Genomic DNA, 115,343 nt, shown 5'->3' on the forward strand with positions numbered 1-115,343 from the left:
TCGTCCAAGAGGCATATCTGCAGTACTGGCAGAAGGCCGGCGAGTACCAGCCCGGACGCGGTTCGGTCATCACCTGGATGATGACCATCGCCCATCGGCGGGCCGTCGACCGCGTGCGCTCGGAGGAACTGCAGCAACAGCGGATGTCGCAGTACGGGGCGGTGTCGGTGGAGACCCCGCGAAACATACCGCTCGAGGTCGTTGTGCAGACCGACGAGGCGCGTACGCTACGAACATGTCTCGGTACGCTCACGGAACTGCAACGGAGCTGCATCGAGATGTCCTATTTCGGGGGCCTGACCTACCCGGAGGTCGCCCGGCACACCGACACCCCCCTGCCCACCATCAAGTCTCGGATTCGAGATGGCCTGCGTCGGTTGAGAACCTGCCTGAGGACGCACGAGGACGCCTGATCCCACAATGACCACACCCGATACGACATCCGGGGACCGCGAGGCCGCCTGGCTCGACGACCACGTCGAACTCTTCGCCGTCGGCGCCCTGACGCCCGACGAGACCACCCGCGTCGAGCGAGAACTCGCCGTCCTGCCGCCGCAGGAACGCGCGGTCTACGACGCGCAGATCACCGACATCCAGGCGGCGATGGCGGGCTTCGCCACGACCTACGCGCTCGACGCACCGCCCGAACTCCGGGACCGGGTACTGCACCATGTCTTCGAGGGCGCCGCGCTGACCCCGGACGCCTATGTGCCCGCGGGCGCCGATCCGGGCCCGCAGACCCCGATCGCAGCCGCGGCAGACCCCGAGCCCCCGGCCCCGGCCGGACCCGATCACAGCGGAGAGACCGACCTCGCGCCACCGCCGCCGGTCGAACTGCGACCCCGCGATTCCGCGCCCGGACAGCACCGGTCCGGCAGCACCGCACCGCGCCCGGCGCGTGCCACCGCGATCCTGGCGGCGGCAGCGGTGACCGTGGCGGTGGCCCTCGGCGCAGGCGTCCTCATCGGTCGCACCACCGCGCCCGAGACGTCCACCTCCTCGACGGCCCTCAGCGACTCGCAGCGTGAGGTGCTCGGGGTGCTCACGGCTGCCGACGCCTCGGTGAGCGTCGAACCCCTCGCCGACGATCGCGGCACCATCGCGGTGGTGACCTCCGAGTCGGCCGATCAGGCCGTGGCGCTCCTACGAGACCTGCGGACGCCGATCCCCGCCGACAGCACCTACCAACTGTGGCTGGTGGGCGGCGCCGACCGGCCCGTACCGGCCGGGCTGATCCCCGGGGACGACACCGCCCCGGTGGTGGTGAACGACGTGAGCGGGTCGAGCGTGCTCGCGGTGACCATCGAGCCGGCCGGCGGCTCGCCACAGCCGACGACGCCGATCCTCGCCCAGGTCGCCCTCTAGACCCGGCGAGATTCGATCCTTCGGGTGACAGGCGCGGCGCGCTCTTCTCGTATCGTTTTCCCCTGGGCGGACGATCCACCCGAGGAGAGCCGGTCAATGCGTCAACGAACGAGTGCGTGTCGAGAACGAGTGGGTGCGATGTGAACGAAAGCGGTCGTCGAATCCAGCGGCACGTACGTCTCGGCGGTCGGAGACTGCTCGCAGCTCTGCTGACCGTGGGCGCGGTGATGGCGGGTCTCGCGGTCACCACCGGAGCGCCGGCTTCCGCGGCACCGCCGTCGTCCCCGGATGGCTCCCGCGTCATCGACTCCTACACCGACGACCCACAACAGGTGACGTTGCTCGTCCACTCCGCGGCCATGAACCGCACGGTCCCGGTCACGGTGCTCACCCCGCGGGATCGTGCCCGGCCGGCCCCGACGCTCTACCTCCTCAACGGTGCCGGTGGTGGCGAGGACTCCGCGACCTGGGACGCGCGGACCACCTACAAGCGCTACTTCGCCGACAAGCACGCCTACGTCGTCACCCCCATCGGTGGGGCCTACTCGTATTACACGGACTGGCAACGCGATGACCCCACCCTCGGCCGCAACAAATGGCAGACGTTCCTCACCGAGGAGCTCCCGCCCCTCATCGACGGCACGTTCGACACCACAGGGGGCAACGCAATCGCCGGGATCTCCATGGCCGGGACGTCCGTACTCAATCTGGCCATTGCCGCCCCGGGGCTGTACCGATCCGTCGCAGCGTTCAGCGGGTGCGCCCGGACCAGCGACCCCGCCGGTCAGCAATACATCCGTCTCGTGGTCGAAGACCGCGGTCAGGCGGACATGACCAACATGTGGGGGCCCCTCGACGGGCCCGGCTGGCGGGCCAACGACCCCTATCTCAATGCGGCGAAGCTCCGCGGCAGCAAGGTCTACATGACCACCGGTACCGGCGCGCCGGGAGTCCACGAGCAGCTGACCGACCCGAGTATCGAGGGCGACGGGTTCACGCTCGCCAACCAGGCGATCCTGGGCGGTGGGATCGAGGTCGCGATCGACATCTGCACCCGGCAGATGGTCCAGCGCATGCGTTCCCTGAACGTCCCGGTCCACGTCAACTTCCGGCCGACCGGCACCCACTCGTGGGGCTACTGGCAGGACGACCTGTACCAGACCTGGCCACGTATCGAACGCGACCTGCGCTGACCACGCCGATCCCGTCCCGACCGAACGGTCCGCGCCGCACGCGACCCGCCCGGCCGCGAACTCACCACGAGTCGAGGCCGGTGTATCCGTCCTGGAGAGCCCGCGCGAAGAGATGCGTCTTGGTGGGGGCTCCCCGGCCGACCGCGGTGTATTTGGCACGGATTCGTGCAAGGTGGGTGCTGACCGTCGACGCCGAGATGAACAGGCGCGCCGCGGCATCCTCCTTGGAGTCGGCGGCCAGCCACGCCAGCAAGACCTCGATCTCCCGGTCGGACAGGCTCGGGCGCGGAATCGCGGCGGCCACCTCCCCGCTTTCCCGATAGTCGGCGAGTCGCGCAACAGGCTTGTGCGCCATCATGTCCGAAGCATCAGCACGGCGTGGCGCCGACGACACCCCGGTCGTGAAGAATTCTGTGGTCGCCGTCATTGATCCATCCCCTTTTCGATCGGCGCATCGCTCACGTCCCCGACGCCGCACGCTCCACGCGTTCTCATCGTTGCCCCAACGGTAGGTCGGCCGACTACTGGTCGGTAGACCCAGAACTGGGGACCCCGGCGTCGCTCGAACTGTTCCCGCACCCGGTTCCCCATCGTTCCCCTCCTCTGCACTCCGGTCGGCACCGTCTCTGCGCGCCACCGTCTCTGGGCGTCACCGTCTCTGCGCGCCACCGTCTCTGGGCGTCACCGTCTCTGGGCGCCACCGTCTCTGCGCCACGGACCCCGATCGCCGGAGGTCCGCACCCACTCATCGTCGGCGTCCGCGTGAATCCTCGGACGCCACCCGCGTCGTCCGCCGATACCGTTGTGGCACCGGCAACCAGCCGTCTTCGACGGCACGCTTGAACAGGTCCACCTTGGTGCGCGTGGGCCTCCCCGCATCCGCATACTTCTGCCGGATTCGTTTGAGGTACTCGTTGACCGTCTCGGCGGACACACCCAGGGCGGCGCCGACCCGCGCCGAGGTCTCCCCGGATGCGTACAGCGCCAGCACTTTCTGCAGCTGGGGCGACAGGTCGACCGCGGCGAGCTCGGGGTCGCCGTCGATGGCCGCGGCCCACTCCGTGGTGAGGACCGCCCTCCCCCGCGCCGCAGCCCGGATCGCTTCGATGATGACCGATTCATCGGCCGACTTGAGGACAACGCCGAGTGCTCCGGCCCGGGCGGCCGACCGAAGCAGCGCCGGATGCTCGCCGGACGTGTAGACGACGGTGGCGACCCCGGCCGCGGACAACGCGTTGACGTTCTCGCGAGGCGTCGTGCCGTCGTCGAGACGCAGGTCCAGCAGGACGACGTCGAGCGGCATCCCGCCGAGCACCGCGTCCACCGTGGAGGCTGCGCAGACCAGGGAGATGTCGGCGATCGGGTCGAGTACGCGCTCGATCCCCCAGATCGGCGAACGATGGTCGTCGACCATCCCGACTCGGACGAGAGATGCGCCGCCCGCCGAGTACTCTCCCGTCATCGCGTTCACCCCCTCGGAACCTGTCCGCGCGATCAGCGTCGACCGCGGTGGCTGCGGACGGTCGGCGACTCTCAGCAATTACACAGCGTTTTGTGACCGTGTACTCAGCGAACGTTATCCGACGACTCGGACATGACCCCCCGTCATCGACCTCACCAGCGGCGATCTGTCCCAATCTGCATGCAGTTGTGTCCACATTCCTGGGGACATCGACGGTTCGCGCGCCCATTGCCCCCCGGTACATGCAAGACTAGAACATGTTCTAGAAACGCGATCGGACGTCCGCCCGGGCCGTCGATCGCACGTCGCCTCGCAGAAGGAGAACAGGTGAGCGCACCTTCGACCCACGACGTCCTCGGCACGCCGGTGACGATGCCGGTCGAGATCCGGCACGCGCGGTGTTTCGTCGCCGGCTTCACCGCCGACTCGACAGCCGTCGCGCGGGCCATCGACGCCGAGTCGCCGCGGCCCGGCACTCTCCGCCCACTGCGCATCCGGCCGGGTCGCACGATGTGCATGCTCGTGTTCGTCGACTACGTCGACGGCGACCTCGGGCCGTACAACGAGTTCGGGGTGTGTTTCCTCGTCGAGGACCCGTCGGTCCCGCCGGCCTCCCCCGTCCGGGCACTGCGCTCCCTGCTGCGCGGCGACGCGCGTGCGCTCGTGCACCGACTCCCCGTCGACGGCGACTTCACCCTGGCCGCAGGCCGCGGCATCTGGGGGTTTCCCAAGACGCTCGCCGAGTTCGACGTGAACCACTCCTCGGCCACGAAGCACGGCCGGCTCGTCGCCGACGGAGCGCTCGTCGCCGACCTGAGCGTGAAGCCGGGGATCAAGGTCCCCGACTCCACCGCCGACACCGTGTTGCACGCCTACTCACAACTCGACGGGACCACCCGGATGACGCCCTGGCGACTCACCTCGACCAGCGGGACCCGCACCCGGATCGGTGGCGCGAGTCTGACACTCGGCGCGCACCCGATCGCCGACGAACTGCGGTCCCTCCGATTGGGCCGGCACGCTCTCATGTCCAGCTCGGTGGACCGGATCACGATGCGTTTCGAGGACCCGACCGTCGTCTGATCGGGGCGGGCCGCGTCGCTGCACACGGGTCGGCAGACGCCGGGGCCGCGGTCGCGGACAATGTGGTCATGAGCAATCTGGAAACGGACCCCGTCGAGGTCGAATGCCACGCCGACGCGGGCGTCGCCTCGGGTTCGGGCCACCTCCGCATGGACGTCCTCACCGCCCGCGACGTGCCCCTCGGCGGCCCGCGCGCGATGACCGTGCACCGAACTCTGCCGCAGCGGTCCCGATCGCTGATCGGGGCCTGGTGTTTCATCGACCATTACGGCCCCGACGATGTCGCGAGCAGTGGCGGGATGGACGTCCCGCCGCACCCGCACACCGGGCTGGCGACGGTCAGCTGGCTGTTCACCGGGGAGGTCGAGCACCGGGACACGATGGGCAATCACGCGATGGTCCGCCCCGGCGAGATCAACCTGATGACCGCCGGGCACGGCATCGCGCACACGGAGGTCTCGACACCCGACACCACCACCCTGCACGGGGTGCAGCTGTGGGTTGCCCTGCCGGCCGACAAGGCCGACACCCCACGCGACTTCGCGCATCACCGGCCCGATCCGCTCGATCTCGGCGGGGTCACCGCCAGGGTCTTCCTGGGCGAACTGTTCGGCACCCGCTCGCCGGTGCACACGTTCACCCCGCTGACCGGCGCCCAGCTCGACTTCGCACCGGGCGCATCGGTCGCCATCGATGTCGATCCCGCACACGAGCACGGCATCCTCGTCGACACCGGGACCGTCGAGGTGACCGAGGCGGACGCGGCACCGTTGTCCCGCACCGAGCTGGGTTACGTGGGGCTGGGAGCGCGGCGGATCACGCTGACCAACGTCGTCGACACCGACGCCCGCGTCGTCTTCCTCGGTGGCGCACCGCTGTCCGAGGACATCGTGATGTGGTGGAACTTCATCGGTCGCACGCACGAGGAGATCGTCTCCTACCGGGAGCAGTGGGAGGCGCACAGCGAACGGTTCGGGCAGGTCCGCGGGTACGTCGGATCGACCCAGCACCTACCCGCGCCGCCACTGCCGCACTCCCGGCTGCGTGCCCGCAGCAACACCCCCGGTCGCGCCACTCCCTGACAGGGAGGGCTGCAGGCGATCACGCCGTGCCGAGCAACCTCGCGAAGTTCGCGATCCCCGCGGCCTCGACCGCCTGCTGCCGGCCGTCGGTGACGGCGGGCGCGTTCGACGGCTCGCGGCCGCCGGCGGCATCCGCCGACCCCGGATAGCCCCGCGGTGTGAGGAGCGACGCGAGTTCGGCTGCGGCACGGTCGATCCGGTCGTTCAGCGAAGCGGTGTCCCCGCCGGCGCCGGCCCAGTCCGCCGACGCGGCGTAGACACCGGTCGGCAGGACGACGGCCCGCAGGTAGGCGAACAGCGGTCGCAGAGCGTGGTCGAGCACCATCGAATGCCGCGGACTGCCGCCGGTCGCGCCGATCAGCACCGGCTTGCCCGCCATCGCCTCGATGTCGACGAGATCGAAGAACATCTTGAACAGGCCGCTGTAGGACGCGTTGAAGACCGGCGTCGCCACGATCAGGGCATCGGCCCCCTCGACCGCGTCGAGCGCCGCCCGCGCCCCGCCCGAGGCGAAGCCGACGGTCATCGCCTGCCCGAGGTCGACGGCGAGGTCACGGAGGTCGACGATCTCGACCTCGGTGCGTCCCTCACCGAGCCGTTCGGCCGCTGCCGCGACCATCCGGTCGATCAGCAGTCGCGTCGACGACGGTTCGGACAGGCCGGCATTCACCGCGACGATGCGCAGCGCTGTCATGACGACACCTCCACACTTTCCTCGGCTGCACTCTCCTGGGCCACTCTGTCCTGGGATTCGCGGCGCGCAGCGACCAGCGAGGAGTGCGTCGGCGCCTCCGGCATGTCCGCGGGCCGCCCTTCGGCGAATCCGGCACGCAGGTCCGGCAGCACCTCACCCAGCAGGTCGAGTTGCTCGAGAACGGTCTTGAGCGGCAGCCCGGCGTGATCGACGAGGAACAGCTGGCGCTGGTAGTCGCCGAAGGTCTCCCGGAAGGTGAGCGTCTTGTCGACGAACTCGGCCGGGCTACCCACCGTCAGCGGCGTCTGCGAGGTGAAGTCCTCGAGCGACGGCCCGTGTCCGTACACCGGCGCGTTGTCGAAGTACGGACGGAACTCGCGCACCGCGTCCTGCGACTTCGGCCGGATGAAGAACTGCCCGCCGAGCCCGACGATGGCCTGATGGGCCTTGCCGTGTCCGTAGTGCTCATACCGTTCGCGATAGAAGTCGATCAGGCGCTGGAAGTGCTCATTGGGCCAGAAGATGTTGTTCGCGAAGAAGCCGTCGCCGTAATAGGCGGCCTGCTCGGCGATCTCGGGGCTGCGGATCGAGCCGTGCCACACGAACGGCGCGACGTCGTCGAGCGGCCGCGGGGTCGAGGTGAACGACGTCAGCGGGGTGCGGAACTGTCCCTCCCAGTCGACCACGTGCTCGGTCCACAGCCGGTGCAGCAGATGGTAGTTCTCGATCGCCAGCGGAATGCCCTGCCTGATGTCCTGACCGAACCAGGGGTACACCGGACCGGTGTTGCCCCGCCCGAGCATCAGGTCGACGCGCCCATCGGCGAGGTGCTGCAGCATGGCGAAGTCCTCGGCGATCTTCACCGGGTCGTTCGTGGTGATCAGCGTGGTCGCGGTGCTCAGTTGCAGACGCTGCGTCTGCGCCGCGATGTAGGCCAGGGTCGTGGTCGGCGACGACGAGAAGAAGGGCTCGTTGTGGTGCTCGCCCAACGCGAACACATCGAGTCCGATGTCCTCGGCCTTCTTCGCGATCTCGACGATCGCCTTGATCCGCTCGTGCTCGGTCGGCGTCGTGCCCGTGGTGGGGTCGACGGTGATGTCGCTGACGCTGAAGAGTCCGAACTGCATGTCGCGCCTCCTTGTCGTGGTTACATCGACCATAACCGGACCGCGGTCCGATTAATTCCGAAGGGTGGTGAGTTAGTGTTGGCTCACTGCGGAGAACGCAACCCAACCGAGGAGAGTCGCATGAAGATCCGGAAGTCCATCGCTGCCGTCACCCTCGCCGGGGCCGCACTGTTCGTCGCCACCGGCTGTTCGGAGTCCACCGACACCGTCGACGAGGCGACGAGCGCGGTGTCGACCGCCGTCGAGTCCGCCGCCAGCCAGGTCGAGACCGCTGCGAGTGACGCGGTCGACGAGGTCACCGGGCTCAGCAACGACGACGCGACGGAAACCCTCCGCCAGGCCATCGACCCGGCCACCTCATCCGAGGATCTCGACAAGGTCATCGACGTCACGAACCCGGCGACCAAACCGGCCGCGATGGCATTCGCCAAGGGCGCATCCGCCGCGGGTTACACTCCGGATGCCTTCTCGGTCAAAGAGGTCACCGAGGACGGCGACAAGGCCACCGCAACCGTTGCCGTGAAGAGCCCGCATTCGCCGGCACCGGTCGACATCCAGCTCGGCTTCGTCAAGGTCGACGGCGACTGGAAGCTCAGCGGTGACGCCATCCAGCAGCTCATCAGCATGGGCAGCGGTCAGCAAGAGGGCAACTAGACCCGCGGCGTACGTCGCCTCCTCGCCTACACTCGGACGGGTGCGGTTCCGACCCGGGGCCGAGCGGCGAGGAGGTGTACGTGCGTACCGATCAACCCACCCATCCGTTCGCTCCGCCGGTGACCCAGCGCCACGCGCGGTGGCCGCTCGTGAACGATCTCGACGACACCGAGCTACCCGCCGCCGCGATCACGCCGGCCGACACCCGGATCGACGCGAGTGCCCCGGTATCCGACTCGCCCACGCCGACCAGAATCGACACCGCGGCGAGACCGGTGCCGCGGTCGGCAACCCGGGTGGAGACCAGACTGCCCGCACGCGAGCACGCTGCACTCCCGCCGGTGGGCGACTTCTGGGACCTGCAGCACGCGGTCCGGTCACCCCTGGTCGCGATGTCCACACCGGTCCGGGTGGTCACTCCTTCACCGGCGCCCTATCTCACCCGGCCCGTCGGTGGTCGCCCTGTCGCTCCGGCCGCATCGCTGGCGTTGACCACCGGTTTGATCTCGATTCCGCTGACCCTCGTTCTCGGCCTGGGCGCGATCCTCGGCCTGGTCGCCGTGGTCTCCGGTGTCATCGGCGTCAAACAGGTTCGCCGCGCCCCCGCCGAGCGCAAGGGCACCGGTCGCGCTATCACCGGCATCATGACCGGCGCCGGCAGTATGGTCGTCGGCGGCCCGATCCTGCTGCTCGTCCTCTTTCTCGCCGGACTGTAGCCGACGGGCGCACCGTTCGAGGTTCGTCGCCTCCGCGATCGCACCACCACAGATACGACGAGACCCGCCTTTCGGCGGGTCTCGTCGTGTGTATGCGTGTGCCGGGGCCTAGCTGACCGCGCGGAGCCGCGGCCGGGCCGAGGCCACCTCGCCGCGTTCGCGCCCGAGCCAGGCCTGGATTTCACCGATCACCTGCAGCCGGGCGTCCACCGGGTCGATGTCCACCAGCGACGGCATGCAATGCATCAGGGCGGCGTAGAACGCCGAGGTCGGCGACATCCCGTATTCGGCGAGCACGTTTCCGTAGTCGTCGACGCGATCAGCGAGTTCACCGTAGGTGAGAGCGTCATCGCCCAGCCGAACTGCTGTCAGGTGGGGCGTGATCGCCCCTCGGGTCTGGATGTCATCCAGAAGTAGCTGGTCCATGATTACTGCCTTCCCGCCCGTGGAGCGTCGATCGCTGTGTCCCCGCCTCCCCTGACGTTGGTACCGAGCGATCCTTCAACCCAGTGTGCCCTACATCATTCAAGTAGTAGAACACTGGCTCAACATGTGTGGGATATTCCACAACATTTTCCGTAACTATGCTGCACTTTGATGTTACGGCTGTGACTGTAGTTGCAACAGGGCATCAGTGGTTTGATTCTTTACCTGTTATCCACATGCAACTGTCCCGACATTCGAGCACGTCCGACTTTGGCGATCGCGAGTGTCGACCTCCGAACCGAGGTTCAGGCGTCGCTGCTCTTGTCCGCTTCCATGGCCTCGATGAGGCTCTTGGGCCGGAGATCGGTCCAGTTCTGCTCCACATACTCCAGGCACGCCGCGCGGCTGTCCTCACCGAAGACCTTGGTCCATCCGGCGGGGATGTCCGCGAAGGTCGGCCACAGCGAGTGCTGGTTCTCGTCGTTGACGAGCACGTAGAAGCGGCCGTCCTCGTCATCGAATGGGTTCGTCATGGGTGTCCTTTCTCCGGTGGCGCGGCGACTGTCGTCGCCCGCCTGCTTTGTTGTTGTCGAACGTAGTGGCTCTCGGCCGGGACGTCGGCGAGGTCAGGTCGATGATGTCACGCAAATCCCCTCATTCCGCTCCCTGTCCGGCCGAGCCGTCGACGCGCGACAACTGATCGTCGAGCGTCGGCCCGATCACCGAGAGCGCGTCGGCGTTCGCCATCCCGAGGTGATGGGTGGCGACATCCACGTTGTCGATCGCGCCGGTCACGTACGGACGCCAGGCACCGGCCAACAGCGACGGGTCGTCCTTGTCCTCGGTCGCGGTGAACACGTGCATGTCGCCGGCGAAGACGTCCGGGCGGTAGTCGAGAACCACCTGGGTCGAGGAATCGAAGCTGTCCATGATGCGCTCCACCTGGTCCTCGGCCAGCAGTCCCATGCCGGAGATCTGCTGCCGGATGATCGCGGTGACCTCCTCGGAGGTGGACGCCTGCACGTCGTCGCCGAGATCGAAGAGGTCGCGCCAACCGCCGAGGACGTCGACGACCGTCGACGCATCGGGTTCGATGGTCTCGGCGACTGTCGACCCCGGCGCATCGGCCACGACGGTGTCTCCGGGCTCGTCGCCGGCGAGCGACGGACGGTCGTGACCGGTGATCACCGGCTCGTCCTCCGGACGCGAGTCCATGATCCCCAGGTAGGCGACGCCCTCACCGAGTTCGACGAGGTGGGTGGCCATGGCGTGTGCGATGACACCGCCGACCGACCAGCCGAGTAGGTGGTACGGGCCGCGCGGCTGGACGCGCCGGATCTCCTCGACGTAGCGCCGGGCGAGTTCCCGGGCATCGGTGACGCTCGGTTCGCCGGTCACCACGTGCGGGTCCTGCAGCCCGTAGATCGGCCGGTCCCGCAGATGCGGGGCCAGTCCGCCGTAGAACCAGGCCAGGCCACCGGCCGGGTGCACACAGAACAGCGGGGCCCGCGCCCCCTCGCCGCGAAGGGTGATCACGACGTCGCTGCTCACCGCGTTGCCGTCGGCAAGGCGCCGGGCCAGACCACGCACGGTCGGATCGTTGAACAACCACGCGAGCTCGATGTGGAAGCCGTTGTGGTCGCGGAGTACCGCCTTCACGCGCGTGGCCGACAGCGAGTTGCCGCCCAGATCGAAGAAGCTGTCGGTGGCCCCGACCCGCTCGACGCCGAGGACCTCGGCGTAGGCATCGGCGATCGCCTGCTCGACCGGGGTGCCCGGGGCGACGAACTCGGTGGGCGCCACCTCGGGTGCGGGCAGCGCCGCCCGGTCCAGCTTGCCCACCGGGGTCAGCGGGAACTCGTCGAGCACCGTGATCGACGCGGGCACCATGTGCGCGGGCAACTGGGCGGACAGCAGGCCGCGCAGGGCGTCCACCTGTACGCCGCCACCGACGACATATGCGGCGAGACTCGCGGCGACCGAGCTCGGTGTCCCCGACGAACCGACACCGACGACGACCGCGGATCGCACCTCGGGCGCCGAGCGCAGCGCCGCCTCGATCTCCCCCAGCTCGATGCGGAGGCCGCGGAGCTTCACCTGGTCGTCGCTCCGACCGGAGTACTCGAGGGTGAGACCTCCCGAGCGCGACTCCCGCCACCGCACGACGTCACCGGTCCGGTACATCCGGCGTCCGGCGCCCGCATACGGACTGGCGACGAACCGCGCGGCGGTCAGGCCCGGCTTGTCGAGGTAGCCACGAGAGAGGGCGGGTCCGAGGACGTAGAGCTCGCCGGCCACGCCGACCGGGACGGGCCGCAGGTGCGCGTCGAGCACCAGGAACTCGACGCCGGGCAGCGGACCGCCGAGGCGGACCGGCTCGCCGGGCGTCGCCGCCTCACCGACCGCGATCATGATCGTCGTCTCGGTCGGGCCGTAACCGTTGTGGATGCGGGTGTGCGGTGCCCAGGCGTCCATCACCGACTGCGGCACCGCTTCGCCGCCCACGGACACCGCCTGCAGGCTGGGCAAGGCGGTCGGATCGAGCGTCGACAGCACCGACGGCGTGAGGAAGGTCGTGGCGACCTCGTGCCGCTGCATGAACTCCTGCAGCTCCGCGCCACCCACCGCGGTCGACGGCCGGTAGGCGAGCGTCCCGCCGTTGACCGTCGCGAGGAGGTATTCGAGCACCGAGGCGTCGAAGCTCGGGGACGCGAATCCCAGGACAACCGCGCCGTCCTCGACCCCGAGCGCCCGCGACTTCGCGACGGCGAAGTTCCGTAGACCCGAATGTGACACCGCGACGCCCTTGGGGCGACCGGTCGAGCCCGAGGTGTAGATGACATAGGCGACGTTGTCGGTCCGAACCGGTCCGGCCTGCTCCCCCGGCTCCACGGCGGCCTCGGAGGTGGCGTCGAGTTCGGCGACCACCGACGTGTCGTCGAGGCGAAGCCACTCGAAACCCTCGTCCGGCAACGCTCCGACGGCGGTGACCGACAGACCCACCCGGGCGCCCGCGTCCTCGACCATCGTCGCCACGCGTTCGGCGGGATAGTCCGGATCGATCGGGACGTACCCGCCGCCGGTCTTCGCCACCGCCCAGATCGCGACCAGGAGATCGACGGACCGCGGAATCGCCAGTGCCACCAGCGTTTCCGGGCCGACGCCGCGGCCGATCAGCCACCGGGCCAGGCGGTTGGACCGGGCATGCAGCGCCGAGTACGACAGCGTCGCCCCGGAGGCGTCGACCACCGCGGTCCGACGCCGATAGCGCGTGCCGGCCTCGGTGAACAGGTCGCCGAGCAACACGGGTTCGGCGGCCTCGCCACCGCGCACCGGCACCAGGGACTCGGCCTCACCCGCCAGCAGGATGGGCGCGGCGGCGACCGGAGCGCCCGGGGTCGCGGTGAGCGCGTCCAGCAGGTTGACGAACCGCGCCGTGAACCCGGCGGCGGTGGATTCGGTGAACAGATCGGTGGCGTATTGCAGTGCCGCCGTCCAGGTCTCGCCCGCTCCGGCCTTCGCGACCGAGAACAGCAGGTCCACCTTGGCCGGCACCTCCCCCGCGTCGAGCGGGGTGACCGCGATGTCGCCGAGATCGGCTGACAGCGACTGTCCGGCGAGCTCGGGCACCACGCTCTGGTCCAGGGTCAACCACACCTGGGTGAGCGGCGCAAACGACTCGGAGCGAACCGGATTGAGCCGATCGACGAGGGTCTCGAACGGCAGGTCCGCATGCGCGAAGGCGTCGAGGTCGACACGGCGGACGCGATCGAGCACGTCGGCGAAGGTGTCGGCTCCCGCGTGCGCGGTCCGCAGCACGAGCGTGTTCACGAACATCCCGACGAGCGGATCGAGCACGGCGGCGCCCCGACCGGCGATCGGCGTACCGACCGCCACGTCATCGGTGCCCGACAGATCGGCGAGCAGGACCGCCAGCGCCGCGTGCAACACCATGAACGGGGTGGCCCCGAACTCGTCGGCGACGGTGTCGATCCGCGCGGTGACGTCCGCCGGGATCGTGAAGGACACGCGCGCACCGCGCTGCGACGCGACCGCCGGACGCGGGCGGTCGGTCGGCAGCTCGAGCAGATCCGGCATGCCGGCCAGGTGTGCGGTCCAGTAATCCAGCTGGGCGCCCATCGCCGACGTCGCGTCGTCGACATCGCCGAGGGCACGTCGCTGCCAGATGGCGTAGTCGGCGTACTGGACGGGCAACGGCTCGAATCGCGGCTGCTCCCCGGCCGTCCGCGCGAGATAGGCGGTGGTGAGGTCGGTGACGAGCGGGCCGAGGGATTCACCGTCGGAGGCCACGTGGTGCAGCACCACAGCCAGAACGTATTCCGTTGTGCCGGACGAGGTCTCGATCTCGAGCAGCCTGGTCCGCACCGGCCAGTCGGCAGTGAGGTCGAAGCCGGCGGTGACCGCGGACCCGACGACCGCTCCCGGATCACGACCGTCGGCCGCCGGCACGAACTCGTGGTCGAGCCGGGTCGCAATGTCGGACACCGGGGCGATCACCTGGACCGGCATACCGCCGACCTCGGGGTAGGTGGTGCGGAGGATCTCGTGCCGCGCGACGACGTCGGCGATGGCGGCGCCGAGCGCCTCGGGATCGAGTGCACCGGTCAGGCGCATCACGGCCGGGATGTTGTAGGCCGCCAACGTCGGATCGAACCGGTTGATGAACCACATCCGCTGCTGGGCGTACGACAGCGGGATCCGGTCGGGCCGCGGTGTCACCGCGGCGATCGGCGGGAGTCCGCCGGTCCGGTCGGCGAGGCGTTCGGCCAGCAGGCGCGGCGTCGGAGCCTCGAAGACGTCACGAACCGTGACGTCGGCACCGAGGGCGTCACCGAGACGGGCTGCCGCCCGCATCGCCGACAGCGAATTGCCGCCGATGTCGAAGAAGTTGGTGGTGGCGCCGACGTTCTCCGGCGACATCGACAGCAGTTCGGCGAAGACCGCCGCGGCGGCCGATTCACGTGCGCCCGCGACCGGCACGATCGCGGCCGCGTCGACGGTCGGCGCGGGCAACTGCTGCCGCACGATCTTGCCCGCGCTGCTGAGCGGCATCTCCTCCAGCAGCATCCACATACCGGGACGCATGAACTCCGGAAGGGACTGCGCCACGGCCTGTTTGACCGCGTCGAGGTCCACCGACGACGGGGTCAGGTAGGCCACGAGCTGCTGACCGGCCGGGGTCTCGACGACCGCCGCCGCGGCGTACACGACTCCCGGCGCCGACATGAGGGCCGACTCGATCTCGCCGAGCTCGATCCGCTGACCGCGCAGCTTCACCTGGAAGTCGGTGCGGCCCTCATACTCCAGCTCACCGTCGGCTCGCCAGCGGACCAGGTCACCGGTCCGATACAGGCGGGATCCGGGTGCGCCGTAGGGGTTCGGCACGAACCGTTCGGCGGTGAGGGCGGGCCGCGAGGTGTATCCGCGCGCCAGTTGGACACCACCGAGATACAGCTCGCCGGTGAATCCCGGTGCCACCGGCCGCAACCGATGGTCGAGCACCAGCGCGGTGGTGTTCGCGACGGGTCGCCCGATGGCGACCGAGTCACCCGAGACCCGGGCGACGGTCGCGTAGATCGTCGCCTCGGTCGGTCCGTACTGGTTGCTGACGGGGGCGTGTGGGATGAGCTCCCGGACGGTCTCGGCAACGCTCTGCGGGAGGGCTTCGCCACCGGTGTGGAGGTGACGCAACCGGGTGAGCCCCCGCAGTTGCTCGGGTTCCGCGACCTCGGTGAGCACGGCGAGCATCGAGGGCACCAGCGTCGCCGAGGTGACGCCGAAGTCGGCGAGGTGACGCAGTACCGCGACGGGATCACGATGCGCACCCGGCTCCATGACCACGAGGCGGCCACCCGACAGCGGCGGACGCAGGATCTCACCGACGGAGGGGTCGAAGGTCAGTTCCAGCACCTGCAGGAACACGTCGTCGGGACCGAATTCGTAGGCGCCGCGGTCGTAGTCGAGATGCGCGCGCAGTGTCTGGTGACTGACCGTGACGCCCTTCGGACGACCCGTCGAACCGGACGTGAAGATGGTGTAGGCCGGATTCGCGCCGTCGACCGCCGACACGCGTTCGGCAGGACCGAAAAGCGGTACCGCCGCGTCCGAGTCGTCGTCGACGGTCACGACGGTCACCTCGGGGTCGAGCGCCTCGATGCCCGCCGGGGACTGCCCCGGGCCGATCAGTACGGCCGCGACCCCGGCGGTGCGCGCCAGGTAGTCGATGCGGTCGGCCGGGGCGGCGGGGTCCATCGGCACGAACTGCCCACCGGCAGCGAGGATCGCGTGGACCGCGACGATCATCTCCGTCGACCGCGGGATGCACACGCCCACCGCGACTTCCGGCCCGACACCCAGACCGACCAGCCGTCGGGCGAGCACACTCACCCGGTTGCCCAGTTCGGCGTAGGTCGCCTCCCCGAACCGACCCTGCACCGCGATCGCGTCCGGAGACGCAGCGATCCGCTCGAGGAGCAGATCGGCGACGTGGGTGCCGGCTGGCGTGAGGTCCGGGCCGGCCGACCACGTGTCGAGGCGGGCCTCGTCCACGGTCGACATCGGCGGGATGTCGGCGATGGGAGTCTGCGCGTCGTCGGCGATCGTCTGCAGGATCCGCACGAGCGACCGCGCGAAGACGGCGACCTCATCGTCGGTGAAGGCGTCGGGGAGGTAGGTCAACCGGACCGCGATGCCCGACGCGGTCGGCGAGGTCGCCAGGTTGAGGGGATAGTGCGTGGCGTCGGAGACCTCGACGTCCCGGATCGACAGCCCCACCGCAGCACTCGCGGCGCCGCCGGCCAGCGAATCGTTGTCCACGGGATAGGACTCGTGCACGGTCAGCGTGTCGAACAGTTGCGGATGACCGACAGCGGTGAGGATCTCGGGCAGGCCGATGTGCTGGTGATCGAGGACGGCGGTCTTGTCCGACTGCAGCCGGCCGAGGACCTCGGCGATCGTGGCGTCCGGATCGACGTCGACGACGGCGGGCAGGGTGTTGATGAAGAGGCCGACCATCGACTCGACCCCGTCGAGTCCGGCGGGCCGCCCGGAGACGGTCTCACCGAAGGTGACCACCCGGTTGTCGGTGAGACGGGACAGCAGGACCGCCCACGCGAGCTGGAGCGTCGTGGCCATGGTCGAGCCCGACTGCCGTGCCGTGCGCTCGAGCGCCGCGACGAGGTCGGGTTCGAGGACCCAGCGGTGTTCCCGCGGCAGATGTTCTGCCGCGGTGCGGTTCTCGCCGTCCTCGACGGACGTGCCGGTGAGGCCGGGGGCGACCAGGGTGGGTTCGGTGACCGGTCCGAGGACCCGTGCCCACGCGGCGAGACCGGCGTCGAGGTCGGTGTCGGCGATGCGGGCGAGGTAATCGGCGAAGTCGGTGCGCTCACCCGTCCCCTGTCCGGTGAACGGGGACCCGGTCGCGTAGAGCGCGAGCAGGTCGGCCAGCACGAGCGGACCGGACCAACCGTCGAACAGGATGTGGTGGTTGGTGATGACCACACTCGTCCCCTGCGCGTGCCGCACCACCACCGCACGCAGCAGCGGCGGGTCGGCGAGGTCGAACGGTTCGGTGCGCTCGGCCGCCGACACCTCGTCCACGGCAGCCCGGAGATCGTCGTCACCGGCTGCCGGCACGTCGATCACGCGCCAGCGCAACGGCACCGTCTCGGGCACGACGGTGACCACGTGTCCACTGGGCACCCGTACGAAGCCGGACTTCAGCGTGCGGTGGTGATCGAGCAGAGCGACCACGGCGGTGCGCAATCGGTCCAGGTCGACATCGCCGTCGAGATGCAGGACCGCTTGGGTCACATACACGTCGAGCTGGTCGGTACCGGCGAGCTGCGACTGGAAGTACAGTCCGCGCTGCAGCGGCGACAGTGCCCAGACCTGGGCGCCGGGGAACCGCTGCGCCACCGTGTCGAGATCGTGCTGGGTGACGTCGGCACCCGGGACGTCCGCGGGCGACCGGCCGACGTCGACGCCGTCGGCGACGAGGCGGACCACGTCGGTGAGTTCCGCTGTCCACCGCCGTGCGATGTCGCGGACATCCTCCGGCGACAGGATCGCCGCGGGGAACTGCAGGTCGGCCGACAGCACGCGGCCGTCCGGGGACGCGCCGGTACTCGCGTTGACCGTCAGCACACTCATCGCCGCCACCCCGTCGGACACGGCAGCGGGCAGAAACGGCGCGTCGGGTGCGGGCAGGAACGCGGCGCCGGCGAGCGCCGCTGCACCGGACGTCGGGGTGTCGACCTCGCCGGGCGCCGTCGGCGCCTCGCTGCGTCCGGTCGCGCCGCGGGTGCCGAGATAGTTGAACGCGATCGTGGGCAGCGGACGGGACCGCAGTTGTGCGACCGGGTCGGTGGGGTCGCCGACAGCTGCGGCATAGCGCAGCAGGCCGAACCCGATCCCCGAGTCGGGCATGCCGAGACGCTCTTCCTTGGCCGCCTTGATCGCGTGGACGACGTCGTCGGCCGGATCGATGGCGAGCGGGGCGATCGAGGTGAACCAGCCGACCGTGCGCGACAGGTCCGCGCGACGCGGCTCCGGGCCGGCGAGCAGCACGTCCTCGTAACGGCCGTGTCCCTCGGTGAGCACGGTGACCGGTGCGGCGTCGGCGATGTCGCGATCGCGCTGCCAGGACCGCACCGCCCGCGCGAGGGTGCCGAGCAGGACATCGACGACGGACGCCGAGAACGCTTCGGGCACAGTCGTCGTCAGCGGATCCACGATGGCCGGCTCGACGCGGTGGACGATCGAGGTCAGCGTGCCGTACCGGTCGCGGTCGGGGTCGAGCGGCGCGCCGAAGTCGGTCGGTTCGGCCGGCGAGCGGTCGAGCCAGTACCCGGCCTCGGTCCGACGTGCGTCGAGCTGCGCGGTGAGTGCGCCCTGCCACGCACGCTGCGAGGTCTCCTCGGCCCGGACCGCCACGGGCTGTCCGGCGGTCAGCTGGGCGTGGACGGTGAGGAGGTCCTCGATCAGGATCGGCCACGACACCGCGTCGACACCGAGGTGGTGGATCACCAGCACGATCCGAGCGGGTGCGCCGGGCTCCGCGGGCGCGGACTCCCGGGTCGTGGCGCCGCTGACGATCGTCGCGGCGACCAGTCGCCCGGCGGCCGGGTCGAGGCGGCCCGCGGCCTGGGCATGCGCGTCGACCAGCGCGTCGGCGAAGCCGGGCTCGCCGACGGCCGTGTCGATCGAGAGCGCGACGATCGAGGCGTCGGCGTCGAACGGCGTTCCGGCAGTGAGGGTCCAGGTGTCCCCGGTCTGGGTGTCCCCGGTCTGGGCGCCACCGGCGGGCTCCAGGCGCGCGCCGAGCATCGGATGCGCGTCGACGAGCGCCCCGAGCACGTCGCCGAGGTGGGCGACGGTGAGGCCGGCCGGCGCGGTCAGCACCATCGACTGGTTGAAGTCGGCGAGGTCGGCCGGTGTCGGCGCGGCATCGATGAGCCAGGACACGATCGGCGGGAGATCGACCAGACCGGCGGGATCGCCGGTGGGTTCGGCGAGCATCGGGGCGCGGTCCCCGCCCGCCGAGGCGACCCGCGCCATCGCGCGGATGGTCTTCTGTTCGAAGATCTCTCGGGGTGACAGGGGCAACCCGGCCGCCTTTGCGGCGGAGGCGAGCTGGATCGACATGATCGAATCGCCGCCGAGCGCGAAGAAGGACTCGGTCACCGAGACGGTCTCGAGACCCAGCAGCCCCGCGACGATCGCGACGAGCGTCTCTTCGGCGGTCGTCGCCGGTGCGACGTATCCGTCGGCGGGAGTGGTGAACTCGGGGGTGGGCAGCGCGCGCCGGTCGAGCTTGCCACCCGGTGTCACGGGCAGTTCGTCGAGCACCATCGCCGAGTGCGGGATCATGTGTCCGGCAAGGCGGTCGGCCGCCCCGGCGAGAACCGCGTCGGCATCGAGGCGCCGGTCGCCGGTGGTGTCGTCGGCCACGAGGTAGGCGACGAGCCGGGTGCGCCCGTGGTCGTCGTCGACGCCGGTCACGACGACCGAGCCGACGCCCGGCTGATCGCCGAGCACGGACTCGATCTCGCCGAGTTCGACGCGCTGGCCGTTGATCTTCACCTGGTGGTCGGCGCGCCCGGCGAACTCGATCTCACCGGTCGCGGTGATCCGCACCAGATCACCGGTGGCGTACATGCGCCGGCCCGGTTCGCGGGCGAAGGGATCGGCCACGAAGGACGATGCGGTGAGGCCGGGCCGGCCGAGGTAACCCCGGGCCAGCGAGTCGCCGGTGGACAGGTAGAGCTCACCCACCACGCCCTGCGGGACCGGATGCAGACGGCCGTCGAGCACGTGGGCGGTGAAGCCGCGGACCGCGCGACCGATGGTCACCGGCGCTCCGGGCTCGGATCGTCCGGTGGTCGCCCAGACGGTGGCCTCCGACGGCCCGTAGAAGTTGTACATCCGGCGCCCGGATTCCGGTGTGGCCCAGCGCGCTATCAGCTCGGGCGGGCACGCCTCGCCGCCGGTGACGAGGTTCCGGACGGTGTGGCCCCGCCGCGGGTCGACGGTCGCCAGCACCGTGGGGGTGATGAGGGTGTCGGTGACCCGGTCGCGTTCGAGGATGCGCCCGAGCGCGTCGCCGGCGTACTCGGCGGCCGGCGCGACGACGAGGGTGTGCCCGACCGCGATCGACCACATCATCTCCAGCACCGAGGCGTCGAAGCTCGGTGAGGCGACGTGCAGGACACGGGTGTCGGGGGCCTGTGCCGGTGTGCCGGTGACCTCGGTCAGCGCGGCGACGAAGTTCGCGATGCCGCGATGCGGGACCCCGACGGCCTTGGGGCGTCCGGTGGAGCCGGAGGTGTAGACGAGGTAGGCCAGGTCGTCGAGCCGGACCGGTCGGCGACGTTCGGCGTCGGTGACCGGCCCGCCGGCGACGGCCTGGTCGTCGAGCGAACCGAGTTCGAGCCACTCACAAGATGATTCGCCGAGCCGGGCCCGCGTGGAGGCGTCGGTGATGCCGAGCCGGACACCGGAGTCGGCCACCATGAAGTCGATGCGATCACTCGGATAGGCGGGATCGATCGGCACATACGCGGCGCCTGCCTTGATGACACCGAACACCGCGACCACCGACCCGATGGACCGCTCGAGGCCGACGGCCACCACGTCGCCGGGGCCGACCCCACGCGAGATCAGCCGGCGCGCAAGGCGATCGGTGCGGTCCTCGAAGTCCGCGTAGGAGAGCTCGGCCTCGTCGTGGATCAGGGCCGGACGGTGCGGATCGAGGTCGCGTCGCGTGAGGAGTTCGGTGAGGGTCACCGGTTCGGTCACCCCGCCGTCGGCAGCGGGTGTGACTTCGCCGACGGAGTTGCGGCTCGGAGCGCTCAGAGTCGCGGCGTCGATGCCGACGATGTCGATGTCGCCGACGGGCACCGCGGGGTCGGTGGCCATCGCGGCGATCACCTGGAGCCACACCTCGGCGACGCGGCGGATGGTCGCGGCGTCGAACAACGAGGTGGCATAGAGGAAATCGGCCCGCATCGGCGACGACCCGGTGCGTTCGGACACCGAGACCGTGAGGTCGAACTTGGCGGTCGGCGTGGCGACCCCGAGCGGTTCGGCACTCAGGTCCGAGAACTCCACCCGGTCGATCTCCTCCGGGCGGCCGCCCGCGGCGGCCAGGGTGTACGCGATCTGCACCAGCGGCGGGTACGAGGTCGACCGCTCCGGGGCGAGTTCCTCGATCAGGTCGTCGAATTGGACGTCCGCGTGCGCGAAGGCGTCCAGGTCGGTGGCGCGGATCGTGGCGATGAGGTCATCCATCGTCGATGCCGGGTCGACGGCGGTGCGCAGCACCAGCGTGTTGACGAACATGCCGACGAGGTCGTGGAGGGCGGCGTCGGGGCGGCCGGCGATCGGTGTGCCGATCACGACGTCCCGGGTGGCGGCGAGCCGGGCGACGGTGACGGCGAGCGCGGCGTGCAGCACCATGAAGAGCGTGACGTCGCGGTTGCGTGCGAGGTCGTCCAGGGCGGTGACGAGTGCGTCGTCCACGGTCACCGACTCGACCGCCGCCGCGGTGTCGAGGACTGCCGGTCGCGGCCGGTCCATCGGCAGGTCGGTCACCGCGGGGAGATCCGCGAGGACCGCGCGCCAGTGGTCGAGCTGGCGGCCCATCGGCGTGCCGGGTTCGTCGGCGGCGCCGAGGTATTCGCGCTGCCAGAGGGCGAAGTCCGCGTACTGGACCGCAGGCGCGGCGACCGGGGGCGCGGCGTTCGTCCGACTCAGGTAGGAGCCGAGCAGATCGCGCACGAACACCGGGGTCGACTCACCGTCGAAGGCGATGTGATGCACGGTGAGCACCACGTCGACCGTGTCGTCCCCGCGACGCAGGACCCGGCCGCGCAGCGGGAATTCGCTCGCGACGTCGAATCCGGTTGTCGCCGAGACGAACAGCTCCTCGTCGGTCTCCACGGCCCGCCAGTCGAGGCGGGCACGGGCCGAGTCGGGATCGGTGACGAGCTGGAGCGGCCCCTGCTCGTCGCTGGGATAGGTGGTCCGCAGGATCTCGTGGTTGGCGACCACATCACCGACCGCGGCCTCCAGCGCGTCGAGGTCGAGAGCTCCGGTGAGACGCAGCGCCATCGGGATGTTGTAGGCCGCCGAGGCGGTGTCGAACTGGTTGATGAACCACATGCGACTCTGCGCCGTCGACAACGGCAATCGCTCGGGTCGCGGCATCGCGGTGACGCGCGGGACGCTCCGACCGCGTCCGGCCACCAGGCCGGCCAGGGCCCGCACCGACGGCGCGTCGAACAGGTCACCCACCGACACGTCGACGTCGAGCAGGTCGGCCACCCGCGCCGCCACCCGCGCCGCGGACAGCGAGTTGCCGCCGAGGTCGAAGAACGACTGCGTCACGCTGACGCGATCGGTGCCCAGCACATCGGCGACGATGGCCGCGATAGAGGTCTCGGCGTCGGACTCGGGGGCGGCGAACTCCTCGACGGTCAGTTCGGGGACCGGCAGCTTACGCCGGGCGACCTTGCCCGCACTGTTCAGCGGCAGTTGCTCGAGCGTCATCCACACCGTGGGTCGCATGTAGGCCGGGAGCGACTGCGCGACAACCGATTTGACCGCGTCCACGTCGACGGACGCGGGCGCGAGGTAGGCGACGAGGTGGGCTTGTCCGGACACCTTCGCCACGGTGGCGGCCGCGTGCAACACACCCGGCGCCGACATCAGGACGGACTCGACCTCACCCAGCTCGAGTCGCTGGCCGCGGAGCTTCACCTGGAAGTCCGTGCGGCCCAGGTACTCCAGTTGACCGCGCGCATTCCATCGCACGAGGTCGCCGGTCCGGTACAGACGCTCGCCGGGGTCGCCGAAACCCTCGGTGCCGCCGGCGGAGTCGCCGGCGGTGGAGTCACCGTCCGGGGCATCGCCGCGTGCGGGAGCCGCGAAGGGGCTGGCGACGAAGCGTTCGGCGGTCAGGGCGGGCTGCGACGCGTACCCACGGGCGAGTTGCACGCCGCCGAGGTACAGCTCACCGGGCACGCCCGAGGGCACGAGCTGTAGTCGCGAGTCGAGGACGAAGGTGGTGGTGCTCGGGACCGGGACGCCGATCGGCACCGACGTCTCCCCCGCCCGCACCTGATGGGCGGTCACGTCCACCGCTGCCTCGGTCGGGCCGTACAGGTTGTGAAGCTCGTTGTGCGGCAACGCCGTCACCAGCGCCTGCGCCACCGGAGCGGTCAGCGCCTCGCCGGAGGTGAACGTCAACCGCAGGGACGACAGGTCGCCCACCCGATCGCCGAGGACGTCGAGGAACACCGACAGCATCGACGGCACGAAGTGGATGACCGACACCTTCTCGGCCGTGATCAGCTCGGCCAGATACCGCGGATCACCGTGTCGGTCGGGTTCGGCCACCACCAGCGTCGCCCCCACCGCGAACGGCAGGAACAGCTCCCACACGGACACGTCGAACGTCACCGGCGTCTTCTGGACGAAGACATCCGAGTCCTTGATCGAATACCAGTCCCGCATCCACTCCAGGCGGTTCACGATCGCCGCATGCGACACCGTGACGCCCTTCGGCCGACCCGTCGACCCCGAGGTGAACAGCGTGTAGGCCGCGTCCGCGGGCGCCAGCGGCGCCCGGCGTTCGTCGTCGGTGACCGGTGCGGTGGCGAGGTCGACCTCGGTGGTCGTGTCGACCACGACCGCGGTGACGTCCACCGGCAGCTCGACGGCCGAGCCGGCGGCGACGAGGGCCAGCCGGGCGTCCGCGGTGTCGAGCATGTACCGGGTGCGGTCGGACGGCGCGTCGATGTCGAGCGGGACGTAGTGACCGCCCGCGGCGACGATGCCGTGGATGGCGACGAGGAGCTCGACCGAACGGGGAATGGCGACCGCCACGGCGACGTCGGGTCCGACACCGAGGGAGATCAGATGACGAGCCAGTGAGTCGACCCGCGCCCCGAACTCGGCGTAACTGACGCGACGCGGACCGAACACGATGGCCGGTACGTCGGACCTCGTCGCCACATGCACCACATCGGTCACCGTTGGGCCTCCATCTCGCCTCGTCGTCTGCCGTCTCGTCCTGCGTTCCCCATTCCCCCCGTGTGTTCGCTGCGCCCCGGGTGTTCTCTCCGCTCAGTCATCCCCACCGGGACCACTGTCGGAACCATCGTCACCGTAGCGACTCTCGTCCCCACCGCGACCGTTGTACCCGACCTCGCGGCCGGCCACACCGTTCTCGCCGACTCCCGGCTCCCCCGCGCCGGACTGCCGGGATCCGACGATGCCCGGCAGGGTGGCGCCGGTCGGCCGCGTCGCGGCACCCGCCGACCAGGCCAGCACGCGATCCCGTTCCGCCGGTGTCACCAGTGGACACTCCCCGACCGCGGCGTCCGGCCGGGCCGTGAGCCCGTCGAGGAGCGTAACCAGGCGCTGCGCGAGCAGCTCGACGGTCCCCTCGTCGAACAGGTCCGTCGCGTAGACCATCGACGCCGACCAGGACCGGTCCGGACGGGCGACCACCGCGACCGTGAGGTCGAGCTGGGCGGACGTCACCGGCGACTCGAGCGCCGCGACCCGCAGACCCTCCGCCTCGAACACCGGCGCGGTGTTGCCCGCGTTGGTCAGCGTCAGCATGACCTGCGCGAGCGGCGAGAACGCCCTGGACCGGGTCGGGTTCAGCCGCTCGACCAGCGTCTCGAACGGCACGTCGGCGTTGGTGAACGCGTCCAGGTCGACGACCCGGGTGTCCTCGAGCAGTTCCGCGAAGCTCATCGCCGGGTCCACCTCGGCCCGCAGGACCAGGGTGTTGACGAACATGCCGATCAGCTGATCGATCTCGGCGCGTCCCCGGCCCGCGATGGGAGTGGCGACCGCGATGTCGTCGGTCGCGGTGACCCGGGCGAGCAGCACCGACAGGCCCGCGTGCACCACCATGAACGGCGTCATCCCGCGCTCGCGCGCCAGCGCCGAGATCCGCGTCGCGACCTCATGCGGGATCTCGAAGTCGACCCGCGCACCCCGCATCGACGCCACGGTCGGGCGCGGCCGGTCGGCGGGCAGCTCCAGCACGTCGGGTACCCCGGCGAGCTGACGCAACCAGTACGACAGTTGCCGTCCGACCACCGACGTCGGGTCGTCGACCGCGCCCAGCTCGCGTTGCTGCCACAGCGCGTAGTCGGCGAACTGGACCGGCAGCGGCGGCAGGTCCGGTGCCCGGCTCGCGGCCCGGTCCCGGTAGGCCGTCACGACGTCGGACATCAGTGGCCGCATGGACTCACCGTCACCCACGATGTGATGCAGTACCGCGAGCAGGACCCACGAACCCTCGTCGCGTTGCCACAACCGGATCCGGACGGGCACCTCGGTGGTCACGTCGAATCCGGCGGACAGCGCCTCGAGAAGCTCCGCCTCCGAATCACATTCGACGAGGCGGGGCAGCGCCGCCGGACCGTCGGCGTCGTGGACGACCTGGGTCGGCCGGCCGTCGACGGCGGGGAACGTGGTCCGCAGGATCTCGTGCCGCGCGACGACGTCGCCGATCGCCGCACCGAGGGCCTCGACGTCCAGCCGGCCGCCGAGTTCGACACCGATCGGCAGGTTGTAGGCCGCCGAGGCCGGGTCGAGGCGATTGATGAACCAGATCCGCTGCTGCGCGAACGACAGCGGGATCTCCGCCGGCCTCGGCTCGACCCGGGTGACCGGCGCGCGCAGACCGCCCCGGTGCTGACCGAGAGCGGCCAGTGCCCGCGGCGTCGGCGACTCGAACACGTCCCGCACGCCGATGTCGGCGTTGAGGGCGTCGCCGACGCGTGCCGCCAGTCGGGTCGCGGAGAGCGAGTTGCCGCCCAGGGCGAAGAAGTCACCGGTCACCGACACCGCGTCGACGCCCAGCAGGTCGGCGAAGACGGCGACCACGCGCGCCTCCGCCGCCGTCTCCGGTGCGACGAGGTCGTCGGCCTCGATGTCCGGTGCCGGCAGTGCCCGCTTGTCCAGCTTGCCCGTCGCGGTGAGCGGCAGGTCGGCCAGGACCGTGATCGTCGCCGGGATCATGTACGACGGCAGTCGATCCGCCAGATGGTCCCGCAGCGCAGCGGTGTCGACGGCAGGAGTCTCGCCGCCGGTGCTCAGCGCGTCCGATGCCGGTACCACGTAGGCGGCCAGCGACGACGCGACCGACCCGCCGACCCCGAGCACCACCGCGGTCTTCACCGACGGATGCGTGGACAGCGCGTTCTCGATCTCGCCCAATTCGATGCGCAGGCCGCGCAGCTTCACCTGGTCGTCGGAACGACCGAGATACTCGAGCACCAGCTCGCCGGATGCCGAGCGCACCCACCGGACACGGTCGCCCGTGCGGTACATGCGGTCGCCGGGTCCGCCGAACGGGGACGCGACGAAGCGCTCGGCGGTCAGCTGCGGACGCCGGAGATATCCGCGGGCCGACGAGACACCGGTGGCGTACAGTTCGCCCGCCATCCCGATGGGCACCGGGGACAGTCGCTGATCCAGGACCAGCAGGCCGGTACCCGCCACCGGGCCGCCGATCGTCACCGGCTCGTCCGGGTCGAGCGGACCGCTGATCGCGACCGCCACCGACGTCTCCGTCGGCCCGTACGCGTTGTGGAACGCGACGCGGCCCGCCCAGGTGCGGACGAGGGCGGTGGAGACCGCCTCGCCGCCCGAGGCCAGCATCCGCAGTGCGGGCAGGTCGTCGGGTTCGACGGTCGCCAGCACACTCGGTGTGAGGAACACGTGCGTCAGTTCGTGCTCGCGGAGGAAGGCGGTCAGCGTCTCGCCGCCGACGATGTCGTCCGGCCGGTACACCAGTGTCGAACCCGAGGTCGAGGCCAGCAGCCACTCCAGCACCGAGGCATCGAAACTCGGTGAGGCGTAACCGAGTACCCGCGAACCCGGATCGATGCCGAACCGGTGCGCCTCGGCGACGGCGAAGGCGTGCGCACCGCGCTGGGTGACCGCCACGCCCTTGGGCACACCGGTCGACCCGGAGGTGTAGATGACATAGGCGAGTGCATCCAGACGCGGGGTACCCACCAGCTCGCCCGGCGCGAGGGCGGTGCCCTCGATGCCACGCATGGCGTCGGCGACGGCGGACACGTCGATCCATTCGACGTCACCGCGGGCACCCGCTTCCGGCCCCGGGCCGCCCTGTTCCGGACTTCCCGATGCCGACGCGATCACCAGACGCACACCGGAATCGGTGACCATGTGCGCGATGCGGTCGGCGGGCAGCGTCGGGTCGATGGACAGGTACGCCGCGCCCAGCTTCGCCAGGGCCCAATGCCCCGCCAGCCGGTCGACGGTGCGACCGAGCGCCAGCCCCACGACCGAGTCCACGCCGATCCCGCGGCCGATCATCCACCGCGCGAGCCGGTTCGAGCGCTCGTCGAGCTCGGCGTAGGTGAGCGACGCGCCGTCGCCGTCGGTGACCGCGACGATCCCCGCGTGCGCGGCCGCGACGTCGGCGAACACCTCGCCCAGCAGACGCGGTTCCGGCGCCGCCGGACCGTTCACCGGCGTGAGCTCGGCAGCTGCCGCGGCGTCGAGGAGCGCGATCGACGAGGTCGGCGAATCCACATCGTCGACGGTCGTCCGCAGGATCTCGCGCAGCGCCGCGCCGAACACCCCCACCTGGTCGTCGGCGAAGGCCGACGGGAGGTACTTGAGCTTCAGCAGCAGGCGGTCACCGGACGGTGACGACGCGAGGTTGAGCGGATAGTGCGTCGAGTCGCCGGCGTCCACGCCGACGATCTGCAGACCGCCGGCCAGCGACGTGTCCGCCGTGGACAGCGAGTCGGAGTCCACCGGGAACGACTCGAACACGGTCAGCGTGTCGAAGAGCGCACCGATCCCCGCAAGCGCGGTGAGGTCGGCGAGACCGACGTGCTGGTGGTCGAGGACTGCGACCTTGTCGGCCTGCATCGCGGCGAGCACGTCGCCGATCGGGGCAGCCGGGTCGACGTCGACGACGCTCGGGACCGTGTTGATGAACAGGCCGACCATGCCCTCGACACCGTCGAGGTCCGACGGGCGCCCCGACACGGTCTCGCCGAAGGCGACCACCTGGTTGCCGGTCATGCGCGACAGCAGCACCGCCCAGGCGAACTGCAGGATCGTGCTGACCGTGACACCGCGTTCGCGCGCCAGCCGGTTGATCGCCGCCGTCGTCTCGGCGTCGATCCACTCCTCGTGGTCACGCGGCAACGACGTGGTCGTGGCCTCCTCGGCGCCGGACACCAGCGTCGGCTCCGCCAGCGGCGCCAGCACATCCCGCCAGGCGGCGAGACCCGCGGCCGGGTCGGCGGCGGCGAGCCGCCGGACGTGGTCGCCGAAGTCGGAGTCCGCGGAAATGGTTGCCGTGTACGGACCCACCCCGGCGTAGAGCGCGAGCAGGTCGGCGAGAACCAGCGGACCGGACCAGCCGTCGAGCAGGATGTGATGGTTGGTCACGATCAGGCTCAGCGTCGTGTCGGATCCGGAGCCGTGCTCGACGCTCACGAACCGCACCAGCGGCGGCGCCGCGAGATCGAACGGTTCGATCCGTTCGGTGTCGGCGATCTCGCGCACTCGTCGCGCTGCCTCGTCACCGTCGAGGTCGGGTTCCAGGGACACCTCGGACCACGGCAGGTCGACGCGCGGCGGTACGACGGCCACCAGGGCCCCGCCCGCCGTGCGCACATACCCGCTGCGCAGCACACGATGATGTGCGACGAGTTCCTCGGCCGCCGAACGCAATCGCGCCCGGTCGACCTCACCGCCGAGATGCAGCACCGCCTGCGTGACGTAGACGTCCACGTTGTCGGAGCCCGTGGGAGCGACACCGTCGGCTCCCGCGGTGTTCTGCGCAGCCATCTGCGACTGGAAGTAGAGACCGGCCTGCAGCGGCGTGAGCGGCCAGACGTCCGCACCCGGGAACCGCACCGCGAGCGCGTCGAGTTCGGTCTGGGTGACGGGCGTACCGGGCACGTCCGACGGCGACCGGCCCGGGTCACCGACGACCGCGACGTGCTCGGCGAGTGCGGTGAGCTCGTCGGCCCACAACTCGGCGAGCGCCGTGATGTCGTCGGTCCCGAACAGAGCCGACGGGAACGTGAAGTTGGCCGTGAGGCGCCGGGTCTCGCCGTCGCTTCGCGTTCCGACGTTGACGCTCAACGGGTTCAGCGCGACCATCGCGCCCGACACCGACGGCGGCATACCCGGCGCGCCGGGCGCACCGGTGAACGGGATGACGTCGGGCGCGGGTTCGGCCGCGGGGCGTCCCGCGCGTCCGGCACCGAAGAAGTTGAACCCGATGCTCGGCAGCGGACGCTGCGACAGCTCGGTGTCGGCGCCGTAACGCAGCACACCGAAACCGAGCCCGCCGTCGGGTTGCCCGAGGCGTTCCTCCTTGGCCGACTTCACCGCATGGGTGACGTCGGTGGACGGATCGACGGCGATCGGGGCGATGGTGGTGAACCAGCCGACCGTACGGGACAGGTCGACTGCGCGTTCGCCGTCGGCGGTGTCGATCTCGTCCTTGCGACCGTGACCTTCGACCAGGACCGTCACGGGTGCGACGTCGGCGATGCCGCGCGCGGCCTGCCACGCGCGCACCGCACGTGCGAACGTACCGAGCAGGACGTCGTTGGCGTTGCCGCGGAACACTTCCGGCACCGAGGTCAGCGCCGCCTCGGTCACCTGCGCGTCGAATGCGTGGACCACCGACACCTCGGTGGCGAACCGGTCCCGTGACGCGTCGAAGTCGATCCCGAGATCGGTGGGCCGGGCCGGGAGCCGCTCGAGCCAGTACGGCAGCTCGGTGGCGCGCCGGTCGGCCTGTGCGCCGACTGCATGGGCCCACGCCCGCTCGGACGTCGCCTCGGCACGCAGCGCGATCGGTTGCCCCGATGCCCGCTGCGCCCATCCGGTGACCAGGTCCTCGACGAGGATCGGCCAGGACACCGCGTCGACACCGAGATGGTGGATCGCCAGGACGACCCGACCGACGCCGTCGGCGTCGGTGACGATGCCCGCCGCGACGAGCACACCGGCCGACGGATCGAGGTGAGTCAGTGCCTCGGCATGTGCGGCACGAAGATCCGCGTCGTGGCCGGGACTGCCCACCGGTGCGACCGAGGAGCGTGCGAACACATAGGGCGCCGCGCTCGGACCACCGGCGTTCTCATCCGATCCGGCGACCAATCGCCAGCGGTCATCGCTCCGGGTGAGACGCGCGGACAGCATCGGGTGCACCGCGATGAGCTCGGACAGCAACTCCGACAACGCGTCCACGGCGAGATCCGCCGGCGCGTGGAGCACCCGGTACTGCGAGAAGTCCGCGAAATCAGATGCGTGCGTGGAATGTTCGATCATCCACGACATCACCGGCAGCAGTGGCAGGTCGCCGCGCCCGCCGCCCGCGGGTTCGTCGAGAGCGGGCAGACGGTGCGCCTCCCCGGCGACCACGCGGGCCATCGCCCGAATGGTCCGTTGCTCGAAGATGTCTCGCGGTGTCAGCGTGAACCCGGCGGCGCGAACCGCCGAGGCGAGCTGGATCGACATGATCGAGTCACCGCCGAGCGCGAAGAACGACTGGGTGACCGAGACCCGGTCCAGTCCGAGCAGACCCGCCACGATGGTCGCCAGGGCCTCCTCCGTCGCGTTGGCGGGCGCGACGTGATCGGCGTCGAGCCCCGCGAAGTCGGGTGCGGGCAGGGCGCGGCGGTCGAGCTTGCCCGCGCTGTTCAGCACCACCTCGTCGATCGGCATCCACAGCGTCGGACGCATGTACTCCGGGAGTGCCCGGGTCACCGCGTCCCGCAGGACCTCGAGGTCCACGGTCGACGGCGCGACATAGGCGACCAGATGCTGTCCGCCACCCGGCGCGTCGGCCACCGACACCGCGGCGTGCACGACGCCGGGCGCCGCCGCGACGACGGACTCGATCTCGCCGAGTTCGATGCGCTGGCCGCGCAGCTTCACCTGGAAGTCGGTGCGGCCGAGGTATTCGATCTCCCCCTCGGTGTTCCACCGCACGAGATCACCGGTCCGGTAGAGCCGCGAGCCGGGCCGGCCGAACGGGTCGGCCACGAAGCGCTCGGCGGACAGGCCCGGTTGCGCGGCATACCCGCGGGCCACCTGATCGCCACCCAGATAGAGCTCGCCCGGGACCCCCGTCGGGACAGGATTCAGTCGCGCGTCGAGCACATGGGTCGTCGTGTTCCAGACCGGCACGCCGATCGGCACGATCGACGGCGCCCGGGTCACGTCGGCGTAGGCCACCTCGACCGCCGCCTCGGTGGGACCGAACAGGTTCACGATCTGGACGTGTGGCAGCAGCTCGTGGGCACGGGCCACCACCGCGGGCGGCAGCGCCTCACCGGAGGCGAACAGCCAGCGGAGCGTACCCAGGCGCGAGATCGTCTCGGCCGGCACGACATCGAGGAACACCGACAGCATCGACGGGACGAAATGCACCGAGGTGGCACCGCTGGACGCGATCAGGTCGACGATGTAGAGCGGATCGGCATGGCCGCCCGGTTCGGCGATCACCATCGTCGCACCGGTCAGCAACGGCGCGAACAGCTCCGGCACCGAGACGTCGAAGGTGTACGGCGTCTTCTGGATGATCCGGTCACCCACGGTCCAGGGATACTCGTCGAGTCCCCACCACAACCGGTTGGCCACCGCGGCGTGGGAGACGGTCACGCCCTTGGGTCGTCCGGTCGAGCCGGAGGTGAAGAGCGTGTACAGCGCATCGTCACCGCGGATCGGCCGGACACGTTCGGCGTCGGTGACCGGCGGTGTCGACGGATCGATGTCGCGGGTCGAGTCGACGGTGACGCGCCGGACGCCGTCGTCCAGTCCGGACAGATCGGCCGCCACGGGCCGCGGTCCGACGAGCAGAACCCGCGCGCCCGCGGTCTCGACCATGTAGCGCACACGGTCGCCCGGGGCAGCGGTGTCGATGGGCACGTACCGGCCACCGGCCGCGGTCACCGCGTGGACGGCCACCACCATGTCCACACCGCGGTCGATGCAGACCGCCACCGCGACATCGGGTCCCACGCCCAGCCCGAGGAGTTCCCGGGCGAGATCGGCGACCCGAGCGCCGAACTCGCGGTAGGTCAACTCACGATCGGCGTAGGTCAGCGCGATCGAGTCGAGCGACCGCGCCCCGCGAAACGAGAGCGCATCGGCCACCGATCCCGCCGGTATGGCGGTCTCCGTGCCCCGTGATCGCCGGAGTATCTCCTCGATCTCGGCGGGTTCGAGGAGGGCGGCGTCGGCCACCGGGTCGTCGGTGTGCCGGGTGAGCTGGTCGAGCAGCCCGACGAACCGGCGCGCCAGCTGGGCGACGGTGTCTTCGTCGAAGAGATCCCGCGCGAACACCAGCGAGAGCGGCCAGTCCCCGTCCCCGTCGGGAACGGACACACCGATCGTCAGGTCCAGTTTCGCCGGCGGATCGGCCGGCGGCATCGGTTCGATCTCCAGCCCCGCGACCGCGGCCGGCGCGGTCTCCGCCATCTCGGGCAGTGCCGTCTGACCGAACGTGAGCATGATCTGGGCCAGCGGCGCGAACGCCTCGGACCGGACCGGATTGAGCTTCTCGACGAGCATCTCGAAGGCCACGTCGGCGTTCGCGAATGCTTCCAGGTCGGTGTCGCGGGCCTGCTCCAGCAGTTCGGCGAACGACATCGACGGATCCACCTGGGCCCGCAGGACCAGGGTGTTGACGAACATGCCCACGAGCGGGTCGAGTACACGCTGTCCGCGTCCGGCGACCGGGGTGGCGATCGCCACGTCCTCGCCGGCCGACAGTCGCGCGAGCAACACGGCGAGCGCCGCGTGCACGACGATGAACGGGGTCGCGTCGACCTCGCGTGCGAGGTCGCGGACCCGGTTCCCGATCTCGGCCGGGATCGCGGCGCCGACGCGACCGCCGCGCTGCGAGGCCACCAACGGCCGGGACCGGTCGAACGGCAGGTTCAGCACCTCGGGCAGATCGGCGAGTTTGTCTGTCCAATAGGCCAACTGGGAGCCGATGACCGAGGTCGGATCGGATCCGTCGCCGAGGACCTCGTGCTGCCAGAGGGCGTAGTCGGCGAACTGGACCTCGAGGGGCTCGAAGTCGGGCTCGTTCCCCGACACCCGGGCGTCGTACGCCGTGAGGACGTCGACGAGCAGCGGGTTCATCGACTCGCCGTCGGCGGCGATGTGGTGGACGACGACCGCGACCACCGCACGCTCGGCGTCGACGTGCCAGACCCGCACGCGGATCGGCCAGTCGGCGGCGACGTCGAACCCGGAGACCACCGCACGCTCGAAGGCGTGCTGGTCGGCGGCGATCCCCCAGTCCAGCCGGTCGGCGATCTGCTCGGCCGGATGGACCAGTTGATGGGCGACCCCGTCGACGGACGGGAAGGTGGTCCGCAGGACCTCGTGGCGTTCGACGACGTCGGCGATCGCCAGGCGCAACGCCTCGATGTCGAGAGCACCGCGCACCTGGAGCACGAACGGGATGTTGTAGGTCGGCAGCGACGGATCGAACTGGTTGATGAACCACATCCGCTGCTGGGCAAAGGACAACGGTACGAGTTCCGGACGATCCGCGCGGGCGACGATCGGCGGCAGCGCCTCGGCATGTCCGGACACCTCGGCCACGAGTGCACGCACCGTCGGTGCCTCGAACAGGTCGCGCACCGAGGTCTCCACGCCGAGCACCTCGCCCACCCGGGCGGCTACGCGCGTCGCCGACAGCGAGTTGCCACCGAGGTCGAAGAAGGACTCGGTCACGCTGACCTGGTCGATTCCCAGGACCTCGGCGAACACCGCGGCGACCGCGGCTTCCTCGTCCGTCTCCGGTTCGACGATCTCGCCGACCTCGATGACCGGTTCGGGCAGCGCGGCCTTGTCGAGCTTCCCGACCGGGGTGAGCGGGAGCTCGTCGAGCACCGCGACCGACGCGGGCACCATGTGCGCCGGGAGTCGTTCGCCGACAAACGATCTCAGCTCTGCCGGATCGACCTCGGCGCCGCCCCCTGTGCCGGCCGCGACCACGTACGCGGCCAGCGCGGTGGCGACCGAACCGCCGACACCGACGACCACGGCCGAGCGGACCGCCGGGTGCTCGGCGAGGACCGCCTCGATCTCGCCGAGTTCGATGCGCAGACCGCGCAGCTTCACCTGGTCGTCACTGCGGCCGGAGTACTCGATGACCGGCGCACCGGTGGAGTCCTGCTTCCAGCGGACGATGTCGCCGGTGCGATACATCCGGTCACCCGGGTGACCATGCGGGTTCGCCACGAACTTCTCCGCGGTCAGGCCCGGGCGGTCGAGGTATCCGCGCGACAGCGCACCGCCGTTGACATACAGCTCCCCCGCGACACCGACGGGGACCGGACGCAACTGCGCGTCGAGCACCATCAGGCCCACGCCGGCGAGCGGGCCGCCGAGCGAGACCGGCTCGCCCACCGCCATCGGCGCACTGATGGTGACGCCGATCGTGGTCTCGGTGGGGCCGTACAGGTTCTGGATCCGCCGGAACGGAGCCCAGCTGTCCTTGAGCGCCTGCGGCACGGCCTCGCCACCGGCATAGACGACTCGGAGGGCCGGGACCGCGTGCGGTTCGATGGTCGCGAGCACGGTCGGCGTCAGGAACGTGTGGGTGATCGCCTGCCGCATCATCAGGTCCTGCAGCGGCGGGCCACCGACCGCGTCGGCGGGGCGATAGATCAACACGCCGCCGGACACGATCGCGAGCAGGTACTCGAGCACCGACGCGTCGAAGCTGGGCGAGGCGAAGCCGAGCACCCGCGAGTACTCGTCGGCACCCGAACGCCGGATCTCTTCGGCGGCGAAGTTCGCCAGACCCGAGTGGGTCACGGCGACACCCTTCGGGCGCCCGGTGGAGCCGGAGGTGTAGATGACGTAGGCGACGTTGTCCACCCGTACCGGCCCACGCCGATCCGATGAGGTGATCGGCGCGTCGGACAGCGCCTCGATCTCGGCGGACAGCGTGGCGTCGTCGAGACTGCGCCACGAGAAACGTTCCCCGGGCAGGGTTCCCGACGCCTGGACGGCCAGGCCCAGGATCGCGCCCGAGTCCTCGACCATGTTCGCCACTCGTTCGGCGGGGTAGTCCGGGTCGATCGGCACGTAGCCACCGCCGGTCTTGGCCACCGCCCAGATGGCGGTGAGCAGCTGCGCGGATCGGCCGATCGCCAGCGCGACCAGTTTCTCCGGGCCGATGCCCTGACCGATCAGCCAGCGCGCCAAGCGGTTCGACCGCGCGTCGAGGTCCGCGTACGACAGCCAGACATTGTCCGCGTCGACGACGGCCTGGCGCGGTCCCCACTTCGCGGCGGCCTGCGCGAAGAGATCACCCAGGACGACCGGCTCGGTTCCCGGTCCCCCGGTCACGACCGCGTCGGAGTCGGCGATCGACACCGTCTGCCGCTGCGGTTCGGGTTGCGTTGCCGCGCGGGCGAGTTCGGCGAGCGACATGGTCGCCTCGCCGAGGGAGATCTGCCGCAGTGGCACCTCGGGTTCCGCCAGGGCCTCGGTCAGCAGCGTCACCAGCTGCTCGGCGAGACGCGCCACCGACGGTTCGTCGAACAGATCGGTCGCGTAGGTGATCGCACCCGACCAGTCCTCGGACCCGGCCGGCTGCGAGAGCGCGACCAGCAGGTCGACGCGGGCCGGGATGCGCTCGGTGGTCACCGAACTCACCTGGAGGCCGGCGACCTCGCCGATCGAGAGATCCGGACCCGCCAGTTCGGGGAGGGTCGACTGGTCGAACGTCAGCCACACCTGGGTGAAGGGCGCGAACGCTGCCGACCGCTGGGCCCCGGCCGCATCCGCGACCACGTCGAACGGGACGTCGGCGTTGGCGAAAGCAGCGAGGTCGGCGTCCTTGGCTGCGTCGAGCAGGTCGGCGAAGCCGCGGTCGCGGTCGACGGTCGTCCGCAACACCAGGGTGTTGACGAACATGCCGACGAGCGGATCGAGCACGCGCTGTCCGCGACCGGCGATCGGTGTGCCGACGGCGATGTCGTCGGTTGCCGACAGCCGTGACAGGAGGGCGGCCAGTGCGGCGTGGACCACCATGAACGGGGTCGTCCCGGTCTCCTGGGCGAACCCGGCGATGCGATCGCCGACCGACGCGGGCACGCCGAACAGGACGCGGCCGCCACGCTGGCTGGCCCGCGCGGGCCGGGGACGGTCGGTGGGCAACTCGATCACGTCGGGGAGGCCGGCGAGACGGTCGGTCCAGTAGGTGAGCTGGCGGCCCACGACGGACTCGGGATCCTCGGGCGAACCGAGAACCTCGTGCTGCCAGATCGCGAAGTCGGCGAACTGGACGTCGAGGTCGGCGAATTCCGGGTCGGTGTCGGCGGACTCGGCGAGGTAGGCGGTCACGACGTCGCGCACGAGCGGCGTCATCGACTGCCCGTCCGAGGCGATGTGATGGGTGATCACCGCGAACACGTGCTCGTCGGGCTCCACCTCCCAGATCCGGGCGCGGATGGGCCATTCCCGCGAGACGTCGAAGCCTGCGGAGACCGCCGCCTCGATCTCCTCCTGCGAGGACACCTCCTGCCAGTCCAGCTTGGCCGCGACCGACGTCGCGCGGTTGATCTTCTGGTACGGCATGCCGTCGGCCGACGGGAACGTCGTGCGCAGTGACTCGTGGCGCGACACCACGTCGATCAGTGCGGCGTGCAGCGCGTCGGTGTCGAGCGCTCCGGACAGCCGCAGCACGATCGGCAGGTTGTAGGCCGACGAGGTGGTGTCGGCCTGGTTGACGAACCACATCCGCTGCTGGGCGAACGCCAGCGGGATCCGTTCGGGCCGGGACTCGACGGCCACGATCGGGGCGCGCGCGGAGTCGAGACCTGAACTCACACGCGTCAGTTCACGCACGCTCGGGGCGTTGAAGAGTTCGCGGATCGAGATCTCCGTGCCGGTGACCTCGCCCACGCGCGCCACGAGCCGCATCGCGGCGAGCGAGTTGCCACCGAGGTCGAAGAACGAGTCGGTCACGCTCACGCGATCGACACCGAGGATGTCGGCGAACACCTCGGCGACCGCGGCCTCCGCCTCACCGGCGGGGGCGACGTACTCGCCCGCGGTGAAGACCGGCTCCGGCAGCGCACGACGATCGATCTTGCCCGCCGTGTTGAGCGCGATGTCGTCCACCGGCATCCACACGGTCGGTCGCATGTAGCCCGGAAGTGCTTCGGCGACAACGGCCTTGACCCTGTCCAGGTCGATGTGCTCACCCGGCACACCCGCCAGGTAGCCGACGAGGTGTTCCCCGCCGCCGGGTGCGGTGGCCACGGTCGCCGCGGCGTGGACGACGCCCGGAGCCGAGGCGATGACCGCCTCGATCTCGCCGAGCTCGATGCGCTGGCCGCGGAGCTTGACCTGGAAATCGGTGCGTCCCAAGTACTCCAGGACGCCGTCGGGGCGCCTGCGCACGAGGTCGCCGGTGCGGTAGAGCCGCGAACCCGGTTCGCCGTACGGATCGGCGACGAACCGTTCGGAGGTCAGGTCCGGGCGGGCCGCGTAACCGCGGGCGAGCTGCACGCCACCGAGGTAGAGCTCACCGGGGACACCGGCGGGCACCCGGCGCAACCGGGCGTCGAGCACGACGGCCGAGGAGTTCCACACCGGGATGCCGATCGGCACGGTCGGATCGTCGGCGGCAACCGAGTGGATGCGTTCGAAGGTGATCTCCACCGCGGCCTCGGTCGGACCGTACAGGTTGAAGAACCATGCGTCCGGCCAGATCTCGCGGACGGGTGCCGCGACCGCGGGCGGCAACGCCTCACCCGTGGTCGAGACGATGCGGATGGTGTCGAGGGCGGCGAGCTGCTCACGGCCGACCACCTCGAGGAACACCGACAGCATCGACGGCACGAAGTGGATCATCGTCGTGCCCGTGCGGGCGATCTCGTCGGCGACCTGCCGCGGGTTCAGGTGTCCGCCGTCGGCGAGGACCACCAGGCGGGCACCGATCGACAACGGCGCGAACAATTCCGGCACCGAACAGTCGAATGTGTACGGCGTCTTCTGCATGACGACGTCGTCGGGACCGATCGGCAGGGCGTCCAGGCCCCACCACAACCGGTTCAGCACCGCGGCATGGGACAACGTGACGCCCTTGGGGCGACCCGTGGAGCCCGAGGTGAACAGGGTGTACGCGGCGTCGTCGGGGCGCAGCGGGGAGAGTCGCTCCGCGTCGGACACCGGTGCGGCGGCCGACGAGTCGACGTCCACCAGGGCCGAGGCGTCGACCACGACGACCCGCACACCGGTGTCGTCGGCGGCAGCCACCGCGTCCCGGACACCCTCGGCGTCGGCGACGAGCAGCACCCGCACACCGGCGGTCTCGTACATGTAGCGGACGCGGTCGGCGGGCGCGGCCACGTCGACCGGGACGTACTGTCCACCCGCGGCGATGACGGCGTGGATCGCGACCATCATCTCGACGGAGCGCGGAATGCACAGGGCGACCGCCACATCCGGCCCGACACCGGCCTCGATGAGGTCGCGGGCCAGTGTGTTGACCCGGGCGACGAACTCGGCGTAGGACACCTCGCGGTCGCCGAAGACGATCGCGGTGGCGTCCGGGGTGCGCTGCGCCTGGGCGGAGACGGCGTCGCTGACGGTCTGCACTGCGGGCAGTTCCACCCGCTCGCCCCACTCGGCCGACTCGATGGCGGCCGTCGTGTCCTCGGCGACGAACGGCGCATCCCCCACCGCCCGGTCCGGGACCGAGGTCAGGGCATCGAGAAGACGGATGAAGCGTTCGCCGAACTCGAGCACCGTCGGCTCGTCGAAGAGGTCGGTCGAGTAGTCGAGGTTCACCGGCCAGGTCTGCCCGGCGGGCCGCGAGGAGACGGTGATCCAGAGATCGATCTGCGACGAGACCATCACATCCGCGTACGGCGTCACCGTGATGCCGGCCGCGTCACCGAGTGCCTCGGCGGCGGTCGCCGACGGGCTGAACGAGAACATGACCTGGGCCAGCGGCGCGAAGGCCTCCGAGCGCACCGGACTCAGCCGGTCGACCACGGTCTCGAACGGGACGTCGGCGTGGGCGAACGCGTTCAGATCGACATCGCGCACCGCGGACAGGAGCTGTTCGAACGACTGGGCGCCGTCGACCAGTGTCCGCAGCACCAGGGTGTTGACGAACATGCCGACGAGCGGATCGAGCTCCGCCTGACCGCGACCGGCGATCGGCGTGCTGACGACGATGTCGTCGGTGGCCGACAGGCGTGCGAGCAGCACCGCGACGGCGCCGTGCAGCACCATGAACGGCGTCACGTCGGCTCCGCGCGCGACCTCGGTGACGCGCTCGCCGATCCCGGCCGGGATCTCGACCCGTGCGCGGGCGCCGCGCCCGGAGGCGACCGGCGGACGCGGACGGTCCGACGGCAGTTCGAGTACGTCGGGAACACCGGCGAGGTGCCCGGCCCAGTAGGCCAACTGGCGTCCGACGACCGAATCCGGGTCGTCGACCGAGCCGAGGACGGTGTGCTGCCAGATCGCGTAATCGGCGAATTGCACGGCGAACGGCGGGAATTGCGGCTCGTCCCCGGCGACGCGGGCGCTGTAGGCGGAGACCAGGTCGGAGACGAGCGGGGCCATGGACTCGCCGTCGGCACCGATGTGGTGGAACACGACGGCGAGCACGAACTCACCGGGCTCGACCGCCCAGAGGCGCGTCCGGAACGGCCACTCCTCGGTGACGTCGAATCCCCGTGTCACCACGGCGAAGATGTCGTCCTCGGACCCGACGACCTCCCAGTCGAGCCGGTCGGCGACCGATTCCGGCGGATGCACGAGCTGGAAGGGCACGCCTTCGGCACTCGGGAACGTCGTGCGCAGGACCTCATGCCTGCGGACGACGTCGCCCAGCGCGGTGTGCAGTGCCTCGACGTCGAGGTCGCCCGACAGCCGCAGCACGATCGTCATGTTGTGCGTGGGCGCAGCGGGATGAAGGCGGTTGAGGAACCACATCCGGGTCTGCGCGAAGGACAGCGGAATCCGTTCGGGCCGTGGCGACACCGCCACCACGGGCGCGAGCCGGGAGCCGCGACCGGTCAGGGCGGCCACCAGCTCGCGCACCGACGGCGCCTCGAAGACGTCGCGGACCGAGACCTCGACACCCAGGGCGTCACCGACGCGGGCACTGACCCGCATCGCCGACAGCGAGTTGCCGCCCAGCTCGAAGAAGCTGTCGGTGGCACCCACCCGTTCGACCTGGAGGAGCTCCGCGAAGACCTCGGCGACCGCGGTCTCCTCCGGCGTCTCGGGGGCCACGTAGTCACCGGTGGCGAACTCGGGGCGGGGCAGCGCCCGTCGGTCCACCTTGCCCGAGGTGGTCCGTGGCATCTCGGGAAGCGCCATCCAGACCGTGGGTCGCATGAACTCCGGCAGACCGCGCACGGACGCTCCGCGCACGAGGTCGAGATCGACCTCCTCGCCGGGACGTCCGGCGACGTAGGCGACGAGTTGCTCGCCGCCGCTCGGGGCGGTGGCCACGACGACGGCCACATGCACGACACCCGGCGCCGAGGACAGCACGGACTCGATCTCGCCGAGCTCGATGCGCTGCCCGCGCAGCTTCACCTGGAAGTCGGCGCGGCCCAGGTACTCCAGCACGCCGTCGGTGTTCCACCGGGCGCGGTCACCGGTGCGGTACAACCGGCCACCGCGTGGATCGAAGGGATCGGCGACGAAGGTCTCGGCGGTGAGCCCCGGCCGCGAGGCGTAACCGCGGGCCAGCTGGGGTCCGCCGAGATACATCTCACCGGGGACGCCCGGCGGGACCGGTCGCAGCCGATCGTCGAGGACACGGACCGTCGAGTTCCACACCGGTGCCCCGATGGGGATGTTCGGCGTCGGCCGGTCCACGCGTCCATAGGTGATGTCGACGGTCGCCTCGGTCGGACCGTACTGGTTGTAGAGCCCGAGTTCGGGGAGCAGTCGGAGCAGACCACCGGCGAGGGCGGGGCTCAGAGCCTCACCACCGGAGAAGATCCGACGCATCGACGAGAGGTCGGCGTCCCCGGCGCCGGTGGCGCCGTCGAGGAACGCCGCGAGCATCGAGGGCACGAACTTGGCGGTCGTGACCCGATGGCGCTCGATGAGGCGTGCCAGGTAGACCGGGTCCCGATGTCCGCCGGGTTCGGCGACGACGACCGGCGACGCGGCGAAGATGCCGCCGAAGTAGTCCCACACGGACGCGTCGAACGTGTAGGGCGTCTTCAGGAAGAAGACGTGCTCCCCCGGACCGTTCGACTCGGTGAACCACTCGAGGGTGTTGCGCAGCGCACCGTGGGTGACGGTCACGCCCTTGGGGCGTCCGGTCGATCCGGACGTGAAGATCGTGTAGACGGCGTGGTCCGGCAGCACCCGGACGGGTCGATCGGCGTCGGACACCGAGGCGACCGCAGTGTCGACGGGCGCGGACGCGTCGACGACGACCACCGGGAGGTCGACACCCGCGAGCGCTTCCGGACGCTCGGCACCGATGAGCACCATCGCGACGTCCGCGGTGTCGATCATGTATTGCGTGCGCTCGACCGGGGATTCGGTGTCGATCGGCACGTACTGACCGCCGGCCGCCACGATGGCGTGCACGGCGACCATCACCTCGACCGAGCGGTCGATGCAGACGCCGACGGCGACATCGGGTCCCACACCCAGCGAGATCAGCTCTCGCGCAAGGATGCTCACCCGGGCCGCGAACTCGTCGTAGTGCACCACGCGGTCGTCGAAGAGCACGGCGGGCCGATCCGCCGCGCGTGCGCGTGCATCGGCGACGAGGTCGACGACGGTGTGCTCACCCGGGATCTGGACCTCGTGTCCGCGAGACCACTCGGCGACGTCGAGACCGTCCACCGTGGAGACCAGCGGGATGTCGGACGTCCGCTCGTGGGGAGTGCGGGCCACCGTCTCCAGGATGTGCACCAGGATCTCGCCGAAGACCCGGATCTGGTCGTCGCCGAAGGCGGCGGGAAGATACTTCAGCTGCAACGACACCCGGCCACCCGCGGCCGCGGTGATCAGGTTGATCGGGTAATGGGTGGTGCTCCTGGAGTCGACGTCGGCGACGACGAGACCGTCGGCCAGTCCTTCGGTCGCGTCCTGCGACGACAGGGCCTCGGTGTCGATCGGGAACGACTCGTGGACGGTCAGCGTGTCGAACAGCTGGGCCGAGCCGGCCAGGGCCGTCAGGTCGGACAGACCCAGGTGCTGGTGATCCATGACCGCGACCTTGGCGGCCTGCAGCCTGCGGAGCACCTCGACGATGGTCGCGGCCGGATCGACGTCGACGACGCTGGGCAGCGTGTTGATGAAGAGCCCGACCATCGTCTCCACGCCCGGCAGATCCGCGGGCCGGCCCGAGACGGTCTCGCCGAACACCACGACCCTGTTGCCGGTCATCCGCGACAGCAGAACAGACCAGGCGAACTGCATGACCGTGGCGGTGGTGACGCCCTCGGTTCGGGTGAGCTCTTCGAGCCCCGCGGTCGTCTCCTCGTCGAGCATGACCCGGTGCTGCCGGGGCAGTTCGTCGTCGGTGGCCTCGAGTCCGGGCGCCACGAGAGTCGGACCCTCGATCGGCGCGAGCACCTGTCGCCATGCCGCCAGACCGGCGTCGCGGTCGGCGGCGGCGAGCCGCCGGACGTGGTCGGCGAAGTCCGATCGCTGCGATCCCTCACCGCCGGCAACCTGGCCGGTGTAGGTCTCGCCGGTGGCGTACAGGGCGAGCAGGTCGGCCAGGACCAGCGGACCGGACCAGCCGTCCATCAGGATGTGGTGGTTGGTCACCACGAGGTGCGCCTGGTCGTCGTGCCAGACGAGCACGAATCGCACCAGGGGCGGTCGGCCGAGGTCGAACCGGGCCAGCCGCTCGCCCTCGACGATCCGCCGGATCTCGGCATCCGCGTCCTCTGCGGTCACCCCGGAGTCCAGCCGTACCACTCGCCACGGGATCTCGACGCGCTCGGGGATCACCGCGACGACCGCGCCGCTGCCGGTCCGGAGGTAGGCCGACCGCATCACGCGGTGTCGGGCGAACAGCTGCTCGGCCGAACCGCGCAGCCGATCGCCGTCGACACGGCCGCCCAGCGTGAGGACCACCTGGGTGACGTAGACGTCCACGGCGCCGGACTCCTGGCCGGACGCGGCGAGCTGCGCTTGGAAGTACAGACCCTGTTGCAGCGGCGTCAGCGGCCACACCGCCGCGCCCGGATACGTGCGGGCCAGGTCGTCGAGGTCGCGCTGGGTGACGCCGGTGCCCGGGACGTCCGACGGGGACAGACCGACGCGGGTGCCCGAACCGATCGCCTGGGTCAGCGCAGCCAGTTCGGCCGCCCACATGTCGAGGAGATCGGTGACCTCGTCGTCGGCGAACAGTGAGCCGGGGAAGCTGGCACCGGCGACGAGCCTGCGATTGCCCTGCTCGTCGAGTGAGGTGGTCACGCTCACGCCCAAGGTGCTCAGAGCAACCATCCGACCCGACGCGGACGATCCCAGGATCGGCGCGTCCGGAGCGTGGGTGAAGGGGAGCACCTCGGCGTCCGGCGCGCCTGCGCCTCCGCCGGCACCGAAGTAGTTGAAGGAGATGCTCGGGAGCGGACGCGTGGCCAGTTCCCGGGTGTCGGAATCGGGGTCGGCGGTCCCGGAGCCGTAGCGCAGCCACCCGAATCCGATGCCGTTGTCCGGCTGGGCCAGACGCGCTTCCTTCGCAGCCTTCACCGCGTGCACCACGTCGGTACCGGGATCGAGGCGCACCGGGACGATGGTGGTGAACCAGCCGACCGACCGGGACAGGTCCGCGCGACGCGGCGACTCGCCGGCGGCGAGGACCTCCTCGTACCGGCCGTGGCCCTCGGTGAGGACCGTGACGGGTGCACTGTCGGTGATCTCGCGACGCGACTGCCAGGACCGGACCGCACGGGCGAAAGCACCGAGCAGGACGTCGCTGACGTTGCCGCCGAAGGCCTCCGGCACCGCGGTCAGCACGGATCGGGTCACCGGGGCGCCGATCTCGAGGGAGACGTGGCGCTCGGTGGACATCAGGTCGCGGGTGCGGTCGAGCGTGACGCCGAGCGGCGTGGGCCGCGGCGGCAACTGCTCGAGCCAGTGGTCGCGCTGCTCGTGCCACGAATCAGCCCGGGCCGCAAGGGCATCCGTCCACGCCCGGGCGCTCGTCTGTTCGGCGCGCAGCTCGATGTCCCGACCCTCGGAGAGCTGCGCCCATCCGGTGATCAGGTCTTCGATGAGGATCGGCCACGACACGGCGTCCACGCCGAGGTGATGGATGACCAGGAGCACCCGTCCCACGCCGTCGCGGTCACGGATCAGTGCGGCCCGCACCAGCTGCCCGGCCTCGGGGTCGAGGGTGGCCGACACCGCACCGAACGCGGTACGGACGTCGGAGTCGAACTCGTCGGTACCGACCGCGGCGACACTCGACACCTCGATGACCGCGGACGCGCCGTCGAATGTGTTTCCGACGGTCGACCGCCATCCGTCCTCGGTCTGCGCGAGGGTCGCGGTGAGCATGGGATGCGCGTCGACGACCGCCGCGAGGAGCTCGATCAGCTGCTCGACGTCGAGTCCGTCCGGTGCCCGGAGCACCGCGGCCTGCACGAAGTCGGCGAAATCCGATGGAGCCGAGGCGTGTTCGATCATCCAGTGCACGACCGGGGACACCGTGACCGGTCCGGTGCCTGCCGAGGCCTCCTCGAGCATCGGCAGGCGGGCGGCGTCGTCATCGGCCGCGGCGGCCATGCCGCGGATCGTGCGGTGCTCGAAGATCTCGCGCGGGGACAGGTCGACGCCCGCGGCGCGCGCCGCGGACGCGAGCTGGATCGACATGATCGAGTCTCCGCCGAGGGCGAAGAACGACTCGGTCACCGACACCCGCGGGATACCGATGAGGTGCGCGACGATGGAGGCGAGTACTTCCTCGGTCGTCGTGGCCGGCGCCACGAACATCTCGGTGTGTACCCCGAACTCCGGCTCCGGCAGCGCCTTTCGATCGATCTTGCCGGCACTGTTGAGGGTGATGTACGGCAGCGTCATCCACACGGTCGGACGCATGTACTCCGGCAGCTCGGCGGCCACCGTCGACTTGACGAGGTCGAGGTCGACCCCTTCCGGCGCGACGTAACCGACGAGGTGGTCGGCGCCCGTCGGGGCCTTGGCCACCGTGACGGCGGTGTGCACGACACCTTCGACGGTCGCGATCACGGACTCGATCTCACCGAGCTCGATGCGCTGGCCGCGCAGCTTGACCTGGAAGTCGGTGCGGCCCAGGTACTCCAGTGTTCCGTCTGCCCGCCAGCGCACGAGGTCGCCGGTGCGGTAGAGACGCGAACCCGGTTCGCCGAACGGATCGGCGACGAACCGCTCCGCGGACAGGTCGGCGCGTGCGGCATAACCGCGGGCGAGCTGGACGCCTCCGAGGTACAACTCACCCGGCACCCCGGCCGGAACCGGTCGCAGCCGCGCGTCGAGGACCCATGTCGACGTGTTCGCGACGGGCACGCCGATCGGGATGATCGCCGGGGCGGTGGACACGTCGGCGACGGCGACCTCCACGGCCGCCTCCGTGGGTCCGAAGAGATTGACGACGGAGACCTGCGGCAGCAGGGCGTGCAGCTTGGCCACGACGGCCGGCGGCAGCGCCTCGCCGGAGGCGAAAACCCATCGCAGCGCGGACATCTCGGCGAATCGTCCGGCCGGGACGAGATCGAGGAAGATCGACATCATCGACGGGACGAAGTGCACCGACGTGGCCCGTGTCGAGGAGATCAGGTCCACGAGATAGTCGGGGTCGGTGTGACCGCCGGGCCGGGCGACGATCATCGTCGCGCCGGAGATCAACGGGCCGAACAACTCCGGCACGGAGACGTCGAAGGTGTAGGGCGTCTTCTGCACGATGCGGTCGCCGACGGTCCACGGGAACTCCCCGAGTCCCCACCACAACCGGTTCATGACGGAGGCGTGCGACACCGTGACGCCCTTGGGGCGGCCGGTGGAGCCGGAGGTGAACAGCGTGTAGGCGGCGTGGTCGCCCCGCAGCGGCGCGAGGCGGTCCGCGTCGGTGACGGGCGCGGTGTCGGCGACGGCGCTCGTCGCGTCCACCTGGACCAGGGTGATCCCGTCGTCGAGTCCGTCGATCGCCTCCGGACGTGCGTCACCGGCGGACAGCACGACGGCGACCCGGGCGGTCTCGATCATGTACTGGACCCGGTCGGCCGGTGCGGCGGTGTCGATCGGCACGTACTGACCACCCGCGGCGAGCACTGCGTGCACGGCGACGACCATCTCGACCGAACGGTCGATGCAGACGCCGACGGCGACCTCGGGACCGATCCCCAGCCCGATCAGGGTCCGCGCGAGATCGGCCACGCGCGAGCCGAATTCACCGTAGGTGAGTCGACGACCTTCGAAGTCGATGGCCACCTGCGTCGGGTCCTCGGCGATACGTGCGGCCACCGCGTCGGCGATCACCGGACTTCCGAAGACCTCGGTCTCACCGACCGACCAACCGTCGACGCGGGCACGGTCGTCGGCCGAGACGAGCGCGAGATCGCCCACGGCGACGGTGTCGCGACCGGCGCCGGTCATGTCGCGAAGCAGCGAGACCAGGCGGTCGGCGAATCCGGCCACGGTGCCGGCCTCGAACAGGTCGAGCGCGTAGATCACACTCCCCGACCACGCCTGACCGGCCGCTCCGACCGAGACGGCCACGGCGAGGTCGAGCTGGGCGGAGACCTCAGGCGGTTCCACGGGGGTGATCGCCAGTCCGGGCAGCTCGGCCGCGCCGGCGGCGGCGTCCTCGCCGAGCACCCCGGGTCCGGCGGGCAGCGCCTCACCCAGGGTCAGCAGGACCTGTGCGAGGGGTGCGAACGCCTCGGAACGGATGGGGTCCAGGTGTTCGACGAGCGTCTCGAACGGGATGTCGGCGTTGGTGAACGCGTCGAGGTCGGTCCCGCGCACCTGTGCCAGCAGCTCGTCCACGCTCATCTCCGGCGCGATGCGCGACCGCAGGACGAGGGTGTTGACGAACATGCCGACCAGCGGGTCGAGGACGCGTGAACCACGCCCGGCGACGGGGGTCGCGATCGCGATGTCGTCGGTGGCCGACAACCGCGCGAGCAGCACCGCGAGGGCAGCGTGCACGACCATGAACGGGGTGACGCCGTGCGTGCGCGCGGTGGCGGCCACCGCGTCGGCGACCTCGGCGGGGATCTCGAAGCCGAGTCGTCCGCCCCTGGCCGAGGCGACCGCGGGCCGGGCGTGGTCGGTCGGGAGTTCGAGGACGTCGGGCAGTCCGGTCAGACGTTCGGTCCAGTGCGCGAGCTGACGGCCCAGGACCGACTCGGGATCGTCGGCGGAACCGAGCACGTCGTGCTGCCAGATCGCGAAGTCGGCGAACTGGACGTCGAGCGGCGCGAGAGCCGGGACCTCCCCGGCGCTGCGAGCGACATAGGCCGCCACCAGGTCGGCGACGAGCGGCTTGCGCGACTCACCGTCGAAGGCGATGTGGTGGGCGATCAGACCCAGGATGTGGGTGTCGTCCTCGGCCCGCCACAGGCAGGCTCGCACCGGCCATTCCGTCGACACGTCGAAGCCGCGGGTGATCGTCCGCTCGAATTCCTCGGCCGTCGAGACGATCGAGAAATCGAGGCGGGAGGCGACCTCCGCCGCATCCGAGATCAGCTGGTACGGACCCTGTTCGTCCTGCGGGAACGTCGTGTGCAGCACGTCGTGGCGAGCCACCACGTCGGCGATCGCCGCCTGCAGCGCCGGTACGTCGATATCTCCGGCCAGCCGCACGACGGTCGGGATGTTGTAGGTGGGCAACGTCGGGTCGAACTGATTGATGAACCACATCCGCTGCTGCGCGAACGACAACGGGATGCGTTGCGGGCGTGGCGATACCGCGACGACCGGCGGCAGCGCACGGTCGCGCTCGGTGGTGCCGGCCACGAGTTCCCGTACCGTCGGGGCGTCGAAGATGTCGCGGACCGACACCTCGACCCCGAGGACGTCGGAGACACGAGCGGCCAGGCGCATCGCCGAGAGAGACGTGCCGCCGATGTCGAAGAAGCTCTCGGTGACACCGATGTCGTCCACCCCGAGCAGGCCCGAGAACGCCTCGGCCACTGCGGCTTCGATGTCGTTCGCGGGCGCAACCACCTCGCGCTGACTGACATCGGGTGTGGGCAGCGCGCGACGATCGACCTTTCCCGACGTCGTCAGCGGCATCTGGTCGAGGACCATCCAGGTCGTGGGCACCATGAACTGCGGCAGGCCGCGACGCGCGAGGTCCTTGACCGTGTCGAGGTCGGGCGTCACGCCCGGGCCGCCGGCGAGGTAGGCGACCAGTTGTTCGCCTCCACCCGCCGGGGCGGAGACGACGACGGCGGTGTGCACGACGCCGGGCGCCGAACCCAGGATCGACTCGATCTCCCCGAGTTCGATGCGCTGGCCACGCAGCTTCACCTGGAAGTCGTTGCGGCCCAGATACTCCAGTTCACCGTTGGCGTTCCACCGCCCCCGGTCGCCGGTGCGGTACAACCGGGCACCGGCCGGTCCGAACGGATCGGCCACGAAGGTCTCGGCGGTCAGTCCCGAGCGCGAGGCATAACCGCGGGCAAGCTGGACGCCGCCCAGATACAGCTCTCCCGCGACACCGACGGGCACGGGCCGCAAGCGGGCGTCGAGGACATGCACGGACGAGTTCCAGACCGGTGTGCCGATCGGGATGTTCTGCGCCGACGGGTCGGTGACCGCACCGTAGGTGATGTCGACGACGGCCTCGGTGGGACCGTACTGGTTCACCAGGAGCGCGTCGGGCAGTTCGGTGGCCAGCCCGGTGGCCAGACCGGGCAGCAGGGCCTCGCCGCCGGAGAAGATGCGGCGCAGGGTCGCGAGCTTCTCGATGCCCGCCCCGGTCGCGCCGTCCAGGAAGGCGGCCAGCATCGAGGGGACGAACTTGACCGACGTCACGCCGTGACGCTCGATGAGTCCCGCCAGGTACCGGGGATCACGGTGCCCGCCGGGCTCGGCCACGACGACCGCGCTCCGGTTGAACACCGGTCCGAAGAACTCCCACACCGACGCGTCGAAGGTGTAGGGCGTCTTCATCAGGAAGCGATGTGCGCCTTCGCCGTTCGAGTCGCTGAACCAGGCCAGGGTGTTCCGCAGGGCGCCGTGGGTGACGGTCACACCCTTGGGCCGGCCCGTGGAGCCGGACGTGAAGATCGTGTAGACGGCATTGTCCGGATGGACGACGCCGAGGCGTTCGGCCCCTGTCACCGGCGGCACCGGTGCGTCGGGCAGTGGCACCGTACTGTCGGCACGCACGATGCGGCCCGCGAATCCGGCGAGCGCCTCCGGGGTGTCGCCGGGTCCGGTCACGACGGTCGCGACCCGAGCCGTCTCCAGGATGTACCGGCTTCGCTCGACGGGGCTCTCCGGGTCGATGGGCACGTACTGCCCGCCGGCCGCGACGATCGCGTGCACCGCGACCATGATCTCGACCGACCGGTCGAGACAGACCCCGACCGCCGCATCGGGTCCGACGCCCGCATCGATGAGTTCGCGGGCGAGCAGTGACACACGCGCGCCGAACTCCGCCGCGTCGACGACCCGGTCGTCGTAGATGACCGCGGGCACATCGGGTGTGGCTGCGGCCCAGGCCGAAACCAGGTCGGCGACGGTGTCCGGCGCACCGACCTCGGCACGGGGCCCCGCCTCGAAGTCCTGCAGGCGGACCGCCTCGGCGGGCAACACGAGATCGACGTCGCCGACCGGTCGCGACGGTGCCGCCAGGACGGACTGCAGCACGGCGACGAGTCGCTGCGTCAGTGCATCGATGGTCGACTCGTCGAAGAGATCGGTCGCGTAGATGACCGAACCGGCCCAGCGCCGACCGTCGTCTCCCCTGTCGATGGCGAAGTTCAGGTCCACCTTGGCGCCCGGAGCCGCCGGCGGGAGAGGCTCGAAATCCAGGTCACCGATCGACCCGCTCTGTTCGGCGTCGATGGCGAAGTCCGCCGACGCGGACTGGTCGAAGGTCAGATTGACCTGCGCCAGTGGGGCGAACGATTCCGTCCGCACCGGGTTGAGGGCCTCCACGAGGGTCTCGAAGGGGACGTCGGCGTTGGCGAACGCATCCAGATCGATCGTGCGCACCCGGTCCAGCAGTGCGTCGAAGGTCTCCTCCCCTGTCACCGGGACGCGCAGCACGAGGGTGTTCACGAACATGCCGACGAGCGCGTCGAGTGCGGCCTTCCCGCGCCCCGCGATGGGGGTGCCGACGACGATGTCGTCGGTCGCCGAGAGACGTGCGAGCAGCACGGTGAGCGCCGCGTGGACGACCATGAACGGGGTCACCCCGCGTTCGGATGCGACCCGTTCGATCGCATCGCCGACCGGAGCCGGGATGTCGAAGTCGAAGCGGGCGCCGCGCTGCGACGCGACCGGCGGGCGCGGGCGGTCGGTGGGCAGTTCGAGGACGTCCGGCGTGCCGGCGAGCCTGCTCGTCCAGAAGTCGAGCTGGGCCGCGATGAGCGAGTTCGGGTCGCCGGCCGAGCCGAAGACGTCGTGCTGCCACAGTGCGTAGTCGGCGAACTCGACCTCGAGCTCGGCGTACTCGGGCTCCTGACCCGACACGCGCGCACCGTACGCGGTGATCAGATCCGCGAGCATGGGTTTCATCGATTCGCCGTCGGCGGCGATGTGGTGCACGACCACGACGAAGACGAACTCGTCGGCGGCGACCGGCCACAACCGCGCACGGATCGGCCAGTCGGCGGTGACGTCGAAGCCGGACGTGATCGCGGTCTCGAGGTGCTCCTGGGAGTCCACGATCGCCCAGTCGAGACGGTCGACCTCGTCACGTCCGTGAATCCGCTGATACGGGACGCCGTCGACGTCGGGGAACGTCGTCCGCAACACGGCCTGGCGGACGACGAGGTCCTCGACCGCGGCGTGCAGGGCCTCGGCATCGACCGGACCGCGCAGGCGCAGCCCGATCGGGATGTTGTAGGTCGACGACGCGGGTTCGAACCGGTTGATGAACCAGAGGCGTTGTTGGGCGAAGGACAGCGGGATCCGGTCCGGCCGCGGCGAGACCGCGACCACGGACGGCAGGCTCGCGCCGCGCCCGGACACCGCCGCGACGAGATCGCGGACGGACGGCGCCTCGAACACGTCCCGCACCGACACCTCGGTACCGAGTGCGTCGGCGACGCGGGAGGCGAGGCGGGTCGCCGACAGCGAGTTGCCACCGAGGTCGAAGAAGCTTGTCGTGACCCCGATCTCGTCGACACCGAGCACCTCGGCGAAGACCTGCGCGGTTGCGGTCTCCTGCGGGCCCGCAGGGGCGACGACATCCTCGACGACGGTGGCCGAGTCCGGTACGGGCAGGGCCTCGCGATCGAGCTTCCCGTTCGCCGTCAGCGGCAGGGTCTCGAGATCGACGATCTGGTCGGGGATCATGTACGACGGCACCGCGCGCCCGGCGATGCGCCGGACCTCGGCGGTGTCGACGGCGTTCTCCGCGGTGCGGACGAGGTAGCCGATGAGTTGCTCACCGCGGCCGGGGATGTCGACGACACGTGCCGCCGCCGCACTCACACCCGGCACCGCCAGGAGCGCCGCCTCGATCTCACCGAACTCGATCCGGTAGCCGCGCAACTGGACCTGTGCGTCCCCGCGGCCGAGGTACTCGATGTCATCGCCCACCCGGCGGGCCAGATCGCCCGTGCGGTACATCCTGGCTCCGGGCCCGCCGTAGGGCGACGCCACGAAACGCGTCGACGACAGCCCGGCACGCTTGAGGTAGCCCTGCGCGAGTTGCCCACCGGTGACGTACATCTCGCCGACGATGCCCTCGGGCACCGGCCGGAGACGGTCGTCGAGCACGTGGATGGCCAACGAGCTCAACGGGCGGCCGATGAAGCTCGCGTCGTCGGCCGTCACCGACTGCGGGTCGAGCGGCCGGAAGCTGACGTGCACGGTCGTCTCGGTGATGCCGTACATGTTGACCAGCGACGTGGACTCGCCCGGGTGGTCGTCGAACCAGCGGCGGACCTGCTCGAAACTGAGCGCCTCGCCGCCGAACACGATGTAGCGCAACGACAGTGCGGCCTCACGGCGCCGGCGGGTCTCGGCGAGCTGATAGAACGCCGACGGCGTCTGGCTCAGCACGGTGACGCGTTCGCGCGCCAGCAGGTCGAGGAATTCCTCCGGTGCCCGCGCCCGGTCCCGGTCCACGAGCACGAGACGGCCACCGGTCAGCAGCGGCCCCCACAGCTCCCAGACCGAGAAGTCGAACGCGTACGAGTGGAACATGGTCCAGACGTCGGTCTCGTCGACATCGAAATCATCTGCGGCCGTGTCCATCAGGGTGACCACGTCGCGGTGGGTGACCTCCACGCCCTTGGGTCGGCCCGTGGACCCCGACGTGTAGATCACGTAGGCGCGCGAGTCGGGGTGGATAGCGACCGGTCGTGCATCCGCACCGGCACCGTCGGCCAGCAGCTGCGCGACCGGCACCACCGGCGTCGACCCCAGCTCCGACCACAGCTCGACGTCCGCGGTCGTGTCATCGATGATCACCGCGCTCGGCGCGGCATCGGAGACGATGAAACGCAGACGGTCGATCGGATTGGTGGTGTCCAGCGGCAGATAACCCGCGCCACAGCGCAACACACCCAGGATCGAGGTGACGAGATCCACGTCGCGGGACGTTGCCACCGCGACGAGGTCGCCGGCGGAGACACCGCGCGCCTGCAACGCGGCGGCGACCGCTGCGGAGCGCTCGTCGAGTTCGCGGTAGTCCACCGTCGTCGCGGTGTCGGTGACGGCCGGGCGCCCTGCGTGCGCGAGCACCGAGCGGCCGAACAGCTCCACCAGCGACGAGTCCGTGTTCGCCGTGCGGGCGACCGGCGGCGTGATCGCGCGTCGGTACTCCGCGTCGTCGCGCAGGGAGATCGCCCCGATCTCGACGGTCGGATCCGCGACGACACCGGTCAGGATGCGGATCAGCGCATCCGAATACACCTGCACCTGCCGGTCGTCGAAGGCCGCGGGCAGGTACTTCAGCTTCAGCTCGATCCGGTCGCCGACCACGCCGGTCACCAGGTTCAGCGGGTAATGGGTCGAGTCCGTCGCATCGAGATCCTCGATCCCGATGCCACCGGCATCGGCGCCCTGCTTCAGCGACTGGGCGTCGACCGGATACGACTCGTGCACGGCAAGGGTGTCGAAGAGCTGCCCGCGACCGACGAGAGCGGTCAGTTCGGGCAGTCCGAGGTGCTGGTGGTCGAGGACCGCGACCTTCGAGGCCTGCAGCGCGTCGAGAACGTCGACGGCGCGGGCGTTCGGATCGACGTCGGCGACGGCGGGCAGCGTGTTGATGAAGAGGCCGACCATCGTCTCGACGCCGTCCAGATCGGCCGGACGACCGGAGACGGTCTCGCCGAAGACGACGGTCCGCTGACCGGTGATGCGCGACAACAGAACCGCCCAGGCGAACTGCATCACCGTCGAGACGGTGACTCCTCGTGCGCGCGTGAGGTCGTCGACGGCGGAGGTGATCTCGGGCGGCAGCAACACGCTGTGGTCGCGCGGCAGCTGATCGGAGGTCGCCTCGCGGCCGGAGCCGACCAGCGTCGGTTCGTCGACGGCGGACAGCACCGAACGCCACGCCGCCAGCCCCGCCTCGGTGTCGGACGCGGCGATGTAGCGCAGGTAGTCGAGATAGTCTCCCCGCGCGCCGGACTCGGCGGCGACGGTGCCGGTGTAGGTCTGACCGGTCGCGTACAGCGCGAACAGATCCGCCATGATGAGCGGGCTCGACCAGCCGTCGATCAGGATGTGGTGGCTGGTGACGACCAGCGTCGAACGCGCGCCACTGCGGACGAGGACGAACCGCATGAGCGGGCCGGACTCCAGATCGAACGGCGTCGCGCGCTCGACCTGCGCGACGTCGGCGACCCCGCGGTCACCGTCCGGTCCGGCAGCCGACACGGCATCGAGATCAACTGTCCGCCAGGGGATGTCGACCGTTTCGGGGACCACCGCGACGACCTCGCCGCTGGGCACCCGGACGAAACTCGACCGCAGCACGCGATGGCGGGCGAAGACCTCGCGCACGGCGTCGGCGAGGCGGTCGGCGTCGACCTGCCCCTTCAGGGTCACCACCGCCTGCGCGGTGTAGACGTCGACCGCGCCGGCCGCACGGCCCGCGGCGGCGAGTTCGGCCTGGAACTGCAGGCCGCGCTGCAACGGCGACAGCGGCCACACATCCGCGCCCGGATGCCTCCGGGCGAGATGATCGAGATCGTCCTGGGTGACGCGTGCCCCGAGGACGTCCGACGGGGAGAGCCCCGGGTCGCCGATGCGGGCGACCTCCTCGACGATCGTCGCCAGTTCGGCGTCCCATCGCCGCGCGAGGTCGTCGACGTCCGCGGCGGAGAGTGCGCCGCGGGGGAAGGTGAACTCCGCGACGAACTCGCGACCGGCGTCGCCGACGACGGTTCCGGCGTTGATGCTCAACAGGTTCGGCGCGACCATCGCACCGGTCACGGTGCCGGGCAGGCGCGGCGCCGCGGGGTCGGGCAGGAACGGCATCCCCGCCTCACCGGCGGTGGTGTTCTCGCCGGCAGCCCCGGTTCCGGTGACGTTGCCGAGGTAGTTGAATCCGATGCTCGGCATCGGCCGTCGGGACAACTCGGTGCCGCCGTAGCGGAGCAGGCCATAGCCGATCCCGTTGTCGGGCGCACCGGCCCGCTCTTCCTTGGCGACCTTGACCGTGTGGACGGAGTCGCCGCGCACGTCGATGGCCATCGGCGCGATCGTGGTGAACCACCCGACGGTCCGGGATAGGTCCACGGCCCGCGGATCGGGCCCGTGCAGGAGGGCTTCCTCATACCGCCCGTGGCCCTCGAGCAGGAGGGTCACCGGCCGGTCGTCGACGATCCCCCGGTCCTGCTGCCAGGTCCGGACGGCGCGCGCGAGCGCCGCGACGAGGGCGTCGTTGACGTTGCCGCGGAACGCCGTCGGCACCGTCGTGAGCAGCGCCTCGGTGACCGGCGAGGCGACCCTGTGCACGACGGTGTCGGTGGTGGACATCCGATCGCGTTCCCGGTCGAGCCGCGCGCCGAGGTCGGTGACGTGTTCGGGTGAGCGTTCGAGCCAGTAGCGCAGTTCGCCGGCCCGCTCGGCGCGCTGTGCGTCGAGGGCCGCGGTGAAGGCGCGGGCCGAGGTCGTCTCCGGTCGCAGCGAATACGCTTGCCCCCCTTGGTGCTGCGCCCAGGCGGTCAGCAGGTCCTCGATGATCACCCGCCACGAGACGGCATCGACGCCGAGGTGGTGGATGACGACCACGAGACGCGCGTCGTCGTCGGGATCGGTGACCAGCACGGCCGCGACGAGCCGCCCGGCGGTCGGGTCGAGGCGACGCGAGGCGTCTTCGAAGGCCGCGACGACGGTGTCGGCGAAACCCGGCTCGCCGGTCCGTGCCGGACTCGCGAGGGCGGTGACCGCGCCGGAATCCAGCGGCACGACGCCGGTGCGCATGTGCCATTCGCCGTCCGGTCCGGACTCGACGGCTGCGGCGAGCATCGGATGCACGGCGACGACCTGCGTGAGGAGTTCCTGCGCGATCTCCACGGTGAGTCCGGCCGGAGCGCCGAGCACCATCGACTGGGAGAAGTCGCCGAAGTCGGTGACCTCGTCGGTGTGGTCGAGAATCCACGAGACCACCGGCGGCACGGCCATCGGGCCGATCCCACCGCCGGGCAGCTCCGCCAGCGCGGGCACCCGCGCGCCCCGGGCGCCGACCGCTCGGGCGATCGCACGAACGGTCTTGTGCTCGAAGATGTCCCGGGGCGACACGTCGATCCCGGCGGCACGGGCGGCCGACGCCACCTGGATGGACATGATGGAGTCGCCACCGAGCGCGAAGAAGGAGTCGCCGACGCTGACCCGCTCGAGTCCGAGCAGACCGCCGATGATCGAGGCGAGCTGCTGTTCGACCGGCGTCTCCGCCGCGACGTGATCGGATTCGATCTCGATCGTCGGTGCGGGCAGTGCCCGGCGGTCGAGTTTGCCCACCGGGGTGAGCGGCAACGCGTCGAGCGCGACGATGCTCGCAGGCACCATGAACAGCGGCAGCCGATCGGCGAGATGCTCGCGGAGAGCGGCGATGTCGACGTCCGCACGAAGCACCACGTAGGCGGCGAGTGCGGAGACGACCGATTGTCCGCCGGCGGCGAGCGCTCCGTCGGAATCGACGCCGGTGACGACCGCGGACGCCACGGCGGGGTGATCGCCGAGGGCGCTCTCGATCTCGCCGAGCTCGATCCGCAGACCGCGGAGCTTGATCTGGTCGTCGCTGCGCCCGACATAGTCGACCGACAGGGACCCGTCGCCATGTCGCGCCCACCGGACGACGTCGCCGGTGCGGTAGATCCGCTCCCCCGGCCGACCGAAGGGGTTGGCGACGAAACGCTCTGCGGTCAGCCCTCGGCGACCGAGGTAGCCGCGCGCCAGGGCGGGACCACTGACGTAGAGTTCGCCCGCCACCCCGACCGGAACGGGACGGAGCCGGGCGTCGAGCACCAGCAGGTCGACGCCGTCGATCGGAGGGCCGATGTGGAGTCGTTCCCCCGGTTCGGTCGGCGGGGCGACGGTGATCACGATGGTGGTCTCGGTCGGACCGTAGACATTGCGGAAGGCGACGAATCGACTCCAGCGGTCGCGCAACGACTCCGGCACGGCCTCGCCACCCGCCCAGACGGACTCCAGGTGCGGGAGCTCGGCGGGATCGAGGGATGCCAGCACCGTCGGGGTCAGGAACGTATGGGTGACCCGGTGTGCGCGCATGAAGTCCGCGAGCGGCGCCCCGGCCACCGCGTCACGATCGCGGTAGACGACCGCTGCGCCCGCGGTGAAGGCCAGCAGGTACTCGAGGACGAAGGCGTCGAAGCTCGGCGATGCGAAGCCCAGGACACGCGAGTCGCGGGTGATCCCGGACCTCCTGACCGCCTCGACACCGAAATTGCGCAGACCACCCGCGGTGACCTCGACCCCCTTCGGCAGACCCGTCGAGCCGGAGGTGTAGATCACGTAGGCGGTGTCGCCGGTTCGGACGGGCGCGGGGCGATCGGAGTCGGTGACGGGCGCATCGCTGAGCCCCGCGACCGCTTCGGCCGATTCCGGCGAATCCAGGTGCACCCACTGCCCACCGAAAGCGGCGACGTCGGCGACGCCGGTCAGTGTGAGCCCGATGGTCGCACCGGAGTCGGACATCATGTGGGCGACGCGGTCGGCCGGGTAGTCGGGGTCGATCGGGACGTATCCGGCGCCGGTCTTGGCGACCGCCCAGATGGCGACCATGAGGTCGACCGAACGCGGGATGACGAGGGCCACCAGCGTTTCACGGTCGATGCCCTGAGCAAGCAGGTGGCGGGCCAGCCGGTTCGACGCGGAGTCGAGTTCACCGTAGGTGAGCGTGCGTTCGGGGTCGACGACCGCGATGCGGTCGGTCCCGGCGTTCTCGACCGCGCCGGCGAACAGCTCTGCCAGCGGCACGGCCGGCGTCGCGGGCCGGCGGCCGACCGGGGTGAGCATGTCACGCTCGATGGTGTCGAGCAGGTCGGCATCCCCGACCGGCACGGTCGAATCGGTGACCAGCTCGTGCAGCAGCCGGGCGAACCGATCCATCATCTGTGCGACCGTCGCCTCGTCGAACAGGTCGGTGGCGTAGTTGACGCGACCGATCCAGGACCCGCCGCGTCCGCCGCGCAGTCCGACCGTCAGGTCCACCTTGGCCGAGTTCTCCTCGGTCTCCACCACTTCCACCGCCAGGTCGTCGATGTCGGCGACGAGCGTGGACGGATCCGCGGGGGTGGGGTCGACGGTCAGCAGGATCTGGGTGAGCGGCGCGAACGCCTCGGATCGCGACGGCGCCAGTGCATCGACGACTGCCTCGAACGGCGCGTCGGCGTGCGCGAAGGCGTCGAGATCGGTGACCCGCACCGCGTCGAGCAGGTCGGCGAACCGCTGCGCCGGGTCGACGACGGTCCGCAGGACGAGCGTGTTGACGAACATGCCGACCAGCGGATCCAGGGCGGCATCGCCGCGGCCGGCGATCGGGGTGCCGATCGCGATGTCGTCGGTCGCCGACAGTCGCGACAGCAGCACCGCGAGCGCGGCGTGGATGACCATGAACTCGGTCACGCCACGTTCGGCAGCGAGTTCGCGGACGAGATCTGCTGTTGCCGAGTCGATCTCGAACCCGACCTCGGCACCGGCCATCGACGCGACCGTGGGGCGCGGACGGTCGGCGGGCAGTTCGAGCACCTCGGGCAGTCCGGCCAGCGCGGAGCGCCAGTAATCGACCTGAGCCGACACCCGCGAGTCCGGATCGTCGATCGACCCGAGTTCACGACGCTGCCAGAGCGCGACGTCGGCGAACTGCACCTCGAGTGCCGCGAACTCCGGTGATCGTCCCTGTGAGCGTGCGACATACGCCGTGACGACGTCGGTGACCAGCGGACGCATCGACTCGCCGTCGCCGGCGATGTGGTGGATGACGATGAGGACGATGTGTTCGAGATCGTCGACGCGATGGACCCGAATCCGGATCGGTCGCTGCACCGTGACGTCGAAGCCACCGGCGGCGGCCGCGAAGAGCTCGGACTCGTCGTCGACGACGTCCCAATCGAGTTCGGCCGCAACCCCGGCCGCGTCCCCGATGACCTGTCGCGGTCCACCGTCGATCGACGGGAACACCGTCCGGAGCACTTCCTGACGCTCGACGACGTCGACCATCGCGGCACGCAGCGCCGCGAGATCGAGCTTGCCCCGCAACCGCAGGGCGATCGGGATGTTGTAGGCGGCCGACGCGGTGTCGAACTGGTTGATGAACCAGATCCGTTGCTGCGCATAGGACAGCGGGATCTGATCCGGCCGTGGGGAGACCGCCGTCACCGGGGGGAGGCCGGGCACGCGATCGGCGACACGCCGGGCCAGCTCGCGCACGCTGGGTGCATCGAACAGGTCGCGGACGCTGACCTCGACGCCGAGTGCGGCACCGGCACGGGCCGCCACCCGCATCGCGGCCAGCGAGTTGCCGCCGAGGTCGAAGAAGGAGTCGACCACCGAGACCTGCTCGACGCCGAGTACCTCCGCGACGACTCCCGCGAGGATGCGTTCGGCGGGGGTCGCGGGTTCGACGACCTCGGACTCGGTCACGGCGGGTGCGGGCAGCGCCCGGCGATCGACCTTGCCGGAGGCGTTGCGCGGCATCTCGTCCAGGACGACCCACAGCGTGGGACGCAGGTGCGCGAGCAGTCTCTCGGCGGCGAAGGCACGGACCGCGTCGACGTCCACGGTGTCGCCCGGATGGCCGGTGAGGTAGGCCACGAGCGCGTCGCCCGCGGGGGTCGTGGAAACCGCCGCGGCCACCGAGACCACGCCCGGCGCCGCGGCCAGCACGGCCTCGGTCTCGCCGAGTTCGATGCGCTGGCCGTGGATCTTGACCTGGAAGTCGGTGCGGCCGAGGTATTCGATGTCGCCGTCGGCGCGCCAGCGGGCGAGGTCGCCGGTCCGGTACAGCCGCGCGCCGGCGGGCCCGGCGGGGTCCGCGATGAACGACTGGGCGGTCAGGGCGGGTGCGGCCGCATAACCCCGGGCCATCTGTGCGCCACCGAGATACAGCTCTCCCGGCACACCCGGTGCGACGGGGCGCAGGCGACGGTCGAGGATTCGGGCGGTGAGTCCGGGTGCGGGGCGACCGACGGGCACCACGTCCACGGGCTCGGTCAGGGCGGCGATCGTGGCGTCGACGGTCATCTCGGTGGGGCCGTACTGGTTCACGATCACCGCGTGCGGAGCAGCCGCGAGCGTCTGTTGGGTCACCGCGGGCGTGAGTGCCTCACCGCCGGTGAAGATCTGGCGCACCGAGGACAGACCGGTGGCGGGATCGAAGGCCTCGTCGAGGAACACCGCGAGCAGCGACGGGACGAACTGCACGGAGGTGACCCGCTCGTCGGCGATGACCCGGGCCAGGTGGGCCGGGTCCCGGTGCCCGTCGGGCGCAGCGACCACGGCGGTCGCGCCGGCGACGAAGGGCCAGAACAGCTCCCAGACCGAAGCGTCGAAGGTGTACGGCGTCTTCACCAGCACCCGTTCGTCCGCCGCATCGCCGGTGTATGCCCCGAACCAGGACAGCATGTCGTGCAGACCGCGATGCGTGATCGTCACGCCCTTGGGCTGTCCGGTCGAGCCGGATGTGAAGAGCGTGTACACCGGGTGCCCGCCGCGCAACGACGCCGACCGGTCCGCGTCGGTCACGGGCGCGGGCTCCGCGGTGGCGAGCGCGTCGAGATCGACCGTGATCAGGGTGCCCGACCCGGCTCCGCCGGGGCCGATCGACTCAGCCCAGCCCGGGACCGCGCCGGCGACGACGACCGTCGACGCACCGGACAGCGCGAGTTGCCGGCGGACGACATCCGCCGGCGCCTCCGGATCGAGCGGCACGTACGTTCCACCGGCGAGCACGATCCCGTGGATCGCGACCAGCATCTCGACCGATCGCGGCACGCCGACCGCGACGGGCACGTCCGGCCCGACTCCCCGCCGCAGGAGGGTCTGCGCGAACGCATGGACCAGTGCTCCGTACTCGGCGTAGTCCAGGGTGCGACCGTCGGCGCGAATCGCCGCCCGGGATGCGTTGCGCGCGAACGACTCTGCCAGCGCATCGGCGACAGTCACGGCCAGCTCGGGCAGCGCGGCGGCGCCGCTCCACCGGTCGAGTACCGCGTGTTCGGCCGCGGTCATCAGATCGGCATCGCCGACGGGCGCCGCCGGGTCTGCCGTCAGGGTGTCGAGGAGCCGGACGAACCGGTCGGCGAAAAGACGTACCGTCTCGGCGTCGTACAGGTCGGTGGCGTAGAGCACCGATCCCTGCCAGTTGTCCCCGTTGTCGGCGATCCCGACGGTCAGGTCGACCCGAGCGGACAGGTCATGCGGTTCGACCGGTGTGACGGCCAGACCGCCGCCCTCCCCGATCGTCAGCGTCTGGGACGCCAGATCGGCGATGGCCGACTGGTCGAAGGCGAGCCACACCTGCGACAGCGGGGCGTAGGCCTCGGTGCGCATCGGGTTCACCCGTTCGACGACCGCCTCGAACGGGATGTCCGCGTTGGCAAAAGCCTCGAGATCGGTGCGACGGACGTCGTCGAGCAACCGGTCGAAACCGGCCGACAGGTCGACCCCGGTGCGGAGGACCAGGGTGTTGACGAACATGCCGACCATCGGGTCGAGGATCGACTGCCCGCGCCCGGCGATCGGCGTGCCGACGGTGATGTCCTCGGTCGCCGACAGGCGCGACAGCAGCACCGCGAGGGCCCCATGCGCCACCATGAACGGGGTGAGTCCGCGATCGCGGGCCAGCCGCGCGACACGCTCGGAGACATGCTGCGGCACAGCGAACTCGACGCGTGCTCCGCGCTGGGAGGCGACCGCGGGCCGCGGTCGATCGGTGGGCAACTCCACGACGTCGGGCGCGCCGTCGAGTTGCCGCGCCCAGTACTGCAGCTGGGCCCCGATGAGCGAGGAGTCGTCGGTCGCGGCACCGAACACGCGCCGCTGCCACAGGGCGACGTCGGCCATCTGGACCGGCAACGGCCGGAACTCGGGTGCGTTCCCGGCAACCCGCGCGGTGTACGCGGTGATCAGATCGGTCACCAGCGGTGCCAGGGACTCGCCATCGCACGAGATGTGGTGCACGACCATCCCGAGGACCGCCTCGGAGTCCGACACACGGGAGAATCCCACGCGCACAGGGAGTTCGGCAACCAGATCGAATCCGCCGAGCATCACCTCGGGCAGCGCCGATTCCGGCACCTCGCGCCAGTCGAGCATCGCGGCCGCCGCGAACGGCTCGTGGACGAGCTGGTAGGCCTCGCCATCGGACTCGGGGTAGGTGGTGCGCAGGACCTCGTGACGCGTCATGACGTCGAGCAACGCCTCACGCAGAGCAGCGGCGTCGACACTGCCGGACAGCCTCAGCACCATCGGGATGTTGTAGGCCGGCGAGGACGGATCGAAGCGGTTGATGAACCACATCCGCTGCTGCGCGAGCGACAGCGGGACGCGGTCCGGACGCGCGGCGACGGGTTCGATCGGCGGCAGCCCCGGTCGTTTCGAGGCGGCGGCCAGCGCGAGGTCGCGAACCGTCGGGGCATCGAAGAGGTCCCGGACGGTGAGGTCGACGCCGAGCGTCTCCGCGGCGCGGCCGACGATGCGGGCGGCCAGCAGCGAGTTGCCGCCGACGTCGAAGACCGACTCCACGACGCTGATGTCCTCGAGACCGAGCACCTCCGCGAAGATGTCCCGCAGGGCTGTCTCGGTGTCGTTCTCGGGCGCGACGAACTCGGTCGTCGATGCCAGCACCGGACGCGGCAGTGCGCTGCGATCGAGTTTGCCGTTCTGGGTCAGCGGCAGCCGCTCGACCGCCATCACGACGTCGGGGACCATGTACTCCGGCACCGCGGTCGCGACACGACGGCGGACGAGTTGTTCGTCGACCTCGACGCCCGGCTCCGGAACCACGTAGGCGGCCAGGATCTCGCCACGATCGGGCAGATCCACGACGTTGGCCGCACCGGCCGAGATCCCGTCGAGGCCCACCAGCGCGGCCTCGATCTCCCCGTATTCGATGCGGAAGCCGCGGAGCTGGACCTGGGCGTCGCCACGACCGAGGTACTCGATGTCGTCGCCGACGCGGCGCGCCAGATCGCCGGTCCGGTACATGCGGTCACCGGAATCGTTGGGCGCGAACGGATTCGCGACGAAGCGCGTGGCACTGAGACCAGCCCGTCGGAGGTATCCCTGCGCGAGTTGCGTTCCGGTGACGTACATCTCGCCGATGACACCCTCGGGCACCGGCCGCAGCCGCGAGTCGAGGATGTGGATGTCCAGCGACGACAGCGGTCGTCCGATGAACGACGCGTCCCCCGCCGACACCGCGGCGCGGTCCAGGGCGCGGTAGCTGACATGCACCGTGGTCTCGGTGATGCCGTACATGTTGACCAGCTGCGCCGGGTCGGCCGGGTTGTCGTCGAACCAGCGCCGGACCTGCTCGAAACTCAGCGCCTCGCCACCGAATACGATGTAGCGCAACGCGAGTGCGGCCCGCTTGGCCCGCTGTGCGGCGATGAGCTGGTAGAACGCCGACGGCGTCTGACTCAGCACCGTGACCCGCTCGGTCTCGAGGAGGTCGACGAAGGCTTCCGGATCCCGCGTCGTGTCCTGATCGACGACGACGACACGCCCGCCGGTCACGAGGGGTCCCCAGATCTCCCAGACCGAGAAGTCGAAGGCGTACGAATGGAACAGCGTCCACACGTCCTCCGGCCCGAACGCGAATTCCTCGGCCGCGGCCTTCATCAGCGCGACGACCTCGCGGTGCGAGACGACGACACCCTTCGGCTTGCCCGTCGAACCGGATGTGTAGATCAGGTAGGCCGGCAGCCGGTCGTCGAAAGCCTCGGTCGCCGCTGCCCCCGGCGCTCCCTGAGGGGCCCCGGCCGGCAGATCCCCGGGCGCGACAAACCGCACATCGATGACATCCCACGTCGCGGCGAGCTCCGCGTCGGTGAGCACCAGCAGCGGCGCGGCGTCGTCGATGATCGACTGCGCGCGGGCGACCGGTTGGGAGCGGTCGAGCGGCAGATACGCCGCCCCGGTCTTGAGGACGGCCAGCAGGGCCACGATCAGCTCGGTCCGGCGCGGGAGCGCCACGCCGACCAGGCGGCCCGGGCCGGCACCGGCCGCGCGGAGTCCGCCGGCCAGCGCGTCGGACTGCTCGTCGAGTTCGCGATAGGACAGCACTGCCCCGGTTGCGTCGCCGACCGCCGGACGGTCGGCATGGCGAGCGACGGCCGAACGGAAGAGTCCGGGCAACGAACCGAGGTCGGTGCTGCCGATGAGTTCCAGTGCACGCTCGCGGATGAGCGCGATCGCGCGCCGGGTGGCGTCGGCGATCTCGGCGGGCGCACGACCGGGGGCCGCCTCGGTCTGGGTGACCCCGGCGCCCACCGCGGCCTCGGTGTCGAGGCCCTGGGCGATGAAGACGCCGGCCGTCGCCGACACGCGCGCGTACAGCTCACCGAAGGTGACCGGGCCGGACACCGCCTCGTAGGCGGTCTCGGAAGGTGCAACGCCGGCCGAGAAGGCGATCAGGTGCAGTGTCGAAGGCCGCGAGCCCCAGGTGAGAGAGATGTTGGAGGCCGTTGAATCGACATCGGTCACGTCTGAGTCATTCCTTTGGTCGACTGCACTGCTTCGTTCCCGCGGGATCCGCCTCCGGACACGGCCCCGTCCAGTGTTCGCAGGGCGTTGGTGCGGAGATCGCCCAGCACGTCACCGAGCGCGTCGGGCCCCGACACCGCGAGGCCCGGCAACAGGCTCATCAGCGCGGTGGTGAGGGCCGAGTCCGGATCCGGGAGTGCGGCAGCCATCGCATCACTGATCGACGACAGCACCGCGAACGTTACCTCTGCCCCCTGGTGTGCGGCCGCGACGGCGTCGGGCGCGGCGGCCGTGGCCCGGGCGACCAGATCGGGGAGCGCGACCGCGAGTTCGGCGCCGGCGATCTCATCGGCCGCCACCTGCTCGGCGGCGGTCGCGATGTCGATGTCGCCCACCAGCACCTGCGGGTTCTCCGACACCTCCTCGAGGACGCGCAGATAGCGCTGCGCATAGGTCTCGACCGTGCTCTTGGTGAAGATGTCGGCGGCGTAGATCAACTGGCCCGTCATTGAATCAGCGTCCTTTGCTGCCGGTGCACCGAAATCGTCCGGGAACAACGTGAGCTGGAGATCCACCTTGGCTGGGGTCAACTGCTCGGATACCGGGGAAATCGTCATCGAGTCCATGTCGAGCGAGGGGATGGTGAAGTTCTGGTAGGCGAACATCACCTGATAGATCGGGTTGTAACTGGTGGGCGGAGAGGAGAGAACAGATGACACGATCGTATCGAACGCGATTTCGGCGTTCGCCATGTCGGCCAGATCCTCGTCGCGGACACGCTGCAGGAGCTCGGCGAACTTCTCCTCGTCCTGCAGCCGCGAGCGCAGGGCCAGCGTGTTGACGAACATCCCGACCACGCCGTCGAGTTCGGGCTGACCCCGCCCGGCGAACGGCGTGCCGATCACGATGTCGCGCTGGGTGGTCAGCCGGCTCAGCAACACCACCAGTGCGGTCTGCATCACCATGAACAGCGTCGCGTTGTGCTGGCGCGCGACCGCCTCGAGTTTGCGTACCAGGCCGCCGTCGATGTCGAACCGCACCTCGTCGCCGATGAAGGACGGGGTCCGCGGACGCGGCCGATCGGTGGGCAGCTCGAGCCGGGCCGGTGCGTTGCGGAGCCGGTCGGCCCAATACGCGAGCTGACGGTCCGCCTCGGTCGTCCCGTCGGGTCCGGTGACCGCGAGGGACTCCTGCTGCCACAGCGTGTAGTCCAGGTACTGCACCGCGAGCGGCGCCCACTCCGGCCGCCGGCCGGACACGCGCGCCGAGTACGCCGTCATCACGTCGGTGGCGAGCGGCAGCATCGAGGCGCCGTCGGCGGTGATGTGATGAACGACGAAGACCAGGATGTGTTCGGTGTCGGTGAGTCGCAGCAACGTCATCCGCAACGGCGGTGCGACGGTGACGTCGAAGCCGCGGCCGGTGAATTCGGCGATCACCGGTACCGGATCGCCGTCGACATCGACGACGCTGCGCTCGAGCAGGTCCAGCGCGGCATCCCGGTCGAGCACGACCTGCATCGGCTCGCCGTCGACGAGCGGGTACCGCGTCCGCATCGACTCGTGACGGTCGATGAGGTCTTCGATCGCGCCGCCGATCGCGTCGGTGTCCAGCTGTCCCGACAGCCGCAGCGCCATCGCCACGTTGTAGGCGGGCGATGCCGGGTCGGCGCGGTTGATCAGCCACATCCCGCGCTGCACGGCCGACAGCGGTGCGCGGTCGCCGTGCGTGCGCGCCGCCAGACGCGGACGGCGCGACGGGGTTCCGTGGTCGCTGGCGAAGGTCGCCATCGCCCGCACCGACGGGGCGTCGAAGACTGCGGCGACCGGGATGTCGACCTCCAGGTCGGCGGACAACCGGGCGGCGACCTTGGTCGCGCTCAGCGAGTTGCCGCCGAGGTCGAAGAACGATTCGGCAACACTGATCCGGTCCACGCCCAGGACATCGGCGAAGACCCGGGCGATCACCCGCTCGGTCTCGGTGCTCGCCGGCACGAATTCGGCGGTCTCGATCACCGGCGCGGGCAGCGCCTTGCGATCGACCTTGCCCGCCGAGTTCAGCGGCATGGTCGCCAGCGGCATCCAGATCGTCGGCACCATGAATTCCGGGACGGTCCCGTTCAGGTGCGACTGGGCGTCGGCCGGGGTGACGGAGTCCGGCGAGTAGTAGGCCACGAGGCTCTGCCCCGACGCGAGGTCGGCGACCGTCACCGCCGTGTGCACGATCCCCGGCACCGACATGAGCGCCGACTCGATCTCCCCGAGCTCCAGGCGCTGACCGCGCAACTTCACCTGGAAGTCGTTGCGGCCCAAGTACTCGATCTCCCCGACCGGACTCCACTTGCCGAGGTCGCCGGTGCGGTACAGACGCGATCCGGCCGGACCGTACGGGTCGGCGACGAAGCGTTCCGCGCTCAGCCGGCCCTGGGAGACGTACCCGCGGGCCAGCTGGACGCCGCCGAGGTAGATCTCGCCGGGCACACCGACCGGAAGGGGCCGCAACCGGTGATCGAGGATGTGGATGGTCGTGTTCGGCACCGGCCGCCCGATCGGCACGACCGTTTCCGAACCGCGGACGTTGTGTTCGGTGACATCGACGGCAGCCTCGGTCGGCCCGTACAGGTTGTGCAGCCCGACGGCGGGCAACGCGGTGCGCAGGCCGCCCGCGGTCGAGGCGGTCAGGGCCTCGCCCGAGGTGAACACCTGACGCAGCGAACTCAGTTCGGCGAGCCGGTCGGCGCCGACGACGTCGAGGAAGGTGGACAGCATCGACGGCACGAAGTGCAGCGTCGTGACGTCCTCGCCCTGGATGATGTCGACGAGGTAGGACGGGTCGCCGTGCCCGCCGGGCACCGCGACCACCAGCCGGGAGCCGGAGATGAAGGGCCAGAACAGCTCCCACACCGACACGTCGAACGTCACCGGCGTCTTCTGCAGCACCACGTCGCGCTGGGTGAGCGTGTAGTGCTCCTGCATCCAGTCGAGGCGGTTGACGATCGCGCGATGTGACACGACGACACCCTTGGGCCGCCCGGTGGAGCCGGACGTGAAGATCGTGTACGCGGCGTTCTCCGGGCCGAGGGGCACGCGTCGCTCGCCCGGCGCGAACACCTCGACCTGCGCGTCCGCTTCGGCCGAGGCGTCGACCACGGTGACGGTCACGCGGTCGGCGAGATCGTCCACGACGGCGGGGCGGGGTCCCGGCCCGACCAGGACGCGCCGGGTACCGGCGGTCTCGAGCATGTAGTCGGCACGGTCGACCGGCGCCTCGGTGTCCAGCGGCACGTACTGACCGCCGGCGAGCACGATCGCGTGCACCGCGACCAGCAGCTCCACCGACCGCGGGATGCACACGGCCACCGCGACATCCGGGCCGACGCCGTCGTCGACCAGCCGGCGCGCGAGAGCCGATGCCCGCGAAGCGAATTCGGCATAGGTGAGGTCACGGTCGGCGAAGACCAGTGCGACCGCGTCGGGGTCCTGCCGGTACCCGGCGAGCAGCGCGGACGCCAGATCGGGCGCGGTCAGCTCGCGCGGGGCGCCGCGTGACCACGCCCGGACCGTGTCCACCTCGGTCTCGGGAAACGCGAAGAGGTCGTCGACGCGCAACGAGCGGCCGGCGTCGTCGGTCTCGAGCGACCCGGCGATCGCGGCGAGTACGTCGTGGAGGTATCCGGCGAAGCGTTCCACGGTGGGTTCGTCGAAGAGATCCCGCGCGTATCCGAAGGCCACCGAGATCTGGCCCGCGTGGTCGCCGGTGTCGGAGTACTCGACGACGCTGAGCGACAGGTCGTACTTGGCGAACGGGGCGCGCGCGTCGATGAGGCTGATGCCCGCCTCGTCCTCGAAGAGCCGCTCGACCTGGTCGTGCTGCATCACCAGTTCCACCTGGAACAGCGGGGAATGCGCCGTGGAGCGGCGGGCACCCACCGCGTCGACGACCTGCTCGAACGGCACGTCGGCATTGCTGAGGGCCTGCGCGCGAGTGTGATTGGCCTCGTTGAGCAGCTTCGTCAGGTCGGTGTCGGGGTGCACCCGGGTGCGCAGCACGAGGGTGTTGACGAACATGCCGATCAGCTCGGTCAGCTCCGGCTCGTCCCGGCCGGCGATCGCGGTGCCGATCGCCACGTCGTCGCTGCCGCTGAGGCGCGACAGCACCACGGCGAGTGCGGCGTGGAAGATCGCGAACACGGTCACCCCGTGCTGGGCGGCCACCGCGTGCAGCCGGGCGACCGTCTCGGCGTCGAGAAGCGTGTCGACGTACCCGCCCGCGCCGGACGGGCGGATGGGCCGCGCCCGATCGGTCGGCAACGAGATCAGCTCGGGCATCCCCGAAAGCTCGGTGCGCCAGAAGTCGACCTGCGCCGACATCAGCGAGGTCTCGTCGGTGGCGTCCCCCAGGACCTCGCGCTGCCACAGCGCGTAGTCGGCGTACTGCACCGGCAGCGGGCGCCAGGCCGGCTCCCGGCGGGCGAGGCGCGCACCGTATGCCGTCAGGACGTCGGTGATCAGCGGACCGAGGGAGGCACCGTCGCCGACGATGTGGTGCATGACGACGATCAGGACGTGGTCAAGCGTCCCGTCGGGCGCCACGGCGCGGAAAAGTCGTGCGCGGACCGGATATTCATAGTTCAGGTCGAAGCCGGTCACAGCGAAGTCGGCGAGCCTGCGTTCGGTGTCCACCGGTGCCACGTCGACCACGTCGAACAGCCGGGCCGCGGCGGCGGCCTCGGCCGAGTGGATGAACTGGTAGGTCTCACCGTCCTCGTCCGGGAACGTCGTCCGCAACGGCTCGTGCCGCGCGATGACGTCGTCGATCGCGGCGGCCAGTGCGGCGGCATCGACGTCGGCGCCGAGCCGCACCGCCCCCGGGATGTTGTAGGCCGCCGACGTCGGATCCAGCCGGTTGATGAACCAGAGACGACGCTGACTGAACGCGAGCGGAATCCGATCCGGTCGCGGCTGCGGCACGAGTTCCGGCCGCCGCGTGGCGGCGTCATCGGCCACCGGTGTCGCGACTCCGATGATGTCCCCGAGGCTCTGACTCTCGAAGACATTGGCCAGCTTGATGTCCAGGCCGGCGACGGTGCGCAGGCGCGACGCCAGCCGAGCCGCGGTCAGCGAATCCGCCCCGAGCGCGAAGATGTTGTCCTGCAACCCGATCGGCTCGATGTCGAGCAGCTCTTCGACGATGGCGACCACTTCGCGCTCACGCGGGGTCGACGGCGCGACGTAGGCGACCCGCTCGTCGCGTGCGAACACCGGAGCGGGTAGCGCCTGCCGGTTCAGCTTGCCGTTCGCGGTGAGGGGCAGCTCGTCGATGAGCATGACGACGTCGGGCACCATGTAGCCGGGCACATGGGCGCGGACCTGCTCGCGGATCGCGGATTCGTCGAGCCCGCAGTCGGTTTCGACGACCGCATAGCCGATCAGTTTCGCCCCGCCGGCCGATGCCGCATCGGTCACGACCGCGGCCGACGCGGCGACCCCGTCGACCGCGCGCAACGCCGTCTCGACCTCACCGAGCTCGACCCGGAAGCCCCGCAACTGGACCTGGGTGTCGGCGCGGCCCAGGTACTGGACGTCGGTGCCGATACGCCGGCCGAGGTCGCCGGAGCGGTACATCCGCTCGCCGGTGCCGTTCAGATCGGCGACGAAGCGGGTGGCCGTGAGCCCACGGCGGTTGCGGTATCCCCGCGCGAGTTGCTCACCGACGACGTAGATCTCACCGACGGCACCCTCGGGGACCGGCTGCAGGCGGTTGTCGAGGACCCGCAGGCCCAACGAGTTCAGCGGGCGGCCGATGAGGCTGGCGCTCTCGCCGCGGACGAGATCGGGATCGAGCGGACGATAGGTGACGTGGACCGTCGTCTCGGTGATGCCGTACATGTTGACGAGTTCGATCTCGTCGCCGAACGACTCGTACCAGTTGTGCACCTCGTCGAAGCGCAGTTCCTCGCCGCCGAAGACGATGTAGCGCAACGCCAACGACGTCCCGGTGCGGCGTCGGACATCGGCGACGATGCTGAACGCCGACGGCGTGAGGGACGCCACCGTGATCTGCTCGTCGGCGAGCAGTTGCAGGAACTCAGCGGGCGCGCGGGCGACCATGCGGTCCACGATCACCGCACGTCCGCCGGTGAGCAGCGGACCGAAGATCTCCCACACGGAGAAGTCGAAGGCGTAGGAGTGGAAGACCGACCACACGTCCTCGGGCGTGAAGTCGAAGTCGGCCGCGGCCGCCTCGAGCAGCGTGGCCACATTGCGGTGCACGATCTCGACGCCCTTGGGCGCCCCGGTCGAGCCGGACGTGTAGATGACGTAGGCCGTCGCCTCGGGCGTCGCCGGCCCGCGCGGCACCGGGGCCGCCGCGACCTCCGGCGTCTGCGCCTCGGCGAGGAGCTGCCCGGTCTCGACGACCGCGCACTCCCCCGCCCATGTGGGCCGGTCGCCGTCGGAGACGACCAGGCATGCCGGCGCGGCGTCGTCGACGATGTGACGCAGCCGCTCCTCCGGGTTGCCGGTGTCCAACGGGAGATACCCCGCACCCGCCTTCAGCACGGCCAGCATGACGACCACGAGACTCGTGTCGCGCGCCGTTGCGACGCCCACCAGATCGCCCGCACCGATGCCCCGCGCGCTCAGCGACCGCGCCACCGCGTCCGAACGGCTCGCGAGTTCGGCGTAACTCAGCGTCACGCCGTCGGCATCGGAGACCGCTCCCCGGTGACGATGGGCGGTCGCGACCTCGTCGAACAACTCGACGAGGGTCGCCGTGCTCGTCCGCGGACGAGGCTGCGGAAGGGCCTCGAGCAACCGGTGATCGTCGTCCACGAGCAGGCCGACCTCGGCGACGGGGATGTCGAGAGCGGCGTCGGACAGGAACCGGTCGAGGAATGTCAGGAACCGACCGTGCAGCGCATCGAGTTCGGCCGGTGAGTACAGGTGCGGGTTGCCGTGCAGGTCCACGACGAGCGGGGCGCCGGGACTCGACTGGTACAGGTTGATCAGGAGATCTTCGAGGATGCCCGAGGTCAGGATCCGGTACTCCATGTCGGTGCCGTCGATGGCGACCTGTTCGTCGAAGAACACCATGTTGATGGTGGGTCCGAACGAGACCGAACTCTGGTCGAGACCGGCGTCACGCCGGATGTCGTCGGACCGGTATCGCTGGTGACGCAGTGCGCCGGTCAGCTCGAGCTGGGCGGTCTGGATCAGCTCGCGGACCGACCTCGACGCCACCTCGCGCAACCGGATCGGCAGGATGTTGGACACCATGCCACCGGAGATCTTGATCTTGGCGGTGGCCCGACCGGTGACCGGAAGACTCAGGACGATGTCGTCGTGGTTGCTCATCCGCGCGAGAAATGCACCGAATGCGGACGTCATCAGAACGGCCAGGGAACTGTTCAGCTCGCCGGCGAGGGTCTCGTACCGACGCTGCCGTTCCGGATCGAGCGCGGCGCTCGAGACGACGTTGTCGAAGGAGAGCGACCCGGTGCTGCCGGCCTTCGACAGCGTCACCCGCTCCGGCAGATCCGCGACGCGCTCGAGCCAGTGCGCACGGTCGGTCTCGCGCCGGGTGCTGCCCTGGTAGGCCTCTTCGTACTCGACGATCCCGGCCATCGTGGCCGGCGCCTTGTCGCGCGGCTCCTCGCCCCGCCGGAGCGCGTTGTAGCGGTCGACGGTCCGACGCATGATCGACAACGCGGCATAGCCGTCGATGATGATGTGGTGGGCACGGTTGTACCAGAACGTGCGCTCGTCGGAGATCAGCAGGATCGAGACGATGATGAACTGGTCGTTGAGGAGATCGACGGGTTGCCGGTACTCGGCCTGCATCCACGCCGTCGCGGCCGCAACCGGGTCCGGCTCGGACCGGAAGTCCAGGATGTCGACGGTCTGATCGAAGTCGACATCGACGTACTGCATCGGGATGCCGTCGATCTCGGTCAGACGGACGAACGGCGACTCGACGAGCTTGCCCACGTCGACACAGCACTGGGCGAACAGTTCGACGTCGAGTCCGCCCGGCGCGTGGCGGATGTCCACGTACTGAGCGATGTTGACCGAGTACTCCGACGACAGCGACTCGGCGAACCACATGCCGCGTTGCGCCGCGGTGAGCGGAAGGACCTGAACGGTCTCGTCCACGTCACCCGGCGTATCAGCACGGTAATCGGCGATTGCCACGTCCTCTGAACACTCCCTCGCTAGTCCTGCAGTCGATTAGACCTCACGACACTGCCGTTGGTAATCGTTCAGACCCTCCACATCGGACGCCGACACAGAATCTCCATGCTATTTCACGCGAGGGGGTCTCATGAAACCGGGATGCAGGGCCAGCCTCTGTGAATGCCATCGCCGTACCCACCTTCCTTGTTACGCCCGCCGGCGTGCCCGCGCGCGGTGACCTGCCCGCGCCCGCGTACCGCCATCCGCCGCTCACAAGCCGCTGACCAGCATCGATGCCCCACCGAGGGGTGACGGCCCGATCGGCATCGGCCGCATCGGGGCCATATCGGGTGTCATTCGTTACCCCGACGGTATGGGATCGGTTCGTGGTCATCGATCCCTCGCGGCTTTCCGATAACCGCGAAGAGCCGGATAAATGGAAATGACCAGAATCAGCACGGTCCAAACAGCGACTTTCGTGAGATTCTCCGCAAGTGGTCCGCCCGCGGCCAACGCTCGCATCGTCTCGATCGCCGGGGTCATCGGCTGATTCGCCACGATCGGTTGCAGCCATCCCGGATAAGCACTGATCGGGGAGAATCCGGAGTTGAAGAACATCAGCAGACTCGAGGCCAGACCGAGATACGGCACGATCGGCGCACCCGGGCGCGCGCTGACGGCGAGTGCGAGCGTCAGGGTCGCGAAGGCGGTGCCGTACGCGAGAGCGACCAGCACGAGCCCGATCGCCGGACCCAGACCCTGCGTGAACCGGAAACCGATGAGATGGCCGGCCGCGAGGAGGATGAGCGTCGTCACCAGGATGCGCACCAGTTCCGACATCACCCGCGAGGTGAGGTCCGCCGCCCGGTGGATCGGCAGCACATACAGCCGGGCGAGCAGCCCGGTCGCCCGTTCCCGATTCAGGCGGGTCGCCGAGGCGATCGAACCGAACATCGCGCCGACGAGGATCACCAGCGGCACTGTGCCGTAGGCACTGTTCTGACCCGTCGCCGAGCCGATCGCGTCGCCGAGCACGACCTTGAACATCAGCATGCTCAGCGCCGGGAAGAGCAGTGCCTGCATCAGCGTCGGGACATCGCGGACGAACACCACGATCTGCCGGCCCGCCAGCGGGAGACTCTGCCGCCACCATGCCCGGAACGACGACTCCGTCGGCACATCGGTGGCCGCGCTCGTCAGGAAATGCCGCTGAGCGGTCTGTTCCCCGGTGGAGACGCCCGCCCCGGCGGCGCTCATCAGCGGGTCCTCCGCGTGCTGACGGCCAGCAACAGCAACGCGGTCGCGGCCAGCCCCGCACACCACCACAACGACGGCTGCAACTGGTGCCAGGTCGCGGTGCCGGCGTCGAGAGCGCGCATCGAATCGGCGAACTGCGAGATGGGCTGGTTGCGCACGAACGGCTGAATCCACTCCGGGAACTGCTCGAGCGGTACGAATCCGGTGGACATCATGCCGAGGATCAGCGTCGGCAGCGCCAGGGCCTGGCTGGTGGCCTCCGGGCTGCCGGCGACGAGCCCGAGACCGTCGGCCGCCCACGAGAACAGGGCTCCGATCAGGAAGGCCAGACCGAACAAGCCGACGGTGCCCCAGAGTCCACCTCCCGGACGCCATTCGATGATCAGACAGGCGACGGCAGCACAGGTGAGCGAGATCACCAGCAGCACACCGTTGGTCGCGGTCCGCGCCAGCATCGGGATCACCGGCGACATCGGCATCACCCGAAAGCGGGTGTTGATCCCCTGTACGCCGTCGAAGGCCGCGCGCATCGCCGCCGAGGACGCGGCGAAGTTCACCGACTGCAGCACGATGATCGGCATCAGGAACTGGCCGTAGTTGATGCCGGGTGCGACCTCGACGATGCTGCGCAACGGGAGATAGAAGCAGACCGCGAGGAAGGCCGGCGAGATGAAGGCGAAGATGACCTCGCCGCCGCGGAACACCTTCGAGATCCCGCGCCCGGACAGCGCCCACCACTGCTGTAGGGGTCGCACCCGCGGCTCGATCAGCGCGGTCGTCGCCGATCCCGACGTCGACCCCGATCGCAGTACGTCAGAAGTCGTCATGTCAGGTGGAACTCCGGTCCCGCCGTGGATCGGTCAACGCCAGGAACACCTCGTCCAGCGAAGGCCGACGCATCGCGACGTCGGAGAGCGGGATACCCGCGGATGCCGTGCGGCGGATGACCTCGACGAGGGTCTCCGGACCATCGGGCGCCGGCACCGCGACGAAGTGGTCGTCGGCGTTCTGCACGTGGTCGCCGATGAGGTCGGCCAGGGTCTCGCGAAGTCGGGCGCGGTCGGCGGGATCGGTGGGCGTGACCTCGCAGTAGGCCGCACCGGTCGACGCCTTGAGTTCGTCGGAGGTTCCCTCGGCGATGACCCGGCCCTTGTCGATCACGACGATGTTGTCGGACAGGACGTCGGCCTCTTCGAGGTACTGGGTGGTCAGCAGGATGGTGACACCGGAATCGCGGAGTTTCTCGACCAGCGACCACACCTCCAGCCTGCTGCGCGGATCCAGTCCCGTGGTCGGCTCGTCGAGGAACACGATCCTGGGCGCGGTGACCAGCCCGCAGGCGATGTCGATCCGGCGGCGCATACCGCCCGAGTACTCGCGGACGCGTTTGCCGCCGACATCGGTGAGCGAGAACGCATCGAGCAGTTCGTCGGCGCGCGTCCGAGCGGCCGTCTTGTCGAGGCCGAGGAGCCTGCCGAACAAGACCAGGTTCTCGCGGCCGGTCAGCGCCTCGTCGAGTGCGGCGAACTGGCCGGTGAGCATGATCGACTTCCGGACCGACGCCGCGTCGTGCGCGACGTCGTGGCCGTTGACGGTGGCGCTCCCGCCGTCGGGTTTGAGCAGGGTGCAGAGCATGTTCACCGTCGTGGTCTTGCCGGCGCCGTTGGGACCGAGCAACGCGACGATGCTGCCCGCGGGGACGGTGAAACTCACGTCCTCTACCGCGACCATGTCCTTGAACTTCTTGTGCAGGTTCCTTGCCTCGATGGCGACGGCTGCGGAGTCACCACGCGCCGGTTCCCGCACGGGTTCCGGAACCGGGATCGCGACCGTCTGCGACTCTGACCCCTCGATCGGGGTGGTCTGCCACTGCGGAACCACCTGTCCCGGTGCGCCGTTCGGTGAGGGCTGGATGAGTTGTCCGTTTCGTTCGACGGGCGGGCGCGGCGCGGACGGGGCCGAGTATGCGCGCGCGGCCGCCGACGGACCCTGCGGTGAGTCGGCGGCTGTCCCGTCCGCGGGCGCGACCGTCACATGGCCGTTGGGCGAGGACTCGCCCGACTCGACATCGTCGTCGACGGTGGCGGCGGAGGGGTTAGAGCGCTCGGCGCGCCAGCGTCGCAGTTGTTCCTCGACCGGGTCCGGCAGCACGAACGGATCTTCGGGCAGCGGCTCGAGAGGCGCATCCTGCCGTTGGTGACGCGGCGCGTAGGAGGCGACGGACGGTCGCTGACCACTGGCCTCGGACATGTCTTCCTCTACGCGTCGACAACAGGGCGGCACATGGACAGCCGGAGCGTCGCACGTCGTCGGCCATCAATGGGACGGCGACAAGGATCTGACGCTAGGCATCCACGACAACAAACTTACGCACGAATCAGAGTTCCCGACGAATTTGACTCGGTCTGTCCTCCACGAATATGTCGCGCGCTCGGGGTCGGATGGTTACGCCCGGTCCGGGACAGTCGGATGACGTGGCCTTTCGCGGCCTCCGCCGTGTCCGATGCACACCTGGGGTGTATCGAGCGACCGACGACACGACGCGACCGCGTCCACATCCGGGCCGACATCGACTACGGCACCCACCACCGCACACGCTCTGGAAGAGTGTTCCCATGACCACCACTTCCCCCGAGCGCGAGGTCCTCACCTGGGAGCTCAACGGCGTGGCCTGCCGCGAACTCGCCCAGCAGGTCGCCGACGACGCATTCGTCCCGGACATCATCCTCGGCATCGCCCGCGGCGGCCTGATCCCGGCCGGCGCTCTCGCCTATGCACTCGACTGCAAGCTGATGATCTCGCTGAACGTCGAGTTCTACACCGGGGTCGGCGAGACGCTGTCCGAACCGGTGATGCTGCCGTCGCTTCTCGAATCGAGCGGCCTCACCGATCAGCGGGTTCTCGTCGTCGACGATGTGGCCGACACCGGCAAGACCCTCAAACTGGTCAACGACTTCTGCCAGGAGCAGGGTAGGGTCGCCGAGGTGCGCAATGCGGTGCTCTACAAGAAGCCCCACACCATCACGGTGCCCGACTACACCTGGCGGACCACCGACAAGTGGATCAACTTCCCCTGGTCCGTGCAGGGCCCGATCGTGGCGGTGCAGCGATGACCGCGGACAAGACCGGCGCCGAGACCACGGTGCGCGACAACCCCGCCGAACGCCGGTACGACATCCACGTCGACGCGCCCGGCGGTGAGGCCTTGGCCGGATTCGCCGAATACCGCGACCGTGTCTCCGGCACCCAGGACGCCCCGACGACCGCGCGGGTGTTCTTCCACACCGAGGTCGACCCCGAGTTCGGCGGACGCGGCCTCGCGACGATCCTGGTGCGCGAAGCCCTCGACGACGCCCGCGCACGCGACCTCACGATCGTGGGTGTGTGTCCGCTGGTGGCCGCGTTCCTCGAGAAACACCCGGAGTACGCCGACGCCACCGCACCGGTGACACCCGCCGTCCTCGAATGGTTGCGGAGCGGCGCCGCCTGACCTCACCCGCCCGACGCAGGCGTCTCCCGCGCCGAATCGGCCGAGATGATCATGCGGTGGTCGAACTCGATCCGGTCGGTGCGATGGCCGGCGTCCACCCCCACCGACGCGAGCACATCGCGCCCCGGTGGCTGGATGCGGACCGTCACCCGACCGTCGTCCACCTCGTCCAGCAGGGCGGCGACGGCCGGCGCCAGCCGTTCGCGCGCCGTCGCCGCACTCGTCTCGTCCAGTGCGGCGAACCCACCGTCGTCGAGCAGGACAACCCGCACCCCGCGCTGCCGGGCGCGCCAGGCCGCATCCCGGACCACCGGGAGGTCGAGCCCGGCGGCACGGATGCCGTCGCGCAGCTGCGCCTCCAGCAAACGGGCCACGACCACCTCGTCCGCGCTGAAGGACTCGCGCCGGGCGATGCGGGTGAGAACGGGGCGGGCCCGTTCGTCGAGCGCGGCCAGCCGTCGATCACGGACCTCGGTCGACGCCGCCGCCGCGGCGTCGAGCGCCGCCTGACGCTCGCTGGCCTCCCGCAGTTGGTAGATCTGCCGGGCCATCGGGCGCAGCATGACCGAGAACAGCGAACCCATGATCATGATCGCGTAACCCGGCAGGGTGATCGACAGTCCCCACAGCGCGCCCGCCGTCGAGACCGCGCCCCACACCGTCGCGATGATCGAGATGCACCCGCTGGCGAGCCAGGCGGCGAGCGGGCGGCCGCGCACCGCGACGAAGGCCAGGATGATCACCGATGCCCCCATCGGGGGCCCGGTCTGCATCACGTGTGTTGGTGGGAACGGCAACGAGAACAGCGTCGACGCCACTGCCGCGACAGCCAGACCGGCGACGGCGAGGGTCGTCGGCGCCGGCAGCGGATCGCCCGGGGAGTCGAGAATCGTCACCCCCGCCACGACGAACAACACGAACCCGGCGAACAACCCGATCCACTGCCACCACCCGGTGACCGTCGAGCCGGCGTACAGCGTGACGACGAAATATCCGCAGGCGAAGATGCCCATCATCAGCCACAGGGGCCGCGAGCCGATCCCGAACGCGTTGACCACCTCGCCGCGATCGGCACCGTCGGCTCCCCGCGTGCAGTCGCGTCTCACGGCCGCTCCCACAGGATCTGCACCGTGGTCCCGCGACCCGCTCGGCTCTGCACCCGCGCATGGCCGCCCGGTAGCCGGGCGAGACGTCCACGGATGCTGACGGCGATGCCGAGCCGGCCCGCCGCCACCGTCTCGGGATCGAACCCGACCCCGTTGTCGACGACCGCCATGCTCAGCGAGTCGGGTTCGAACCGGACGATGACAGCGCACTCGGCATCGTCTCCGGCATGGCGGACGACGTTGCGCAACGCCTCCGACATCGCCTCGACGACCGCGTCGAGCACCTCGGCCGGATACGTGGCCGACCCGGACCCCACGTCGTGGCCGTCCGCGTCACCACCCACGACCTCGACGTCGAATCGTTCCGACACGTCCGCGGCGGCCGACCGGATGCGCCGGATCACCTCGATGTCCGTCGCGGCGTCCGGACCGTCCGCCCCCGGCACCCGGGCGAGTTCCTCGAGCGCCGAGGTCGCCTGCGCTGCCAGCCGATCGTCGGGACGCCCGGCCCGGACGGCGAGAAGGGATGCGATCACCCGGTCGTGCACGATGGCGTCGAATCGCTCCTTCTCCACCTCGCGCGCCGAGGCGGCGGCGACATTCGCCGCAGTGCGGTAGGTCTCCTCGCGCGTCTCGTCGAGTTCGCGCCCCGTCCGCGTGGCCACGAGCACGACCGCGAGGAAGACGCCGGTGAACATCAACGACCACAGGATCTCCATCGGTGCGTCCGACGTCACCTCGCCGAACCGGCCGAACTGCTGGGAGAGATGGGCGAGAGTCGAGGACACGACGAGGGCGACCACGGCGAGACGAGGACGCACGAGCATCAGCACCATGCTCGGCATGCCGCAGAAGGCGACCATCCACTGGGCCGACTCGTCCGGATCGGCCAGGGTCGTACCGTTCCAGGCCACGAACCACAGCGCGAGTCCCAGGACGTAGCCGACCCACGAGGTCAGGGCCAGTGGGGTGAGCCATGCCGTGCCCGGCCGAAAGGTGGCCGCGATCAACAGGATTCCGGGGCCGACCGACAGCAGGATGCTCAGCGGAGCCCACCAGGCGTCTGTGAGTGGAGCGGAGGCGAGTATCGACGCGGCGGAAACCACCGGGTAGCCGATCAATCCCAGACCCAGGAACCGGGCGCCCACACGGCGGACACGGTCCAGATCCGGCTCCGCGGAGTCGGATTCGAAAGCGCGCCGGACCCAGGCTGGTCGGGGGCGGGAGTGGCCGCTCGCGAGGTCGGTGGTGGGCATCGCATCTCACCCTCACACCCCTCGGCTCCGCCGGTCAATCCTCTGGTGAGTCCACTTGCGACAACACCGGCCCGCTCCCTACAGGGAACGGGCCGGTGGCGGTAGATCTCGTTGGGCGAGGGCCTACTTGGCCTTCTCCAGCACCTCGACGAGGCGCCAGTGCTTGGTCGCCGACAGCGGGCGGGTCTCCATGATCCGCACACGGTCGCCGACGCCGGCATCGCCGTTCTCGTCGTGGGCCTTGACCTTGCTCGTGGTCCGGATGATCTTGCCGTAGAGCTTGTGGCTCTTACGATCTTCCAGCTCGACCACGATGGTCTTCTGCATCTTGTCGCTGACCACGTAGCCGATGCGCTCCTTGCGGCGTGCGCGCTCCTCGGTCTGGGTTTCGGTCACCTTCTGGTCCTCACTCATGCGTCATCACCATCCGGTCCGGACGCCAGGCCCAGCTCCCGCTCGCGCATCACGGTGTAGATACGCGCGATCTCGCGACGCACGGTCCGCAGGCGACGGTTGTTGTCGAGCTGGCCGGTGGCCATCTGGAACCGAAGGTTGAACAGTTCTTCCTTCGACTCTTTCAGGCGATCGACCAGATCAGCGTCGTTGAGCTCACGAAGCTCGTTCGCAGCAACTCCGAGTGCCATCAGAACTGCTCCTCTCTGGTCACGATCCTGGTCTTGATGGGGAGCTTGTGCTGCGCGCGGCGCAGGGCCTCGCGAGCGATCTCCTCGTTCGGGTAGGTCATCTCGAACAGCACGCGACCCGGCTTGACCGGGGCGACCCACCACTCGGGCGAACCCTTACCCGAACCCATGCGGGTTTCGGCCGGCTTCTTGGTGAGCGGGCGGTCCGGGAAGATGTTGATCCAGACCTTGCCGCCACGCTTGATGTGCCGGTTGATCGCGATACGAGCGGACTCGATCTGACGGTTGGTGATGTACGCTCCTTCCAGAGCCTGGATGCCGTAATCGCCGAACGTCACCTTGGTGCCGCCCTTGGCCTGCCCCTTGAGGCTGGGGTGGTGCTGCTTGCGGTGCTTGACCCGACGTGGGATCAACATGGCCTAGCCCTCCTGCTTCTCAGCCGCACCAGCAGTGGCCTCGGCGGGAGCGGCCTCGGCCGCGCGAGCGGCGTCGGTGCTCGTCGCAGTGGTGCCCGAGGCACCGCTACGCCGGGGCCGGCTGGGCCGGCGCGGACGGCGATCCTCGGCTGCCGGAGCGGCCGCGGCCAGCTCACGACGTCCACCGACGATGTCGCCCTTGTAGATCCACACCTTCACGCCGATCCGGCCGAAGGTGGTCTTGGCTTCGTAGAGTCCGTAGTCGATGTCGGCACGCAGCGTGTGCAGCGGCACGCGACCTTCGCGGTAGAACTCACTGCGGCTCATCTCTGCGCCGCCCAGACGACCCGAGCACTGGACCCGGATGCCCTTCACGTTCGGCTGACGCATCGCCGACTGGATCGCCTTGCGCATCGCGCGGCGGAACGCCACGCGGTTGCTCAGCTGCTCGGCGACGCCCTGGGCCACCAGCTGGGCCTCGGACTCGGCGTTCTTGACCTCGAGGATGTTCAGCTGGACCTGCTTGCCGGTCAGCTTCTCCAGGTCGCCGCGGATGCGATCGGCCTCGGCGCCACGGCGACCGATGACGATGCCCGGACGCGCGGTGTGGATGTCGACGCGGACCCGGTCACGGGTGCGCTCGATCTCCACCTTCGCGATGCCGGCCCGCTCGAGCCCCGTGGAGAGGAGCTTGCGGATGGCGACATCCTCTTTGACGTAGTCCGCGTACTGCTTGTCGGCGTACCACCGCGACTTCCAGTCGGTGGTGATGCCCAGACGGAAGCCGTGCGGGTTGATTTTCTGGCCCACTACTAGGCTCCCTTCTTCTTCGGCTGACGCGAACGGCCACGGCCGCCGGCTGCCTTCTCCGGCAAGCTCTCCACGACCACGGTGATGTGGCTGGTGCGCTTGCGGATACGGAACGCACGACCCTGTGCGCGCGGCTGGAAGCGCTTGAGGGTCGGCCCCTCGTCGGCGAATGCGGTGGCGACGACCAGGGTCCGGCGATCCAGATCCAGGTTGTTCTCCGCGTTGGCGACGGCGCTTGCCAGGACCTTGTACACGGGCTCGGACGCCGACTGCGGCGCGAACCGCAGGATGTCGAGGGCCTCGTCCACGTTCTTGCCGCGGACCAGGTCCAGGACACGACGAGCCTTCATCGGCGTGACGCGCACGAACTTGGCGGTCGCCTTTGCTGTCGGATTATCGGTCTGCGTAGTCATTACCGGCGCTTCGCTTTCCGGTCATCCTTGATGTGACCCTTGAAGGTACGGGTGGGGGCGAACTCGCCCAGCTTGTGCCCGACCATCGAATCCGAGATGAACACCGGCACGTGCTTGCGTCCGTCGTGGACGGCAAAGGTGTGGCCGATGAAGTCGGGAATGATGGTCGAACGACGGGACCAGGTCTTGATGACCTGCTTGGTGCCCTTCTCGTTCTGGACATCCACCTTCTTCAGGAGGTGGTCGTCGACGAACGGGCCCTTCTTGAGGCTGCGTGGCATTCTCTTACCTCCTCCTGTTATCGCTTGTTCTTGCCGGTACGACGGCGACGGACGATCAGCTTGTCGCTGGCCTTGTTCTTGCGGGTGCGGCCCTCGGGCTTGCCCCACGGGCTGACCGGGTGGCGACCACCGGAGGTCTTGCCCTCACCACCGCCGTGCGGGTGGTCGACGGGGTTCATCACGACACCGCGGACGGTCGGGCGCTTGCCCTTCCAGCGCATACGGCCGGCCTTGCCCCAGTTGATGTTGCTCTGCTCGGCGTTGCCCACCTCGCCGACGGTGGCGCGGCAGCGCACGTCGACGCGACGGATCTCGCCGGAGGGCATACGCAGGGTGGCGTAGGTGCCTTCCTTGCCCAGCAGCTGGATCGACGATCCCGCGCTGCGGGCCATCTTCGCGCCGCCGCCCGGACGCAGCTCCACCGCGTGCACCTGGGTACCGGTCGGGATGTTGCGCAGCGGCAGGTTGTTGCCGGGCTTGATGTCGGCGGTCGAACCGCTCTCGACGACGTCGCCCTGCTTCAGGCCCTTGGGCGCGATGATGTAGCGCTTCTCGCCATCGACGTAGTGCAGCAACGCGATCCGCGCGGTGCGGTTCGGGTCGTACTCGATGTGAGCGACCTTGGCGTTGATGCCGTCCTTGTCGTTACGACGGAAGTCGATCAGACGGTAGGCACGCTTGTGGCCGCCACCCTTGTGACGAGTGGTGATGCGGCCGTGAGCGTTTCGGCCACCACGCCCGTGCAGCGGACGCACCAGCGACTTCTCCGGGTGGTCACGGGTGACCTCGGCGAAGTCGGAGCCGCTGGCCCCACGACGACCCGGGGTCGTCGGCTTGTACTTACGAATAGCCATGAGTCTCTAGTCCTTCTCTGGGCGCCCCGGTCAGCTGACCGAGCCCCCGAAGATCTCGATGGGCTTGCTGTCTGCGGTCAGCGACACGATGGCGCGCTTGGTGGACTTGCGCTGGCCGTAGCCGGAGCGGGTCCGCTTGCGCTTGCCCTGTCGGTTCGCGGTGTTGACGCTGGCAACGTTGACACCGAAGATCTTCTCGATCGCGATCTTGATCTCGGTCTTGTTGGACTCCGGGTGCACCAGGAAGGTGTACACGTTGTCCTCCATGAGCCCGTAGGACTTCTCCGAGATCACGGGCGCCAGGATGATGTCGCGCGGGTCGGCAACGGTCGCCATGTCAGGCCTCCTCTGCTGTCTTCTCGACGGCAGCCTTGGCATCCGCCGTGTTCTGCTCGATGAAGGCATTGAGCGTCTCGACGCTGAACACCACCTCGTCCGAGTCCAGGACGTCGTAGGTGTTGAGCTGATCCGGCGCGATCGGCAGCACGTTCTGCAGGTTCGCCACGCTCAGCCACGCCGTGAGATCCTCGCGGCCGAGGACGACCAGGAACTTGCGGCGATCGGAGAGGCTCTCCAGGAACTGGCGTGCCGACTTGGTCGAGGGCTTCTGCCCGGAGACCAGTTCGGTGATCACGTGGATGCGCTCGTTGCGAGCGCGGTCGCTCAGCGCGCCGCGCAGTGCGGCCGCCTTCATCTTCTTGGGGGTGCGCTGGCTGTAGTCACGCGGCTGCGGGCCGTGGACGGTGCCACCGCCGGCGAACTGCGGCGCACGGGTCGAACCCTGGCGCGCACGGCCGGTGCCCTTCTGGCGGTACGGCTTGGCGCCACCGCCGCGGACCTCGCCGCGGGTCTTGGTGGAGTGCGTGCCCTGGCGTGCCGCGGCCTGCTGGGCCACGACGACCTGGTGCATCAGCGCGATGTTGGCCGGTGCGTCGAAGAGCGCGGCGGGCAGGTCAACGGTTCCGTTGGTCTTGCCGTCGGCGGTCTTGACGTCCAGCGTCAACCTTGTCGCGGTCTCGGTGCTCGCTGTGTTGCTCATTACTGGGCACCACCCTTCACTGCGTCGCGAACCATCACGATGCCGCCCTTGCGACCCGGGATCGCTCCCTTGATCAGCAGCAGACCGGCCTCGGCATCCACCTTGTGGACGGTGAGGTTCTGCGTGGTCACCTTGTCGTTACCCATGCGGCCTGCCATGCGCATGCCCTTGAACACGCGACCCGGGGTGGCGCAGCCACCGATCGAGCCCGGTGCGCGGTGCACGCGGTGGGCACCGTGGCTGGCGCCCAGACCGGCGAAGCCGTGGCGCTTCATGACGCCGGCGAAGCCCTTGCCCTTGGAGGTACCCGTGACGTCGACCAGCGCGCCGTCGGCGAAGATCTCGGCGGTCAGTTCCTGACCGACCTCGAACTCGCTGATGTCGTTGACGCGGATCTCGGCCAGGTGCCGGCGCGGGGTGACCCCGGCCTTGCTGTACTGGCCGGCGACCGGCTTGGTCACCTTGCGGGGATCGATCGCGCCGTAGGCGAGCTGGACGGCGGTGTAGCCGTCCCGGTCCGCGCTGCGGAGCTGGGTGATCACGTTCGGGCCGGCCTGGATGACAGTGACCGGGACGACGCGGTTGTTCTCGTCGAAGACCTGGGTCATGCCGAGCTTGGTGCCCAGGATGCCCTTGGTCGAACTCTGATTGCTCATGATGTATCTCGCCCCCGTCCTACTGGATGTTGACGTCGACGCTGGCCGGGAGGTCGATGCGCATGAGCGCGTCGACCGTCTTCGGTGTCGGGTCGAGGATGTCGATGAGTCGCTTGTGGGTACGCATCTCGAAGTGTTCGCGGCTGTCCTTGTACTTGTGCGGCGAACGGATGACGCAGTACACGTTCTTCTCGGTGGGCAATGGCACCGGGCCGACGACGCGTGCCCCGGTACGGGTCACGGTCTCCACGATCTTGCGCGCCGAAGCGTCGATCGCCTCGTGGTCGTAGGCCTTGAGCCTGATGCGGATCTTTTGTCCCGCCACGCTGTGTCCTCTTCCGTCAGTTGTTCTCGACAGACAAACACCGCGTGATCGGAACCGACCTCTCGCCGGCTGAGCACATGACCACCGTGTGAGATACGGCAATCGACGCTGTTCATCTGTCGTTGTACGTTGGCTCGTACCTGGTACGAGCCGGTTTGCTCCGGCACCCGCGGTCGGGCGTGTCGGGACCGTGAACCGATATCGGGGCACGCGTTACACGCCCAGTCCCCGTAGACCGGGCCTGGGAGTCATTCACCTGTCCGCGACCGCAGATCTGGCACATGGCACAACCTGCGTCCGCCGGTCAAGGCAACCCGAACAGTATGCATCAGGTCGGGAGCACGATCAAATCCACATCGGACGCCGGCGGGGCACGCCGAACTGACTCATGAGTAAGATACCGCCATGAGTTCCACGAATCCCACCTTCGCCCTGCGTAAGAAGCTGCCCGCGAACCCGCTCGGCAACGTCCTGTTCTCCCTCGGAATGGTCGCGAGGGTGCCCTACTTCGGCACAGTCCTGCCGCTCGTGCAGGAGATGGAGCCCGGTTACTGCAAGGTCACCGCACCCAACTGGTTCGGCGTCCACAACCACATCGGCACCTTCCACGCGATCGCGGCGTGCAACCTGGCCGAGGCCGCGATGGGGATGCTGATGGAGGCCACCACGCCCACGTCCCACCGCTGGATCCCCAAGGCGATGCAGACGAGCTACCTGACCAAGGCGACGACGCGATTGACCGCGGAGGCCCGTCTGGCCGAACCCGTGGACTTCGGCGCCATCACCGCCGGGACCGACGTCACCGTGTCGGTGAGCATCGTCGACACCAAGGGGGTCGAGGTCGTGCACTGCGACATCACCACCTGGGTGACCCCGACGTAGTCGCCCCCCACCCGGGGTGCCGGCCCGACCGGCTGCTCCTAGGGTGGGAGGATGCCTCCGCCCGGTGCGCCAGCGCACCGGCGGCACCGGAGTGCGGCAGCGACGAGGAGGACCAGCGACCCATGTGTGGAATCTGCGGCGAGATCCGGTTCGACGGCACGGCGCCGGATGTCTCGGCCGTCGACGCCATGACCTGCGAGATGACCCGCCGCGGTCCCGACGGTTCCGGCGTCTTCGCGAAAGGTTCTGTCGCACTGGGCCACCGCCGCCTGAAGATCATCGACCTGTCCGAGCGCGGGAGCCAGCCGATGGTCGACCCGGCGCTGGGTCTCGCGCTGGTGTTCAACGGGTGCATCTACAACCACCACGAGCTGCGCGCCGAGCTGGAGGGCAAGGGATACACCTTCTTCTCCCACGCCGACAGCGAGGTCATCCTCAAGGCGTTCCACGCCTGGGGTCCCGACTGCGTCGACCACTTCATGGGCATGTTCGCGTTCGCGGTCGTCGACACCGACACCGGCGTGGTCACCCTGGGCCGCGACCGGCTGGGCATCAAGCCGCTCTATCTCGCCGACACCCCCGGCCGGCTCCGGTTCGCCTCGTCGGTGCAGGCACTGCTCCGCGCCGGCGAGGTCGACACCTCGATCGACCGGGTGGCGCTGCACCACTACTTCAGCTTCCATGCCGTCGTCCCGGCGCCGCACACGATCTACAACGGCATCCGCAAGGTCCCGCCGGCCACCGTCATCACGATCCAGCCCGACGGCCGTCGCACCGAACGCAGGTATTGGGAGCCGGCCTTCGAGCCACACCCCGACCGCCGGGACTGGGACGAGAAGCGCTGGCAGCACGAACTACTCGATTCGCTACGGACGTCGGTGCGCCGGCGCATGGTCGCCGACGTCCCTGTCGGCGTGTTGCTGTCCGGCGGCGTCGACTCCTCCCTGGTCGTCGCGCTGCTCGCCGAGCAGGGCCAGACCGACCTCGCGACCTTCAGCATCGGATTCGATTCCGCGGCAGGAGAATCCGGTGACGAATACGCCTACTCCGATCTGATCGCAGACACCTTCGGCACCGATCACCACAAGATCCACATCGGCACCGACCGCCTGCTGCCCGCCATCCCCGACACCGTCGCGGCGATGGGCGAACCCATGGTCAGCCACGACTGCGTCGCCTTCTACCTCCTGTCGCAGGAGGTGAGCAAGTCCATCAAGGTGGTCCAGTCCGGCCAGGGAGCCGACGAGATCCTCGGTGGATACAGCTGGTATCCCCCGCTGCTCGACGTGACCCGCGACAAGACGACGCGGGCCTATGCCGACGTGTTCTTCGACCGCGACGACGTCGACATCCGCGGCATCCTCGCCGACGACTACCTCACCGAGGCGGGATACGACCCCAGCTTCGAGTTCGTCTCGGCCCACCACTCCGCGCCCGGCGCCCACACCTCCGTCGACGCCGCGTTGCGCCTCGACACCACGGTCATGCTCGTCGACGACCCGGTCAAGCGCGTCGACACGATGACGATGGCCTGGGGTCTGGAGGCCCGGGTCCCGTTCCTCGACCACGAGTTCGTCGAACTGGCCGCCACGTGTCCCCCCGATCTCAAGCTCGCCCACGGCGGCAAGGGTGTGCTCAAGGAGGCGAGCCGGGCGCTTCTGCCCTCGGCCGTCATCGACCGCACGAAGGGCTACTTCCCGGTCCCCGGCATCCGCCACCTCACCGGCGGCGTGCTCGACCTCGTCTCGGACACGTTGCGGTCCAAGGCCGCCCGCGACCGCGGGCTGTACCGACCCGAGGCCCTCGATCGGCTCTTCGCCGATCCCAACGGAATCCGCACCAGGCTCGACGGCAACGAGCTGTGGCAGGTCGCGCTCCTCGAGATGTGGCTGCAGACCATGGAAGCGAACGCACGACGGTGACCGCTCTGCGCTTCGACGATCGCGGCTGGAAGACCTACGGCGCCTCCCTCTCCCCGGACGGGAGCGCGTTCGCCTACATCGTCGACGACGGCACCGGGTACCCGCGGGCCGCCCAGCGTTCGCTGTCGCGCGACGGCGTCGGCGAGCTGAGGTGGGTCGAGTTGCTGTCCACCGGTCCGGTGCGCAAAGTGGTCCATTCCTCCGACGGCCGGTGGTTGGCCGTGGAGATCGCGCCGAGCGGCGGTGAACACCACCAGGTCTGGGTGGTGACCACCGAACCCGACGACGACACCGCCCACCGGATCGCGGCCACCCGCCCGGACGGCCGTTCGTTCGGCACCGTCGGACTCGTCGGCTGGGACACCGACTGGGTCCTGATCACGGCCATCGACCACGACGGCACCTCATACGCCCTGCGGGTCCACCCCGGCACGGGGACGACCCAGACGCTCGACCAGCGTGTCGGCGGTGTCCTGATCGATTCCTGGAAGGGCGCGACGCTCGTCCGCGTCGGACCTCGCGGTTACCACGACATGCTCCTTCTCCGACGCCATCCCGAAGCGGCCGACGACGACATCACGATGACTCCGCTCCTGCCGCAGGACCCCGGTGCGGTCACCGATCAGGGGTACGTGCTCGACCAGGGATTCGATCACTCCTCGACGGTGTTCGTGCCCGCCCCGCACGAACCCGTCCGGGATCTCGACAGCGTCCAGGCGCTGGTACGCAGTGACTTCGACGCCAAATTCCCGCGTCTCCTCGGTGTCGAGGTGAGCAGGTTCGGCGTCCGGTTCCGGGTGATGGCCCAGCGGGTCGACATCGGACTCGACGAGTTCGCCGTCAGCCATGATCAGTCGACCGTCGCTCTGCTGTGGAACGTCAAGGGCCGCAGCGAATTGCAGATCATGACACTGCCCGACCAGACGCTGCACCCACCGATCGAACTCCCGGGTGAGGTCGCCTCCGACCTGTCGATCAGTGCCGCGGGTTCGGTGGTCGCGGTCACGGTCTCGAGTCCGCAGCACTCCCCCCTCGTGCATCTCGTCGACGTCGCGAACCGCGCGGTGTACCCGGTGCGTGACGACGTGGTGACCGGCGAGGGGCCGTCGGATCAGCTGCGTCCGGAGCTGCTGGAGTTCTCGGCACGCGACGGAATGCCCCTGTCGGGCTTCCTGTTCCGCGCCTCGAAGAAGCCCGGACCCACACTGCTGTACTTCCACGGCGGCCCGGAGGGGCAGACGCGACCGGACTACCAGTTCCTGTTCGGCCCGCTCGTCGACGCCGGGATCACGGTGTTCGCTCCCAACGTGCGCGGATCCTCGGGCTATGGACGCCTGTTCGCCCACGCCGACGATCGGTACGGGCGGTATGCCGGCATCGACGACGCCGCCGACTGCGCCGAGTTCCTCTGCCGACAGGGCATCGCCGACCCCGACGCGGTGTACTGCTCGGGACGTTCCTACGGTGGCTATCTCACATTGGCCTGCCTGACCTTTCATCCCGAGGTGTTCGCGGCGGGCATCGCGATCTGCGGCATGAGTGATCTCGAGTCGTTCTTCCGCAACACCGAACCGTGGATCGCGGTGGCCGCCTACACGAAGTACGGCCACCCGGAGTCCGACCGAGAGCTGCTCGCCGACCTCTCCCCCATCCACCGCATCGACGACGTCCGGGCACCGTTGCTCGTCGTCCACGGGGCGCACGACACCAATGTGCCGGTGAGCGAATCCCAGCAGATGGTCGCCGAACTACAGGCCCGGGGGGCGGTCGCCGAGATGTTGATGTTCGACGACGAGGGACACGAGATCGTCAAGCGCGCCAACCAGCATCGGCTCACCGGGGCCGTCGCCGACTGGCTCGCGCGTTTCCCGTCCCGGAACGTGCGGCCCTGAGGCAGGGATATTTCCGCGCGTTCATCGTGGGGTAACAAACCGTTCTTACATTTCTCCCATCAACGCCGTTCGCCGACAGACGAGCGCTGTCGCCGAGACCGACAACGGGAGCACAATGTCCACACCAACATCCGGGAACCCCCACCCCGACCCGACGGGTCCTGCGGCACAGTCGCATTCCGGGGCGGCGGGCGAGAGCGTCATCAAGGCGACCTACGACGACCGACTCACGAATACCGACCTCGCGCCGCTGAAGGAACAGAAGTGGACGTGGTACAACATCTTCGCCTTCTGGATGTCCGATGTGCACAGCGTCGGCGGGTACGTGTTCGCGGGCAGCCTGTTCGCGCTCGGGATCGCGGCCTGGCAGGTGCTCGTCGCGCTCGTGGTGGGCATCGTCGCGGTCAACATCCTGTGCAACCTCGTGGCCAAACCATCCCAGCTCGCGGGCGTCCCCTATCCGGTCACAACTCGAGTCTCGTTCGGCGTCAAGGGCGCCAACATCCCGGCGATCATCCGCGGTGTCATCGCGGTGGTCTGGTACGGAATCCAGACCTACCTGGCGTCGGTCGCCTTCGGCCTTCTCGCGCTGAAGTTCTGGCCCGGACTGGAACCGTGGGGTGACGTCGAGCAACACGGTTTCCTCGGGTTGTCCGCACTCGGCTGGGCGGGCTTCATCCTCATGTGGGTGCTACAGGCGCTCGTGTTCTGGAACGGGATGGAGACGATTCGGAAGTTCATCGACTTCTGCGGTCCCGCAGTGTATGTCGTGATGATCGCGCTGGCGGCCTACCTTGTCGTCGAGGCCGGGTGGGACAACGTGAGCCTCGACCTGTCGGTCGGCGACGGGCTCTCCGGATGGTCGTCGATCACGATGATGATCAGCGCATTCGCGCTCGTGGTCTCCTACTTTTCCGGGCCGATGCTCAATTTCGGCGACTTCTCGCGCTACGGCCGCTCTTTCGGTGAGGTCAAGAAGGGCAATTTCTGGGGACTCCCGGTCAACTTCCTCTTCTTCTCGCTTCTGGTGGTGTGCACGGTCTCCGCGGCGGTCACGGTCATCGGCACCGACGAGGACGGCAACATCATCACCGATCCGGTGCACATCGTCGACCGCATCGACAACACCACCGCGGCCGTGTTGGGCGTGTTGACGTTCGCGATCGCCACGATCGGCATCAACATCGTCGCGAACTTCGTCTCGCCCGCCTTCGACTTCTCGAATGTGGCGCCCACCAAGATCAGTTGGCGCACCGGGGGCATGATCGCAGCGGTGGGCTCGGTGCTCATCACGCCGTGGAATCTCTTCAACAACCCGACGGCGATCCACTACACGATGGACACCCTCGGTGCGGTGATCGGTCCGCTGTTCGGCATCCTGATCGCCGACTTCTACCTCGTCAAGAAGCAGAAGATCGTCGTCGACGACCTGTTCACGATGAAGCCGGCGGGCACCTACTGGTACCGCAACGGGTGGAACCCGATTGCCGTGGGCGCCACCGTCATCGCATCGACCCTGCCGATCTGCGTCGTCATCTTCGGCACCGTCTATCAGGCGAGCTTCACCTGGTTCATGGGGGCCGGAGCCGGAATGATCCTGTACTGGCTCGGCATGCGCTTCGTGCCGGCCCACCTCATCTACGGGACCTCGACCGGCGCGCGGACGACCGGGGACATCGAGATCACCGCGAATTCCGAGGCACCACTGCCCGCTCCCTAGCGGCGACATGACCATCGACAGGGCCGCGCGACGGATCGCGCGGCCCTGTCGCTGTTCCGCCACTCCCCGCAAACCATGCCATTGACAAATGGCACAGTTGCTGATGGTGTGAGGTGATGCACACAGACCCACTCCGGTCGCCGACACCGCTGCCGACCCGCGCGACCGCCCGTTCGACGGTCACCGCCCACCTCACCCGCTGGGGTTTCGGTGCCTTCACGGGACTGATCCCGCTGAATCCCACCGGAATCCGGCTCTCACGCGGCCTCATCGCCACGGTGATGCGACTGCTCGGTCCCGCACCCGCCGGCACCACGGTGCGGGCCGTGCAGGAGGACGACGTGCGCGGCGAATGGGTGCTCGGACCCGGGGTCGAACCCTCCGACGCGGCGATCTACTACATCCACGGCAGCGCGTACGCGATCTGTTCGGCGCGCACCCACCGCGGGCTGGCAGCGCGGTTGTCCGCGGCGAGTGGCCTGCCCGTCTTCGTCGTGGACTACCGGCTGGCCCCCGAGAACCGCTTCCCATGCGCGGCCGACGACGTCGCCGCCGGGTTCGAGTGGCTTGTGCGTCAGGGCTATCCGGCATCGCACATCGTGCTGGGCGGGGATTCGGCCGGCGGACACCTCGCCTGTGACCTCGTCCTGCAACGGGCGCGGGCCGGCAGCGCCCAGCCCTCGTCGATCGTCCTGTTCTCACCGCTGATCGACCTCACCTTCGGGCTGGCCCGTCAGCAGGAACGCATCCGGCGCGACCCGGCGATCACCGCCGCCGCGGCGGCGCGACTCGTCGCCCTCTACACGCGTGACGTCCCGGCGGACCATCCCCGCCTCGAGCTCGAGTTCACTCCCGCCGGGCAGTTGCCACCGTTCCTCATCCAGACCGGCGGGGCGGAGATGCTCAGCGCGGACGCCCGTCACCTCCACGAGCGACTCCGGACGCACGGCGGCGACAGCCGGCTGGAGGTGTGGCCGGGCATGATGCACGTCTTCCAGGCCCTTCCCCGATTGGGCCCCGAAGCCGACGCCGCGCTCCACCGGGTCGCCGACTTCCTCGCCGATGTCGACCGACTGCACACCGTGTCGGAGGTGTCATGATCCCGGTCGTGGACAGCCTCCGACGGCGACTCCTGCGTGACCCCGTGTCGATCGGCTCACGCGCGATCGTCACCGGCGCGGGCAGCGGAATCGGTCGGGCCTTCGCCCTGGAACTCGCACGACGCGGCGGCGAGGTGATCTGCGCCGACATCGATCCCGAGCGAGCCGTGGCGACCGTGTCACTGATCGAAGGCCGGACCGGCCGCCCCGCACATCCCTTCACCTGCGACGTGGCCGACCGAACGGCAGTCGAGTCCCTCGCCGCGTTCGCCGTCGAGACCTTCGATGGTCCTCCCGATCTCGTCATCAACAACGCCGGGGTCGGGATCGGCGGCCGCCCGGTCGGCGACATCGGGTTCGACGACTGGTCGTGGGCCCTGGGGATCAACCTCTGGGGCGTCGTCCACGGTTGCGAACTCTTCGCGCCGATGCTCCGGGAAGCCGGCCGGGGAGGCATCATCAACGTCGCCTCGGCGGCCGGATTCGCCGCGGCCCCGGTCATGGCGCCGTACAACGTGTCGAAGGCGGCCGTCGTCTCGCTGAGCGAGACACTCGCAGCCGAAATGGCGCACTCGGGGGTCGGCGTGACGGTCCTGTGCCCGACGTTCGTGAAGACCAACGTCGCCCAGGACGGTCGGATCACCTCCGAGGCACGCACTCTCGCCGCGAACCTGATGCGCTGGACGGGTATCTCACCAGACGGCGTCGCCTCGGCGACGCTCGACGCGCACGATCTCGGTCGCCTCTACGTCGTGCCCCAGGTCGACGCCCGGGTGATCTGGCACCTCAAGCGACACTTCCCGGCCTCCTACGTCCGGGGCCTGGGACTGCTCAACCGGCTCCTCCCATCGTCCTGACCCCGGCGCCATCCACCCGACCTGACCCGAAAGGACCGTCATGGCCATCGACCTCGACAACATGCTCCAGAAGATCAAGGACCGCCAGTGGGCACTGGCCGACATCGACTGGGATGCACCGGGTGCCGAACTCATCGAGCCGGACCTGCACGCCAAGCTCAAACCGTTCATGAGTGACCTCATGTGGATCGAGAACGTCGGCGCGCGGGGCTTCGCTGCCATGGCGAAGAAGGCGCCGACGCCGACTCTCAAGAGCATCTACGAGCACTTCCACGCCGAGGAACAGAAGCATGCCAATGCCGAACTGGCGCTGATGCGCCGGTGGGGGATGTTGGACGGTGATGAGATCCCGTCACCGAATGTGAATGTGCAGCTTGTCATCAACTGGCTCGACCGGCACTCCGACGACATGTCCCTGTCCTTCCTGGGGACCGTGATCCCGATGCTCGAGGTCGCGCTCGACGGTGCGCTGATCAAGTTCATCACCGACGAGGTGAAGGACCCGGTGGCCCAGGAGGTGTTCAAGCGGATCAACTCCGACGAGTCGCGACACCTCGCGGTCGACTTCGAGGTGATGGAGATCCTCGGACATGCGGGGATACGCAAGCGGACGATCGACTTCGTCGGCGGATGGGTCAAGCCGACCTTCCTGATCGGCGCGCTCAGTTACGTTCCGCTCCTGAACAAGATGCGCGACAACATCGTCGCGATGGGCGTCGACGAGGAACGGCTGTACAGCGCGATGAAGCGTTACCGGGCGGTGGGCGAACGTAGTGAGTACGTACGGCGCCTCCCGATGTTCCAGGTGGTCGCGTACCACGGTGCGGCGGTGATCAATCGAGGCAATGTGCCCTACCACCTGTTCGCCGACTCGATGGTGAAGCTCACCGATCGCATCCCGTTCGGTCTCGTCCACCGAACGCCCACGTGGTCTCAGGAACTCACCTATGAGCCGACGGCCTGAGGGGGTGGCCGTGCACACCTCGGTGGCGATCATCGGTGCCGGCTTCGCGGGCATCGGGGCGGCGATCCGTCTCCGCGATCGCGGCATCGACGACTTCGTGATCTTCGAACGCGACGACCGGGCCGGCGGTACCTGGCGCGACAACACCTACCCGGGGGCCGCATGCGACATCCCGTCGCGTCTGTACTCCTACAGCTTCGCACCCAATCCGGAGTGGTCACACACCTACTCGCGGAGTGCCGAGATCCTCGACTACATCCGCTCGATGGTCGACGACTCCGGGATCGGCCCACACATCCGGTTCGGCCACACGGTGTCGGGCCTGGAGTACAGCGCCGACGAGGGACTGTGGACCCTCACCTTCGGTGAGGGGTACGAACCGGTGCGGGCGCGCGCCGTCGTCCTCGCCTCCGGACCGCTCGCGAACGCCTCGTTCCCCGACATCCCCGGTATCGAGGACTATGCGGGACACAAGATCCACAGCGCGCGTTGGGATCACGACTATGATTTCGTGGGTAAGAAGGTCGCTGTCGTGGGCACCGGGGCCAGCGCGGTGCAGATCGTGCCGGAACTGGTGGAGCAGGCCGCGTCGGTGAAGGTCTTCCAGCGCACTCCCGGCTGGGTGCTGCCCCGCGCCGACGTCCGGACCCGAGAGGCCACCAAACGGCTGTATCGATCGGTGCCGGGAGCGCAGCGCCTCGCACGATCGCTCTGGTTCTGGGGTCACGAGACGGTGGCTCTGGGCGTCGTCTGGAACACTCCCCTGACCCGCGTCGTCGAGGCGGTGAGCAAGTTGCACCTGCGGTCTCAAGTCGACGACCCGTGGCTTCGCAGGCAACTCACCCCCGACTTCGCCGCGGGCTGCAAGCGCCTGCTCATGACCAGCGACTACTACCCCGCCCTGCAACGACCGAACTGCACACTGGTCACCTGGCCGATCGCCCGTATCGCCGAACGCGGCATCCGCACCGTCGAAGGTGTTGAGCACCAGTTCGATTGCATCGTCTTCGCGACCGGATTCGACGTGTCCAAGAACGGGACGCCGATCCCGATCACCGGCCTAGACGGTCGGGACCTGGCGTCGGAGTGGGGGCGGGGCGCGTTCGCCTACCGCAGCGTCGCGGTGTCCGGCTATCCCAACCTGTTCTTCACCTTCGGACCCAACTCCGGTCCCGGCCACAGCTCCGCCCTGGTCTACATGGAGGCACAGATCGACTACATCACCGACGCCATCGGCCGGCTTCTGGACAACGGGTGGAAGGCGCTCGACGTACGCGCCGAGGCGCAGGAGCGGTACAACCGGGACATCCAGCGCCGGCTGACCTCGACCACGTGGAACTCGGGCTGTCAGAGCTGGTACCTGACCGAGGACGGGTTCAACGCGACGATGTACCCCGGATTCGCGACCCAGTACGTCGGCCAGCTCCGCCGCGTCGAGCTGCGTGATTACCGGATTCTCGTCCACCAGCGGACTCGGACTCCGTCCGCCGCAGCGTTACAGTGAGGGGATGACCGAGTACCGGATCGACGACCTGGCGCGCGTGTCCGGAACGACGACCCGGAACATCCGCGGCTACCAGGAACGGGGGCTGCTCCCCCAGCCGCTCCGCCGTGGGCGCGTCGCGATCTACACCGAGAAGCACCTCCGCAATCTCCGGGCGATCAACAAACTGCTCGGCAGCGGCTTCACGCTCAAGCACATCGCCACGTTCATGACGAATCCGGGCGCTCGGATCGGGGATGCGTTGGAGCTCAACGAAATCCTCGACGAGCACTGGTCGAGTACATCGCGTCCGGAGATCACTCGCTCCGAACTCGACGACCGGTTCGGTCTGCTGGACGAGCCCCAGGTAGCGGCACTCGTGCAGGCCGGGGTGATCGCCGAGACCGGGCGCGACGGGGTGTACGAGGCCGTCGATCAGCGCATCATCGGGAACCTGGCCAAGCTCGTACGACGGGGCGTGCAGATCTCCGCGCTGGCCGACGTCCACGAGCGGTTCACCGCGAAGATCAACGAAGCCGCCGAGATCCTGCTCGCTGCCGCGCACGACGAGGTGGACCGGCGCAAGGGCCCGGGCTGGCTGCCGGAGAACGACGACGACGTCGCCTGGGCGGTGAACCTGTTGGGGATGATGCGCCGGGTCGGGACCGAGAACGCGCACGCCGCACTCGACCGCGCCCTCGACACGGCGCTGGACCGGGAACTCTCGGCCCACCAGAGCGCCGTCGACGAACGCACGGACGCCGACGCACCGCAGCCGGACTGAGTTCCGGCCCCGCACCTCAGCGCGACACGGTGTGCCGCCCCGGAAGCACGACGAGGGACGCGAGGAAGAAGCAGATTGCACCGACGAAGGTGCCGGACGTGGCAGCTACGGCGTCGGCGGTGACGCCACCCTTGGTCACGAACGCCCCGACCGCGGACACCCCGAATGCGACACATCCGATCCAGTTGACCAGCACCGACCACCAGTCACGATCACGGAGGTCCCACCGACGGCCGGTGGCGCGGGCGTACCCGGCGAAGGCAACCGCACCGCTGATCAGGAAGGCGATCGAACCGCCGGCGTCAGGGGTCCAGACGAGGTGACGGTCGCCCCAGATCGTGTGTGCCACAAGCGCCCCCGTGGTCGACACGTTGAAGAGGATCGTACCCACCGATTGCGTTGCGGCGCTCAACCATTCGGCTCGGATCACCGAACCGGGCGCCGAGGACCGCAGCTCGGTCACGGTTCCGCTGCGAACCAGCTGGATGACACCGGCACCGGTGAAGAACCATGCGCCGACGAAATAGCAGCCGTTGGCGAACCCGGCACCCACCAGATGCGCCAGCCCGGGGGCCGAACCCAGCGCGAACAGCGCCGAGCCGATCATGAACCCCCAGCACTGCTTGCGCAGCGTCGGCGTCAGGAGCGCATTCCGCCGCTCATGCGGTGACATCGAGGCTCGCGATGACCTTGATCGGGTCGATCCAGATCGCCAGCTCGCCGGGCACCCCGTTGCGGGCCCCGAATTCCTCGGCGCGGTCGGCGCCCATGTACCGGGCCCCGCACAGCGAGGCGATGCGACGTACCTCGTCGAGGTCCTCGGTGATGCGGGCGCTGCCCTGCACCTGCACGAACCCGAAGGGCGGTTCGGGCAGGTCAACCGACATCACGACCCGTGAATCGCGAAGCAGCGCACGACCTTTGGCGGTGGTGGCGCCGGTGTTGAAGGCAATCCGATCACCGTCGAGCACGAACCACACCGGAACGACGAGGGGTCGTCCGTCGGCGGCGAGATATCCGAGATGACCGGTTTTCGTGCCGCCGGTGAGGAAATCGCGGACGGCCGGATCGGACAGCGAGGACGCAGGCATGCTCACAGACTAGAGAGACCCGGCCCGGACCGCGAGCGTTCCGGGGGGTAGTCCGACTCACCGTTGTGCGAGTACCGTGCCGATGCGGCTCGCCATCATCATGATGGTCGCGTGCGGACCGCTGCGGCCGCTACCGGGCAGAATGGACCCGTCGACGATTCGCAGGCCGCGGGTCCCGGATACGCCGCCGAGCCAATCGGTCCGGATTCCCATCGGCACGGTCCCCCACGCATGCTGGGAGAACCCGGCCCGATCGGCGATCCGGACGCTACCCGGTACGACGACGTCGGTGAACTCCGGCGACCGCAGCATCTCCACGACACCCGCGGCGGCCGTCCTCAGCGAGGCCGCGGTGTCCGGGTCGGGCTCGACGAACTCCATCCGTACACGCGAGTGATCCGCGACGATTCGCACCGGCGAGTGCCGCATCGCGGTCACCTCGACAATCGGCCCGCTGACGGGCAGACCGTGAATATAGGAAGCGAAATCGTCTCGGTAACAACGAATCTCGAGTCCGTTCTCGGTGTGCAGCACAGTCGGCAGCACCATGCCGGCGTCGGCCGGTGACCGCCTCGAGTACGACACCGCGAGGCCCCGGTGTTCCCCGGCCGTCAACGACCTCACATCCGAGCGACCCCGTGCGCCCGATCCCGGCAGGCCCGGTACTTCCGACCGGAGCAGGATTCCCGCGGTCCCGAGCGTGCCCGCGGCGAGGATCACCTCCCCCGCCCTCACGCTCAGCGACCCCGCACGCACGCCCGTGACCGTCGGACCCCGAACCGTGTCGAGGCGGTCGACCACCCGCCCGGTCAGCACCCTGAGGTTGGGACGCGAGAGCGCGGGGACGAGGTAGGCGTCGGCTGCGGATCGGCGCGCTACTCCGCTCCGGTTGGTCAACACCCGGTTGAGCCCGACCACCGGCCACCGCTGCGCGATCGGGCGCACCGGCGCACGTTCCGACCAGTAGCGTTCGAAAGCGCGTCCGGCGTCGCCGAGTTCGTCGTCGGCCACGGGTTCGACACCCATGGTGCCCGCGGGCGCGTCCAGTTCGTCATAGGCGTCGGCGATGGCGTCGGGCTCCCACCCGGCAGGCCACGACCCGAAGTCGTCTCGATGCCACCTCAGGAAGTACCCGCCGTTCACCGCCGACGAGCCGCCGAGTGCCGAACCGCGGGCCGCGTACACCCCCAGATCGGTGGCGTGCCGGACGGCGTGCGGCGCAGCGTCGTCGATCGGCAGTCGCCGAAGGTCCAGGTCGGCCGGCGTGGGCAACCCCGCGGGCCCCCGCTCGAGCAGTACGACCGTGCGCTCCGGCTCCCGCGAGAGCCTCTCCGCGAGCACACACCCGGCACTGCCGGCACCGACGATGACAACGTCTGCGGTGAGCGACCGATCGGCCGCCGTCATCGAGAGATGACCGGGCGCAATGCTTCCGGGTCTCGATGGGCGATGACTCCCTGCCACAGCCCGGCACCGTAGGCCAGATCGTCGAGGCGGTGCATGAGGATGTAGCGCAACGGCCCGAGCGTGGGTGGGCTGGTCGGATCGGCGAGCAGGTCCCGAACCCAGGACACCACCCCCTCGACGATCGCCACCTGCACGGCGAGGGTGCGGAACCGCTTCGACACCAGCGCGAGCAGCAACGCCACCGGCCAATAGTGGCGGCAGATCGCATCGGCGGCCTGCAGCAACCCGAACCCGGCGGCCCGCCCGGTCATCTGCGCGGACACCAGGGGCGCCGAGGGCAGGTCACCGAGCCGGCGGCGCATCCGCACCGCGAGGTGGGTGAGGATGATCATCGCCAGCGCAGCACCGAAACGGGTCCGCGACAGCAGCGCGACCACCGCGGCCGCCATCGGCACCGACATCTTCATCGGTGCCGCACGGTCGCCGTGGCGGGAGGCCAGGTGCGCCGCGCCGGTGCCGTAGAAGCACCGTCGCGAGAGCACCGACCGCAGATCCGTGCGGTGTTCGTGGGCGACGCGCGCGACCGGGTCGTAGCGGATCCGCCATCCCTCCGCGTGCATCCGCCAGCATGCGTCGACGTCCTCGGCCACCCGCAGCGACTCGTCGAATCCGCAGAATGCATTGCGCCGCACGACCATCGCGGCACTGGGCACGTACGGCGTCCGGGTGGACGGCGCCACCGCGGACTCCTCGGGACCCATGTCCAGTGACGACCAGCCGTTCTCGTAGCGCTCGGCCAGCGATGTCGTCATGGCGTCGTCGTCGGATCGCAGCCCGACGATCCGCGGCGCGACGAGTCCCACGGTCGGATCGGAGAAGTGCGTGAGCAAGATCGTGAGCCAGTCCGGGTCGGGTACGACGTCGGAGTCGAGGAAGGCGACGAAATCGGTCGTCGCCGCCGCCGCTCCCGCGTTGCGCGCCGCCGACGGGCCGCGATTGTCGTCGAAGCGCAGGACCCGGGCGGTCGGGCGATCCGCCTCGATCGGCGTCGCGGAGCCGTCGTCGACGACGATGACCGCCAACCCGGCGAGGGCCTCGAGGAGGCGGTCGACACCGTCCTGGTTGTCGCGCACCGGGACGACCACCGTGACATCTTCCGGTTGCGGGCCGAACATCGGCCGCGGATTGGCGATCCCCGCGTCCAGCAGTGCGCGCGCGAGACGCCGGGTCACGTTGTCGCACACCTCGATTCGTCCATCCTCGGAAGTCATCCCGAGCGCGGTGTCGGACATGCGCAGCAGGCGCGTCGGCGATCCGCCGACGAGGTAGCGGAAGTCGCCGGCCTTCGCGCATCGCAGGTCGATCTGCACCTGGAACCCGTCCGGCAGACCGGTGTGCGTTCCCGTCGATGCGTCCGCCGCCGGCTCGCCCTCACGATCCGCGGAGTCGGAGTCGGAGTCGCCCCGAGCTGCGGCGCCCTCCGCGCTCCCATCCTGGTTCTCGGCACAGCGACGTGGAGCCGAGTCGTCGAGGGCGGTCATCCCAGACGCCCCAGATCGTCGATCTGCCACGAGTCGAGCGCGGCGCACAGCCGATCGGTGACGTCGCCGACCATGCCTGCACCGTCGTCGGGGTTCGCGCCGTCCGGATCGCCGAGGACGCCGTTGGGACTCACCGCGGCGACGCCGCCCGATCTCATCGCACCGAGCAGCGCGCCCACCGGCTCCCGATTGCCCGCGACTGCGCGCGAGGGATCGACGACCGACGGCGAAACATGCAGCAGCACAGATGTTTCGGTGAACCCGGCGTGCGCATCGGCCCCGTCGAACGCGCACGGGAACCAGGCGACGTCCCGGCCCTCGTAGCGCAGTCGGGTCACCGCCTCGATCAGCGTCCTGGTGTTTCCGCCGTGCCCGTTGACGAACACCACGCGTGCCGCCCACCGGCATGCACTGCGGCCGTATTCGACGAGCAGGCCGCGCAGCGCCTCGTGCCCGATCGAGATGGTGCCGGCGAAGCCCTCGTGTTCACCACTGGCGCCGTAGTTGAGGTCCGGGGCCCGCAGGAGTCCGGAAGCCTCCGATCGTCCGCACACGCGCTCGGCGATCGCCGCCGCGATGCGCGTATCGGTGTCGAGCGGGAGGTGCGGACCGTGTTGTTCGACCGAGCCGAGAGGCACCAGCAGGGTGATCACCTGCCCGTCGAGGTCTGGCCAGTTGCACTGCCCCAACATCGATGGCCCTGTCATTCGACCAATGCTAGCGATGGTGCTTGCGAGTGTGTCGGTCTCGCCCGAAAAACGAAGCGAAAAACGCGCCCAGATCGCGCTGCGGACCACCCTGACGAGCGTTCGATCGGTTGTGGAATGCTTGGTGCATCCGAGTGACACCTGACACAGTGCGCAGTACAACGATCGGGAGGACGACACCCATGAGCAGTGCCACACCACGCGACAGCGGCAAGCCCGGCCCACTGAGTTCGATCCGGGTCATCGAATTCGCCGGCATCGGACCCGGTCCGCATGCCGCCATGCTCCTGGCCGATCTCGGCGCCGATGTCGTGCGGGTCCAGCGGCCCGGCTCACTGCCCACGCCGGGCCGCAACGCCGACGCCCTCCTCCGCGGCCGGCGCGTCGTCGAGGCGAACCTCAAGGACGCGAACGACCGCGAGACCATCCTCGGCCTCGTCGCCAAGGCCGACGTGATCCTCGAGGGTTTCCGCCCCGGCGTGATGGAGCGGCTCGGACTCGGACCCGATGATCTGGAGAAGGTGAACCCGGGACTGGTCTACGGACGCATGACCGGCTGGGGCCAGGACGGGCCGCGCGCCAACCTGGCCGGGCACGACATCAACTACATCTCGCTCACCGGCATGCTGCACGCCATCGGACGCAAGGATGATCGCCCGGTGCCGCCGCTCAACCTGGCCGGCGACTTCGGCGGCGGGTCGATGTTCCTCGTCGTCGGCGTGCTCGCGGCGCTGCTCGAGCGCGGGATCTCCGGGCGGGGACAGGTGGTCGATGCCGCCATGGTCGACGGCGCTTCCGTTCTCGGACAGATGATGTGGGCCTTCCGCGGCACCGGCCTGTGGAGCGACACCCGCGGTGTCAACATGCTCGACACCGGCGCCCCGTACTACGAGGTCTACGAGACCTCCGACGGCAAGTACATGGCGGTCGGCGCGATCGAGCCCCAGTTCTACGCCGAACTGCTCAAGGGCCTCGAACTCGCCGATGCCGATCTGCCGGACCAGAACGACATCTCCCAGTGGGGCAACCTGAAAGAGGTCTTCACCGAGACCTTCAAGACTCGCACCCGGGACGAATGGGCCGCGGTCTTCGAGGGCACCGACGCCTGCACCTCGCCGGTCCTGACCTTCGCCGAGGCACCCGCCGACGCCCACATGGCCGCGCGCGCCAACCTCGTCGACATCGACGGCGTGACCCAGGCCCAGGTCGCTCCGCGCTTCTCCCGCACCAAGCCGGAGACCCCGGCCGGCCCGACCACCGAGGCAACCGATCCGTCGACCCTCTGGGCCGACTGACGAACGACCCGCTCCCCGAGGTGCGAGGAGCGAAAGCGACGAGCCACGAAGGGCGACAACTCACGTCGCCCTTCGTGGCTCGCTTCGCTCACGCCTCAGGGAGCAGAATGTGGCTCGCTTCGTTCGCGCCTCAGACCTTCGAATGCCCCATGTCGATCTGGAACTCGGCCGCGGTGATGCCCTTGGCGCTGTCGGAGGCAAGGTAGAGCACCGCGTCGGAGATCTCGTCGAGCGCAGCGACGGGGTGGTAGTCGAGGATCGACGTGAAATGTGGATTGACCCACGGGATTCCGAAGATCCGGTGGGCTTCGGTGTCGGCCACGCCCATCGGGGTGTCGACCGCGTAGGGGTGCACGCTGTTCACCCGGATTCGGTGATGCCCGAGCTCCTTGGCGGTCGTCTGCGTCAGTCCGACCAGCCCGTACTTCGACGCCGAGTACGACGCCTGCAGCGGCATCGCCTTCAGCCCCGCGACCGAACTGATCACGGTGATCGATCCCCCGTTGCCCGCCTCGAGCATCGCCGGGATGGTGGCCTTCAACGTCTTCCACGCACCGACGAGGTTGATGTCGATGACGTCGGTGAACTGATCCTCGCTGAGCTCCCAGACCTTGCCCCAGGTCAGCACGCCGGCATTGGCGACCACGTGGTCGAGCCGGCCGAACTGCTCGACGGCGTCGGCCACGAGTTGCTGCTGGAGAGCCAGATCACGCGTGTCACCCTGCCGCGCAAGGATCTTCCCGCCGACGCCCTCGACGAGACGGATCGTCTCGGCGAGGTCGTCGGCGGTCGCCGCGGGGTAGGTCGCGTGGTCGATGATCGGTCCCGCGATGTCCAGGCCGACGATCGCGGCCCCCTCGCGGGCGAACCGGATCGCATGATTGCGACCTTGACCACGGGCGATGCCGGTGATGTAGACGACCTTGCCGTCGAACTGTCCCATGGCAGAACTGTAACACGTTCTAGTTCTGCTTCCCCAGGGTTCTCACCGGCAGATTCTCACCGCCACGGGGACTGGTCAGGCGTCGCCGAACGACCGGGTGAAGCCGTCGGGGATGACGAGGTCGGCGGCCGAGAGTTCGTGGACACTCTTGTGTCCGAGGCCCATGAGCACGCCGTCGAGTCCCATGCGCATGAGGTCGAGGACGTTCTCCACGCCGGCCTGGCCGTTGGCGGCCAGACCCCAGAGGTACGCGCGGCCGATCATGACCGCGCGGGCACCGAGCGCGAGTGCTTTGGCGACGTCGCTGCCGCGACGGATACCGCCGTCGAGGAGGACCTCGATGTCGTCGCCGACCGCGGCCGCGATGTCCGGGAGGAGACGGATCGTCGCGGGAGTGCCGTCGAGGTTGTTGCCGCCGTGGTTGGACACCGACAGCGCCGTTGCGCCGATGTCCACGGCCCGCTTGGCGTCGTCGAGGCGGGTGATGCCCTTGACCATGAACGGCCCGCCCCACTGCTCCCGAAGCCACTGCAGGTCTTCCCATGTGGGCGGGGGCGTGTTCATCCACGACCCGTAGGCCCCGAAGAACGTGGGACCGGTGACACCCTGCGGGGTGAGGTTGGGCGCGGTCAGGTCGGGGATGTTGATCTTGCCGCCCTTGACCCAGTCGAGTGCATAGCGCGGCTTGACCGCGATCTCCGGCCCCAGACGGAGTAGGGCCTTGAAATTGACCTTCTCCGGGATCTCGGGGCTGCCCCAGTCGCGGCCCACGTTGAACACCCAGTCGGTGGTGACGATCAGGCCCTTGGCGCCGGCCGCCTTCGCGCGCTCCGCGCGGGCCAGGATGTCATCCCGGCTGCCGAGCCAATAGATCTGGAAGAACACCTTGTCGTTGACCTCGGTGACCTCTTCCACCGCGTGCGAGGCGAAGCTCGACAGGCCCATGGCGGTACCGCGCGCCGCGGCGGCTCGCGCCACCGCGACCTCGCCGTCGGGGTCGACGGCCTGCACCCCGGTGGGCGAGATCATCACCGGGAACGAGATCTCCTGGCCCATCACCGTTGTCGTCATCTCGCGGTCGGACTGTGCACCGACGACATGCGGCGCCCAGCCGAGTTCGGAGAACGCGCGCACGTTGTCGTCGACGGTCACACCGGCCTGGGTGCCGGCGACCAGCGAGGAGTACACCGACTTCGGCAGACGTTTCTTGGCCCGGCGCTGTGCTTCGGTGACGGTCTCGAACCAGGGGTTTCTCGCCCAGGGGTTGGCAGCCATGTTCTTCCTACTCATTCATCGTCCATGAGCGCCGGCCGGGCACTCATGAGGCCGGGCGCTCCGGGTCCCGCCGGGACCCGGTGCACCCGGAACGTACCGCGGGTGGATCTACCGCGCGGCGGGGGTGAACCCGGCGAGCGGGTTCTCATCACAGGATTTGGTGGGGCGCGACGCGACCGGGGTCAGGTCGCCGTCGGGACGCCGGGTCATCAGGGTCAGCGGGGTGCCCCGCGAATGATCCTTGTTCGCAGTCGGTTTCATCCGCTCGCCGGCGAGGAGTTCTTCGCCGTACCCCTGCACACACTCCGGATCAGGTCCGGCCAGCGGCAGTCCGGTGAAGAACTTCGCCGCCATGCAGCCGCCGCGGCACGCATCGAAGTGCGCACACTTGGTGCACGCTCCCGCGTTCTGCGGCTCGCGCAGCTCGGTGAACAGATCCGACCGCTGCCAGATCTCCTGGAAACCGCCGTCGGAGAGGATGTTGCCGGCGAGGAAGTTCTCGTGGATGGCGAACGGGCAGGCGTAGACATCGCCGACGGGGTCGATCAGGCAGACCACGCGCCCCGCACCACAGAGATTGAGACCGGGCAGGCCGCCACCGGAATCCGAACCGAATGCCGACAGGTGGAAGAACGAATCGCCAGTGAGCACCCGATCACCGTGCGCGACAAGCCAATCGTAGAGTTCACGCTGCTGCTGCGGCAACGGATGCAGGTCGTCCCACACATCGGCGCCACGGCCCGAGGGACGCAGCCGTGTGATGCGCAGGGTGGCGTTGTAGCGGTCGGCGAGCGCCTTGAACTCATCGAGCTGGCTGACGTTCTGCCGGGTCATGACGACACTGATCTTCGCGTCGGCGAAACCCGCCTCGGCCAGGTTCTCCAGCGCCCGGACCGCCATGTCGAAGGAGCCGGGACCGCGGACCGCGTCGTTGACCTCCGCAGTCGCACCGTCGAGCGAGATCTGGACGTCGACATAGTCCGACGCCGCCAGGCGGGCCGCGACCTTCTTGTCGATGCGAAGACCGTTGGTGGAGAACTTGACCCCCACCTGGTGGCTGGTCGCGTAGTCGACGAGCTCCCAGAAATCCGGACGCACCGTCGGCTCGCCACCACCGATGTTGACGTAGAAGACCTGCATGCGCTGCAGCTCGTCGATGATGGCCTTGCACTGTTCGGTGGACAGCTCGCGGGGATCCCGCTTGCCCGACGACGACAAGCAGTGCACACACGCGAGGTTGCACGCGTAGGTCAGCTCCCACGTCAGACAGATGGGGGCGTCGAGACCCTTCTCGAACTGGTCGACGAGTCGGCCGACCTTGGGCACGTCGCCGGCGGGCGGCATCGGCGCACGGAGGGAATCCGTGAGTTCGGCTGCGGTGGGTGGCATCTCGATGGTCGTCATCGTTGAGGTCCTTGCATTCGGGGCTGGCAGTTTCGGGCTGGGGCGCCGGGCCCGGGCGATCAGAGGCGGGCGACGACGGCGACGATGTGGATCGAACCGGGGGCTGTACCGGCCGGCATCGCCGTGCGGGGTCGGCGGGTCAGGCGGCGCGCGGCACGATCATGCCGCTGTCGGCGAGCGCGGTCAGCGCCTGCAGGTACAGGGGACGTTGGGCCGGCGTCACCCCGGCGGCGAGGAGCGCGGCCTCCGCGGAGTCGTGATCGGCCAACGACTTCACGATGCCGACAACGGTGAGGTTCTTGAGGAACGACAGCTTGCGCGTACCGAAGTGGTACAACAGCGCGCCGAACGGCTCCGGGCGCAACGCGACCTTCGGGTTGAGCTGCCACGGCTCGAGGGTGTCGAAACCGGGCGCCTCGGCTGGGGAGTCGAACCGGACCCCGGCGACCGCGGAACGGCCGCCGGAGATCGGATTCGATGTCGGGGCTGACATCAGTAGACCCCGCACATCCCGTCGATCGAGACCTCTTCTACGAGCGACTCGGCGAGAAGCTCCGTGTCGTTCGTGCTGTGAGCTGCTGCAGCGGACTGATCTGCCATGATCCATACCTCCTGGTTGATCGGGTAGTGATGCGGATCACGACAAACTATAGTGGCACTGAGTGCATAAATCCAGAGGGCAGGCGACAACTGTCCGAACGGCCAGGTCGACCGGTTCCGTGATCCCGTATCCCCCGGGTCCCATAAGGTGAGGTCGGAGATGACGACGACGCCGCACAACGATCAGCCCGCACGCACGCCCCCGGGCCGACGCCCCATCACGTCACGTGCGCAGATCAGCGCACTCGCGATCCACCTCTTCACCAACCGGGGCTTCGAGGACACCAGCGTCGACGACATCGCCGAGGCGGCGGGCATCGCCCGTCGCACGTTGTTCCGCTATTACTCGTCGAAGAACGAGATCCCCTGGGGCGAGTTCGACGACCATCTCGACGAATTGCGGACACTACTGGCCGGCATCCCTGATGAGACACCGATGGCCGAAGCCCTCGTCGACGCCCTCGTGTCGTTCAACCGCGTACCGGCCGAGGAACTCGACAATCACCGGCGGCGCATGTCACTACTCCTCGGCGTACCTGCACTGCAGGCACATTCGATGATCGTCTACGCCGACTGGCGGCAGGTGATCGCCGAGTTCTGCGCCGCCCGGCTGGGCGTCGGAGTCGGCGATCACCTGCCGCAGACCATCGGCTGGCTGTGCCTCGGCGCCGCGCTCGCGGCCTACGAGAAATGGCTCGACGACCCCGAGGCCGACCTGGAGGGTCTCATCGAGTCCGGCGCGCGGACGGTGGCCGACGGTGTGGCAGCCCTGGCGTGACTACGCTGGCAACGGCTGCGCGGGATCGACGGGAAGCCCCTCGTGGGAACCCCGGTGGTTACGCTAGGCTGAAGTAGAACGTGTTCTAATTTGGGCCGGTTGCCGGTCCTCGACGGCGGAGACTGCGCACATGTCTGACCTGACCCCTCACGGTTCACGCAGCGTGATCCTCACGGTGTCCGAGGTGATCGACGAGACGGCCGAGGCCAAGTCCATCGCCTTCGAGGTACCCGAGGCCTCGCCGAAGCCGTTCACCGATTACAAACCGGGACAGTTCCTCACGCTACGGATTCCGAGCGAGCAGACCGGCTCGGTCGCGCGCTGCTACTCGCTCGCGTCGTCGCCGTTCACCGACCCGCAGCCGAAGGTGACCGTGAAACGCACCGCCGACGGCTACGGATCCAACTGGGTGTGCGACAACCTCTCTCCCGGCACCCAGGTCGAGGTGCTGCCGCCATCGGGCGTGTTCACCCCGAAGTCCTATGACATCCCGCTGCTGCTCATCGCGGCGGGCAGCGGTGTCACACCGGTGATGTCGATCCTCAAGGCGGCCCTCGAGAAGGGCGACGCACCGATCGTCTTCTTCTACGCCAACCGCGATGTCGCCGACGTGATCTTCGCCGCCGAGCTCCGCGACCTGTTGGCCGCCCACCCCGACCGGCTCACCCTCGTCCATTGGCTCGAGTCTCTCCATGGACTGCCGAGTGCGACCGCTCTGGCAACGGCCTTCGCGCCCTACGCGACGTCGCACGTCGCCTACATGTGCGGGCCCGGCCCGTTCATGGATGCCGTCCACAAAGGCCTCGCGGACGCGAACTTCCCGCACCACAACGTCCACACCGAGGTCTACAACTCCCTGTCCGGCGACCCGTTCGCCGACGTCGAACTCGACGAGGTGAGTGAGGAGGAACAGGCCGGCGCGGCCACCGTCGAGGTCGAACTCGACGGTGAGACCCATACCCTGACCTGGCCGCGCTCACGGACTCTCGTCGACATCATGCTCGCTGCCGGACTCGATGCGCCGTATTCCTGCCAGGAAGGTGAATGCGGTTCGTGTGCATGCACTCTCACCGAGGGCAGCGTCGACATGGACAATGCCGGCGCGCTCGATCCCGAGGACATCGAGGACGGCTACATCCTCGGCTGTCAGGCGCACCCCACATCGGACACCCTGAAGATCGAATTCTGACAGAGTGGGTCGAGTCCGTGCAGTCGCAGTTCTACCGAAGGAGTACGACGACGTGAGCACCATCCGCGGTTCCCGGCTCGATCCCACCCAGCTCGCACGTGGCCTCGCAGCCATGCTCATCAGCATCGGCGTGCTGCACTTCGTGGCGCCGAAACCGTTCGACGAGATCATCCCCGAAGAGATCCCCGGCGATCCCCGGACCCTGACCTACGCGTCCGGTGTCGCCGAGATCGGCTTGGGCGCAGCGTTTCTCGCTCCGAAGACCCGACGAGCCGCGGGCGCGCTGTCCGTCCTGTTGTTCCTCGCCGTGTACCCGGCCAACATCAACATGGTCCGGCTCTGGTGGAACAAGCCGCTGCCCTACAAGATCGTCGCTCTCGCCCGGTTGCCTTTCCAGTTCCCGATGATCTGGGCCGCGGCGAAGGTCGCGCGCGAGGGCTGACCCTTCGAGGCTCGTCGACCTCGACGCGCTCCTTCGTCGCTTGCTCGGCCCGGCGGCTTGCGCTCCTCGCACCTCAGGGAGCAGAGGGGGGTCGCTTCTCTCGGATCAGGGAGCAGAACGCTCTGCGGCCCTTTCGGATTCGAGAGCACAGAGCAGTCAACGGAGGGCGCGATAGTGTGCGCGTTCGTCCGGAGTCCGGTGCTCGAGCGCATACGACAGTGCGGTACGGCCCATCCGGGCGGCATTGTCGTCGAGGTAGCCGAGCAGCACGGTCGCGTCGACACGCTTGCCGACCTCGCGCAGCATCCAGCCGAACGCCTTCTGGATCAGATCACGGCGGTCGTCGCGGACAAGCGGCGCCACCGCCAGCAGTGCCGTCGCGTCACCGCGCTTGATGGGCGCGAAGGTCGCGATGATCCCCACCCGGCGCCGCCACAGGTCGTCATCCCGCGCGTGTCGCAGGATGAGGTCGAGTTCGCCGGTGCGGCGGCAGTATTCGCCGAGCACCGGATCGGCGGAGGAGTCGACGAGATCCCAATTGTTCACCCGGCCCCGACGCACGGCGTCGAGATAGAGGTCGACCCAGCCCCGCCCGTCGCCACCGCCGCGCAGTTCGGTGTCGAACTCCTGGCGGAGGATGAACAGGGCGATCAGCCGGTGCTCGTGCACCGGCGAATCGAGCAGTTCGACGACCTGGTCCGGGCCGATGCCACGGAACCCCTTCGCCAGCTTCCGTTGCACGGGGACACGGATTCCGAGGAATTCGTCGCCCTCTCCGTATCCCCCGGGCCGCGCCTGGAAGAACGCGGCCTGCCCGAGCGCGAGCCCCGGATCGGCCACCTCGGCTGCCGCATCACGCACCTGCGCTGCGGTCGGCGCGTCCGACATGTGTCGCTACAGCAGATCGGCCACGGGGGTGGGGGTCTGGAGCTTGGGCCGGGTCTTCATCACCGCACCCACCTTGCCGGCGCCCACCACACCGGTGAGCACACCGCCCCGGCTGTAATACGCGACGAACTTCTTGCCGTCATCGTCGACGACATGAACCTCGTCATCGGCGCGCGGAGCACCGAGCACCTGGATCTTGACGTCGAACTGGTCGCTCCAGAAGTAGGCCACCGACGCCGTCACCGCGTCGCCACCGGTGATCTGGTGGGCCACCACCGACGCCTGCTCCACGGTGTGGTTCCAATGCTCGACGCGTGTGGGCCACCCCTCCCCGTCGAGCCAGTTCGCCACATCACCGAGCGCATACACATTCGCGACACTGGTATGCCCGGTGGCATCGCAGGCGATCCCACCACCGCTCTCGCGCGGGGCGAGATCGATTCCCGAACCGTCCAGAAAACCGGTCACCGGAGTCGAACCGATACCGACCACGACGATGTCGGCGGGCAGGGTCGTGCCGTCGGTGAGTTCGACCGCCTCGACCCGACCGTCCGACACCACGATGCTCGCGACACCGACGCCGGTCCGGAGATCGATGCCGTTGGCCACATGCAGCCGTGAGACCAGCGCGCCGATCTGTTCCCCCAGTGCCACGGCGAGGGGCGTCGCAGCCGGCTCGACGAGACTGACGGACAGCCCGCGCGTCACAAGACCCGCCGCCACCTCGCATCCGATGAAACCGGCGCCGATGACGACCGCGGTGCTCGCGGAATCGATCTCACCGCGCAGCGCCACCGCGTCGTCGTAGGTGCGCAGCACGTGCACACCACCGACCCTCTCGGGCAGACCCGGGAACGGCCGCGGATCGAGGCCCGTCGCCAGCACCAGGGTGTCGTAGGCGACGGTGGCGCCCGACGCCAGCGTGATCGTCTGCTCCGCCGGCGACACCGCGCTCACCGCGTCACCGAGCCGCAACGTGATGCCGGCCTCGTCGTAGAACTCCGCGGGCTTGAGGTCGACGCGGTCGTCCTTGCCCAGCAACACCGACTTCGACAGGGGCGGACGATCGTACGGCGGGTGATCCTCCGCCCCGACGAGCGTGATCGGGTCCGCGAACCCGTTGTTCCGCAGGTTCTCCGCGACCCGGATACCCCCAAGCCCGGCACCGACGACGACCACGCCCGCGCTTGATCCACTCATCTCTCGTCCCCTCTTGTCGTCCCTCCCGCGGACACCGGTCAGAGCCCGGCGGTCGCGCGGACCGCCCCGGGGCACGGGTGCCTCAACGGGTCACATCGCCGACCGGTTGCAGGTCGGACAGCAGCCAATTCCCGTCGACCTTACGCATAAGTGCCCACCGCGCGGTAGGGGTCGCCGCAGGTTTTCCGTCGGCGGGCTGCCTAACGTCTGTAGATTCTTCGCCTGCGCTCCGTCCGACCACCTCATTGACGAACACCAGCACCCGCCCCCGGTCCGAATCAGCCTCGTGCAGACCGGCACCGACGACCTCGCCCCGGACCGACAGCGCGGACGCACGGACACCCGGCACCACGACATCGGCCCCGCGGTTGCGGTAGTCCAGGCGGAGCGGGTCGGTGAGCAACGCGTCGGTCGCGCGACGCCGGTCGGCAGGGTCGTCGGGCGAATAGGTCAGCACCGCACCCACGGCCGCCGCCGTAGCCGTGAGGATCTCGGCGCGCTGATCGTCGGTCGGGTCGGAGTCCGGACGCAACGTGGCCGCGCCGGCGATCACCGCGATCACGAGCAGCAGCACCGTCGCGGCGACGACGAGTCGCAGCCGGGCGCGCTGGCGGCGGGTCGGCCGTGCCGGTAGTGCTTCCCGGCCTTCGGTGGCGGTCACGGACGCCTCGCCTGGGCGATCTTCCAGCCGTCTTCGGTGCTGGTCATCGTGACCAGTGCCGTGATCCGCTCACCGGTGGTGTCGATCTCCGAACCGTCGCCCGGCTCCCCGAGGAGCGCCGGGTTCGTCGCGTCGGCGACGACCAGGACGTCGACACTGCTGCCGATCTCGTCGGACGTCGGGTCGGTGACGAGTCCCGCCGAAACCACCTGCCCGACACTCGGACCCGCCTGCCCACCCACCTCCGCCGCCAGGGCGTCGCGGGCGGCGTCGATCCGCTCCCGCTGCGAGCCGGTGCTCACCGCGGCGACGGCGGCCACATATCCCTCGGGGTCGGTCGGGTCGGCGGTGAGCATGGCGGTGACGGCTCCGCGTGCGGATGCGAGCACGTCATCCGCCAGGGCCGCCGCCGCATGCTGTTCGCGGATCTGCCAGCTCAACACTCCGGCCACCGCGACGAGCAGCAGCACGGCGACCGCCACTGCGACGAGGGCCCGGCGCAGCAGACGTGTCCGTCGTGAGGCACGCGACCGTAGGGCCGGGGCCGCGGCGATCCGGGCGGTGCGCGCCCGGCGCACCGCCGTGTCGACCCGCTCGCGAGCGAGTTCGACTCTTGCCGAACCGGTCTCGTTCATCGCCGCCACCGCCTCCGACCCTCGGGCGCAGTCATCCGATCACATCCGCCGCCGCGAGAAGCCAGGCGTCGTCGATGCGGACGAACCGGGCGAGAACCGAGCGGCGCACCGTCGTCGCCGGCCCGGCGTCGGGGCGTACGGTCACCGACACCCGCACCAACGTCTCCCCCTCCTCGCCGTCGGCTGCGACGACGCTGACGATCTCCGGGCGCCACGTGACCGACGACGTCCCCTCGGGCGGCGGCCGATCGAGCTGAGCGCCGTAGCTGTCGGTGAAGTCGTCCGCGACCAGAGCCCGCGCGCGGGCCCGGTCCTGCTGCCATCTGTCCGCGTCGACGGAGAAGACGTCCGAGACGATCGCGCCGGCCTGTGTTCGCAGCTGATCCCGGCTGTGCGCGACGTCGGCGCCGGCCCGCTGCGATCCCCACAGTGCGAGCACGACGACGAGGGCGGTCACCAGTACGACCGATGCGATCGCGATGCAGACCGCGGCGGCTCGTGCGGTGACCGGCGGTGTCGTCTGCCCCCGGCCCGATCCGGCGGCTCCGGACTTCGTCGGCGAACTCATGGAAGATACTGCACCGCCCCGAGTTTCAGACTTCCACCGGCCGGCGTGACGAGGACACGCAACCGGAATCGGCGCGCCTGGTCATCGGCCGCGCCCGGAGCGTTCTGGCCGGCGAAGACCACGGTGGCGGCCACGAGGACCGTGGCGGAATCGCCGTCGCGGACGGAGATCCCGGTGCCGTCGACCGAAGACTCCGCGACAGTGCCGTTGGCGCGGACGAATTCGGTGTAGCTGTCCGCCGATTGAGCGAATTCGTCGTAGAAGGCCCCGGTGGCACCGGCGAGGATCCGCTGGGCGCGCCGGTCGTCGCGGCTGTCCGGCGCGATCAGCACCTCGACGCGTTCGGCTGCGGCCGACTGGAGTTCGGCATCGGAGTAGTGCGCGCGGTCCCGCGTCCACGCGGTGACCGCGACACCGGCCAGCCCGAGCGCAACGACGAGCACGAGGCCGGCGACCACCCACCGACGCCGGGGAAGTCGGCGCCGTAGACCGGCGTCGACCTCGATCCGGTGCAGCTCGTCCAGCGCGTCGCGCAGCTCGCGTCTGGCCGCCCGATCGGCATCCAGCTCATGCGACCCGGACGGGGCGGCCGCCCGCCCGCTCGTACCCCCCGCCTTCACGACGACAGGGGCGTGCTCTCCTGGGGCGATGTCAGGCGCTCGCCCGCCGCCCTCGTCTCGACCTTTTCGCCGCGGATTCGGCTGGAGTATGCGGCGCGGGCCTGCTGGTCGGGACTGAGGAAGATCGAGTCCAGCTTGGTCAGCTTGCGCGACAGCCGCTTCATCGCCTGCGGGAAGAGCGGACTCGACTCGGCCCACCGCATCGACCGCGGCGCGTAGACGCGGGTGACCGGCCGCGCGATCGTCTGCACGACGATCGAGGCGACCTCACCGGGCTCGACGGTCTGGATGAATTTGTTGGTCTGCAGACCCGAGATCAGTGCGGTCCGCGTGAATGTCGGCAACACTGCACTGATCGTGACGCCCTGCGGCTCGAGTTCGGCGCCGAGCGCCTCGGAGAATTCGATGACGGCTGCCTTGGCACCGTTGTAGATCGTGAGGCCGGGAGTCGGTATGCGTCCGGCGGTCGAGGCGATGTTCACGATGTGACCGGTCCGGCGCGGCGCCATCCGGCGGGCCGCCTCCTGGCATCCGATGATCACACCCAGGACGTCGATCTCGTAGGTCCGGCGAATGATCGTGTCGTCGTAGGACAGGAACGGACCGACCGGCATGATCCCGGCGTTGTTCACGAGTACGTCGATCGGCCCCAGTCGAGCCTCGACCTCGGTCAGGAACGCGTCGAAGGACTCGCGCTTGGTGACGTCCACCTCGATGCCCTCGATGCCGAGGTCGGCGGCGGCCTTCCCCACGGCTTCGGAGTCCACATCGCCGATGGCGACCTTCGCCCCCGCGTCGAACAGCTGGGTGGCGGTCTCGAATCCGATGCCCCGGGCGCCACCGGTGATGACCACGACCTTGTCCCGCAACGCGGCGCGGATGGCCGCGTGGTCGGGTGTGCGGGACAGCCTGTCGCGCAGACTCATTGGATCTCCTTAGGTGGAAGTGGACGGAATCGGTCAGCGCGGAGCGGAGCGGAGCGAGCCGTTCATCTCCGGCAGGGTGTCACCAGATCATCGGTGCGAGGAACTTCGCGGCGAAGTCCCGGACGCGCTGCGGTTCGTTGCGCGCGGGGTCC

At 69.4% G+C, this 115,343-nt stretch carries 65 protein-coding genes (2 of these 65 cut by a window edge); 22 read left to right on the plus strand and 43 right to left on the minus strand.

Translation table 11 applies throughout. From position 1 onward, the window contains the following. The 3 genes from sigK to BCM27_RS19325 all read left to right on the plus strand — a co-directional run. Nucleotides 1–413: the 3' portion of an ECF RNA polymerase sigma factor SigK gene (gene sigK / locus BCM27_RS19315; RefSeq protein ID WP_004020523.1), read on the plus strand. The gene continues 196 nt to the left of window position 1, outside the view; only the last 413 of its 609 coding nucleotides appear in the window; the start codon falls outside the window, past its left edge; the stop codon is at nucleotides 411–413. A 7-nt stretch (nucleotides 414–420) separates the two neighbouring features. After that, complete coding sequence (locus tag BCM27_RS19320; protein WP_004020524.1) at nucleotides 421–1,365, plus strand: anti-sigma factor; 945 nt, start codon at nucleotides 421–423, stop codon at nucleotides 1,363–1,365. A gap of 140 nt (nucleotides 1,366–1,505) precedes the next feature. Further along, nucleotides 1,506–2,558, plus strand: a complete 1,053-nt coding sequence (locus BCM27_RS19325) for an alpha/beta hydrolase (protein WP_004020525.1) — start codon at nucleotides 1,506–1,508, stop codon at nucleotides 2,556–2,558. Between the two features lie 61 nt (nucleotides 2,559–2,619). On the opposite strand, the gene BCM27_RS19330 is transcribed toward BCM27_RS19325, so the two are convergent. Beyond that, nucleotides 2,620–2,985 (minus strand): response regulator transcription factor, encoded by a 366-nt coding sequence (locus tag BCM27_RS19330; RefSeq protein WP_033204079.1) that lies wholly within the window; start codon nucleotides 2,983–2,985, stop codon nucleotides 2,620–2,622. 318 nt (nucleotides 2,986–3,303) lie between these two features. Continuing rightward, nucleotides 3,304–4,020, minus strand: a complete 717-nt coding sequence (locus BCM27_RS19335; protein ID WP_033204103.1) for a helix-turn-helix transcriptional regulator — start codon at nucleotides 4,018–4,020, stop codon at nucleotides 3,304–3,306. A gap of 327 nt (nucleotides 4,021–4,347) precedes the next feature. Here BCM27_RS19335 and BCM27_RS19340 point away from each other — a divergent pair, with 327 nt between their 5' ends. Both BCM27_RS19340 and BCM27_RS19345 read left to right on the plus strand, forming a co-directional pair. Beyond that, entirely contained in the window at nucleotides 4,348–5,103 is a 756-nt protein-coding gene (locus BCM27_RS19340) for an acetoacetate decarboxylase family protein (RefSeq protein ID WP_004020528.1), read from the plus strand. A gap of 68 nt (nucleotides 5,104–5,171) precedes the next feature. Next, nucleotides 5,172–6,185 carry a pirin family protein gene (locus BCM27_RS19345; RefSeq protein WP_004020529.1) on the plus strand — a complete coding sequence of 338 codons (1,014 nt, stop codon included), beginning with the start codon at nucleotides 5,172–5,174 and terminating at the stop codon, nucleotides 6,183–6,185. 19 nt (nucleotides 6,186–6,204) lie between these two features. Here the strand turns inward: BCM27_RS19345 and BCM27_RS19350 are convergent, their stop codons facing one another. After that, on the minus strand, nucleotides 6,205–6,879 hold the full coding sequence (locus tag BCM27_RS19350) for a CE1759 family FMN reductase (protein ID WP_004020530.1): 675 nt from the start codon (nucleotides 6,877–6,879) through the stop codon (nucleotides 6,205–6,207). After that, nucleotides 6,876–8,006: an LLM class flavin-dependent oxidoreductase gene (locus BCM27_RS19355; RefSeq protein ID WP_004020531.1), complete on the minus strand. Its 1,131-nt coding sequence runs from the start codon at nucleotides 8,004–8,006 to the stop codon at nucleotides 6,876–6,878. Before BCM27_RS19355 ends, BCM27_RS19350 begins: the two co-directional genes overlap by 4 nt. A gap of 120 nt (nucleotides 8,007–8,126) precedes the next feature. On the opposite strand from BCM27_RS19355, the gene BCM27_RS19360 reads away from it, so the two are divergent. Together BCM27_RS19360 and BCM27_RS19365 are read left to right on the plus strand one after the other, a co-directional pair. Next, nucleotides 8,127–8,660 carry an MTB12 C-terminal domain-containing protein gene (locus BCM27_RS19360; RefSeq protein ID WP_004020532.1) on the plus strand — a complete coding sequence of 178 codons (534 nt, stop codon included), beginning with the start codon at nucleotides 8,127–8,129 and terminating at the stop codon, nucleotides 8,658–8,660. A gap of 80 nt (nucleotides 8,661–8,740) precedes the next feature. Beyond that, nucleotides 8,741–9,376 carry a DUF4190 domain-containing protein gene (locus BCM27_RS19365; protein ID WP_004020533.1) on the plus strand — a complete coding sequence of 212 codons (636 nt, stop codon included), beginning with the start codon at nucleotides 8,741–8,743 and terminating at the stop codon, nucleotides 9,374–9,376. Nucleotides 9,377–9,484: 108 nt separating this feature from the next. Here BCM27_RS19365 and BCM27_RS19370 read toward each other — a convergent pair whose 3' ends face one another. From BCM27_RS19370 to BCM27_RS26120, 8 genes are all read right to left on the minus strand, one after another. After that, nucleotides 9,485–9,802 carry a hypothetical protein gene (locus BCM27_RS19370; protein WP_004020534.1) on the minus strand — a complete coding sequence of 106 codons (318 nt, stop codon included), beginning with the start codon at nucleotides 9,800–9,802 and terminating at the stop codon, nucleotides 9,485–9,487. A 305-nt stretch (nucleotides 9,803–10,107) separates the two neighbouring features. Further along, nucleotides 10,108–10,335 (minus strand): MbtH family protein, encoded by a 228-nt coding sequence (locus BCM27_RS19375; RefSeq protein ID WP_004020535.1) that lies wholly within the window; start codon nucleotides 10,333–10,335, stop codon nucleotides 10,108–10,110. A gap of 121 nt (nucleotides 10,336–10,456) precedes the next feature. Beyond that, nucleotides 10,457–24,358, minus strand: coding sequence for a non-ribosomal peptide synthetase (locus BCM27_RS19380; RefSeq protein ID WP_004020536.1), 13,902 nt, complete (start codon nucleotides 24,356–24,358; stop codon nucleotides 10,457–10,459). Nucleotides 24,359–24,451: 93 nt separating this feature from the next. Further along, nucleotides 24,452–64,696, minus strand: a complete 40,245-nt coding sequence (locus BCM27_RS19385) for a non-ribosomal peptide synthetase (RefSeq protein ID WP_004020537.1) — start codon at nucleotides 64,694–64,696, stop codon at nucleotides 24,452–24,454. Next, a complete protein-coding gene (locus BCM27_RS19390; protein WP_004020538.1) occupies nucleotides 64,693–72,888 on the minus strand; it encodes an amino acid adenylation domain-containing protein in 8,196 nt (2,731 codons plus the stop codon). The genes BCM27_RS19385 and BCM27_RS19390 overlap by 4 nt, the downstream gene beginning before the upstream one ends. 372 nt (nucleotides 72,889–73,260) lie before the next feature. After that, nucleotides 73,261–74,127 (minus strand): ABC transporter permease, encoded by an 867-nt coding sequence (locus tag BCM27_RS19395; protein ID WP_004020539.1) that lies wholly within the window; start codon nucleotides 74,125–74,127, stop codon nucleotides 73,261–73,263. Continuing rightward, nucleotides 74,127–74,954 carry an ABC transporter permease gene (locus BCM27_RS19400; protein WP_004020540.1) on the minus strand — a complete coding sequence of 276 codons (828 nt, stop codon included), beginning with the start codon at nucleotides 74,952–74,954 and terminating at the stop codon, nucleotides 74,127–74,129. The genes BCM27_RS19395 and BCM27_RS19400 overlap by 1 nt, the downstream gene beginning before the upstream one ends. A gap of 1 nt (nucleotide 74,955) precedes the next feature. Continuing rightward, entirely contained in the window at nucleotides 74,956–76,377 is a 1,422-nt protein-coding gene (locus BCM27_RS26120; protein ID WP_004020541.1) for an ATP-binding cassette domain-containing protein, read from the minus strand. A 365-nt stretch (nucleotides 76,378–76,742) separates the two neighbouring features. Between BCM27_RS26120 and BCM27_RS19410 the strand changes: the two genes are divergently transcribed. Both BCM27_RS19410 and BCM27_RS19415 read left to right on the plus strand, forming a co-directional pair. After that, nucleotides 76,743–77,240 carry a phosphoribosyltransferase gene (locus BCM27_RS19410; RefSeq protein ID WP_004020542.1) on the plus strand — a complete coding sequence of 166 codons (498 nt, stop codon included), beginning with the start codon at nucleotides 76,743–76,745 and terminating at the stop codon, nucleotides 77,238–77,240. Further along, nucleotides 77,237–77,617 carry a GNAT family N-acetyltransferase gene (locus tag BCM27_RS19415; RefSeq protein WP_004020543.1) on the plus strand — a complete coding sequence of 127 codons (381 nt, stop codon included), beginning with the start codon at nucleotides 77,237–77,239 and terminating at the stop codon, nucleotides 77,615–77,617. The genes BCM27_RS19410 and BCM27_RS19415 overlap by 4 nt, the downstream gene beginning before the upstream one ends. Nucleotides 77,618–77,619: 2 nt before the next feature. Here the strand turns inward: BCM27_RS19415 and BCM27_RS19420 are convergent, their stop codons facing one another. The 13 genes from BCM27_RS19420 to rpsJ form a co-directional block, all read right to left on the minus strand. Further along, nucleotides 77,620–78,723, minus strand: a complete 1,104-nt coding sequence (locus BCM27_RS19420) for a hypothetical protein (RefSeq protein ID WP_004020544.1) — start codon at nucleotides 78,721–78,723, stop codon at nucleotides 77,620–77,622. Next, nucleotides 78,720–79,979, minus strand: coding sequence for a sensor histidine kinase (locus tag BCM27_RS19425; RefSeq protein WP_004020545.1), 1,260 nt, complete (start codon nucleotides 79,977–79,979; stop codon nucleotides 78,720–78,722). Before BCM27_RS19425 ends, BCM27_RS19420 begins: the two co-directional genes overlap by 4 nt. A gap of 123 nt (nucleotides 79,980–80,102) precedes the next feature. After that, the gene (gene rpsQ / locus BCM27_RS19430) at nucleotides 80,103–80,393 is read right to left on the minus strand and encodes a 30S ribosomal protein S17 (RefSeq protein WP_004020546.1); all 291 of its coding nucleotides are present in this window, start codon (nucleotides 80,391–80,393) and stop codon (nucleotides 80,103–80,105) included. Further along, a complete protein-coding gene (gene rpmC / locus BCM27_RS19435; RefSeq protein WP_004020547.1) occupies nucleotides 80,390–80,623 on the minus strand; it encodes a 50S ribosomal protein L29 in 234 nt (77 codons plus the stop codon). Before rpmC ends, rpsQ begins: the two co-directional genes overlap by 4 nt. Next, nucleotides 80,623–81,039: a 50S ribosomal protein L16 gene (rplP, locus tag BCM27_RS19440; RefSeq protein WP_004020548.1), complete on the minus strand. Its 417-nt coding sequence runs from the start codon at nucleotides 81,037–81,039 to the stop codon at nucleotides 80,623–80,625. Before rplP ends, rpmC begins: the two co-directional genes overlap by 1 nt. A 3-nt stretch (nucleotides 81,040–81,042) precedes the next feature. Next, nucleotides 81,043–81,849: a 30S ribosomal protein S3 gene (gene rpsC, locus BCM27_RS19445; RefSeq protein WP_004020549.1), complete on the minus strand. Its 807-nt coding sequence runs from the start codon at nucleotides 81,847–81,849 to the stop codon at nucleotides 81,043–81,045. A gap of 2 nt (nucleotides 81,850–81,851) precedes the next feature. Next, nucleotides 81,852–82,262, minus strand: coding sequence for a 50S ribosomal protein L22 (rplV, locus tag BCM27_RS19450; RefSeq protein ID WP_004020550.1), 411 nt, complete (start codon nucleotides 82,260–82,262; stop codon nucleotides 81,852–81,854). Beyond that, entirely contained in the window at nucleotides 82,262–82,543 is a 282-nt protein-coding gene (gene rpsS, locus BCM27_RS19455; protein ID WP_004020551.1) for a 30S ribosomal protein S19, read from the minus strand. Before rpsS ends, rplV begins: the two co-directional genes overlap by 1 nt. Nucleotides 82,544–82,560: 17 nt before the next feature. Beyond that, nucleotides 82,561–83,397, minus strand: coding sequence for a 50S ribosomal protein L2 (gene rplB, locus BCM27_RS19460; protein ID WP_004020552.1), 837 nt, complete (start codon nucleotides 83,395–83,397; stop codon nucleotides 82,561–82,563). A 30-nt stretch (nucleotides 83,398–83,427) separates the two neighbouring features. Continuing rightward, nucleotides 83,428–83,733: a 50S ribosomal protein L23 gene (gene rplW, locus BCM27_RS19465; protein ID WP_004020553.1), complete on the minus strand. Its 306-nt coding sequence runs from the start codon at nucleotides 83,731–83,733 to the stop codon at nucleotides 83,428–83,430. Nucleotide 83,734: 1 nt separating this feature from the next. Continuing rightward, a complete protein-coding gene (gene rplD, locus BCM27_RS19470; protein WP_004020554.1) occupies nucleotides 83,735–84,436 on the minus strand; it encodes a 50S ribosomal protein L4 in 702 nt (233 codons plus the stop codon). Next, nucleotides 84,436–85,092 (minus strand): 50S ribosomal protein L3, encoded by a 657-nt coding sequence (gene rplC / locus BCM27_RS19475; RefSeq protein ID WP_004020555.1) that lies wholly within the window; start codon nucleotides 85,090–85,092, stop codon nucleotides 84,436–84,438. Before rplC ends, rplD begins: the two co-directional genes overlap by 1 nt. A 19-nt stretch (nucleotides 85,093–85,111) precedes the next feature. Further along, on the minus strand, nucleotides 85,112–85,417 hold the full coding sequence (rpsJ, locus tag BCM27_RS19480) for a 30S ribosomal protein S10 (RefSeq protein WP_003938093.1): 306 nt from the start codon (nucleotides 85,415–85,417) through the stop codon (nucleotides 85,112–85,114). Nucleotides 85,418–85,822: 405 nt separating this feature from the next. On the opposite strand from rpsJ, the gene BCM27_RS19485 reads away from it, so the two are divergent. The 9 genes from BCM27_RS19485 (at nucleotide 85,823) to BCM27_RS19525 (ending at nucleotide 97,021) form a co-directional block, all read left to right on the plus strand. Beyond that, nucleotides 85,823–86,299, plus strand: coding sequence for a hotdog fold domain-containing protein (locus BCM27_RS19485; RefSeq protein ID WP_004020556.1), 477 nt, complete (start codon nucleotides 85,823–85,825; stop codon nucleotides 86,297–86,299). A gap of 122 nt (nucleotides 86,300–86,421) precedes the next feature. Continuing rightward, nucleotides 86,422–88,221 carry an N-acetylglutaminylglutamine amidotransferase gene (locus BCM27_RS19490; RefSeq protein WP_004020557.1) on the plus strand — a complete coding sequence of 600 codons (1,800 nt, stop codon included), beginning with the start codon at nucleotides 86,422–86,424 and terminating at the stop codon, nucleotides 88,219–88,221. Then, a complete protein-coding gene (locus tag BCM27_RS19495) occupies nucleotides 88,218–90,113 on the plus strand; it encodes a S9 family peptidase (protein ID WP_004020558.1) in 1,896 nt (631 codons plus the stop codon). The genes BCM27_RS19490 and BCM27_RS19495 overlap by 4 nt, the downstream gene beginning before the upstream one ends. A 115-nt stretch (nucleotides 90,114–90,228) precedes the next feature. Then, the gene (locus BCM27_RS19500) at nucleotides 90,229–91,833 is read left to right on the plus strand and encodes an NCS1 family nucleobase:cation symporter-1 (RefSeq protein WP_004020559.1); all 1,605 of its coding nucleotides are present in this window, start codon (nucleotides 90,229–90,231) and stop codon (nucleotides 91,831–91,833) included. A 116-nt stretch (nucleotides 91,834–91,949) separates the two neighbouring features. Then, nucleotides 91,950–92,933, plus strand: coding sequence for an alpha/beta hydrolase (locus tag BCM27_RS19505; RefSeq protein ID WP_004020560.1), 984 nt, complete (start codon nucleotides 91,950–91,952; stop codon nucleotides 92,931–92,933). After that, nucleotides 92,930–93,790, plus strand: coding sequence for an SDR family NAD(P)-dependent oxidoreductase (locus tag BCM27_RS19510; protein WP_004020561.1), 861 nt, complete (start codon nucleotides 92,930–92,932; stop codon nucleotides 93,788–93,790). The genes BCM27_RS19505 and BCM27_RS19510 overlap by 4 nt, the downstream gene beginning before the upstream one ends. Nucleotides 93,791–93,830: 40 nt before the next feature. Beyond that, nucleotides 93,831–94,754, plus strand: coding sequence for a hypothetical protein (locus BCM27_RS19515; RefSeq protein ID WP_004020562.1), 924 nt, complete (start codon nucleotides 93,831–93,833; stop codon nucleotides 94,752–94,754). Next, entirely contained in the window at nucleotides 94,738–96,258 is a 1,521-nt protein-coding gene (locus BCM27_RS19520) for a flavin-containing monooxygenase (RefSeq protein ID WP_004020563.1), read from the plus strand. The genes BCM27_RS19515 and BCM27_RS19520 overlap by 17 nt, the downstream gene beginning before the upstream one ends. A 4-nt stretch (nucleotides 96,259–96,262) precedes the next feature. Next, nucleotides 96,263–97,021 (plus strand): MerR family transcriptional regulator, encoded by a 759-nt coding sequence (locus BCM27_RS19525; RefSeq protein ID WP_004020564.1) that lies wholly within the window; start codon nucleotides 96,263–96,265, stop codon nucleotides 97,019–97,021. Between the two features lie 16 nt (nucleotides 97,022–97,037). On the opposite strand, the gene BCM27_RS19530 is transcribed toward BCM27_RS19525, so the two are convergent. The 5 genes from BCM27_RS19530 to mftE are packed head-to-tail and all read right to left on the minus strand — an operon-like array spanning nucleotide 97,038 to nucleotide 101,752. Further along, complete coding sequence (locus BCM27_RS19530) at nucleotides 97,038–97,694, minus strand: hypothetical protein (RefSeq protein WP_004020565.1); 657 nt, start codon at nucleotides 97,692–97,694, stop codon at nucleotides 97,038–97,040. Then, nucleotides 97,681–98,112 carry a PPOX class F420-dependent oxidoreductase gene (locus BCM27_RS19535; protein ID WP_004020566.1) on the minus strand — a complete coding sequence of 144 codons (432 nt, stop codon included), beginning with the start codon at nucleotides 98,110–98,112 and terminating at the stop codon, nucleotides 97,681–97,683. The genes BCM27_RS19530 and BCM27_RS19535 overlap by 14 nt, the downstream gene beginning before the upstream one ends. A gap of 57 nt (nucleotides 98,113–98,169) precedes the next feature. After that, entirely contained in the window at nucleotides 98,170–99,519 is a 1,350-nt protein-coding gene (gene mftG / locus BCM27_RS19540) for a mycofactocin system GMC family oxidoreductase MftG (protein ID WP_004020567.1), read from the minus strand. Next, complete coding sequence (mftF, locus tag BCM27_RS19545; RefSeq protein ID WP_004020568.1) at nucleotides 99,516–101,060, minus strand: mycofactocin biosynthesis glycosyltransferase MftF; 1,545 nt, start codon at nucleotides 101,058–101,060, stop codon at nucleotides 99,516–99,518. Before mftF ends, mftG begins: the two co-directional genes overlap by 4 nt. Beyond that, nucleotides 101,057–101,752, minus strand: coding sequence for a mycofactocin biosynthesis peptidyl-dipeptidase MftE (mftE, locus tag BCM27_RS19550; protein WP_004020569.1), 696 nt, complete (start codon nucleotides 101,750–101,752; stop codon nucleotides 101,057–101,059). The genes mftF and mftE overlap by 4 nt, the downstream gene beginning before the upstream one ends. Before the next feature lie 197 nt (nucleotides 101,753–101,949). Between mftE and BCM27_RS19555 the strand changes: the two genes are divergently transcribed. Continuing rightward, complete coding sequence (locus tag BCM27_RS19555) at nucleotides 101,950–103,062, plus strand: CaiB/BaiF CoA transferase family protein (RefSeq protein ID WP_004020570.1); 1,113 nt, start codon at nucleotides 101,950–101,952, stop codon at nucleotides 103,060–103,062. Nucleotides 103,063–103,192: 130 nt separating this feature from the next. On the opposite strand, the gene BCM27_RS19560 is transcribed toward BCM27_RS19555, so the two are convergent. From BCM27_RS19560 to mftA, 5 genes are all read right to left on the minus strand, one after another. Continuing rightward, nucleotides 103,193–104,005: a mycofactocin-coupled SDR family oxidoreductase gene (locus tag BCM27_RS19560; protein ID WP_004020571.1), complete on the minus strand. Its 813-nt coding sequence runs from the start codon at nucleotides 104,003–104,005 to the stop codon at nucleotides 103,193–103,195. Nucleotides 104,006–104,080: 75 nt separating this feature from the next. Next, the gene (mftD, locus tag BCM27_RS19565) at nucleotides 104,081–105,280 is read right to left on the minus strand and encodes a pre-mycofactocin synthase MftD (RefSeq protein WP_004020572.1); all 1,200 of its coding nucleotides are present in this window, start codon (nucleotides 105,278–105,280) and stop codon (nucleotides 104,081–104,083) included. A gap of 108 nt (nucleotides 105,281–105,388) precedes the next feature. After that, a complete protein-coding gene (gene mftC, locus BCM27_RS19570) occupies nucleotides 105,389–106,684 on the minus strand; it encodes a mycofactocin radical SAM maturase (protein WP_004020573.1) in 1,296 nt (431 codons plus the stop codon). Between the two features lie 139 nt (nucleotides 106,685–106,823). Further along, nucleotides 106,824–107,177 carry a mycofactocin biosynthesis chaperone MftB gene (gene mftB, locus BCM27_RS19575; protein ID WP_004020574.1) on the minus strand — a complete coding sequence of 118 codons (354 nt, stop codon included), beginning with the start codon at nucleotides 107,175–107,177 and terminating at the stop codon, nucleotides 106,824–106,826. After that, on the minus strand, nucleotides 107,177–107,284 hold the full coding sequence (gene mftA, locus BCM27_RS19580; protein WP_033204074.1) for a mycofactocin precursor MftA: 108 nt from the start codon (nucleotides 107,282–107,284) through the stop codon (nucleotides 107,177–107,179). The genes mftB and mftA overlap by 1 nt, the downstream gene beginning before the upstream one ends. Before the next feature lie 160 nt (nucleotides 107,285–107,444). Here mftA and mftR point away from each other — a divergent pair, with 160 nt between their 5' ends. The 3 genes from mftR to BCM27_RS19595 all read left to right on the plus strand — a co-directional run bounded on the left by mftR (nucleotide 107,445) and on the right by BCM27_RS19595 (nucleotide 109,693). Then, a complete protein-coding gene (gene mftR, locus BCM27_RS19585; protein ID WP_004020575.1) occupies nucleotides 107,445–108,062 on the plus strand; it encodes a mycofactocin system transcriptional regulator in 618 nt (205 codons plus the stop codon). 130 nt (nucleotides 108,063–108,192) lie between these two features. Continuing rightward, on the plus strand, nucleotides 108,193–109,251 hold the full coding sequence (locus tag BCM27_RS19590) for a ferredoxin--NADP reductase (RefSeq protein WP_004020576.1): 1,059 nt from the start codon (nucleotides 108,193–108,195) through the stop codon (nucleotides 109,249–109,251). Between the two features lie 52 nt (nucleotides 109,252–109,303). Continuing rightward, complete coding sequence (locus tag BCM27_RS19595; protein WP_004020577.1) at nucleotides 109,304–109,693, plus strand: DoxX family protein; 390 nt, start codon at nucleotides 109,304–109,306, stop codon at nucleotides 109,691–109,693. 156 nt (nucleotides 109,694–109,849) lie between these two features. Here the strand turns inward: BCM27_RS19595 and BCM27_RS19600 are convergent, their stop codons facing one another. From BCM27_RS19600 to BCM27_RS19635, 8 genes are all read right to left on the minus strand, one after another. Beyond that, a complete protein-coding gene (locus tag BCM27_RS19600) occupies nucleotides 109,850–110,581 on the minus strand; it encodes a DNA alkylation repair protein (RefSeq protein WP_004020578.1) in 732 nt (243 codons plus the stop codon). Nucleotides 110,582–110,587: 6 nt separating this feature from the next. Further along, a complete protein-coding gene (locus BCM27_RS19605; protein ID WP_004020579.1) occupies nucleotides 110,588–111,781 on the minus strand; it encodes an NAD(P)/FAD-dependent oxidoreductase in 1,194 nt (397 codons plus the stop codon). Between the two features lie 82 nt (nucleotides 111,782–111,863). Continuing rightward, nucleotides 111,864–112,442 (minus strand): hypothetical protein, encoded by a 579-nt coding sequence (locus tag BCM27_RS19610; RefSeq protein WP_004020580.1) that lies wholly within the window; start codon nucleotides 112,440–112,442, stop codon nucleotides 111,864–111,866. Further along, nucleotides 112,439–113,077 (minus strand): hypothetical protein, encoded by a 639-nt coding sequence (locus tag BCM27_RS19615; protein ID WP_004020581.1) that lies wholly within the window; start codon nucleotides 113,075–113,077, stop codon nucleotides 112,439–112,441. Before BCM27_RS19615 ends, BCM27_RS19610 begins: the two co-directional genes overlap by 4 nt. Nucleotides 113,078–113,108: 31 nt before the next feature. Further along, nucleotides 113,109–113,645 (minus strand): hypothetical protein, encoded by a 537-nt coding sequence (locus BCM27_RS19620; RefSeq protein WP_004020582.1) that lies wholly within the window; start codon nucleotides 113,643–113,645, stop codon nucleotides 113,109–113,111. Then, nucleotides 113,642–114,265 carry a hypothetical protein gene (locus BCM27_RS19625; RefSeq protein ID WP_004020583.1) on the minus strand — a complete coding sequence of 208 codons (624 nt, stop codon included), beginning with the start codon at nucleotides 114,263–114,265 and terminating at the stop codon, nucleotides 113,642–113,644. The genes BCM27_RS19620 and BCM27_RS19625 overlap by 4 nt, the downstream gene beginning before the upstream one ends. Further along, nucleotides 114,262–115,191, minus strand: coding sequence for an SDR family oxidoreductase (locus BCM27_RS19630; RefSeq protein WP_004020584.1), 930 nt, complete (start codon nucleotides 115,189–115,191; stop codon nucleotides 114,262–114,264). Before BCM27_RS19630 ends, BCM27_RS19625 begins: the two co-directional genes overlap by 4 nt. Before the next feature lie 79 nt (nucleotides 115,192–115,270). Further along, nucleotides 115,271–115,343, minus strand: partial view of a TetR/AcrR family transcriptional regulator gene (locus BCM27_RS19635; RefSeq protein ID WP_004020585.1) — the final stretch only. It continues 560 nt past the right edge of the window; only the last 73 of its 633 coding nucleotides appear in the window; its start codon lies beyond the right edge, outside the window; it ends in the stop codon at nucleotides 115,271–115,273.

It is taken from the genome of Gordonia terrae (assembly GCF_001698225.1).
Lineage (GTDB): Bacteria > Actinomycetota > Actinomycetes > Mycobacteriales > Mycobacteriaceae > Gordonia > Gordonia terrae.

Excerpts from the sequence above, each read along its gene's own strand:
- BCM27_RS19320 (WP_004020524.1), top strand. The coding sequence starts at position 421 with ATGACCACACCCGATACGACATCCGGGGACCGCGAGGCCGCCTGGCTC.
- BCM27_RS19330 (WP_033204079.1), bottom strand. The coding sequence starts at position 2,985 with ATGACGGCGACCACAGAATTCTTCACGACCGGGGTGTCGTCGGCGCCA.
- BCM27_RS19335 (WP_033204103.1), bottom strand. The coding sequence starts at position 4,020 with ATGACGGGAGAGTACTCGGCGGGCGGCGCATCTCTCGTCCGAGTCGGG.
- BCM27_RS19345 (WP_004020529.1), top strand. The coding sequence starts at position 5,172 with ATGAGCAATCTGGAAACGGACCCCGTCGAGGTCGAATGCCACGCCGAC.
- BCM27_RS19350 (WP_004020530.1), bottom strand. The coding sequence starts at position 6,879 with ATGACAGCGCTGCGCATCGTCGCGGTGAATGCCGGCCTGTCCGAACCG.
- BCM27_RS19355 (WP_004020531.1), bottom strand. The coding sequence starts at position 8,006 with ATGCAGTTCGGACTCTTCAGCGTCAGCGACATCACCGTCGACCCCACC.
- BCM27_RS19360 (WP_004020532.1), top strand. The coding sequence starts at position 8,127 with ATGAAGATCCGGAAGTCCATCGCTGCCGTCACCCTCGCCGGGGCCGCA.
- BCM27_RS19370 (WP_004020534.1), bottom strand. The coding sequence starts at position 9,802 with ATGGACCAGCTACTTCTGGATGACATCCAGACCCGAGGGGCGATCACG.
- BCM27_RS19375 (WP_004020535.1), bottom strand. The coding sequence starts at position 10,335 with ATGACGAACCCATTCGATGACGAGGACGGCCGCTTCTACGTGCTCGTC.
- BCM27_RS19395 (WP_004020539.1), bottom strand. The coding sequence starts at position 74,127 with ATGAGCGCCGCCGGGGCGGGCGTCTCCACCGGGGAACAGACCGCTCAG.
- BCM27_RS19400 (WP_004020540.1), bottom strand. The coding sequence starts at position 74,954 with ATGACGACTTCTGACGTACTGCGATCGGGGTCGACGTCGGGATCGGCG.
- BCM27_RS26120 (WP_004020541.1), bottom strand. The coding sequence starts at position 76,377 with ATGTCCGAGGCCAGTGGTCAGCGACCGTCCGTCGCCTCCTACGCGCCG.
- BCM27_RS19410 (WP_004020542.1), top strand. The coding sequence starts at position 76,743 with ATGACCACCACTTCCCCCGAGCGCGAGGTCCTCACCTGGGAGCTCAAC.
- BCM27_RS19415 (WP_004020543.1), top strand. The coding sequence starts at position 77,237 with ATGACCGCGGACAAGACCGGCGCCGAGACCACGGTGCGCGACAACCCC.
- BCM27_RS19425 (WP_004020545.1), bottom strand. The coding sequence starts at position 79,979 with ATGCCCACCACCGACCTCGCGAGCGGCCACTCCCGCCCCCGACCAGCC.
- rpsQ (WP_004020546.1), bottom strand. The coding sequence starts at position 80,393 with ATGAGTGAGGACCAGAAGGTGACCGAAACCCAGACCGAGGAGCGCGCA.
- rpmC (WP_004020547.1), bottom strand. The coding sequence starts at position 80,623 with ATGGCACTCGGAGTTGCTGCGAACGAGCTTCGTGAGCTCAACGACGCT.
- rplP (WP_004020548.1), bottom strand. The coding sequence starts at position 81,039 with ATGTTGATCCCACGTCGGGTCAAGCACCGCAAGCAGCACCACCCCAGC.
- rplV (WP_004020550.1), bottom strand. The coding sequence starts at position 82,262 with ATGACTACGCAGACCGATAATCCGACAGCAAAGGCGACCGCCAAGTTC.
- rpsS (WP_004020551.1), bottom strand. The coding sequence starts at position 82,543 with ATGCCACGCAGCCTCAAGAAGGGCCCGTTCGTCGACGACCACCTCCTG.
- rplB (WP_004020552.1), bottom strand. The coding sequence starts at position 83,397 with ATGGCTATTCGTAAGTACAAGCCGACGACCCCGGGTCGTCGTGGGGCC.
- rplW (WP_004020553.1), bottom strand. The coding sequence starts at position 83,733 with ATGGCGACCGTTGCCGACCCGCGCGACATCATCCTGGCGCCCGTGATC.
- rplD (WP_004020554.1), bottom strand. The coding sequence starts at position 84,436 with ATGAGCAACACAGCGAGCACCGAGACCGCGACAAGGTTGACGCTGGAC.
- rplC (WP_004020555.1), bottom strand. The coding sequence starts at position 85,092 with ATGAGCAATCAGAGTTCGACCAAGGGCATCCTGGGCACCAAGCTCGGC.
- BCM27_RS19485 (WP_004020556.1), top strand. The coding sequence starts at position 85,823 with ATGAGTTCCACGAATCCCACCTTCGCCCTGCGTAAGAAGCTGCCCGCG.
- BCM27_RS19490 (WP_004020557.1), top strand. The coding sequence starts at position 86,422 with ATGTGTGGAATCTGCGGCGAGATCCGGTTCGACGGCACGGCGCCGGAT.
- BCM27_RS19500 (WP_004020559.1), top strand. The coding sequence starts at position 90,229 with ATGTCCACACCAACATCCGGGAACCCCCACCCCGACCCGACGGGTCCT.
- BCM27_RS19505 (WP_004020560.1), top strand. The coding sequence starts at position 91,950 with ATGCACACAGACCCACTCCGGTCGCCGACACCGCTGCCGACCCGCGCG.
- BCM27_RS19510 (WP_004020561.1), top strand. The coding sequence starts at position 92,930 with ATGATCCCGGTCGTGGACAGCCTCCGACGGCGACTCCTGCGTGACCCC.
- BCM27_RS19515 (WP_004020562.1), top strand. The coding sequence starts at position 93,831 with ATGGCCATCGACCTCGACAACATGCTCCAGAAGATCAAGGACCGCCAG.
- BCM27_RS19520 (WP_004020563.1), top strand. The coding sequence starts at position 94,738 with ATGAGCCGACGGCCTGAGGGGGTGGCCGTGCACACCTCGGTGGCGATC.
- BCM27_RS19525 (WP_004020564.1), top strand. The coding sequence starts at position 96,263 with ATGACCGAGTACCGGATCGACGACCTGGCGCGCGTGTCCGGAACGACG.
- BCM27_RS19530 (WP_004020565.1), bottom strand. The coding sequence starts at position 97,694 with ATGTCACCGCATGAGCGGCGGAATGCGCTCCTGACGCCGACGCTGCGC.
- BCM27_RS19535 (WP_004020566.1), bottom strand. The coding sequence starts at position 98,112 with ATGCCTGCGTCCTCGCTGTCCGATCCGGCCGTCCGCGATTTCCTCACC.
- mftG (WP_004020567.1), bottom strand. The coding sequence starts at position 99,519 with ATGACGGCGGCCGATCGGTCGCTCACCGCAGACGTTGTCATCGTCGGT.
- mftF (WP_004020568.1), bottom strand. The coding sequence starts at position 101,060 with ATGACCGCCCTCGACGACTCGGCTCCACGTCGCTGTGCCGAGAACCAG.
- mftE (WP_004020569.1), bottom strand. The coding sequence starts at position 101,752 with ATGTTGGGGCAGTGCAACTGGCCAGACCTCGACGGGCAGGTGATCACC.
- BCM27_RS19555 (WP_004020570.1), top strand. The coding sequence starts at position 101,950 with ATGAGCAGTGCCACACCACGCGACAGCGGCAAGCCCGGCCCACTGAGT.
- BCM27_RS19560 (WP_004020571.1), bottom strand. The coding sequence starts at position 104,005 with ATGGGACAGTTCGACGGCAAGGTCGTCTACATCACCGGCATCGCCCGT.
- mftD (WP_004020572.1), bottom strand. The coding sequence starts at position 105,280 with ATGGCTGCCAACCCCTGGGCGAGAAACCCCTGGTTCGAGACCGTCACC.
- mftC (WP_004020573.1), bottom strand. The coding sequence starts at position 106,684 with ATGACGACCATCGAGATGCCACCCACCGCAGCCGAACTCACGGATTCC.
- mftB (WP_004020574.1), bottom strand. The coding sequence starts at position 107,177 with ATGTCAGCCCCGACATCGAATCCGATCTCCGGCGGCCGTTCCGCGGTC.
- mftA (WP_033204074.1), bottom strand. The coding sequence starts at position 107,284 with ATGGCAGATCAGTCCGCTGCAGCAGCTCACAGCACGAACGACACGGAG.
- mftR (WP_004020575.1), top strand. The coding sequence starts at position 107,445 with ATGACGACGACGCCGCACAACGATCAGCCCGCACGCACGCCCCCGGGC.
- BCM27_RS19590 (WP_004020576.1), top strand. The coding sequence starts at position 108,193 with ATGTCTGACCTGACCCCTCACGGTTCACGCAGCGTGATCCTCACGGTG.
- BCM27_RS19600 (WP_004020578.1), bottom strand. The coding sequence starts at position 110,581 with ATGTCGGACGCGCCGACCGCAGCGCAGGTGCGTGATGCGGCAGCCGAG.
- BCM27_RS19605 (WP_004020579.1), bottom strand. The coding sequence starts at position 111,781 with ATGAGTGGATCAAGCGCGGGCGTGGTCGTCGTCGGTGCCGGGCTTGGG.
- BCM27_RS19615 (WP_004020581.1), bottom strand. The coding sequence starts at position 113,077 with ATGAACGAGACCGGTTCGGCAAGAGTCGAACTCGCTCGCGAGCGGGTC.
- BCM27_RS19620 (WP_004020582.1), bottom strand. The coding sequence starts at position 113,645 with ATGAGTTCGCCGACGAAGTCCGGAGCCGCCGGATCGGGCCGGGGGCAG.
- BCM27_RS19630 (WP_004020584.1), bottom strand. The coding sequence starts at position 115,191 with ATGAGTCTGCGCGACAGGCTGTCCCGCACACCCGACCACGCGGCCATC.